111 protein-coding genes and 7 pseudogenes (1 of these 118 running past the window's edge) are annotated in these 115343 nt (G+C 63.7%); 55 read left to right on the top strand and 63 right to left on the bottom strand.

The genetic code is table 11. The features are described from left to right. The 3 genes from CJ179_RS00590 to CJ179_RS00580 form a co-directional block, all read left to right on the top strand. Positions 1-874, top strand: partial view of a class I adenylate-forming enzyme family protein gene (locus CJ179_RS00590; RefSeq protein ID WP_095860369.1) — the 3' portion only. It extends 644 nt beyond the left edge of the window; only the last 874 of its 1518 coding nucleotides appear in the window; the start codon falls outside the window, past its left edge; its stop codon occupies positions 872-874. A 34-nt stretch (positions 875-908) separates the two neighbouring features. After that, positions 909-1751 carry an enoyl-CoA hydratase-related protein gene (locus tag CJ179_RS00585; RefSeq protein ID WP_095860368.1) on the top strand — a complete coding sequence of 281 codons (843 nt, stop codon included), beginning with the start codon at positions 909-911 and terminating at the stop codon, positions 1749-1751. A 153-nt stretch (positions 1752-1904) separates the two neighbouring features. Continuing rightward, positions 1905-2540: a TetR/AcrR family transcriptional regulator gene (locus CJ179_RS00580; RefSeq protein WP_095861012.1), complete on the top strand. Its 636-nt coding sequence runs from the start codon at positions 1905-1907 to the stop codon at positions 2538-2540. A gap of 865 nt (positions 2541-3405) precedes the next feature. On the opposite strand, the gene CJ179_RS51215 is transcribed toward CJ179_RS00580, so the two are convergent. Continuing rightward, a complete protein-coding gene (locus CJ179_RS51215; RefSeq protein ID WP_179377477.1) occupies positions 3406-3579 on the bottom strand; it encodes a hypothetical protein in 174 nt (57 codons plus the stop codon). 398 nt (positions 3580-3977) lie between these two features. After that, positions 3978-4952, bottom strand: coding sequence for a polysaccharide deacetylase family protein (locus tag CJ179_RS00575; RefSeq protein WP_306454227.1), 975 nt, complete (start codon positions 4950-4952; stop codon positions 3978-3980). Positions 4953-6021: 1069 nt separating this feature from the next. On the opposite strand from CJ179_RS00575, the gene CJ179_RS00570 reads away from it, so the two are divergent. The 4 genes from CJ179_RS00570 (at position 6022) to CJ179_RS00550 (ending at position 10260) form a co-directional block, all read left to right on the top strand. Next, the gene (locus CJ179_RS00570) at positions 6022-6345 is read left to right on the top strand and encodes a transposase (protein ID WP_072951788.1); all 324 of its coding nucleotides are present in this window, start codon (positions 6022-6024) and stop codon (positions 6343-6345) included. Then, positions 6345-7262 (top strand): IS3 family transposase, encoded by a 918-nt coding sequence (locus tag CJ179_RS00565; RefSeq protein ID WP_095860366.1) that lies wholly within the window; start codon positions 6345-6347, stop codon positions 7260-7262. The genes CJ179_RS00570 and CJ179_RS00565 overlap by 1 nt, the downstream gene beginning before the upstream one ends. Positions 7263-8547: 1285 nt before the next feature. Then, positions 8548-8985 carry a Zn-ribbon domain-containing OB-fold protein gene (locus tag CJ179_RS00555; RefSeq protein ID WP_095860365.1) on the top strand — a complete coding sequence of 146 codons (438 nt, stop codon included), beginning with the start codon at positions 8548-8550 and terminating at the stop codon, positions 8983-8985. Positions 8986-9564: 579 nt separating this feature from the next. Beyond that, on the top strand, positions 9565-10260 hold the full coding sequence (locus CJ179_RS00550) for a hypothetical protein (RefSeq protein ID WP_095860364.1): 696 nt from the start codon (positions 9565-9567) through the stop codon (positions 10258-10260). 245 nt (positions 10261-10505) lie between these two features. On the opposite strand, the gene CJ179_RS53930 is transcribed toward CJ179_RS00550, so the two are convergent. From CJ179_RS53930 to CJ179_RS00515, 6 genes and pseudogenes are all read right to left on the bottom strand, one after another. After that, positions 10506-11360, bottom strand: a complete 855-nt coding sequence (locus CJ179_RS53930) for a DUF308 domain-containing protein (protein ID WP_095860363.1) — start codon at positions 11358-11360, stop codon at positions 10506-10508. 333 nt (positions 11361-11693) lie between these two features. Continuing rightward, positions 11694-12047: a hypothetical protein gene (locus CJ179_RS52495; protein WP_257015209.1), complete on the bottom strand. Its 354-nt coding sequence runs from the start codon at positions 12045-12047 to the stop codon at positions 11694-11696. A 5-nt stretch (positions 12048-12052) separates the two neighbouring features. Then, complete coding sequence (locus CJ179_RS00535; RefSeq protein ID WP_095860362.1) at positions 12053-12247, bottom strand: hypothetical protein; 195 nt, start codon at positions 12245-12247, stop codon at positions 12053-12055. 264 nt (positions 12248-12511) lie between these two features. Next, complete coding sequence (locus tag CJ179_RS00530) at positions 12512-12841, bottom strand: hypothetical protein (RefSeq protein WP_095860361.1); 330 nt, start codon at positions 12839-12841, stop codon at positions 12512-12514. A gap of 314 nt (positions 12842-13155) precedes the next feature. Next, a complete protein-coding gene (locus CJ179_RS00520) occupies positions 13156-13803 on the bottom strand; it encodes a ScbR family autoregulator-binding transcription factor (protein WP_095860360.1) in 648 nt (215 codons plus the stop codon). Positions 13804-14464: 661 nt separating this feature from the next. Further along, a pseudogene (locus CJ179_RS00515) lies at positions 14465-15070 on the bottom strand (MFS transporter); the annotation flags it as partial. On the opposite strand from CJ179_RS00515, the gene CJ179_RS00510 reads away from it, so the two are divergent. From CJ179_RS00510 to CJ179_RS00470, 8 genes and pseudogenes are all read left to right on the top strand, one after another. Next, positions 15021-15320: a hypothetical protein gene (locus CJ179_RS00510; protein ID WP_143548856.1), complete on the top strand. Its 300-nt coding sequence runs from the start codon at positions 15021-15023 to the stop codon at positions 15318-15320. The pseudogene CJ179_RS00515 and the gene CJ179_RS00510 overlap by 50 nt on opposite strands. A gap of 136 nt (positions 15321-15456) precedes the next feature. Next, a complete protein-coding gene (locus CJ179_RS00505) occupies positions 15457-16455 on the top strand; it encodes an AraC family transcriptional regulator (protein ID WP_095860358.1) in 999 nt (332 codons plus the stop codon). A 407-nt stretch (positions 16456-16862) separates the two neighbouring features. Next, on the top strand, positions 16863-17132 hold the full coding sequence (locus tag CJ179_RS00500; protein WP_257015208.1) for a hypothetical protein: 270 nt from the start codon (positions 16863-16865) through the stop codon (positions 17130-17132). Between the two features lie 413 nt (positions 17133-17545). Further along, positions 17546-18517, top strand: a complete 972-nt coding sequence (locus tag CJ179_RS00495) for a PDR/VanB family oxidoreductase (RefSeq protein WP_095860357.1) — start codon at positions 17546-17548, stop codon at positions 18515-18517. 83 nt (positions 18518-18600) lie between these two features. Further along, positions 18601-19923, top strand: a complete 1323-nt coding sequence (locus tag CJ179_RS00490) for a cytochrome P450 (protein WP_095860356.1) — start codon at positions 18601-18603, stop codon at positions 19921-19923. A 141-nt stretch (positions 19924-20064) separates the two neighbouring features. Continuing rightward, positions 20065-20548 (top strand): annotated as a pseudogene (locus tag CJ179_RS00485) (hypothetical protein). 26 nt (positions 20549-20574) lie between these two features. After that, positions 20575-20880 (top strand): EthD family reductase, encoded by a 306-nt coding sequence (locus tag CJ179_RS00480; RefSeq protein WP_095860355.1) that lies wholly within the window; start codon positions 20575-20577, stop codon positions 20878-20880. A gap of 344 nt (positions 20881-21224) precedes the next feature. Beyond that, positions 21225-21938 carry a pyridoxamine 5'-phosphate oxidase family protein gene (locus CJ179_RS00470; RefSeq protein ID WP_095860353.1) on the top strand — a complete coding sequence of 238 codons (714 nt, stop codon included), beginning with the start codon at positions 21225-21227 and terminating at the stop codon, positions 21936-21938. A gap of 383 nt (positions 21939-22321) precedes the next feature. On the opposite strand, the gene CJ179_RS00465 is transcribed toward CJ179_RS00470, so the two are convergent. Continuing rightward, entirely contained in the window at positions 22322-23485 is a 1164-nt protein-coding gene (locus CJ179_RS00465; RefSeq protein WP_095860352.1) for a globin domain-containing protein, read from the bottom strand. 920 nt (positions 23486-24405) lie between these two features. Here CJ179_RS00465 and CJ179_RS00460 point away from each other — a divergent pair. From CJ179_RS00460 to CJ179_RS00430, 7 genes are all read left to right on the top strand, one after another. Next, positions 24406-24819: a hypothetical protein gene (locus CJ179_RS00460; RefSeq protein WP_095860351.1), complete on the top strand. Its 414-nt coding sequence runs from the start codon at positions 24406-24408 to the stop codon at positions 24817-24819. A 105-nt stretch (positions 24820-24924) separates the two neighbouring features. Further along, a complete protein-coding gene (locus CJ179_RS00455) occupies positions 24925-25380 on the top strand; it encodes a hypothetical protein (protein WP_095860350.1) in 456 nt (151 codons plus the stop codon). Continuing rightward, positions 25377-26024 carry a hypothetical protein gene (locus CJ179_RS00450; RefSeq protein ID WP_095860349.1) on the top strand — a complete coding sequence of 216 codons (648 nt, stop codon included), beginning with the start codon at positions 25377-25379 and terminating at the stop codon, positions 26022-26024. The genes CJ179_RS00455 and CJ179_RS00450 overlap by 4 nt, the downstream gene beginning before the upstream one ends. Before the next feature lie 10 nt (positions 26025-26034). Beyond that, positions 26035-26568, top strand: coding sequence for a hypothetical protein (locus CJ179_RS00445; RefSeq protein WP_095860348.1), 534 nt, complete (start codon positions 26035-26037; stop codon positions 26566-26568). A gap of 53 nt (positions 26569-26621) precedes the next feature. Next, complete coding sequence (locus tag CJ179_RS00440) at positions 26622-27326, top strand: hypothetical protein (RefSeq protein ID WP_095860347.1); 705 nt, start codon at positions 26622-26624, stop codon at positions 27324-27326. After that, entirely contained in the window at positions 27326-27973 is a 648-nt protein-coding gene (locus CJ179_RS00435) for a hypothetical protein (protein ID WP_095860346.1), read from the top strand. Before CJ179_RS00440 ends, CJ179_RS00435 begins: the two co-directional genes overlap by 1 nt. Positions 27974-28027: 54 nt before the next feature. Next, a complete protein-coding gene (locus tag CJ179_RS00430) occupies positions 28028-28552 on the top strand; it encodes a hypothetical protein (protein ID WP_095860345.1) in 525 nt (174 codons plus the stop codon). Positions 28553-28741: 189 nt separating this feature from the next. Here CJ179_RS00430 and CJ179_RS00425 read toward each other — a convergent pair whose 3' ends face one another. From CJ179_RS00425 to CJ179_RS51210, 3 genes are all read right to left on the bottom strand, one after another. Then, a complete protein-coding gene (locus CJ179_RS00425) occupies positions 28742-29620 on the bottom strand; it encodes a phytanoyl-CoA dioxygenase family protein (protein WP_257015204.1) in 879 nt (292 codons plus the stop codon). Between the two features lie 301 nt (positions 29621-29921). Beyond that, on the bottom strand, positions 29922-30698 hold the full coding sequence (locus CJ179_RS00420) for an enoyl-CoA hydratase (protein ID WP_095860343.1): 777 nt from the start codon (positions 30696-30698) through the stop codon (positions 29922-29924). Positions 30699-30936: 238 nt separating this feature from the next. After that, a complete protein-coding gene (locus CJ179_RS51210) occupies positions 30937-31080 on the bottom strand; it encodes a hypothetical protein (RefSeq protein WP_179377476.1) in 144 nt (47 codons plus the stop codon). A 464-nt stretch (positions 31081-31544) separates the two neighbouring features. On the opposite strand from CJ179_RS51210, the gene CJ179_RS00415 reads away from it, so the two are divergent. Further along, complete coding sequence (locus CJ179_RS00415) at positions 31545-31856, top strand: hypothetical protein (RefSeq protein ID WP_257015203.1); 312 nt, start codon at positions 31545-31547, stop codon at positions 31854-31856. Positions 31857-31983: 127 nt separating this feature from the next. Next, positions 31984-32106, top strand: a complete 123-nt coding sequence (locus CJ179_RS52490) for a hypothetical protein (protein ID WP_257015202.1) — start codon at positions 31984-31986, stop codon at positions 32104-32106. Positions 32107-33146: 1040 nt separating this feature from the next. Here the strand turns inward: CJ179_RS52490 and CJ179_RS00405 are convergent. From CJ179_RS00405 to CJ179_RS00335, 15 genes are all read right to left on the bottom strand, one after another. After that, positions 33147-34196, bottom strand: coding sequence for an AraC family transcriptional regulator (locus tag CJ179_RS00405; protein ID WP_257015201.1), 1050 nt, complete (start codon positions 34194-34196; stop codon positions 33147-33149). Further along, positions 34193-35623: an FAD-dependent oxidoreductase gene (locus CJ179_RS00400; RefSeq protein WP_095860340.1), complete on the bottom strand. Its 1431-nt coding sequence runs from the start codon at positions 35621-35623 to the stop codon at positions 34193-34195. Before CJ179_RS00400 ends, CJ179_RS00405 begins: the two co-directional genes overlap by 4 nt. Then, entirely contained in the window at positions 35620-36669 is a 1050-nt protein-coding gene (gshB, locus tag CJ179_RS00395; RefSeq protein ID WP_095860339.1) for a glutathione synthase, read from the bottom strand. The genes CJ179_RS00400 and gshB (CJ179_RS00395) overlap by 4 nt, the downstream gene beginning before the upstream one ends. Beyond that, positions 36666-38048 carry an aldehyde dehydrogenase family protein gene (locus CJ179_RS00390; RefSeq protein ID WP_095860338.1) on the bottom strand — a complete coding sequence of 461 codons (1383 nt, stop codon included), beginning with the start codon at positions 38046-38048 and terminating at the stop codon, positions 36666-36668. Before CJ179_RS00390 ends, gshB (CJ179_RS00395) begins: the two co-directional genes overlap by 4 nt. A 35-nt stretch (positions 38049-38083) precedes the next feature. Then, positions 38084-39121: an isoprene monooxygenase reductase gene (gene isoF, locus CJ179_RS00385; RefSeq protein WP_095860337.1), complete on the bottom strand. Its 1038-nt coding sequence runs from the start codon at positions 39119-39121 to the stop codon at positions 38084-38086. Positions 39122-39132: 11 nt separating this feature from the next. Next, positions 39133-40155 (bottom strand): isoprene monooxygenase oxygenase subunit beta, encoded by a 1023-nt coding sequence (gene isoE, locus CJ179_RS00380; protein WP_095860336.1) that lies wholly within the window; start codon positions 40153-40155, stop codon positions 39133-39135. Next, entirely contained in the window at positions 40152-40484 is a 333-nt protein-coding gene (gene isoD, locus CJ179_RS00375) for an isoprene monooxygenase effector protein (RefSeq protein ID WP_025432436.1), read from the bottom strand. The genes isoE and isoD overlap by 4 nt, the downstream gene beginning before the upstream one ends. An 18-nt stretch (positions 40485-40502) precedes the next feature. Next, positions 40503-40847, bottom strand: a complete 345-nt coding sequence (isoC, locus tag CJ179_RS00370) for an isoprene monooxygenase ferredoxin (RefSeq protein ID WP_005241088.1) — start codon at positions 40845-40847, stop codon at positions 40503-40505. Beyond that, positions 40840-41124 (bottom strand): isoprene monooxygenase oxygenase subunit gamma, encoded by a 285-nt coding sequence (gene isoB / locus CJ179_RS00365; protein WP_095860335.1) that lies wholly within the window; start codon positions 41122-41124, stop codon positions 40840-40842. The genes isoC and isoB overlap by 8 nt, the downstream gene beginning before the upstream one ends. Positions 41125-41162: 38 nt before the next feature. After that, on the bottom strand, positions 41163-42686 hold the full coding sequence (gene isoA / locus CJ179_RS00360) for an isoprene monooxygenase oxygenase subunit alpha (RefSeq protein ID WP_095860334.1): 1524 nt from the start codon (positions 42684-42686) through the stop codon (positions 41163-41165). A gap of 79 nt (positions 42687-42765) precedes the next feature. Further along, positions 42766-44121 (bottom strand): non-phosphorylative glyceraldehyde 3-phosphate dehydrogenase TadD, encoded by a 1356-nt coding sequence (tadD, locus tag CJ179_RS00355; protein WP_143548874.1) that lies wholly within the window; start codon positions 44119-44121, stop codon positions 42766-42768. A gap of 77 nt (positions 44122-44198) precedes the next feature. Next, positions 44199-44900, bottom strand: a complete 702-nt coding sequence (locus tag CJ179_RS00350) for a glutathione S-transferase family protein (RefSeq protein WP_095860332.1) — start codon at positions 44898-44900, stop codon at positions 44199-44201. 35 nt (positions 44901-44935) lie between these two features. After that, a complete protein-coding gene (locus tag CJ179_RS00345) occupies positions 44936-45652 on the bottom strand; it encodes a glutathione S-transferase family protein (protein WP_095860331.1) in 717 nt (238 codons plus the stop codon). Positions 45653-45718: 66 nt separating this feature from the next. Then, a complete protein-coding gene (locus CJ179_RS00340; protein ID WP_095860330.1) occupies positions 45719-46399 on the bottom strand; it encodes an SDR family oxidoreductase in 681 nt (226 codons plus the stop codon). A gap of 15 nt (positions 46400-46414) precedes the next feature. Then, positions 46415-47632 carry a CaiB/BaiF CoA-transferase family protein gene (locus CJ179_RS00335; RefSeq protein ID WP_257015198.1) on the bottom strand — a complete coding sequence of 406 codons (1218 nt, stop codon included), beginning with the start codon at positions 47630-47632 and terminating at the stop codon, positions 46415-46417. Positions 47633-47804: 172 nt separating this feature from the next. Between CJ179_RS00335 and CJ179_RS00330 the strand changes: the two genes are divergently transcribed. Together CJ179_RS00330 and CJ179_RS00325 are read left to right on the top strand one after the other, a co-directional pair. Beyond that, complete coding sequence (locus CJ179_RS00330) at positions 47805-49025, top strand: glutamate-cysteine ligase family protein (protein ID WP_257015200.1); 1221 nt, start codon at positions 47805-47807, stop codon at positions 49023-49025. A gap of 3 nt (positions 49026-49028) precedes the next feature. Further along, positions 49029-50795, top strand: a complete 1767-nt coding sequence (locus CJ179_RS00325; RefSeq protein WP_095860328.1) for a DUF885 domain-containing protein — start codon at positions 49029-49031, stop codon at positions 50793-50795. Here CJ179_RS00325 and CJ179_RS00320 read toward each other — a convergent pair. From CJ179_RS00320 to CJ179_RS00305, 4 genes are all read right to left on the bottom strand, one after another. Next, positions 50756-51304 carry a MarR family winged helix-turn-helix transcriptional regulator gene (locus CJ179_RS00320; protein ID WP_095860327.1) on the bottom strand — a complete coding sequence of 183 codons (549 nt, stop codon included), beginning with the start codon at positions 51302-51304 and terminating at the stop codon, positions 50756-50758. The two genes, CJ179_RS00325 and CJ179_RS00320, sit on opposite strands and share 40 nt — an antisense overlap. Before the next feature lie 255 nt (positions 51305-51559). After that, positions 51560-52423 (bottom strand): alpha/beta fold hydrolase, encoded by an 864-nt coding sequence (locus tag CJ179_RS00315; RefSeq protein WP_257015199.1) that lies wholly within the window; start codon positions 52421-52423, stop codon positions 51560-51562. Positions 52424-52865: 442 nt separating this feature from the next. Then, the gene (locus tag CJ179_RS00310) at positions 52866-53633 is read right to left on the bottom strand and encodes an SDR family NAD(P)-dependent oxidoreductase (RefSeq protein WP_095860325.1); all 768 of its coding nucleotides are present in this window, start codon (positions 53631-53633) and stop codon (positions 52866-52868) included. A 32-nt stretch (positions 53634-53665) separates the two neighbouring features. After that, positions 53666-54859, bottom strand: coding sequence for an acetyl-CoA C-acetyltransferase (locus tag CJ179_RS00305; RefSeq protein WP_095861008.1), 1194 nt, complete (start codon positions 54857-54859; stop codon positions 53666-53668). 684 nt (positions 54860-55543) lie between these two features. Here CJ179_RS00305 and CJ179_RS00300 point away from each other — a divergent pair. The 8 genes from CJ179_RS00300 (at position 55544) to CJ179_RS00265 (ending at position 64527) form a co-directional block, all read left to right on the top strand. Then, positions 55544-56080, top strand: coding sequence for a MarR family winged helix-turn-helix transcriptional regulator (locus CJ179_RS00300; RefSeq protein WP_095860324.1), 537 nt, complete (start codon positions 55544-55546; stop codon positions 56078-56080). 995 nt (positions 56081-57075) lie between these two features. After that, a complete protein-coding gene (locus CJ179_RS00295; protein ID WP_257015198.1) occupies positions 57076-58293 on the top strand; it encodes a CaiB/BaiF CoA-transferase family protein in 1218 nt (405 codons plus the stop codon). Between the two features lie 15 nt (positions 58294-58308). Next, on the top strand, positions 58309-58989 hold the full coding sequence (locus CJ179_RS00290; RefSeq protein ID WP_095860322.1) for an SDR family oxidoreductase: 681 nt from the start codon (positions 58309-58311) through the stop codon (positions 58987-58989). Positions 58990-59047: 58 nt separating this feature from the next. Then, the gene (locus CJ179_RS00285; protein ID WP_095860321.1) at positions 59048-59764 is read left to right on the top strand and encodes a glutathione S-transferase C-terminal domain-containing protein; all 717 of its coding nucleotides are present in this window, start codon (positions 59048-59050) and stop codon (positions 59762-59764) included. Positions 59765-59798: 34 nt separating this feature from the next. Continuing rightward, the gene (locus tag CJ179_RS00280) at positions 59799-60500 is read left to right on the top strand and encodes a glutathione S-transferase family protein (RefSeq protein ID WP_095860320.1); all 702 of its coding nucleotides are present in this window, start codon (positions 59799-59801) and stop codon (positions 60498-60500) included. Next, positions 60497-61930, top strand: a complete 1434-nt coding sequence (gene tadD / locus CJ179_RS00275; protein ID WP_095860319.1) for a non-phosphorylative glyceraldehyde 3-phosphate dehydrogenase TadD — start codon at positions 60497-60499, stop codon at positions 61928-61930. The genes CJ179_RS00280 and tadD (CJ179_RS00275) overlap by 4 nt, the downstream gene beginning before the upstream one ends. 141 nt (positions 61931-62071) lie before the next feature. Continuing rightward, entirely contained in the window at positions 62072-63106 is a 1035-nt protein-coding gene (gene gshB / locus CJ179_RS00270; protein WP_257015195.1) for a glutathione synthase, read from the top strand. Then, complete coding sequence (locus CJ179_RS00265) at positions 63106-64527, top strand: FAD-dependent oxidoreductase (protein ID WP_095860317.1); 1422 nt, start codon at positions 63106-63108, stop codon at positions 64525-64527. Before gshB (CJ179_RS00270) ends, CJ179_RS00265 begins: the two co-directional genes overlap by 1 nt. Positions 64528-64619: 92 nt before the next feature. Here CJ179_RS00265 and CJ179_RS00260 read toward each other — a convergent pair whose 3' ends face one another. From CJ179_RS00260 to CJ179_RS00215, 10 genes and pseudogenes are all read right to left on the bottom strand, one after another. Beyond that, positions 64620-65069: a hypothetical protein gene (locus CJ179_RS00260; RefSeq protein ID WP_257015194.1), complete on the bottom strand. Its 450-nt coding sequence runs from the start codon at positions 65067-65069 to the stop codon at positions 64620-64622. 539 nt (positions 65070-65608) lie between these two features. Next, the gene (locus tag CJ179_RS00255; RefSeq protein ID WP_257015361.1) at positions 65609-65914 is read right to left on the bottom strand and encodes a transposase; all 306 of its coding nucleotides are present in this window, start codon (positions 65912-65914) and stop codon (positions 65609-65611) included. A gap of 21 nt (positions 65915-65935) precedes the next feature. Further along, on the bottom strand, positions 65936-66292 hold the full coding sequence (locus tag CJ179_RS53925; protein WP_095860315.1) for a transposase: 357 nt from the start codon (positions 66290-66292) through the stop codon (positions 65936-65938). Positions 66293-66412: 120 nt separating this feature from the next. Then, a pseudogene (locus CJ179_RS00245) lies at positions 66413-67601 on the bottom strand (MFS transporter). A 774-nt stretch (positions 67602-68375) separates the two neighbouring features. After that, entirely contained in the window at positions 68376-68819 is a 444-nt protein-coding gene (locus CJ179_RS00240; RefSeq protein WP_095860314.1) for a hypothetical protein, read from the bottom strand. A gap of 21 nt (positions 68820-68840) precedes the next feature. After that, on the bottom strand, positions 68841-70475 hold the full coding sequence (locus CJ179_RS00235; protein ID WP_095860313.1) for a GMC family oxidoreductase: 1635 nt from the start codon (positions 70473-70475) through the stop codon (positions 68841-68843). Between the two features lie 71 nt (positions 70476-70546). Next, entirely contained in the window at positions 70547-72082 is a 1536-nt protein-coding gene (locus tag CJ179_RS00230; protein ID WP_095860312.1) for an aldehyde dehydrogenase, read from the bottom strand. Between the two features lie 114 nt (positions 72083-72196). After that, the gene (locus CJ179_RS00225; protein ID WP_095860311.1) at positions 72197-73570 is read right to left on the bottom strand and encodes an MFS transporter; all 1374 of its coding nucleotides are present in this window, start codon (positions 73568-73570) and stop codon (positions 72197-72199) included. Between the two features lie 32 nt (positions 73571-73602). After that, positions 73603-75003 (bottom strand): phenylacetate--CoA ligase family protein, encoded by a 1401-nt coding sequence (locus CJ179_RS00220; protein WP_218834797.1) that lies wholly within the window; start codon positions 75001-75003, stop codon positions 73603-73605. A gap of 46 nt (positions 75004-75049) precedes the next feature. Continuing rightward, entirely contained in the window at positions 75050-76777 is a 1728-nt protein-coding gene (locus CJ179_RS00215; RefSeq protein WP_095860310.1) for a thiamine pyrophosphate-binding protein, read from the bottom strand. Between the two features lie 181 nt (positions 76778-76958). Here CJ179_RS00215 and CJ179_RS00210 point away from each other — a divergent pair, with 181 nt between their 5' ends. Next, on the top strand, positions 76959-77645 hold the full coding sequence (locus CJ179_RS00210) for a GntR family transcriptional regulator (RefSeq protein WP_095860309.1): 687 nt from the start codon (positions 76959-76961) through the stop codon (positions 77643-77645). 296 nt (positions 77646-77941) lie between these two features. Here the strand turns inward: CJ179_RS00210 and CJ179_RS51205 are convergent, their stop codons facing one another. From CJ179_RS51205 to CJ179_RS00160, 10 genes are all read right to left on the bottom strand, one after another. Further along, positions 77942-78304: a site-specific integrase gene (locus CJ179_RS51205; protein ID WP_218834796.1), complete on the bottom strand. Its 363-nt coding sequence runs from the start codon at positions 78302-78304 to the stop codon at positions 77942-77944. A 65-nt stretch (positions 78305-78369) separates the two neighbouring features. After that, entirely contained in the window at positions 78370-78954 is a 585-nt protein-coding gene (locus CJ179_RS00200) for a hypothetical protein (protein WP_257015193.1), read from the bottom strand. A 568-nt stretch (positions 78955-79522) separates the two neighbouring features. Then, positions 79523-80509 carry an AraC family transcriptional regulator gene (locus CJ179_RS00195; RefSeq protein WP_179377473.1) on the bottom strand — a complete coding sequence of 329 codons (987 nt, stop codon included), beginning with the start codon at positions 80507-80509 and terminating at the stop codon, positions 79523-79525. Further along, positions 80506-81363 (bottom strand): alpha/beta hydrolase, encoded by an 858-nt coding sequence (locus CJ179_RS00190; protein WP_218834795.1) that lies wholly within the window; start codon positions 81361-81363, stop codon positions 80506-80508. The genes CJ179_RS00195 and CJ179_RS00190 overlap by 4 nt, the downstream gene beginning before the upstream one ends. Before the next feature lie 178 nt (positions 81364-81541). Beyond that, entirely contained in the window at positions 81542-82243 is a 702-nt protein-coding gene (locus tag CJ179_RS53920) for an alpha/beta fold hydrolase (RefSeq protein WP_095860306.1), read from the bottom strand. A 34-nt stretch (positions 82244-82277) separates the two neighbouring features. Next, positions 82278-83075 (bottom strand): FadR/GntR family transcriptional regulator, encoded by a 798-nt coding sequence (locus tag CJ179_RS00180; RefSeq protein ID WP_218834794.1) that lies wholly within the window; start codon positions 83073-83075, stop codon positions 82278-82280. Positions 83076-83199: 124 nt separating this feature from the next. After that, a complete protein-coding gene (locus tag CJ179_RS00175; protein ID WP_095860304.1) occupies positions 83200-84039 on the bottom strand; it encodes an alpha/beta fold hydrolase in 840 nt (279 codons plus the stop codon). 36 nt (positions 84040-84075) lie between these two features. Further along, complete coding sequence (locus CJ179_RS00170) at positions 84076-85647, bottom strand: 4-hydroxyphenylacetate 3-hydroxylase N-terminal domain-containing protein (RefSeq protein ID WP_095860303.1); 1572 nt, start codon at positions 85645-85647, stop codon at positions 84076-84078. Between the two features lie 35 nt (positions 85648-85682). Further along, on the bottom strand, positions 85683-86234 hold the full coding sequence (locus CJ179_RS53915; RefSeq protein WP_218834793.1) for a flavin reductase family protein: 552 nt from the start codon (positions 86232-86234) through the stop codon (positions 85683-85685). 49 nt (positions 86235-86283) lie between these two features. Next, a complete protein-coding gene (locus tag CJ179_RS00160; RefSeq protein WP_095860302.1) occupies positions 86284-87198 on the bottom strand; it encodes a catechol 2,3-dioxygenase in 915 nt (304 codons plus the stop codon). A gap of 317 nt (positions 87199-87515) precedes the next feature. Between CJ179_RS00160 and CJ179_RS53910 the strand changes: the two genes are divergently transcribed. From CJ179_RS53910 to CJ179_RS00125, 8 genes are all read left to right on the top strand, one after another. Next, on the top strand, positions 87516-87881 hold the full coding sequence (locus CJ179_RS53910) for a 2Fe-2S iron-sulfur cluster-binding protein (RefSeq protein WP_095860301.1): 366 nt from the start codon (positions 87516-87518) through the stop codon (positions 87879-87881). After that, a complete protein-coding gene (locus CJ179_RS00150; RefSeq protein ID WP_095860300.1) occupies positions 87878-88666 on the top strand; it encodes a 2-keto-4-pentenoate hydratase in 789 nt (262 codons plus the stop codon). The genes CJ179_RS53910 and CJ179_RS00150 overlap by 4 nt, the downstream gene beginning before the upstream one ends. 44 nt (positions 88667-88710) lie before the next feature. After that, entirely contained in the window at positions 88711-89430 is a 720-nt protein-coding gene (locus CJ179_RS00145) for a 2-keto-4-pentenoate hydratase (RefSeq protein WP_257015190.1), read from the top strand. Positions 89431-89509: 79 nt separating this feature from the next. After that, positions 89510-89713, top strand: a complete 204-nt coding sequence (locus CJ179_RS00140) for a 2-hydroxymuconate tautomerase (protein WP_095860298.1) — start codon at positions 89510-89512, stop codon at positions 89711-89713. Positions 89714-89783: 70 nt separating this feature from the next. Beyond that, positions 89784-89912, top strand: a complete 129-nt coding sequence (locus CJ179_RS52475) for a hypothetical protein (protein ID WP_257015187.1) — start codon at positions 89784-89786, stop codon at positions 89910-89912. A 526-nt stretch (positions 89913-90438) separates the two neighbouring features. Next, on the top strand, positions 90439-91647 hold the full coding sequence (locus CJ179_RS00135; protein WP_095860297.1) for a cytochrome P450: 1209 nt from the start codon (positions 90439-90441) through the stop codon (positions 91645-91647). Positions 91648-91670: 23 nt separating this feature from the next. Continuing rightward, the gene (locus CJ179_RS00130) at positions 91671-91994 is read left to right on the top strand and encodes a 2Fe-2S iron-sulfur cluster-binding protein (RefSeq protein ID WP_095860296.1); all 324 of its coding nucleotides are present in this window, start codon (positions 91671-91673) and stop codon (positions 91992-91994) included. Continuing rightward, on the top strand, positions 91994-93262 hold the full coding sequence (locus CJ179_RS00125) for an NAD(P)/FAD-dependent oxidoreductase (protein WP_095860295.1): 1269 nt from the start codon (positions 91994-91996) through the stop codon (positions 93260-93262). The genes CJ179_RS00130 and CJ179_RS00125 overlap by 1 nt, the downstream gene beginning before the upstream one ends. A 64-nt stretch (positions 93263-93326) precedes the next feature. Here the strand turns inward: CJ179_RS00125 and CJ179_RS00120 are convergent, their stop codons facing one another. Beyond that, positions 93327-94571 (bottom strand): IS256 family transposase, encoded by a 1245-nt coding sequence (locus CJ179_RS00120; RefSeq protein WP_095861004.1) that lies wholly within the window; start codon positions 94569-94571, stop codon positions 93327-93329. Between the two features lie 121 nt (positions 94572-94692). On the opposite strand from CJ179_RS00120, the gene CJ179_RS52090 reads away from it, so the two are divergent. Beyond that, on the top strand, positions 94693-95031 hold the full coding sequence (locus CJ179_RS52090) for a hypothetical protein (RefSeq protein WP_143548855.1): 339 nt from the start codon (positions 94693-94695) through the stop codon (positions 95029-95031). 260 nt (positions 95032-95291) lie between these two features. On the opposite strand, the gene CJ179_RS00110 is transcribed toward CJ179_RS52090, so the two are convergent. Then, the gene (locus tag CJ179_RS00110) at positions 95292-96071 is read right to left on the bottom strand and encodes an IclR family transcriptional regulator (protein ID WP_095861003.1); all 780 of its coding nucleotides are present in this window, start codon (positions 96069-96071) and stop codon (positions 95292-95294) included. A gap of 70 nt (positions 96072-96141) precedes the next feature. Here CJ179_RS00110 and CJ179_RS00105 point away from each other — a divergent pair, with 70 nt between their 5' ends. From CJ179_RS00105 to hemQ, 6 genes and pseudogenes are all read left to right on the top strand, one after another. Then, on the top strand, positions 96142-96936 hold the full coding sequence (locus CJ179_RS00105; RefSeq protein ID WP_095860293.1) for a 2-keto-4-pentenoate hydratase: 795 nt from the start codon (positions 96142-96144) through the stop codon (positions 96934-96936). Positions 96937-96938: 2 nt separating this feature from the next. Next, positions 96939-97925, top strand: a complete 987-nt coding sequence (locus tag CJ179_RS00100) for an acetaldehyde dehydrogenase (acetylating) (protein WP_095860292.1) — start codon at positions 96939-96941, stop codon at positions 97923-97925. After that, positions 97922-98944, top strand: coding sequence for a 4-hydroxy-2-oxovalerate aldolase (gene dmpG / locus CJ179_RS00095; RefSeq protein WP_095860291.1), 1023 nt, complete (start codon positions 97922-97924; stop codon positions 98942-98944). Before CJ179_RS00100 ends, dmpG begins: the two co-directional genes overlap by 4 nt. Before the next feature lie 121 nt (positions 98945-99065). Next, positions 99066-99374 carry a hypothetical protein gene (locus CJ179_RS00090; RefSeq protein ID WP_095860290.1) on the top strand — a complete coding sequence of 103 codons (309 nt, stop codon included), beginning with the start codon at positions 99066-99068 and terminating at the stop codon, positions 99372-99374. A gap of 123 nt (positions 99375-99497) precedes the next feature. Continuing rightward, entirely contained in the window at positions 99498-99905 is a 408-nt protein-coding gene (locus tag CJ179_RS52470) for a hypothetical protein (RefSeq protein ID WP_257015185.1), read from the top strand. Then, positions 99884-100444, top strand: a pseudogene (hemQ, locus tag CJ179_RS00080) (hydrogen peroxide-dependent heme synthase); the annotation flags it as partial. The gene CJ179_RS52470 and the pseudogene hemQ, both read left to right, overlap by 22 nt. Before the next feature lie 43 nt (positions 100445-100487). On the opposite strand, the gene CJ179_RS00075 reads toward hemQ, so the two are convergent. From CJ179_RS00075 to CJ179_RS00055, 5 genes and pseudogenes are all read right to left on the bottom strand, one after another. Next, complete coding sequence (locus CJ179_RS00075; protein WP_095860289.1) at positions 100488-101102, bottom strand: ATP/GTP-binding protein; 615 nt, start codon at positions 101100-101102, stop codon at positions 100488-100490. Further along, positions 101099-101497 carry a roadblock/LC7 domain-containing protein gene (locus CJ179_RS00070; protein WP_179377470.1) on the bottom strand — a complete coding sequence of 133 codons (399 nt, stop codon included), beginning with the start codon at positions 101495-101497 and terminating at the stop codon, positions 101099-101101. The genes CJ179_RS00075 and CJ179_RS00070 overlap by 4 nt, the downstream gene beginning before the upstream one ends. Further along, positions 101494-104052: an ATP-binding protein gene (locus CJ179_RS00065; RefSeq protein WP_257015360.1), complete on the bottom strand. Its 2559-nt coding sequence runs from the start codon at positions 104050-104052 to the stop codon at positions 101494-101496. The genes CJ179_RS00070 and CJ179_RS00065 overlap by 4 nt, the downstream gene beginning before the upstream one ends. Positions 104053-104420: 368 nt before the next feature. Continuing rightward, positions 104421-105488: pseudogene (gene pgi, locus CJ179_RS00060) on the bottom strand (glucose-6-phosphate isomerase); the annotation flags it as partial. A gap of 14 nt (positions 105489-105502) precedes the next feature. Beyond that, positions 105503-106294, bottom strand: a complete 792-nt coding sequence (locus CJ179_RS00055) for an IS5 family transposase (RefSeq protein ID WP_095860287.1) — start codon at positions 106292-106294, stop codon at positions 105503-105505. A gap of 178 nt (positions 106295-106472) precedes the next feature. Between CJ179_RS00055 and CJ179_RS53725 the strand changes: the two are divergent. After that, positions 106473-106918 (top strand): annotated as a pseudogene (locus CJ179_RS53725) (cytochrome P450); the annotation flags it as partial. A gap of 310 nt (positions 106919-107228) precedes the next feature. Here CJ179_RS53725 and CJ179_RS00045 read toward each other — a convergent pair. Continuing rightward, positions 107229-107474, bottom strand: coding sequence for an AlpA family transcriptional regulator (locus CJ179_RS00045; protein ID WP_005257276.1), 246 nt, complete (start codon positions 107472-107474; stop codon positions 107229-107231). Between the two features lie 263 nt (positions 107475-107737). Here CJ179_RS00045 and CJ179_RS00040 point away from each other — a divergent pair, with 263 nt between their 5' ends. From CJ179_RS00040 to CJ179_RS53720, 3 genes are all read left to right on the top strand, one after another. Further along, positions 107738-108301 carry a hypothetical protein gene (locus CJ179_RS00040; RefSeq protein WP_095860286.1) on the top strand — a complete coding sequence of 188 codons (564 nt, stop codon included), beginning with the start codon at positions 107738-107740 and terminating at the stop codon, positions 108299-108301. Positions 108302-108393: 92 nt separating this feature from the next. Then, on the top strand, positions 108394-108645 hold the full coding sequence (locus tag CJ179_RS00035) for a hypothetical protein (protein WP_095861001.1): 252 nt from the start codon (positions 108394-108396) through the stop codon (positions 108643-108645). Next, the gene (locus CJ179_RS53720; RefSeq protein WP_306454226.1) at positions 108642-109124 is read left to right on the top strand and encodes a 3'-5' exonuclease; all 483 of its coding nucleotides are present in this window, start codon (positions 108642-108644) and stop codon (positions 109122-109124) included. Before CJ179_RS00035 ends, CJ179_RS53720 begins: the two co-directional genes overlap by 4 nt. On the opposite strand, the gene CJ179_RS00025 is transcribed toward CJ179_RS53720, so the two are convergent. From CJ179_RS00025 to CJ179_RS00010, 4 genes are all read right to left on the bottom strand, one after another. Further along, on the bottom strand, positions 109072-109506 hold the full coding sequence (locus tag CJ179_RS00025) for a hypothetical protein (RefSeq protein ID WP_095860285.1): 435 nt from the start codon (positions 109504-109506) through the stop codon (positions 109072-109074). The genes CJ179_RS53720 and CJ179_RS00025 overlap by 53 nt on opposite strands. Next, positions 109507-111465 (bottom strand): hypothetical protein, encoded by a 1959-nt coding sequence (locus tag CJ179_RS00020; RefSeq protein WP_218834792.1) that lies wholly within the window; start codon positions 111463-111465, stop codon positions 109507-109509. It lies immediately after the preceding gene. Between the two features lie 185 nt (positions 111466-111650). After that, positions 111651-113519 carry a hypothetical protein gene (locus CJ179_RS00015; RefSeq protein ID WP_218834791.1) on the bottom strand — a complete coding sequence of 623 codons (1869 nt, stop codon included), beginning with the start codon at positions 113517-113519 and terminating at the stop codon, positions 111651-111653. Next, complete coding sequence (locus CJ179_RS00010) at positions 113516-115120, bottom strand: integrase (RefSeq protein ID WP_095860283.1); 1605 nt, start codon at positions 115118-115120, stop codon at positions 113516-113518. The genes CJ179_RS00015 and CJ179_RS00010 overlap by 4 nt, the downstream gene beginning before the upstream one ends. A 50-nt stretch (positions 115121-115170) precedes the next feature. Between CJ179_RS00010 and CJ179_RS52460 the strand changes: the two are divergent. Continuing rightward, positions 115171-115343 (top strand): annotated as a pseudogene (locus CJ179_RS52460) (3'-5' exonuclease); the annotation flags it as partial.

Below are 115343 nucleotides of genomic sequence, written 5' to 3'. Positions count from 1 at the left end.
GGTGCTCGGCGGCACCCTGATCATCGAGAAGGAGCTCGATCCGGGACGCGCGGCCAAGATCCTCGGCGAACACAACGTCCAGGCGCTCTTCGGTGTACCGCTGATCTTCGAAGCGATCTCGCGGTCGCGGGAGTTCGAGAATGCCGACCTGTCGTCTCTGCGCACAGCGATCGTCGGTGGCGCGGCAGTTGCTCCGGCACTGCTGCAGCGCTGGGCCGACAAGGGAGTGGCGCTGCGCCAGATCTACGGGATGACCGAAGCCGGCGGTGTCGCAACTGCGACGCTCGTCGCCGAATCGTTCGACCATCCGGACACGTGCGGATCCGGCTCGATTTTTTCGGAGGTGAAGGTGATCCGCGAAGACGGCACCGATGCAGCTCCTGGTGAAGAAGGCGAAATCCTGTTGCGTGGACCCGGCGTGACCCCTGGCTACTGGAACGACGCCGAGTCCACGGCTTCCGCGTTGCGGGACGGGTGGCTGTACAGCGGCGATCTCGGCACCCTAGACGAGGACGGACGCGTCAAGTTCGTCGACCGGCTCAAGGACCTCATCATCACCGGTGGCATCAACATCTCTCCCGTCGAGATCGAGCGTGTCATCAGCGAGATCCCGGGCGTCGAGGAAGTCGCCGTCATCGCGGCGTCCGACGAGCGTTTCGGTGAGACGCCCGCGGCAATCGTCACCGTGAAGGACGGAGTCGACGCGGCGGCAATCGTCGAGCACTGCGACCGGCTGGTGGCCGACTACAAGGTCCCGCGCTACGTCGTGATCCGGGACGAGCCGCTGCCGCGGCTCCCCAGTGGCAAGCTGTCGAAGACGGCGATCCGCTTCGAGTATCGGGACGTGTCCGAACGATTCGACAAGGTCCGCTGATCCGCCCATCGTGGAGACCTGAGAAGGAGCCACCGTGCCCGAGACCGATCCCAGCAACCCAGTGATCCTCGAGCGGAACGGGGAGATCGCCGTCGTGCGATTTAACCGCCCCGATCGGCTCAATGCGTTCACCAACGAGATGTGTTATCGCCTCATCGAAATCTTCGACGAGACCGACGACGACGACGACGTGCGCGCGGTTGTCCTCACCGGAACGGGGCGCGCGTTCTGTGCGGGTGCCGATCTCGCTGGTGGTGGCGATACGTTCGTCCTCGGCGACGACCCGGTGACAGGCGGAGCTCCGGCCGATACGGGCGGACAGGTTACGCTGCGGATCTACCGCTCCCTGAAGCCGGTGATCGCAGCGATCAACGGGCCGGCAGCCGGTGTCGGCGTCACCATGACGCTCCCGGCCGATATCCGCATTGCGTCGGAGACAGCGAAGTTCGGATTCGTGTTCACTCGCCGCGGGTTGGTGCCCGAGGCATGTTCGACATGGTTTCTCCCGCGCGCCGTCGGGATCTCGACCGCCGTGGAGTGGACGGTCGGCGGCAAGATGGTGTCGGCTACGGAAGCTCTCGAACGCGGCCTCGTTCGTGAGCTCGTACCCGCTGATCAGGTGCTCGATCGGGCCCTCGAAGTTGCTCGGGAACTCGTGTCCGGCACGTCGCCGGTGTCGGCGGCGCTGACCCGGCAGCTGATGTGGCGGATGCTCGGTGCCTCGGGCCCGGAGGTCGCGCACCGCGCCGAGTCGATCGGCATCTACGTTCGGGGGACATCCGACGATGTGCGCGAAGGCGTCGACGCATTCCTCGAGAAGCGTGACCCCAAGTTCCCGAACCGGATCTCGGAGGGATTGCCGGTGCTGTTCGAGTAGTTCCAGTCGCTTCTTGACGATTTCAGACCCCGATGTCTGCCGATAGAGCGGCATCGGGGTTGGCCATTTCAGCGTCCTGTCGTTGACAAATATCAGTCCTTGTATCATTTCCCGTACTTGATCGGCAGGGACGAGAGTTTCGGGAGTTACGACATGGCGCGACGACGGGGGAACGTCCTCAGTGATGACACTGAGGTGGCGCGCGGTCAAATCTTGAAAGCTGCCGAATCGATGTTCCAGCGATACGGGCTCTCGAAGACGACGATGGACGACATCGCGAAGGAAGCCGGCGTCTCGCGGCCTACCGTCTACCGGTACTTCGGCGACCGCGACACGCTGATCACAGCACTGATCGAGGTACGGTCGCGCCGCTTGTTCGACAAGGCACGGGCCTTTCTGCGTTCGCGTGAGACGTTTGCGGAACAGATCGTCGACGGCTTGGTTTTCCTGGTCGATCGGGGTCGCCACGACCCGATCATCCGCTTGATAGTGAGCCCTGAGCACATGGACCTGGCTACCGCACTGGTGGGAAGCACCGGACTCGCGGCCAGTCTGACGCAGGAGATGTGGGAGCCGCTGCTCACGGAGGCCCGCGCGCGAGATGAGATCCGCGCGGGGTTGAGCGACAAAGAGATCTGCCAGTGGATCGCGCTGGTTCAGCTCATCTTGGTCGGGCGGATGGACTTCAGCTCGGAGGGGGATCCGGAGAACCGGCGGATGCTGACCAACTTCCTGTTGCCCGGAATCGTGACGGAGAAAGCCGCCAACAAGCTGCGGTTACGTAAATAGGGGAGCCGCCGCGGGATAGGGAAATCCGAGGTAGCGGCGGCTGGAGTGGGGTGCCGAGCTGCGCGGCGATCTGAGCCCACGACATGTCCGCGTGAGCGTGGTGGCCACCGCCGGGTCGGTAGATCGTCGGCTGTTCCTGTCGGCGGCGACCGATCTTGACCTCACTACACACGTTTGCTCGGTGGAGTTGGTCAACCCGTTACGCACTCGGGTCTCCGGTGGCTACCGTCGTACCAGGACAGGAAATCTCCGAGACGCCGAGCCCAGGAAGATGTGCGCGCCTGCGCTACCTGTTCCCAACGCCGTTGATCAGGGTCGATTGTCGATGTAGCCCTTCTCTCCGCACGAACCGATTCGGATCGCGGGTCAGGACTATTTAAGTCGAATCGCACCGGCGGAGGCCTGGCGTCCGCCGTCGGACCGTCGGCACACGTTGTGAGGCAGGCGATTGCGCACTGCGACTGCCCCGGAGATCCTCGACCGGGCGGATGAGCTGGCGAGGTGTTCGGCTGGCGGGGTGTTCGAGGAGTACGAGTCGTGCCTAGTGGGGGTCGCCGCGATCTGAATGCAGGCGACTCCGCAAGCGGCGGTTGACGACAGAATGTCTCCTACCTACTCGCGGTGAAGGGGTGTGGGTGTGACGTAGTCGATGCGTGAAATGTGAACAGATCTCTGGTGGCGACAGCAGTCCGCCGATATTCTGGCCGCGCACCGATCCCGACCCTCAGCGTTGTGGTCGGTGCAGGAGCTGCCGTCTTCCCCCGAAAAGTTGGGCGGGGCTTCGCCTGCCGCGGCTGTGGGTGCCTGCCGGCAGTGAGACCCCACCCGCGGCGCGTCACGGTTCGGCCGGTGGGTCTCTGTGCGGTCAGCCGTCGATCGGTTCGTAGATCGCAACGGGCCCGGGACAACCCGGGGTGGCGCATTCGTACAGGTCGGTCTTGAGGAGCACGCCGCCGAGGCTGGCGTAGATGTAGCGCCGGAACGCCGCGTTGCCGCACGTCACGCAGTCGCTGTCGATCTGGATCCACTCGCCTCCCATGGCCGGACCCTAGCCGGGCAGGGCGTGGCGCCGGGAGGCGGGGGAGGTTCGCTGGGGTCTCCGGGCCGTGAGCGGCTCGTGGTCCGCCCAGTCGCGTGCACCTGTGCCAGGCGTGCGCGCAGCGCCGCGCGGTCCATCTCGGCAACTATCTCGTCGAGCTCGCGGAGAACGAAGGCGATCTCGCTGCCGTTGCGTGCGGACTCCAACGACGTGGATCGATCTGGTGGACACTCCAGCGCGGACATTGCGTGCGCGAATTGCTGCACCCACGCTCGGAGATGTTCGAACCACCGTTCGCCGAGGTTGATCCGGCGGCGGCGATTCTCCAAGGTAGATCAGGACGTCGGGGGAGCCGGACAATCCGGACCTCACTACCGTTTTATGTGATAATGCCGTCCTCAGGGTGCCAAGCCGTCGGCGCCGGTAAGGGTGACGAACTCGGTTCCCGCGGAGCGGAGTTGGGGGAGCGCTGACGCGAGGCCCTCGGCGGTGCCGGTTTCGGGGTGGTTGCCGTGCAGGATCACGATGGACCCGGGGGTGGCGGTGGTGAGGGCGGAGTGCACCGCGGCCGGGGACAGGGTTGCGCCGGCGTCGCCGTTGACGGTGAATCCGACGACTTGTTCGCCGAGGTCTCGGACGAGGGCGGCGGCGACGTCGTCGCAGTGGGCGGTGCCGGGTCGGAACCATCGGGGTGGTGTCCCGGTGATGGCGGACAGGCGGTGGTGGTTGGTCAGAACTTCGTCGACGACCTCGGCGGCGGAGCGGGTGCCGGTGATGGTGTAGGCGGATTTGCCGGTCACCGACAGCGGTAGGTGGCGGGTGCCGTGGTTGGCGAGTTCGAACAGTGGGTTTGCGGCCAGTTGGTAGGTGACGGCCGGGTTTGCGTCGATCCAGCGGCCGTTGAGGAAGAACGTGGCGGGGATCTGCTCGCGGTCGAGGAGGGCGATCAGGGCGTTGTCGACGTCGCTGCCGTTCGGGCCACCGCACGCATCGATGGTCAGCGCGATCCGACGGCCTGCGGCCGCGAGGCGGGTGTGCACTCCGCTGACGGCGGTACCCCATTCGTGCGGGATCGCGGTGGCGTATTTGGCGGCCAGTGCCGCGGGGTCCGCCGGTGGGGGAGCGAGCGGCGCCGGTACCGGCGCGGCCGTGTCCGGGATCGGGCCGTCGGGGAGACCGGGGATCGGAGCCGCCGCCGACACCCGGGTGTGGGTGTAGGTGTCGAGCGCGGCGAGCACACTGCCGCCGACGAGGCCGAGCAGGACGGTTCGGCGGGTGTGGCTCGGTGTCGTGTGGGCACCACGGGTGCTGGGGCCTTTCGTGAGCGCGATGGTCGTCGTGTACCACGTGGACGGTGAACGCGGTGGTGGCACCGGGAAAGTGGGCGGGTGGAGAAGGGGACGGGATGTTTCATGCCGTGGTCGCGGGCGGCGCTCCGGCCAGGGCCAGGGCCAGGGGCGGGCCCTGGCCGAGGGTGCGGCACCCGCGTTCGAGCGGTGACGACCACCCGATGAGCCGAAGCGGCCCGGTCGGAGCGTGTTCCGCTTCGGCCGGGCCTCGCCGGGAAGTAACAGGACACCGGCGCGTGAGCCCCGGACCGCACCCCGTTGCGTGATGCGCATCGGGGCGGTGTGCTTGAGGGGGCGGTGTAGTGGGTTCCGCATTCGGTGCACTGCAGTGGTTGGCCTGGCCGGTGCGCCTCCTGTGGACGTAACTGCGGGTGAAATCCTCCACCGGCTCGGACCGTTCGGTGCCACGGTGCGTGCCGAATCCCCGCCAGCAAGTGGGGGTTTGACTGGCGGGGATGACACCGGCAACCTGCACTTGGTGTGGACCGGTGCGAGGAAAATGGTAGGCCCGCGCGCCCTCGCATCGCGGTGATGTGATCTACCGCACACACATTTTTTTGCTGGTTTCCCGGTGGTGGGGCTGTAATCCGATCGGCGGGTGAGCCCGCGGTCGGCCTGTGGTCACGAGATCGGGTATGCACCCGAGCGGTGGGTCGTGACCGCCAGGGCGCACGCGGGGCCGATGGTGCAGCCGTACTCGATGACAGGCGAACGCGCGGAACAACGATCGTCGGCATCGACAATATCGAATGGCGCGTTTGGACCGTGTCCTTCGGACCGGGCGGACATATCGGTCCCGGGGAGGATGTCCGAGCCGACCTGTCCCCGAGGGTGCTGGCGGTTTTCGGGCGCATCCTTCGGTGCCTGAAGGTGCCTGCCTCCGGGTCGGTGTCGGTGTCGGGCACCGTTGCCGGCGGAGGGGGTTACGGCACCCGCACCCTCACCTGGGACGGGTGCGGCTTCGGTCCTGTGTCGCGGCGCGGGCGGGGTCGATCGCCGGCGCCTGTTGACCGCGTGCATGGAGGGGTGAGGTTCCCCCCGGAAAGTGGACACCGACTTGGCGGGACACCGGTCCCGCTGGAAGGATGTCCGTATGCCCCCTCGCAAGCGTCGGTCGTTCACGACCGAGTACAAGGTCGAGGCTGCCCACCGGGTGATCGACTCCGGTCGCACCATCGCAGAGGTCGCCCGAGAACTCGGCCTCAACGAGAGTCTGTTGGGTGAATGGGTCAAACTTGAGCGGCGCAGAATCGCCGCCGCAGAGTCCCACGGAGAGAAGCCTTTGGACGCGGCCGAACACGCCGAGCTACTCCGATTGCGAAGGCAGGTAAGCGAACTCGAGAAGGACAACGCTTTCCTGGTAAAAGCTTCGGCGTACTTTGCCGCGATGCAGAAGAACCGACCCGGTTCGATCTGATGGCCAAGTACGCCGGCCCCGACAACATCGAAGAGACCGCCGGCACCGCCGCGCCGGAAGGTGAACGGTTCTCGATCCTGCGGATGGCGAGACTGCTGGAGGTGTCCACATCGGGCTACTACCAGTACGTCAAGCGCAGAGTCGCCACGGTGTTGACGCCGAGGCAACAGCGTCGCGCCGACCTCGAAGTCAAGATCGTCGAGATCCACCGGGAATCGAAGGGTACCTACGGGTCGCCGCGGGTCACGGCCGAGTTGCGGGCGCGTGGTGAGGTGGTGAACGCCAAGACCGTGGCCAAGATCATGGCCTCGCTCGGTGTGGAGGGCATCAGCCCGCGCACGTTCAAGGTCAAGACCACGGTGGTCGATCCGCAGGCGTCGTTCCCGCCGGATCTGATCGAGCGGCACTTCGATCGGGGCCGGCTCGATGCGGTCTGGTTTACCGACATCACCTACCTCACGTGCGGTGAGGGGGACATGTTCTTGTGTGCGATCCGGGACGGTCATTCACGGAAGGTGTTGGGATACAGCATTGCTAATCACATCAGCGCCGAGATGGTCACCACCGCCATCGATCGAGCCGTGGCCACGCGCGGTGGGCGGTGTCGCGAGACGATCCTGCATTCGGACCGGGGTGGGGAATACACTGCCCACCTGACCGCGGCGTCGTGTGTGCAGCACGGGTTGCGTCGGTCGATGGGTGCGACCGGGATTTGTTGGGACAACAGTCCATCCGAATCGTTTTGGTCGATCTTCAAGCATGAAGAATACTATCGGCACGTCTATGCAACGAAGGCTGATCTCGTTGCTGGCGTTGACAACTGGATTGTCTTCTACAACACTGTTCGACGGAACTCTACGGTGGGGATGCACAGTCCCGACAGCTACGAGAAGTTGCTTCAGGTGGGAGTCGCCTGAGGCACGCAACCCCCTTGTCCACCGTTCGGGGGGAACCTCAGGGACTCGATGCTGGTGTCGGGCACGGATGCTCGGACCTGGCGCAGCGCAAGCAGGAGCCGATGGGTCGATGGTGCGCCGAGGAACAGGTAGAACACCGTATCGAAAAGGGATCCCCCTTCCCGCATGCCGGCGAAGACGCCCACCACGGAGTCGACGAGGGGCGCCCAGTGCAGCGCCGCCCGACGCCACCGGTATCCGGGCCCCGGGCGCATCCGTCGCCCGTGGTGGCCGCTGCCGTGTGGGGGTCTGGCTGCTCGCCGGGGTGGCGTCGGCGGGTAGCGCGACGGCATGGTGGTGATCCGTTCTCGACGAGTCCGATCCAGCGTGCAGGGCCTGCCGATTCGGGCGTGCGCGGGCTCGGGTCCGATCGGCCGCTGGGGATGTCGTTGGTCGGGACTGCCGCACCGGGACGAGGTGGGTATCCGTGGGTGCGCGCGGCCTGCCGTGAGGTCTGCCGACGATGCCGACGGGGCCGGAGTTGGGGTCCGGCCGAGACGAACGCTGTCCACGGACACGTCAGATTCCCTTCGCGCTTCGGTCGATACGGTGCCGGCCTGCCCGACGTGTGTCGATTGCTGTGGGGGACTCGCCGAGCGGAAACGGTGAATCCACCGGAGACGTCGCCACCAGCACGTTCCTCCTTCCCCGCCGAAGATCCGACGGGGTGTCTGTGCCCCGAGGTCACAATCAGGTGTGCGCCAGGTAACAAAATTGCCTCGCGTGCAAGTTGTACTCCCCACCCGGGGCCGACACCAGTGCCGCGGCGTCCCGATTTCCTGGTGTGGGCCGGTGACCGTGATGCCCTGGGTGTCGGTGCACGATCGTCCGGTGTGACCCTCCGGCATCGTGCGGTTGAAGCCGAAAGTCATGCGACTGAGGTGTTCCTGTCGTGTGATCGGTGGCGCGCGGAGGGTAGCTGTGCCGCACACAGGGAACAGCGAGACTGGTTTGTTATCCGAGCCATATCTCGCTGTTATCTCCTCGAACAGTGCCCGGCCACCGACGTGGATCGGATGTTCGGAGACGCGCCGAGCCGCCGCGTGTCCTCGGCAGGCGACTGCCCTTCGGGTTTGCCGGTGGATATCTCGATCCCCCGGATGCACGGCATCAGCGCCGTCCGCCATGCAGTTTCCGGTTCGTGACTCGCGGGAGACAGGTACCTCTATGGGTATTTCGGCGGTGGCGGCGGGTACTACCGGGGAGACACCCTCGATGTGCCGCATTCACTGCCCGAAGGACCGCGATGCACGACCATCAGCATCTCCCGGCGACGTCCGCACCGCCGGAGACGACATTCTCGGTGTGGCGCTGCTACGAATGTATGACGCTGTTCTCGCCCTTGCCGCTGACCTGTCGGGCATGTGGTTGTACCGAGTTGTTGTCGGTTGCGGCGAGTGGATTCGGAACCGTCGTCTCGTGGACGGCGGTGGAGGGAGAACATCGTCGGTCGAGTGACGAGGATGTGCCTGCGTTCGTCGCGATCGTCGAACTCGACGCGGGACCGTGGTTGTATGCCTTTATTGCGGGCGAAGCGCCGATGCGTCACAGCCGGGTGGTTGTGCAGCGGACGGAACGCAAGCAGAGGCTTCCGGTATTCGCCATCGAGGTGAGCGAAGGCATGGACCGGGCGGGCAGCGATGGCAACGAGGCTTCGGCCGTGCGGTGGGCCCACGCCGCCTGATCGCACAACGGCATGTACCTCAATCGATCCCATGCCCGGAATGGAGACGACCAGACTGAGCACGTCCTCGATCGTGAACGGTGATGAGAATTCCATCCAGCCGCGGGACGACCCGAGACAGACGGTCGGCAGGCTGAGTATGCGATCCCGCAGAAACAGTCGATTCCGTCAACGGCTCATCGGATCCTGCCCCGAGCAGAGGGGGCGACGCGAGTAACGAAAGACGCCGCTGTACCCCTTGTTGTCTGATTCGAATCTGGATCTCGAACGGCGCCAGTTCACAACGTGTTTCCGACTCGACACGAAACAGATCACTGCCTCAGAAGGAGCCGCCACCACAAGCCAACACACAATTCCGCTTATATCGACAGCCTGGACGATTTCGGAGACACGCTCGCGCAACAGTTCTATTCATCTGTGTCCGTGTTCATCTCATCGGTCGGTGACCGGCCTCGCGCCCTCGAACTCAGAATTCTGATCCGTGACGCAGCGCCCTGTCGTCGCACCCTTTCCGGTGCAGTCCTATCCGCTCCATCGACCCAGCCCGGCCATAACTAACAAGAAGGACCATCTCCCACCATGAAGATCCGTAAACTTGCCGCTATCGCGGCCCTCACCATCGGCGCCGTCGGGGTTGCCGCCGGGACTGCTCAGGCCGCTCCCCTCGTAACTGACGTCCCAGCGAATGTTCAGTCCACCGGGCAGGGTGTCGACTGGACCGTCACTCGGGACGGGAATCGCGTCATCGTCCGTACCGCGTCGGGATCACTTGCCCTGGAGAACAACCGTCTCGTGGTTCGCAACGACCAAGGCGTGGTGGTCGAGTCGATACCGTTGTCCCTCGCGGTAGACGGTGTCGCCCACCCGGTCGATGCACACCTCGCGGGCAATACCGCGATCCTGGCAACGAACACCACCCCCGCGGCCGCCACGGCCGTCGATCACACCCTTCCCCTCCACGACGCCGACCTGCCGGCGGCGGTCGGTGCCGTCCAACCTCCCATCTCGCTGACCTCCGCGATCGGAGGCTTCCTGGGAGCCGCCACCGGGTTGGTCGGCGGTTGTGTGCTCGGTGCGATAGCAGGTGGCGTGGTCTCCGCGCCGGCCGCGATGCTCTTCGGCGCCGGCCCCATCGCGGGATGTGTCGGGGGCGCGCTGCTACTGGGGTCCGGTGCCGGACTGGCGGGAACCGCGCTCGGCGGCCTCGGAGCCGCCGTCACCAATGTCCCCCAATTCATGCAAGTCCTCAACCAGCCGCCCGCACCGAAGAAGTAGCACAGTGCGAACCGGCTGTTCTTCGTCCACTCGGTGTCGGGTTTGAGATTCCGCCGTGGGCGGATTGCGTCGCTGGGTGTCGCTTCCGACGGTGACCTCCTGGCGTGGACGCTTGGCCGAGCGGGGTATGTTGCCGGCCGGACGAACCGTGTCCGGCCGGCCCCGCATCCTCGATCATGGTGATCAGCACGGTGATCTTTGGATCGGCCGCCGAGGAAACTCGGTGTCACGCATTGGGGCTCACGCTATGTGGGTGTGTATCGGGGGTTCAGCGTCGCGGTGGTGGTCAGGCTTGGCGCGAGTACGGGGTCCCACCCTGGGGTGTGCAGAGGCGTTCGAGTACCGCCGCCGATTCGGAACTGGTGGCAAAGGCGACCGACGTGGTCGGGCGCTATCTGAACGCGCCGGAGAAGCGATCGTGCTCTCGATCGTCTGCGGGTCCGTCCGCCTGCGGGGCGAAGTCGCAGATCGTGTGCGACGAATGCTGGGGATTGTCGCCGCGCAGGTCCCGGCGCCGTCATTTCTCCTGCGAACCGCCCCGGGTGTTGTCTATCGACCGTCGGTGTCAGCTCGACACCCGGGGCACGACGATTGCACGATGTCGGTCGGCTCGGGGCGTTCGCGGAGTCGTCGGGGCCGATGGTCAGTGTCGTACCGAACAGGACGGCGCACGTCCCGAGCAGCCACACGATTCCCATGATGCCCTCGCCCGGTGCGAGCGGCAGAACACCGAGCAGGACCAGTAGGAGGTACGCCGCGACCTGCCATCCCGGCCGGCCGCCCAATGTGGTCTCGAGCGTGACTGCGCCGACCGCGCCGACCATCCCGGCGAGGATCGTGGAGGTCGCGAGCACGTAGGCACCGCGAGGGCCGTGGTATCGGGCCACGGCAGCGTCACCGTATCGGCGGCGGCGTGATGCCCGTGGCCACTCGGCATGTCCCCACGCGGCGCGGCCTCGCACGGCCCCCAGAATGAAGGTCAGCCCTTCCCGGATCGAGTAGATGGCGAACACCATCGCCAGAGCCTGCACTGTGATGCCCGGCCAGCCCACCGCGACGACGCCGAACAGCACCGCGAGGACGCCGCGCGCGAACAGCATCGGCCGCAGCGTCCCGACGGACCGGGGATGGTGGTGGGGTTCCGCGTAACCACAGGGTGGCCTCCTGAGGTGTGACGAGTCGCCGAGCCGTCGACGCGGAACGTCATGGATGTCGCGTGATGATCCAGGATCTCGGTCATGGAGATCGGTGATGATGCGGGAGAGAACGACCGAAGGTCGGCGGACCTTCCGCGGTGAGGTAACGGGGGTCTACGCTCCGCGCGCGGCATCGTGGTGGTCACACGCCACACCTCGGGTGAGCGCCTCGGGATTTGTCATCGGCGACTCGGCCGATCGACCCCCTAGCCGCGGACGGTCGGGAGACGGTGGTCCTCACAGCGATGGGCGTGGGCGGGAGATCGCGGCGTCGATCACTGCCGACATGTCGTGCTCCAACCTCTCGTCGCCGGTGCCGGTCGCCTGGGCGGCCTCGATCAGATCGTCGGTGAGGCTGTCGAACAGCAGGGCCGCCTGGGGGCAGGACCGGTGGTCGCCGGGGGCCTCGAAGGCACCGAACACCTCGGCCGCGTCGCGGAAGCGGTCGAATCCCTCGAGCATCGTTCGCGTATCCCCGGCGTGCGTAATCGCCGCGACGGCGATGGCCCCGCCGCTGAGGGTGTGTGTGACAGGGAGGGGTGGCGGCGGGTCGCTGCCCATCGGGCTCGTGTGCCGCGGCTGTTGGTGCATCGTGATCAGCTCCGAATCAGACTGTCTGACAGACGAGTTTCGTTCGCGGCCCGGCTGGATGGATCGCATCGGTACTGCCCGGTCGTGGTGTGCCGGTAGCTGGCGCCGTCCTTGCGGACGGTGTGGCCGCAGTAGCGGCATTCGCCGCCGTGGGGGCCGAATCGGATGGTCTCGACGGTGGGATAGGTGTTGGCGGTCATGGTCTCGTTCTTCGGTGTGCTCTGTGGTCCGGTGTGATGGGAAGTTGGCGGGTCCGCGGGCGGGGTGGGCTTCGTGGAGCCGACCGGTTGGCTGTGCAGGGTGTGTTCATGCGCGCCCGACGGTGGTGGGGCGGCACACGTGCGTGGCCGGCATGCTCCGAGGGTGTTTGTGCTTGGGCGGAATGACGCCGCCGGCCGGGCCTCGTCGTCGACGCGTGGGGAACGGGACGCCGGGTCCCGCCGCCGATCTGCCGCGGTGCGTGGTCATGCGTACTCGGCGACGGGCGCGGTGGAGCCGAGACGGGCAGTCCGGTCCAGCGCTTGCCAGGCGATCTCGTAGCGCTTGACGGTCATCTCGTCGGCGTCCGCGAGCAGGGCGTCGAGCAGTGAATGCGGATTGTTCTTCCAGCGGTGCGCGGCGTTCGCGACGGTGTGGTTGGTGAACAGGCCCGACTGGGCCAGTGCGCGAATCCATTCGTCGAACACTCCGTGATGGATCCGCTCGACGGCGTCGTGGTCGTATCCCTCCGCGACGAAATCACGAGAGAACGCGGCGGTGATGTAGTCATCGCAGGTCATCGGTTCTGCCTTCATCGGTGCGGGCACCTTCCCTGAGCTCGATGCGAGGAATCCGGTCCGAATCCTGACGGCGGGCGGCGATGGTGGTGTCCGGGCAACGGGGTGTGGTGGTGTGTGGCAGGTCACATCTTGCCCCGCTGCAGGGCGTGGTGGATCGGCCGGATGACCGGGAGGCATACCTGTTTTTGGTCTAGTTCCCCAGGGTTGCTGCGCACCGCCGTAAAAGGAAATGCGGTGCCCGGCTCCTCAGCCCAGGCGTGTGCTCCATCGCGACTGTCGTCGACACCGGCTCGGTTCGGTGCCGCCGAGGCTCCTCGACGCCTCCTGCTTCACGGCAGGCCCCTCATGGGCAGCCTCCGGGCGACGAATTGTCGGAAGTAGTCGACTTTCGGGGTGGTTACCAGGACGGGGAGCAGCAGATCCCACGCCGTCGCGGTCCGCGTCGGCAGGGTGGCGGGGGTGTCGGTGGCCGTGGCCAGGAGGCGTGCGCCGGCGAAGAGTTCCACCAGGAGCCGGCCGACAGCGTCCGGATCGGTGTCCTCGCGCAGGTCGCCCTCGTCGATTGCTCGGCGGGCGAGGAGTTGGTAGGTGGTTATCCAGGTGGCGAAGGTGTCCGTCTCCGGACTGCGGTAGTCGCCCATTTCGGTGATGAGGCGGAATGTCGCGCCCATCACCGGGTCGTGGAGGGCGGCGTCGACCGTGATGAAGGAGATGCCGATCATGGCCTCGAATGCGGGCGTGGGTGAGGCGAGATACGGGGTGCACACGGCGGTGAACCGCCTCGTGCCTTCATCGATGACGGCGCGGGCGAGTTCTTCCTTGGAGGCGTAGTGAAAGTACAGGGCCCCCTTGGTGACCCGGGCCTGGGTGAGGACCTCGCTCAGCTTCGTCTCTGCGTAGCCGCGGCGGGTGAATACCTCGGCCGCGGCATCCAGCAGTGCGCGACGAGTGACTTCCGCCCGCTTCTGGGTGGCCATTCACCTGCCCTTCGAGTACCGAGATCATCTGGCCGGACGGCTGTCGTGAACGGTCGTGAACGGGGTGGACCGCCGCACTGCACATGCATACCCGATGTGGAGGTTCGCCGCATGATGTTCGGCGTGCCCCCTGAGGCTGTCGGGTCTCGCAGAAGATGACGTGCCGCCCCGATTCCGGTCTTGGTCGACACGGACTGGAGTGGCTGTTCTGTGGGAATCGCCTCGAGGGAGACCCGGCAGTGCAGCGCCTGGGCCCCTGACTCGCTCGGAAAGCGACCGGGCTGGATGTCCCGTGTGGTCGGATGTCCGGGAGGGAGGTGAGGATGATGGAACGTCCGAACCTGGTGGGCCGACACGGCGAGATCGATATGAACTTCTGGTCGCAACGAATCTGTTGCAGGAGAACGCCTTCGAGATCCTGGAATCGATCTCTCGGTCACGGGACCGGGACGAGGCCGCGGCCCGCCTGCGGGAGCGCTACTCGCTCTCGCCGGAGCAAGCCGAGTTGATCCTGATGACGCCCTATGGATCTATGACACAGGGGGACCGGGCTCGGACGAGGGAGGAACTCGACGTGTTGCGGAGGGACCTGGACGCCGAGTAGATGCTGGTCCTCCTGCCCAGCTTGTCGACCCGGTCGTCCTCGTCCCTCTCCGTCCGGCCCCATTGCTGCCATCATCGCGACGAAGCTGTAGAGGGTGATCTTGCCGCCTCCGATCTTGTCGGCGAGGCGTCCGCTGAGTGAGCGGGACAGTGATCCGAGGAGCGGTCCGATGAAGGCGATCTGGGCGGCGTGCAGGGCGGCGGTGGCCTGCATGGCGGGGGTCGCCGGGGCGCCGTTGGTCAGTCCGGCGAGGAAGTTGAGTTGCAGGATCTGGCCGAAGGCGAAGCTGAATCCGATGAAGGATCCGATGAAGGATCCGAATGTGCCGATGTAGAGGAACGAGATGATCCAGGAGTCGCGGAACTTGAGCACCTCGAGCAACGATCGTGCGCCGGTCTTCTGGTCGGTGAGGTTGTCCATGTGCAGGGCCGCGATGACGGCGGCGATGCCGATGAGCACCAGGTACACCGCGCAGACGATCTGTGGGCTGCGGTTGCCGCAGGTGGCGATGACGAGCAACCCGATCAGCTGGATGGCGGGGACGCCGATGCTCCCGCCGCCGGCGTTCAATCCCAGGGCCCAGCCGTTGAGTCGTTGCGGGTAGAACGCGTTGATGTTGGTCATCGAGGAGGCGAAGCTCCCGCCGCCGAGTCCGGTGAACGCTCAGGATTGCTCGACCACGGATTGCGGCGGCCAGCGGTCTTCGCCACTCGCAGCAACCCACCTGGTGCCTCGACTGCTCGACACCATCGTGCGCGCCGGTGGCCTCGAAGCGGCGGAGCCGTCCACCAAGGTCCGGGAGGTCCGGGAGGTCCGGGAGGCGTACAACGTGAGCCCAGGCGCGCCCCCGTCGAGTCTGGATCTCGACGGCGGGAAGCCGCACGCGCCCGTGAACAGGGAATCGTTGACATAAAATAGTGATGCAGACCATACTCTCCGGGCGTTATTCGGTCAGATGCTCGTATAGCGCACGTCGGAGTGGGAGGGGTGCTGTCGGCTCGTGTGATCGTCGGGAGCCCCTTGCCGACCATGGAAAGGCGATCAAAGGAATGACTGCGTCGTACATCTCTCGGGGCAGTGATCCGCCGTCCGCGCCGATCCTCTTGCATAGCGGAGACGTCGAGGAGGCGACCGCAGGTGTGGGGCAGGTGTTTCATCCTCACGAGCTCACACGGGTTGCGGCGGTGTCCCGGTTCGAAGCAGATCTGAAAGCGGTGGTGACCGGTCCGATGGTGGCGGGCCAGCTCCGGTACAACAGCAACAGCGACCTCTTGTGTCCCTCCATCGAGGGCTACCACGTGAACATCCCGTTGTCGGGTCGGCTGCTGTCGGAGTCGAACGGTGAACAGACCATTGTCGAAGAGAACAGTGCGGTGGTCTATCAGACCGGTACTGATGCCCGGATCCTGACGCCGCCGAACAGTCGGCTGAACATGTTCGCGATGAAGCTCGACCGTGCGGCCGTGCACGCCGCGCTGCAGGATCTGCTGGGTCGGCCGGTCACCGAGCCGGTCCGGATCCATGGCGGTCTCGACCTGGCCGGCATTGATGGAAATGCCTGGCGCACACTTGTTCTGAACACATATCAGAGCCAGATCGCCGGGTCGATGATGGCGAACCCGATGATGGCCCAGCCGTTGACGTACTCGATCGTCGTAGGCCTGCTGTCTTTGACCGACCATCAGTATTCGGTCGATCTGGCGTCCCCTGCGGCGTTGACCGCGCCGGCCACCATTCGTCACGCCGTCGAGTACATCAACGCCCATGCCGCCCTGCCGCTGACACCAGCCGACATCGCCCGCGAGGTGGGATTGAGCGTGCGTGCTCTCCATCGCGGATTCCGCGAGTTCATGGATGCGAGTCCGATGGAGTATCTCCGCGGCGTTCGAATGAAACGGGCGCACGAGGACCTGGCCAGTGCGCAGCACGACACCGAGACGGTCGCCGGCATCGCGGCACGGTGGGGGTTCTTTCACTACGGCCGGTTCTCGCGCGAGTACCGGCAGATGTACGGAGTCAGCCCTTCCCAGACCTTGCGGTACGGCTGACAGTGGGGTGCCCGGCAGCCCACGCGACGGGGATCGGGGCGGCATCGAGATGTGGCGCTCAGTGGATAGTGGCGTGCGCTCTGGGGATAGAGCCGCCCGTTCGGGGTGCCTAGATTCGTTGGTAAGGGCAGCGGGAGACCGGCCCGACCAGCACCCCGAACGGCGCTGACCGACCGATCACCTCACGCCTCACCGATCCAACGTGGCAAGAGATGATCGACATGTACACCACAACGACCCCGTCTACCAGCTCCCGGACTCGCGTGGTCTTCGGCGAACGCGAGGCACGCACCCCCTTCCGGAGTAACCCCCTTCTGACACTCGATGATCGAGTGGCCCTCGGGTCGTGCAGGGGCAGGCTCGTTGCCTCTCATGACCCGGCGACGGGTACGGAGCAGGTGGTCTTGATGCTCGGAGAGACCGTCGGCGCGCACGACGTTCCGGTGCACATCGTTGACGAGGAAGCGCTGATCATCGAGGGTAGCCGTAGCGCCAGCGCCCACACCCCTCAGCTGTTGATCGGCGACCCCATACTCGGGATATCCGGTGACCCTGCGTCGCGGCAAGGGGAGGTCAGCCGCCAGATCTGTGAAGGCGGACCCATCCGCACCTTGCTCGCGCTGTCCGGTGCTCAATCAGTTGAAGTCGACTGGTCCCCGGCGTCAGTCGCCGCGTGAGCTGGCCGATCCACGAAGGCGAGCACGGTCAGCTACCGCCGGTCGAGCGTGGGTGCGTGACAACCCACGCGGGGTGTCCTGCGGGGCACTTCCGCTGACGGAAGTCGAACGCACTTGACCCTGCCCCGACGGTCCGTTGTCCACCAGGCAGCGCAACGGCGGGGCGCTGGCCTGCGTTGATGTGCGCGACTTCAGCGGGGTGAGCATGCCACCGGGACCCCATTGGCTCGTGCGTAGGTCGCTGTCGCTACGTGGATAGTCCGCGGCACTGTGTGGATAGATATGGCGTAGGTAACTTCGTAACTTCGTAAGTGAGGCCGAACACAGCTGATATCGGCAGGGTCGGCCTCGACCCTGAACTGAAAGTCGCTCTCTTAGACGATTTTCCCGCTTCCCAAGCCATGGAGGCTGTTATGTCCACCGTCGCATCCGATTCGACGCCAGTTCTGCATCTGATCGTGGATGAGGTCCGCCGCGAATGTGACGACGTGCTCACGTTGAGTTTGATCGATAGCGCCGGGGAGGACCTTCCCGTCTGGGAAGCAGGCGCGCACATAGACATTCACCTACCCGGCGGCTTGATCAGGCAGTATTCGCTGCACAGCGACCCCGGTGACCGATCTCGATACGAGGTCGCGGTTCTGCGCGATCCGAACAGCCGGGGTGGATCGCAATACATTCACGACGAGGTCACGAAGGGCGAAACGCTCACCACGTCGCATCCGCGGAACAATTTTCCGCTCAAGCCTGCCGACGAGTATCTGTTCGTCGCCGGTGGTATCGGGATCACGCCGATGCTTCCGATGATCCGCGCCGCCGAGTCCCAACAGCGCCCGCATCGGCTGATCTACGCCGGCCGTTCCCGCACGAAGATGGCATTCGTCGAGCAACTGGGTGACCAGGGCAATGTTGAGTTCTGCGTGTCCGACGAAGGCACCCGGATGAACGTCGACGACCTCCTCGAGTCGAATCTCGGTCCTGGGGTGCACATCTACAGTTGTGGACCGCAGCGCCTCCTCGAGGCACTCACGTCCCGCACCGGCGAGCTCCGCCTGTCGAAACAGTTGCATGTCGAACACTTCTCCGGCACCGCCGTCGAGCTCGACCCCAATGCTGAGGTGGCCTTCGAGGTCGAACTGTCGAGGTCGGGCAAGACGCTGACCGTCGCACCCGACCAGACCATCCTCGACGCCGTCCTCGCCTGCGGCATCAAGGCGTCGAACAGTTGCGCCGAAGGCGTCTGCGGTTCCTGCGAGACCACGGTCCTCGAGGGTGAAGTCGACCATCGCGATCAGATCCTCGACGAGGACGAGCAGGCCGAAAACGACGTGATGATGATCTGCTGCTCACGCGCCCGCTCCGCACGGCTCGTTCTCGATCTCTGACAAGGCACGACCGATTCCTCACATTCGCTGGCTCGTCGCAGCCCGGCGTGTCACCGCACCCGTCCATTCATAGGAGAATCGACATGACTGAAACCACCTCCGCGCCGCACGGTTCGGCAACCTCGCCCGGCAAGTGCCCGGTGAGCCGGTTCGCGGCGGAGTTCAATCCGTTCGACGAGCAGTACCTGCAGGACCCGTACGCCGTCTTCACTCAGGCGCGCAACGAGGAGCCGGTCTTCTACAGTCCCGAGATCGGGTACTGGGTGGTGAGCAAATACGAGGATGTGGTCGCCATCTTCAAGGACACCGAGTCCTACAGTGCCACCGCTGCCGGTGAGCTGATCAAACCGCCCTGCCCGGCCGCGATGGAGAAACTCGCCGCCGTCGACTTCGTGCCCTCGACGATGCTCGTCGACGAGGACGCACCGCTGCACACCAAGCGGCGCCGTGTGCTGCGCAAGGGTGTCACCGACGACAGGGTCGCCGAAATCGAACCGACCACCCGCCGTTTCGTCAAGGACTGCCTCGACGCGATCGTCAAGACCGGCAACGCCGACATCGTCGCCAACATGACATTCCAGGTGCCCGCTCTGACTGCCTTCGTGCTGATGGGTGTTCCCGAGGCCGAGGTCGAACGTGCCCGCGGCTACGCGTCCCGCTTCGCGCTGTGGATCTGGGGCCGCCCGACCGACGAGCAGCAGGTGGAGTTGGCGGGCGAGTTCGCCGCCTACCTCGAGTACGCCCGTGAACACGTCGAGCGGCTGATCGAGAATCCCGGCGACGACTACATGAGCAACGCGATCAAGGCGTGGCAGAAGGCCGGCAACGACGACGTGTGGGACAAGACCTACCTCGCCTCGATCATGCAGAGCCACCTCTACGCCTCCCACGAGACCACCACGAACGCAACGGCGAACGGTTTCAAGGTGTTGCTCGAGAACCGTGATCAGTGGGAACTGCTCTGCAACGACCCCTCCCTCATCCCGAACGCGGTCGAGGAGATCCTGCGCTTCGCGTCCTCGGTGCCGGCCTGGCGGCGAGTGACCACCCGCCCGGTGACGATCGGCGGCTTCGACATCGCCGCCGGTGAACGCATCCTCGTGCTCACCGGATCGGCCAACCACGACGACGCCATGTTCGACGACGGCGACCGCTTCGACGTCACCCGCGAGAACGCCGACGAGCACCTCGCGTTCGGATGGGGTATCCACCACTGCCTGGGGCAGGCCCTGGCCCGGATGGAGATGCGCGTGATGCTCGAGGAGACCACCAAGCGGCTCCCGCACCTGAACCTGGTGGAAGGGCAGGAGTGGACGTACTCGCCGAACACCTCCTTCCGAGGACCCGAGCACGTGCTGGTCCAGTGGGACCCCGCCCAGAACCCGGTGCCCGGGGATCGACCGTGACCGAACAGGATCTGTCCCCCGCACCTCCGGCCGTGCGGAAGTTCAGCGACCGCGAATTGCGCAGCGCGTTCGGCAGGTTCGTCAGCGGCCCCCTACTACCTCCCCGGACAGAAGACACTGCCCTCGCACACTGCGCTTCCCATGCGTGAGGACGAGCGAGGTACGACACCGGTCTTCACCGGACAGGCGCTCGGGCTCGAGGGTGAACCGGTTCCGTTCGCGCGACTTGACCTGTGGCACGCCGACACCGACGGCTACTGCTCGGGATTCGCACCCGGCATCCCCGACGGCAAACCTCCGGGGCGTCGCCGTCACCGATGAGCACGGCAAATTCGAGATCACCACAATCTTGCCCGCTCCCTATCAGATCCCCACCGATGGTGTTGTCGGCGCCTTGATCAGATCTGCCGAGTGGAGCCCCTGGAGGCCGGCTCGCCTACACCTGATTGTCAGCAAACTCGGCTATTTCCCGCTGACCACCCAGTTGTACTTCCGCGACGGGCAGTGGCTCGACAACGACATCGCGCAGGCAACCAAACCCGAGCTGATCCTCGACGTTCAACCCAACCAGGATGGGGTGCTAAAGACGCACTACGACGTCACCCTCGACCCCGTCCAACCCTGACCAATGTTCTCCAGAAAGGGAACACCATGCACACACTCATGGTCCTCTATGGCCCACCCACCGACCCCGAGGCCTTCCGCACGTACTACCGGGACACCCACCTGCCGATCGCACGCAAGCTCCCGGGCGTCCGCGCGATCCGCCACACGGTAGACGTCGCGGCAGCCGAAGGGGACTCACCGTTCGCCGCGATCTTCGAGGCGGACTTCGATTCAGCAGAGGAGATGGGCGCGGCTCTCGCGTCCACCGAGGGAGCGGCCGCTCAGGCCGATGTACCCAACTTCGCTACCGGGGGAGTGCAGATCCTGCACTTCGCACAGAACGTCACGTAACCGCCCGGCCACATTCTCCACACGGGGGTTCTCCGCCATCTATTGTTGGCGGAGGACCCCTTCCGCTTATCGTCGCGTTTCGAACGTGCCGTCGGGGAACCGCAGAGGCAGGTTCGGTGCGCCGCTCGACCGGCAGCAATCACCACTGGCGAACCGAGCGACATACCACTGGCCATTCACCTGATGGTCTCGCCAGGTGACTGAGTAGCCCACCTTCGCCTGGTTGCCGTGGGCGTCCAGCGACACTGCACAATCGGGTGAACCCGTCACGCGGAACATGTAGCTGAAGGTCAGCGCGGGGGAGCGGGCGGACGAGATTACCGGCGTGAGAGAGCGGGGTCCGAATGAGCGAGATCGGCAGTGTGGGTGAGCGACAACTCCAACAACGGCATGGCACGGCGGAATGCGCCGCGAAATTCTACGTGGATCAGGTTCTCGACCATCTCAATCCGGCCATGATCGAGTTCGTCGGTCGTCAGGAGATGACTTTCGTTGCCACCGCTGACGCGTCCGGCGAATGCGACAACAGCCGGAGTTCCGGAGTTCCGGGGTTCATTCACGTAATCGACTCGACGACGCTCGCCTACCCCGAGTACCGGGGCAACGGGGTGATGGCCAGCCTCGGTAACATCCTCGAGAACCCGCATGTCGGAATCTTTCTCGTGGACTTCGTACGTGTCCTGATCGGCCTGCACGTCAACGGCTCAGCGCGGATCGTGGAGGACACGGACCTGCGTTCCGAGATCGTCGGACTCCCCGTCGGCGGGTCGAACGGGCGCACACCGGAGCGCTGGGTGGTCGTCGATGTCGAGGAAGCTTACATCCACTGCCGCAGGCATATTCCGCGAATGGCGCGCGTTCCGCGTCAGCGGGATTGGGGAACGGACGACGTGAAACGCAAGGGCGGCGACTACTTCGATGCGAAAGGCACGATGCCGCTCGACGCTCAGCCTGTCGGCGACGAACTCATGCAGCCGATCAGGCCGGACCTCTCGTCGGCGCCCGGTCCGCGCGCCGACACGGGCCGGACGATGTACCGGACACACCGGCCGAGTTGACATAGAGAGCCAGCACAGCCGCCGACCGGCGGTCTGGGCGGGGTGTCAGAGTCGACTGCACCACGACGCCGTGGCTGGCGTGCATCTCTGTCCGGGTGAAATGACACTGTGCGACCACGCTTGCGCGCTGGTGCGGGATGTGGTTCGACGGGGGTATGTACGTCGTGCTCGTAGTGATTCCTCGGTACGGTGCAGCAGGATCTTCCGCACTCAAACCGGGCGAGGGTGCTGCGCGACCCCGCGGGTACGGGAGCAGGGGTGTCGGGGGTGAGAAGGCGACGGCGAGCGTGAGGGCAGAACAGCTCCACCCGCGCACGAGCGCGCGGTCTCAGCGGTGAGATCCGCGCCCGTGGGGACCTCAAAAGGTTGTGGCGCCATCGGCCTCAGTACAGCGGGTCATGGCGGATGTTGCCGGCATCGACCCCGGCGGCCATCAATCGATACTTGGTTGTGCGGACCATCGATGGTGATCCCACAACTTCGATGTCGTGATCGGTCCAGTCCGCGTATTCGGCGACTACACGGCTGATCTGGCCGGTGAGTGGATCCTGCACCCTGCCCGAGGTGTGCGACGTTCTGGGGACCCACCACGGATCGTCGCTGTGCTCGGTTACCGGGATGACGGTCAGCCGCGGATGCGTCTGCGTCAATGCCCACAGCATGTCGAGGTCGTAGAGGTCACAGGGGTAGGTGCCGCTGACAAACAGATGCGTCCGAGGGGTGGTGCCGCCGCGCTGCGTGGTATCCATCAACTGCGCTCGCAGAGGAGCGATTCCGGTTCCTTCGCCGATCATCAGCCGGCTTCTGCGAGGATCTCGCCACATGCCGAGAGAACCGAGTGGTGATCCGATCAGCCAGGTGTCGCCGATCTGTGACTCTCCTACGATCGCGGGACTCACCCAGCCACCGGAGACTCGTCGGACATGGAACTCGACGATCCGGTCCGGTGTGGGTGGCGTTGCCAACGACAGGTAGCGCCACATCCTGGGTCGGCAGGGTACCTGCACGCTGACATACTGTCCCGGTTCATACGTCATCGTGTGGTCGAGTTCCAGGCGCACGATCGCGAGGTCGTCGAGTACTCGGCGGTGCTCGATCACCGTGCCCACACGTGTCGGGGGTCCCTCGTCGGAGTTGGCGGCCTCGGTCATGATCGAGGCGATCAGTGCGATCGTCAGACGCCACGCGTGATCGGTCTCGTCGGTCCAGAGTTCAGGTCCGGCGAGGTTGGCCAGCGCGGCGAGGAGTGCGTCGCCGACGGCGGTGTAGTGATCCTCTGTGACTCCGTATTTGCGGTGATCTCGTCCGAGTTGGGCTAGCAGTGGGAGTACGGATTCCGGTGTCTCGAGTTGGTCGATGACGTAGCTGATCGCCCGCATCAGCCGATCGCGTTGGATGTCCATGGCTGCCGGGAAGTGCTGGCGGGTATCGGGATGGGTGGCAAACAGAATGGCGTAGAAGAAACGTGCGAACGTGTCCTCGCCCTCAGGGATCGCTCCGATAGATTTGAAGCTTGATCGGACCAGTGAAATCGTCAGAGGATCCACGACAATCGGTGCCCTTTGTCTTCGTTGAGAATGTGCGTGATGTCGATCCCACTTCTCCCGGATGAAGCCGCGCCGATCGTGGTGACGGGAGCGGTGTGCCGGGGTTGAGCGAGGCCGATGATGCGCAAGCGCTGAAACAGCGTTACGCCGATCGGGCCGAGGGAACCACGGCGGCGGAAACTAGTGCACCGGGCCTTGCGGCCGAGATGTTGAGTCCGTGGTAGCTGACGGCACGATGCGGGGGCGCGAGGTACTCAGCCCTGGAGCCGCGGCGCTGTCTGGTCCTGTCTGCCGGCAGACGGCGCCGGTGACGGCGATCGGCACTGAGGGCATCGTCAATCTCATCTCATCGATAGGGCCAGATGGATCCTGTCGGGTTCAGTTTCGCGGACCTAGCCGACCTCCAACCGAGTGCTGCTCTCGGATTACACACCTGGTGAGGCATTCGTGAGCCCGCGGTGGTGTTTTACGCTCGAATGCGAAACAAATAAGCAGGATTCCACTACCAAATGACGGTGATCGGCTGCTCGGGTATGCGGCAGGCCGCGGCCCGCCGCACGTGTCACGGCGCTGCATGAGGGCGAATCAGGCACCTGACATAAACTCCAATTTGCAGGGAAGCACGGCATTCTTCGGTGGCTAATGACGGATGGGCAAGCGCGAATGTGCTCCCCACCTGCGGATAAGGTGGTTTCGGCGCCGAGTGAGGCGCGCGCCAAAGATCTTTCATGTCGCAAAAGCCGACAGAAATCAGTAATTGACGAGTGAACAATCAATGCCTACGGTAATTCCGGATGTGAGCGGTATCACTCGGCAATGTCGTGGCGTGTTGTACGCCAGCGCCGAAGCTCCTCCAATTGAGTGAAATATGCATCTGCACAGTCCCTTTGAGGCAGATTGACCGAACAGGAGTCGAACCGATGACCGACAAGCTGAAGTTTTTCTCGCAGGAGTGGTGCGAACTGGCGCTCGAGGCTGTCAATGCGAACGCCGAGGTGTACAAGGGATTCAAGGACCCCGATTCGTTCACCAACCGCATGGAGTTCGGCACCATCGGTAAGGACGATGTGGCCTGTCATATCGAGTGGGAGAAGGCCAAGATCATCTCCTGGACGATCCGCAAGTTCGACGAGAGCGACCTGTGGTTGAAGATCAACGGGACCCTCGAGACGTGGCAGCGCGCGGCCGAGGGTGACGCCGAGGGCGGGAAACTGCTGCTGGCCGGAAAGGTCAAATTCGCCAAGGGCCCGATGTCGGCAGCCATCGAGAACGCCGGAGCCTTCAACAATTTCCTGCTGTCGTGGGGACAGGTGCCCACGGACTGGGACGTGTGACCCACTAACCAACGGCCCGTGTGGGACTTGCGTGTTCTCCACGCGAGTCCCGCGCAGGGGCCGATATGACATATCGCTGACCCCTGCTGTGAAAGGCCATGATCGATGACTACTGTTGAATCCGAGGCATACCCGGTCTCTCTCTACGACGGGGACGACGCGAACGGCGTCGCCAGCATCGTCGGTATGCTGATTGGGCAGAACGTCGAGAACTTCCCGTCCCGAGTCAAGTTCGCACGCAAGATCTCCCGGCCGGTGTCGATCTACAGCACCGACACCGACAGTGCCTGCACGATCGTGTTCGGCACCGACGAGGCAATTGTCTACAACGACATCGTGGGTCGGCCGAGCGTCACCATCAGTGCCAGCGTGGATCAGATCCTCGACGTGTCACAGTTGCCGATGAAGGCCGGCGGTTTGATTCCGGTGGGATTTTTCACCAACCGGGGGATGACGGTGCTCGGCGGAATCCTCACGCACAAGCTCGTGGTGAAGGGTCTTCTCACACACACGCTGACGGCATTGCGCACCATTGCGCTGGTCTCGGTGGTCGAGTCATGACGGCGATTTCGGGCCGGAGCCGGCACACCCTCGATACCGAGGCCACCGTGCCGATCGGATATGCCGAGGAGACCCCACCGGGTGGCTTCGTCGATCCGCCGCGGCGCGCCTCGACCACAACGAATGTGGCGCGGGTGCTCCTGGTTCTCGCGCTGATTCCGGTGGGTGCGTTGTACCTGTATCCGCGGATCTACGACTTGACGGCCACGCCCTATCGGCTCGATCAAGCGGTGGTGTCCGCCGGTAACTACAACCCGGCCCTGGATCAGATTGTCGAGCACGAGAAGGTCACGCTGGCTGCGTTCGATGCGCTCGAGAAGATGAAGGCATCCCTGGCGAGTGTCCTGAGCACCGATGCGGCCGTGACGGCGGAACTGAACACCCTCACCGGGCAGATCACCGGCGACGTGCAGAAGACCCTCGACCTCGCCGGTGCGAACGTGACCGATCTCGTCGCCTCGCTGGATACGTTGACCGCGCACATCAGCTCACTGCAGGCGCCGGTCGACGGCGCCACTGCGGCTGTCGCCCGTGACCGCGCCACCTTGGACGCCATCCTCACCGACGCACGTTCAACGGCCGAGAAGGTCCACAGGACCCGCCTGTCGGCGGAAGAATCCGCCAACGACCTGTCTGGAAAGTAGGAGAAGTACCTTGATTTTCTTCGGACGCCGCGGCGGGCCGGCCCGGATGGTGCTGTCGATCGTCGCGGTGGGTGTTCTCGGCCTGCTCGCCTTCGTCGTGTTCAACCTGAACACCCGACTCGACAACCAGCAACGCGCCAACGAAACGAGCATCACCGCCTCCCAAGGCATCGTCGACGTCAACGACCGACTGACCAAGCAACTTGCACAATTGACCGAACTGACCCACACCGCGCAGACCGCACTCGATGCGACCGCCGCGCTCGGGCCGCTGCTGACCAAACTCGATGAGGCGATCGCCCCGGCAGCGCAGATGCTTGCCAGCAGCACCGACGGGGCGCAGTTGACGAACGATCAGCTGACCAACATCCAGGGCATCCTCGGGGAAGTTCAGAACACCGTGCTTCCGCTCGTGGACTCGGCGCAGGCGTTCGGTGACCAGGGCCGCCAATTGTTGGCCATCGTTCAGGGACTCGTCAGCGACCTGCAGGGTTCGGTGGCGGCCGCGCAGACCATCAACCAGATGCTTCCGCTCCCGGGCTGAGCCCTACCTTCTCTCCTCCAACCGATCTGTACCTACTCTCGACTGGACGTGACATGCAGCAGGGCACCGACTTACCGGACGAGGCGTACCCCCGCCGAGGCCTGGCCGGACTTCAGCGACTCGACATCCCAGCATCGGCGCTGCCATACCGAAAGGGCGTACTGCCCCACCGACTGGACATTCCGAGCGCTGCGACACCGAGTTCCAGCAGGTTCGCCGTAGCCACCGAATGGATGGGCCGCCTCGCTGCGGTCTTGGCCGTGGTCCTGTTCGGGCTGGTGTTGGCGGCCATCCACAAGGGTCAGCTCGTGCAGGACAGCGCGCGCACGATCGTGGACAACTTCCGGCTGACCAACGACTACTTCGCCCAACGGGCAGATCTCACCGCCCCGGCCACGGCCCACAAGCAACTCGATGAGCTGGCAGGGGTGTTGGCTCAGCTCAATACCGCAACCGCCGCCGACGTCGATCACCTGGCCGCGCTGCTGCCGGACGCACGGGCGTTGCTCGCCGCCGGTCAGGGCGACACCGCGATCGCCGGGCAACTCGAGACCGTCGCCACCACGCTGCAAGGCTCCGCCACGTCGCTGCATCAAATCTCGGCGGACGCGAACACCACCGTCACCGGCGTGAACAACGAGCTCACCACGGCGATCGACCTGGTGAACGCGCTCAACGCGGAGCTGACGCGGACGACGAACAAACTCGCGCTGATTCCCGAACAGGGAGCCTTCATTCCTGCACCGGGAGGGAACTGATGATCACCAAGAAGGCATGGCTCGGGGTAGTGCTGATGCTGGGGCTGGCGCCCGCGGTGCTGCTCTGCGCCGTCAACGGGTTCCTTCCCGGACTCGACGACGTCATCGACCCGCTGGGACGACCGTCGCAGCTGAGTCTCGAGGTCATCGATTCCGCCGGCCAGTTCGACACCCTCACCGGGATCCTCGTCCCCAAACATGCCCAGCTCGCCGGAGACATACAGGCGCTGGACCCGCTGGCACACGACTTGGAAGGCCTGACCAACAAGGCCGGAGAGCTGACGGGACAATCCAAGACACTCAATTCCTCCACCGGCGACGTCAGCACGATCGCGGGTCCGCTGCCGGGCCTGGTCGCGAACGTGACCGACCGCGCCAACCAAGCGAGCCCGACGGTGGCGGGACTGTCGACGGCGGTCGGCTCGGTCACCACGCAACTCGAGGCGATCAACACCGGACTGACCACGATCGAAGGCACCCTGGGAACGCTCGGCCCCAAGGCCACTGCCATCGCCGCGACCCTGGCGAATGTCGAGGAAGAAGCCCGGCACATCCAGGAACTCGGGCCCCTGCTCGCGGTAGTCGGGCCCCCAGTCAACTCCCTGAATCTCCCCCCTCTCGGCGTCGCGACCACCCCCACCCCGTAACGCTCGGACTGGTCAGGAAATGACACGGAACGAGTGAAAGGCAGAACACACACCATGTTTCGGCTCTGCTGGGCGATTGCCCTGGCATTCACCATCGCACTCTTGTGCGGCATTCTGATCGTCACACGAGATTTGAGCATCACCAATGACATCTTCAAAGACGGTGTCAATCAAGCAAAAACCGTGGACAAGACCACCAACGACGCACTTTCCGGGGCGAAGGAATTGCCTCCCGCCAACGCCGCCATCAACCAAGGCCTTCCAGAAGTCGTCGGGGTGCTCAACTCCCTCACCCGCGCGGACCAGACCCTCGGCGATCTCGGCACCCAACTCCAGGCGCTCGGTGACGCCCTGAAGTCCGCGGACGCCCCACTCGGCGGGATCATCGACACAGGTGCATCGGCAACCGATCAGGCCAACGCCGCCGCCGTTCCCGCGGGGCAAATCGTGCATACCCTCGCCGACGCCGACGCGAAAGTTCAAGCACTCGCCCCCTTGTTGGACCAATCACTCGCCCTCGGGCAAACGATCGACCAGAAACTGCGGATCGCGCTGATCCTGCCGGTTATCGGAAACTGACACGACACCGATACGGTGAGCGAGACGACCTCGGATACTCCGGGCACTAGAGAGCCGGAGTATCCGGGGCGGTGTGGATCTGGGCTTGATGCCTCGGTCCACATGTGGTCGGGAGTGGCTGAGCCACCGCCGGGGGCGTGATCAGCTATCGCTTCGTGGGATGCGGCCGGTGGTGCCGGAACCTCTTAGTCATGGCGCGGGGTTCTGCCACACAACGGGGAACAGGTCGCCGCTGATCGGTGAGCCGGGGGTCATCGGAGGGACAGAGAACCCGCCGATGCTGGCAATATGGTCGAAGCTGGTGCCGGGCCTCGGATCCCAGACGACTTGGTCGCCGGCGAAGATCGTTGTGACGGCACGGCGGGGGCGACGGGAATGGTTGGCGGGCGATCTGTGGACGGTCTTGGGATGGTGCAGTAGCGCATCGCCCGGCTCGGCGTCCCCGATGAACCATTCATGGCGGTCGCAGTCGGCGGAGAAATCGGGGAGTTCGGGGTAGGGCGAACGTTGATAGACGGCAGCAACCTCAGGATTGCCGCTGAAACTGCGGGGCCGGTAGACCGGACCGAGGTGTGAGCCTTTCAGGTAGTGAACGGCTCCGTTGTCGGTCGTGACGGTGTCGAGCGGGACCCAGATACGGAAGTACTGATCGCCGTCGATCGGCAGATAGGCGTAGTCCTGGTGGAAGGGCGCACCCTGGGCCGACCCCGGCTCCTGCGCGAACACCTGGTCGTAGAAGAACCGCAGCGAGCTCACTGCAGGATGGATTTGGCGGGCAATGTTCTTGGTCGGTCCGCACAGAGCCCAGGCGTCGAACGCCGAGTCGACGAAGCGAGGAAATGCCTGGGAGAAGAAGCGAGGCTGACCCGGGGATGTGTAGTTCTGAGAGGTGGCGGGAACGTCGGTCATCAGCCGATCCACCGCGGTCCGGAGGTAGTCGATCCACGAGGGAGCGATCACGGCCTCGAGACGAGTAACTCCATTGGCAGCGAAATCCGCCCGCTCCTCGTCGGTGATCTCGCGGAGCAGTCCCTCGGTGGGGTGGTCGATATGATGCTGGGTGGTCATTGGCATTCCTTTGCAGGTGGTGACCGCGGCAGCGCGGCGGGACATCGTGATATCGGCGTCTCCGCCCCGGGCGCTGATGTCGCGGAACGGTGCCTACGGGGACGGTCCTTCTGATTACACAGAGGCGAGCAGGGTGGCGTTGGCCGTCCGGGTGATCATCGTGAGAATCTGCAACGAGTCAGCAGAATCGTTGTGCCCGCCGGGCCGCGGGTGGACCTGGTAGCCCAGGAGCGCAGTGCGGGACCCACCCGCAGCGCGATGGGCCGGGCGGGGTGGAGGCGCGACAGAGGCCCGTCGGCACTCAGCGGTGGGTGAAGGTCGGCGCGCGTTTCTCGATGAACGCGGACATGCCTTCCTTCTGATCGTCGAGTCCGAACGTCGTGTGGAATGCCCTCCGTTCGTAAAGCAATCCCTCGCCGAGCGTGGTCTCGAAGGAACGATTGACTGCTTCCTTCGCGAGCATCGCGACCGGTAACGACATCGATGCGATCGCCTCGGCGATACTCTGCGCCTGGCCGAGGAGTTGATCGGCGGGAACGATCCGACTGACCAGTCCGGCGCGCTCGGCCTCCGCCGCGTCCATAGTGCGTCCGGTCAGTAGTAGGTCCATGGCCTTGGCCTTGCCGATTGCCCGAGTAAGGCGCTGTGAGCCCCCGAGGCCGGGGATCACGCCCAAGGTGATCTCGGGCTGGCCGAATCTTGCGGTGTCAGCGGCGATGACGAGGTCGCACATCATCGCCACCTCGCAGCCGCCGCCGAGCGCGTATCCGGCTACGGCAGCGATGGTCGGCTTACGTACCGCTGCCAACCGTTCCCACCCTGCGAGAAAGTCGCTGGCGAAGACATCGATGTAGGTTCGTGGCCGCATCTCCTTGATGTCGGCGCCGGCCGCGAAAGCACGCTCCGAGCCGGTCAGGACGATGGCGCCGATTCCTGGGTCGTTCTCCAGGTCGTCGAGCGCGGCTATGACGTCCGCAAGCATCGCAGTGTTGAGGGCGTTGAGCGCCTGGGTCCGGTTGAGTGTGACCGTGCCGACCCGGCCCGTACGCTCGAGGAGGATCGTTTCGAACTCGTGCACCGCTGTTTCCTTTCGGTCCCATCTTGATTGTGGCCGTGTTGAGCTTGTGAAATGTCGATGTCAGCGCGAGAAGAAGTCGCAGAATGCATCCGCGCGTGCTCCGCGCCGGGGCTGCCGAATCCTGCGACCCTGCGGCCAGGTGGGTGGTCGCGTGCTACGGGTCGGTCGCGGCGCCGGACTGCGGACAGGGAACCCGGAGGGTCCGCGGCAAAGCACCGGTATCTCTGGTGTGACGGGGTCATTGGGTGGTGAGCACCGCCGCAACACCTACCGCCGCTGCGATCACGATCACCGACCAGAGGATCAGATCCCACAGTCGGCATTGTGTTCGGGGCTCGTCCCCGCGGACGGCTGGCGTCACCAACTCCGATTGTCTTTTCATTCGTAAACACCTCATGACCTCGACTGGTCCGGATCCGAATCCGCCACGACGCAGTGCGCGCTTGGGGGCAAGGTCCGGTGCTGCATCCGACCGACCGGGCGTCCCGATTGCTGTGCCAGTCCCGCTCGGCTAGCATCTGGCTGGCGGTAAAATATTTCACGACTAAGAAAGTCTAGCTCGGAAATAATTGACTAGCGATCTTTTCACTCTTATGATTATGTGATCCACAACACAATGTTGGGATCGGGTGCAGGCCCGGAAGGACGATCGGATGCACAGAAGAGGCGCGACCAATGGACGCGACGGACGAATTTTTCAGCTGGACCTCACGGCGAACCGTCATCGGGGCGGGTCATCTAGCCTCGGCGGCGTCGGGACGGCAACGGGTCCACTGTGACTCGGCAGACGAACTCCCACAGCGCGGCCTGGACGTCAGGCTCGTGGTTGCAGGACGCCACTGCCGCTTGATCACCTTCACCCATGGCGGCGACGACTACGTCGTAGTAGTCATCGGTTCGGTTCGCGGCCGACGCGACGTGCCCATCCGGGCGGTCGACGAGGAATCGTTACTGGTAGATGCGAGCCGGAGCGAGACGTCCGCAGAGATACTGATTGGGATTCCGATCGATCCGAGGACGGTAAGTCCCGAGCGGTGCCGCGAACGGATGCTGGCTTCCCAGCTCTGCCAGGGCGGACCGATCCGGCAAATGCTCAGTGTGACGGGGGTTCACTCGGTTCTGGTGCCGGTGCTCGCGCCCGCCAACCACGCGGCGTAACCGCCCCTCTCTGTCACGGCGAGGGCCCACGGGAATGCCGCCGCTTGCCCGACGACTCATGGGGTGGCATGCGCACGGTGCAGCACCGAACACAGCTGGTCCCCTTCGAAGCAGAGAGCAGGCTTTCATGCCATTCTTGGAGAAGTTTTTCACCGCTATTCTCACTCTGACCGGCGCCCACTTCGGCGCCTGGCCTCTGGACGAGGACGAGGATTCCGAGGACGGCACCTTCTGGTGGGAACAGGAATGACGAATCGGGCCTGGCGGTGCCTCCGGTGCCGGAGGCACACAGCCGACTGCAGCAGAGCAACCGGTCGCAGATCTCGGCCGGAACTCTGGTGACACGATGGTGTAGTGAGCCTTCAGTAATCGAGACTGGCGACATCGCCTTCCTCGGCGTGTGAGGCGTCGGACTGGTTGTCCATGTGGACCCCTGTCGAGGGCTGGCAGGGCAGCGCACGGACCTCCACCCCTCGCACCGGACCTCGGCCACGTATGCAGCGCATGGTGTGGGGTGGCTGCGCTAGTGCGGCGTGGCATAAGCAAACCCGACGGTCGGGACGAAAGCGACTGGCACTCCCCGTAGTCCCTCGCCGCACCGAGCCCCTAACGTCCACCTTTCCCTTAGACCCGATCAGATGTGTGAATTCCCATGAACTCTCGTGAGCACCGCCGGTGGCGTCAGAGGCGTCGCGCCGCGTGGATCGAACCCAACCGCACACCCAATCATCCTGATCCCGAGGCGGATCGGCTCATCGAGTTCGCCGTCATCTGGGCACCATTCGGGGGAGCTACCGAGGAGGACATCCTTGTGAACTTCGGAATGACAACGCGCCGATTCATCGAGCGATTGTGGCAGGTCATCCCTGAATCGAACTGCGTCCAAGACGAGATACGCAGTTTAGCGAACGCATACCCGCACCACCGCCGACACCGACGGCCAGGCGTCTGACGATCCGACAGGTCTCAAGAACTGGCGCACGAAACCTGAGTAGGCACACTTCAGCAGGAACAATCGTGAAGATGCGGTACTGGCAGTGGCATTCGCGACCTTGCGTGCTTCCCTAGGAGCTGCTGAGCCCCCGTTCCGGAGGACAATGCAGGCGATTTCTCCATCGATTGCAGGGAGTAGAACTGCCGGCGGCGAGGAGCTGCGAGGTTCCAGTTGACCCGACATCAGGAAGGTATCACCGATCTATGGGCTCAGCGGATCCAGTGCCGCACGGATGTGGGAGATGAGATGCATCGCGGCATCGGTTTCACGGTACGACATCCGCCGACTTTCGCCTATCAGTTTCCTGCCGGGAAGTGCACTATTTCTGCTGTTCTCGCGTGGGTGCCGTCCTGACGGTCGGCGGCCTCCAGGGCAGCGCAGGAGTACTTCCCGTTCGCATATTCGCGGGGTGTGACCGCGTACCGGCGCTTGAACGCGGTAATGAAGTGGGAGGAGCTCGAATAGCCCACGGCGCGTGCCACTTCGCTCACCTTGTTTCCGGATCCGGTGATGAGTATGCGTCGCGCAGCGTCCAGCCGCTCGGATTTGAGAAACTGGTAGGGACTGACGCCGATCGTCGCACGGAAGGTATGCGCAAAGGCCGACTCACTGAGCTGAACCTCCCGCGCGATGTCGTTCACGGTGATCGACTCAGTAAGGTGAGACCTGATGTATTCGATCGCGGCCCGCGTGGGATCGGCCGCGGACTCTCGTGAGGCAACGTCCAGCGGATCTTGGCAGCAGACGATCTGCAGAAGCCGATACACGATCTCCTGTAAACAGATCGGCGCGAGTACTCGCTCGTCCAGTTCGCCATCGAGTGCACGAAGGAACCGGAGAACGGAGTGGAGTAGTCGTACGCCCACACCGAAGGTGCCGCTGCACTGGGTGCCACCTGCACGGCCACGGCGGGTGATCCGCACCGCCGCGGCATCGCTGACCAACACGTCTGTCGATACGCGGCGAATGATCGCCGTGTCGATCTGCAAAAACATCGCGAGGAAGGGCGCGTCGGCGGATGCCTCGACCACTTCTAGCGCGGGGCTCAGCCGGTCCGTGAAGACGACGCCCTCGAGGGAGCCGCAAACGTGCGCGGTGCGATCGACGTCCACCGACAGACGTCCCTGGATGACAAGACAGAAGGTGATGCCCGGCGTCGCTTCCCACACATACGGTCCGGGCGCATCGAACCGGCAGACCGTCAGCCCCGGCCGCACCTCCCGGGCGCCGACCCCACCCGCCCAGCAGTTCAGTTCGACGAGCATTTCCTTCACTGGCATCGCCTGAGTCACGCTGTCCACAACTGCTCCTTTCGTCCGAAGCAGTAGATGATTCGGCGCGGTCACATCCGATCCGACAAGCGGCGCGCGGCGAGCTGAATCGCCTCCCACACCGTCGCGAACGGAGGGGCATACGAGAGATCCATCGCGGCAAGGTCGTCGACGCTCATCTCGCCCCACAACACCGCCGCGGCAGTGTCGATCCTCTTGGCCGACTGCGTCCCGCCCACGATCTGCACGCCCAGCAACCGGCGCGTACGACGATCGGCAATGATCTTGGTGGCGATCGATGAGCGCTCGGGCATATACCCACTCGCCGTGCCGCCGACAGTGACCAGCGACTCCACCTCGAACCCCGCTTCGGTCGCCTCCCTAGTCCCGAGACCGGTGCGGGCGACCTCCACGTGAGTGCCCGCAGATACGAACCGGGTGATGGCGGTGCCCAGCACACCAGGGAACGCGTGCGACCCGCCGACGACGTTGAACCCACAGATGCGACCCTGCTTGTTCGCGTGGGTGCCCAGGGGTGCAAGAACGTACTTCCCCCGGATTCGGTCGATGACCTCACAGCAGTCCCCGGCCGCCCATACGCCTTTGGCGACCTCTTGCCGCTCGTTGGGCAAGTAGCCGCCGCGTTCGCCGATGGGCAATCCGGCGGCCACGCCGAGTTCGGTGGCCGGGCGCACACCGAGTCCGAGGACGACGACGTCGGTGGGGTAGACCTGTCCATTGCTGCCGGTGACCGACCGAACTTGGCCGTCAACACTGTCGATGTCGATCCCGGCGACCGTGGTGTTCGTGACGACGTCGACGCCGCCGGCTCGGACAGTTTCGCGCACCCTCTCACTCATATCGCTGTCGAGGCTGCTCATCACAGCACTGCGCGTCAGGAGGGTGGTGCTGAATCCGCGTTGCACCATCGCTTCCGCCATTTCGACGCCGATGTACCCGCCGCCCACCACCACCGCGCGGCGGCGGATGGCTATTCCGCCGCGTGCCCGGCGGGAGACGAGATCGAGCCAGTGCCGGGCATGATCGAGATCCTTGACCGGGTGCACGCCTCCCACCAGCTCACCCCCGTCGGTCACCGCCCACTGCGGGATGATCGGATGGGCACCGGTGGCGAGGACGAGCTTGTCGAATCGAACAACTTCCTCCTCACCTCCGGCGTTGTGGGCGTAGGTGACCGTGCGAGTGTCGAGGTCGATCTGTGTTGCGGTGACGTTCATCCGGAGGTCCACTCCCATCGCCCGATGCTTCTCGGGAGTGCGAGCGCTCAATTCGTCGGTCGTGCCGACCGTCCCGGACACCAGGTACGGGATGCCGCAGGCAGAATACGAGGTGTCGGATGTCTTCTCGAGCGCGATCACGTCGACGTCGCGTCCCGCGGCTTTCGCGCTGCGCAGCGCCTGATGGGCCGCGCTCATACCCGCGGCGTCGGCGCCGATGACGACGATCTGCTCGCGCTGTTTCGGTGGGACCGCTGTGCTCATCGCATCTCCGTCATGGTTGTGCACCGGGCAACCGCCCATTCGATCGTGTCGGCGGCCAGGTGGGTTCCGCTGAGCGCATCGATCTCGCGGATTCCTGTGGGGCTGGTGACATTCACTTCGGTGAGCCTGTCTCCGATGATGTCGATTCCGACGAACACGAGTCCGCGCCTGACGAGCTCGGGTCCGAGGGTGGTGCAGATTTCACGATCGCGGGCGGTCACGGTGTCGCGCACGACGCGTGCACCGGTGGCCATGTTGCACCGGAATTCATCGCCGGCGCCGCCGGTCTCGACGAGGCGGCGGACGGATCCGATCGGCTTTCCGTCGAGGACGATCACGCGACGGTCTCCCGCTGTCTCCGCCTCCGGTATGAACTGCTGGACGACCACGTGTTGGCCACCGCGGACGGTGGCGGTGTCGAGTATCGAGTGCAGGTTCGGGTCATGCGGTCGCAGGAGCATGATGCCACGGCCGGCCATTCCGTCGGTGGGTTTGAGAACTGCTGTGCCCCAAGAATGTACGGCCTCGACGATCTCGTCTCTGTCCGCGGAGACGAGGGTGGGGGGACCCAATTCGGGCATCCGCAGGGCGAACAACTTCTCGTTCGCGTCGCGGAGCCCGGCAGGGGAATTGATCAGCAGCGTCGTGGTGGGATCGACCAAGTCGAGGATGAAGGTGGCACGAAGGTAGTTGCTGTCGACCGGAGGGTCGGTCCGCATGAAGATCGCCGATACCTCGTCGAGAGGGAGTGAGCGGGATGCGCCACTGGTGTACCAGTCGGTGTCAGCGATCCACTTGTCTTCGCTCAAGACCGCAGGCCGTAACGTCACCTCCCGGCAACGGGCGAATGCGCGCCCCCGATCGATGCCGAGCTCACCGATCGTCGTGGTCAACACGCGATGGCCGGCCAACTGCGCTTCCTCCATCAAAGCGATGGTGGTGTCGTGCGCGGGCGCCAGTCCGGCAAGGGGATCGGTGATGAACACGAAGTCCAACCGAAGCCCAGAGCGGGCGTGCGGGTCGTCGAGCACCGGCGGGCCGCTCATGACGCCACCTCGCCGGTAGTGCGATGCGCCGACTCCCCGGTCCATGCGGCCGGTACCAGGCCGCTGTACATGGCGCTCTGCGGTCCCTGGTCGCGGGCGGCAACCCCGAACCGGGTGCGGTCGTCGGCGGAGTCGTCCCCCCAGATCGATGCGTAGCCGTCACGATGGCGCCGAGCGTCGAATACCCTGTCGAGGTCGGCGAGGGTGTCCCAATGGACGATGGTGAGCACGGGTCCCAGTGGTTCACGGGAGTGGGCCAGTGCCTTTGCCGCAGCCCTCGACGTCGCGTCGCCGAGGTCGACGACCGTGGTGGGCAGCCGCCACCCCATTCGGTGCCTGATGTCATCGGGAATCGTTCCCCCCAGCAGCACCCGTCCACCGCCGGCGTCCAACTGGTCGATTCGGTCGAAGGCCCGCCGCCGGATGGGTTCGCTGGGCAGGGGAGCGGCACGATTGTTGAAGCGGGTCAGCTGGCCGAGAACCGCGGCGATGGCATTCTTGGCGACGTCCCGGTGCACGGCGACGGTGTGCAGACCGAATGGTCCGCCGGCGTTGTGGACCCGAACGGCTTCCGCGATGGCGGAGGCCATCGCCGCGAGCTTGTCATTCGCGAGGCCGGGGTAGACGATCGCGGCGTTGCCGCCGCCGGTCAGGGTTCGCAGGGGCACGTGTGTCCGGCGTTCGGCTCGGCTGGCCCGGCTCAGGGTGGACTCGTTCGCCCGCACGTGCAGGGTCTGGAGTGCGGTGCTACTGATGAGGGCGGCGCCGACGTCGACGCCGGTGCCCTGCACGATATTGAGAACGCCGGCGGGAAATCCGAGCCGGTCCGCGATGAACGCGACCGCCACCGGTGACAGGGGACCGCGCAGCGACGGCTTGACCACTACGGTGTTTCCGGCGGCCAGTGCCGGGAAAACATTCAGGAGCATCTCCGAGAACGGTGCCCCCCACGACAGGACGTGCCCGGAGATGCCTGCGGGTGTGGGCCGGGGGTGCAGGACCTCCCGGGTGAGGATCGCGCGAGCGATCCTCAATGTCGATTCGATACCGGCGAGCGAATCGGCGTATCCGAGACCTGTCTCGGTCGACTGCAGGCGTGCCAGCTCGGGTGCCGCCTCGGCGAGCCGGTGCAGCAACAGCGCCAACAGCTGGTCCCGGGTGTGTAGCTCGGACCACGGCCCCGACAGCGCGTCACCGGCGGCCGAAATCGCCCGATCGACGTCGAATCGCGACGAGAGGGGCACAACCGCGGTGATCGTGCTGTCGGCGGGGTTCCGGATCTCGTAGTCGTAAGGCGCGGCCGGAAACACCCACCTTCCGTCGATGAGGTTACGTGCGTAGTGCTCATCGGTCGGTAGTTCGATGGTTTCCAGCAACATGATGGATCCTTCCGAGTTCGAGAGGGGGACTGCGTTCAGGCGATGAAACGGTCGAAGAACAGCCGGTCCGCGGAGGCCCCACGCTCGCGCACCAGCGCTCGCAACGCCGCGTCGACCATTCCGGCAGGGCCGGCGAGATAGATGTCGTGCTCACTGAGATCGGTCCAGTCTTCGGCGACGTGGTCGATCACCCGCCCTACCCGGGAATCGGCAAACACGTCCCATCCCGCTGGCTCGTTGCCAGTGAGGTCGGGATCTTCGACCGAGACGGCGACACGGGCACCCAGTTCGTTCAGGCGGGCGAGCCGATCGAGGAGAACGATGTCCCCGGCCATACGTGCACCGATGTACAGGTCTACCCGCCGCGCCCGGTTCTCGACGAGAAGTTCCTCGGTGATCGCGAGGATCGGTGCCAGTCCGGTGCCGCCCGCGATGCACACCGCCGGACGCTCGGACCCCGGTTGTGCGTAGGCGCGCCCGTAGGGTCCTTCGACCAGGAGTTCCTCGCCCACCTGGACCTTTTCGAAGAGCCAACTCGATGCGGCGCCGCCGGGCTTGGCGCGGATGATGAATTCCACGGTGGTGGAGCCGGCACCGTTGGCGGGGTGCGCCATCGAGTAGGCCCGCCGAACTCCGTCCGGTGATTCCAGGAGCATGAACTGCCCTGGCAGGAAGTCGATGGGTGAGCTGAAGTCGAGGGTAAACAGTGCGGTGTCGGGGGTCAGCGCTTCGCGGCCCAGGAGTCGGGAAGTCACACGCTCGGGCACTGCCTCTCGGCTCACTGTCGGCCCGTCGAGTAGCGGTGCCTTGAGTGTGCAGTTGGCCGTGGGAATCGATTGGCACATCAGGATCCGATTGCCGCGTCGGCGATCACGTTCGGAGAGCCCGGCGGCGTCGGGCCAGAGGGTCTTGACCTCCCCGTCCACGAGTTGCGCGCGGCAACTGCCGCATCCACCGCTGGCGCATTCGTAGGGCAGGGCCAGTCCGGCCCGGAGGCCGGCCCGAAGAAGTGTCTCTTCGGGCCCGCACGTCACCGGTCCCTCGTACCCACTGAAGTTCACTGTGACAGTCATGGTCTCAGATCTCAATCGGATTCGGCCCGCAGACCGACGGAGTCGAGGAACGAGTGCCAGTCCTGGCGGACAGCCGCGGCAATCTCGTCCGCGGACGCCCCACTCGGTGACGCGACGATCCGGGCACCGGCCCCGATCATCTCGTTCCCGCGTGCGGACCATTCACTCAAATGACCCTGAAGCACATCCAGATTGCCGGGATCGGCGGAGACGAGGAATTCGACCAAGGCCGCCGACCAGCGCTGACTCCGCAGGCTGTCCCGCCAGAGGTTCTCCAGAATCAGCGAGTCCAAGCGCGCCCCGACCCGGGCGGTTTGACGCCGGAGCTGGACGAGGAAGAGCTGATCCGCAATGGCCTTGGTCACCAGATTGGTCGCGACGAATGCTCGGTCCCAATCGAATTCCACCAGGGCCCATTCGAATGCGGCCCGAATCGGCTGCCAGTCGGGGCGCTCGGTCCAGAATTCCTTCTCCGCGGTGCCGAAGCCGCGTTCGGGATGCGTCAGCTGCAGTTGGGTGGTGCGGTACGCGGTGAGCTGCACCCGGCGGAGCTGGTCCGCGGTCTGGAAGGCGGCACAGTTGGCGACATAGCTGCTGATCGCGAGCTGCTGAACGTAGGCGGACAGCATCTGCTGGCTGTGCGCGACGTACCGCGTCGGGGTCAGGGCCCGCACCAGCAGGGTCAGTGCCTCATCGGAAAGCGTCTCGTCGGAGCCTTCGCCGTCGAACTGGGCGATCAAACCCTCGACGTACGTCTCCTGATCGTCTTGGTCGGCAACATAACTGCCGTAGGTGACGGTATCGGGATCCCTGAAGGCATCCCAGTCGGCGACCGTCAATTTCATCGAGTCACGGTGCTCGCGCAGCCACACGTTTCCGTGCACGTCGGGCCCCATTTCGAGTGGCACGGGCCCGGTGGTGTGGTTCATGTTGTGCGTGAGCACTTCGTACTCGGTGGGCCGTCGCCCGAGGTTGCCGAACGCACTCCAGGTCTTGAGCCCGCGTGAACGGGACCGCGGTGTCTTGTTGGTCATGACTTCTCCTGTCCGGAGTTCTGGTAGAACCAGACGTATTCATCGGTGCGAGTCTTGAGGCGCCCCTTGAACGAGGGCATGTCGATCTCGAGCGCGGCCAGCTGATAACTCTGTCCGAAGTGCTTTTCCAGGCTCGACTGCGTCAGGCGGCACGCTCCGCGTGTGTGGATGCGGACGTAGTCCTCGCGGTCGAGCACCAGCACGTCCTGTCCCGGGTTGTCCTCCTCGATCGCATCGATCACCGCCTCCGCAAGGTTTCCGGCCCGGATGACCGGACCCACAAGGTCGGGGGACGACTCGTCCGAGGCATCCATGTCGACAATGGTCATGAGTGTGAACTCCTACGGTCAGTGATGCGCCGCGGCCGGCGACTTGAGGCGAACTTGAATGACACCGTCCACGATTCGGACGTCGTGCTTGTGCAGACAGGTGTCTCGGGGATTGACCCCGGAACCGGTCAGCGCGTCGAACTGCCACTCGTGTGCGCGGCAGGTGACGACACCGTTCTCGAATTCCCCCTCGACCAGCGAGATGCTCTGGTGTGGGCAGATTCCGTCGTATGCGCGGACCTCACCGTTGACCTTCACCAAGAGCACTTCGTCGTCTCCGACGTCGAACGATTCCATCTCGTCGTCCCACAGTTCGTCCTCGGCGACCAGGTCGACGAAGTCGTTGCCGGGCTCGTCAGCCATTGGAACCCACCTGCTCTCGGAAGCGAACGTCGACCCATTGCAGCGGTGGGATCGTGCGGGTGCCGAGTAACTCGCCGAGGGTGGCGTCGGACGTCATCACGGTGCCGTCCACGAGCACGTCGTATCCCGGGCTCACCTTGGGTTTCGGGACCCGCCGGCCCACCGAATGCGTAGCGACCTTGCGGGCGATCTGATCCCAGGTGTCGTCGGTGTCCACGGCCACGAGGACTGGGACGAAATCGCCGACGAAACGGCCGGTGATGGGAAAGGGTGCCATATCAGTTCTTCTCCTTGCCGATCGAGTGAAGTCCGAGCTCAGATCGAGATCGGTTCGCGTTCAACGGATTCCTCCGCCGGTGCGGGCTTCGAGGGAAGATAGTCCTTCGCCCAGGCGTAGTCGTACACATCGTCTCCCATCACGTCCGGGGTCAAACCCATGTAGAGCAGCCCACCGGCGAGGTCGGCCGGGAGAATCTGGCCGTCGATGAAGCGGTCGATGAAGTTCTGGTGGCCGGCGTAGCGCTCGGGGTCCTGCTCGAAGCACCACTTGGAGATCTCGGAATCGAAGTGGTAGAGCCGACCCTTGTAGGTCAGGCTGTGGTCGGCGAGATCGTGCCGGGAGAACGCCGATCCCAACGGGAGCTGGGTGAGGTTGCACAGCGCCGGCAACGTGTCCGGCAGAGTGTCCTCGATCCGATCATCGTTGACGTTCTTGATGATCTCGTCCCACATCCCGCCCCAGTTCTCTTCCCAGGTGGGGTACTTCTCCCGCAGCCAGTCCCGTTCGTCCTTGGAGACGCCGGCATTCGGCTTCCAGAACAGCGTCGGGCGCCAGAACCAGGTCCCCAGGTGCATGGCGTGATGACCGTTCTCGAGCGAGTACAGGAACTGGTCCCAATACCAGGGCTTCTTCAGCCCGTAGTCCTCGAGGATCCGTTCGTGGTGGTTGACGATCCACTCGAGCATGAACTCCTTGAAGCTCATCTTGCGCTGATCGAGGGGTGTGTAGTAGTCCATCGCCGGCCCGGTCAACGTCTGGAACAGCCGGGTGGACCGCCAGAAGGCGACATCGAGTGCCTGCTGCGCGCGGGCGGGGTCGTGCTCCATCAGGATGGACAGGGTGGGGAAACCCTGCTGAGCGTGGCGTGCCTCATCGGTTTGGATGGAGGACAACAGGTTCGACCAGTTGATGTCGCCGGCAGCCATGGCGTCGGCGGCCAATGCGACGAACTGGACGTTGGTGAATCCGTGTTCGACGGTCAGGCTCGTCGCCAGCGCGGCCTCGACGCAGTCGGCGTTGAGCATCGCATCGTCGAAGAAGTTCTTCACCGCCAGGACACCCCACTCCTTGGTGTGGAACGCCTTCTGCGACCAGTCGAAACGCGGATCCTGCTTGAGCAGATCGTGGGAGAAACGCAGATCGAGCTGGGCGTGGCGGGTCTCGTCGAGCATCCCGAAGACCCCGAGATTGCGCCAGCGCGGGGTCGGCGCGAACCGGCAGAATCGGCTCTGCATGGTCACTGCCATGTGCTCGACCATGCACGTGGTGCCCATGTGTAGGTGCGTCGTGGCGACGTGCGCGGGGTCGAGCTTTTCGTAGGTGCCGGAACGCACCAGGGCGCTGCTGACGGCCTTGACGCCCGACTCCTTCTCACGCTGGATCCGGACGTAGTCGCGGTACGACACCCGGAACGGTTCGTCCCACTTGTCCCAGGCCTCCTTCGGTACGTCCCCCGCACCGCTCCAACTCGTCGGGAACGCCACCGCCGGATCGACGTAGCTCAGTTCCCAGTCGAGGTCTCGCGAGATGTCGTACCAATCGTCCCGGTTCAGTAACATATTGTGCGCCTTCCATTGTGACGGTATGGGCGGTGGTCTTCTGGATGGTTCGGTTCAGCTGGATGGTTCGGTTCCGCGGTCATCGTTTGACCCGCAGCACTCTGTAGTTGGTGTACTCGAGGACACCGTGGATGGACTGTTCGACTCCCAGGCCGGACTGCTTGACGCCTCCGAACGGAACATCGGAGGAGAGCATCGGGTGCTGGTTGACCCAGACCGTGCCCGCTTCGACCCGTTCGGCGACCTCGGTTGCGCGTTGTTCGTCGGAGGACCACACCGAGGCGCCGAGCGCGAGTTCGGAGTCGTTTGCTCGTGCGATCACATCATCGATGTCGGTGTAGGTCAGGATCGGCAGGACCGGGCCGAACTGTTCCTCGCGAACCAGGGGCACGGTGTCGTCGACCCCACGCACCAAGGTGACCGGGTGGAAGTAGCCGGGGCCGCCGGGGACCTCACCGCGGAAGTACACGTCGGCGCCGCGGTGGGCCGCATCATCGACATAGTCACGCACCTTGGTGAACTGGGCGGCGTTCTGGACCGGGCCCAGGTCGACTCCGTCGTCGAGCCCGTTGCCCACCTTCACCCCCTTGGCGACCTCGGCCAGAGCTTCTTCGATCGCGGGGGCGAGGTGCTGGGGCACGTAGAGGCGCTTGAGGCCCGCGCAGACCTGACCACAGTTCGACAGGGCGCCCCAGTACAGGTCCGCCGCGATCGAGGCCACGTCGACGTCGTCGAGGACGATGCCGGGATCGTTGCCGCCGAGTTCGAGGGTCAGACGCTTGAGGGTCGGGCCGGCGCCCGCCATGATCGACTTCCCCGCGCGTTCGGACCCGGTGAAGGTGATCTTGTCGATCCCGGTGTGAGCCGTCATCGCCCGGCCGAGGTCGTCGCCGCCGCTGAGCACCTGCAGCACACCCGGGGGGAGGATCTGTTGCGCGAGCTCACCCAGGCGCAAGGTGGCCACCGGGGTCAGGGGTGAGGGTTTGACGATGATCGGGTTGCCGGTGATCAGGGCGGGGCCGATCTTCCACAGCGCGAGCAGCAGGGGATAGTTCCAGGCGGTGATGCCCCCGACGACACCGACCGGTGCGCGGTGCACCTCGATCAGCTCGTCGTCGTTGTCGCGGATGACCTCGACAGGAATGTCCCAGCTTGCATACCGCTCGAGACCACGCAGACCCGATTCGATCTCGCCGGCGGCCTTCGCCAACGGTTTTCCCTGTTCGAGGGTCACCAGACGGGCCAGTTCGTCGATGTTGGCACGCACGTGGTCGACCAGGCGAAGGACGATGCCTTGTCGGAAGGGGAGGTCGTGGGTGGCCCAGTGCTTGGCGGCGCGCCGAGCGGCTGAGACCGCGGCGTCGAGGTGCTCGACTCCGGCGTCCGGCACCTCGATGAAGACCGACTCGGTGGCGGGGTTGATTACGGGGATCACCGCTGCGGTGGTCGTGATCTGTCCGTCGATGGTCAGCCCAGGTGGGGTGATGTTGGACAGAGAATCTGCGGCGATACTCATGGTTGACTTCCTTCCGGGCGGAAGAGGGTCTTGAACTGTTCCGCGGTGTAGACGTGGTTTCGGGCCTTCTCCTCGCGCGGGTCGGAGATCTTGACCTTGGCGGCGGGTCGGGCAGAAATGCGGTCGGCCCACGCTTTGACGTTGGGGTAGTCGGCGACATCGACCCCGTGCCCGGCGGCCACCCGAGTCCACGGGAAGGTCGCGATGTCCGCGATCGAGTACTCGCCGGCGAGGTACTCGCGATCAGCGAGCCGGTCATCCATGACGCGGTAGAGGCGGGCCACCTCGCCCGCGTAGCGGTTTCGGGCGTACGGGTTGTCGATTCCCTGCTTCGGGGCGTGTGAGACGAAGTGGGCGGCTTGTCCGGCCATCGGTCCCTGGTTGGCCACCTGCCAGAACAGCCAGCACAGCACTTCTTGGCGGGCGATCGGATCCTCGGGGAGCAGGCGACCGGTCTTCTCCGCCAGGTAGAGCAGGATGGCACCGGATTCGAAGATCGCCAAGCGCCGGCCACCGGGGCCATCGTGATCCACGATGGCCGGCACTTTGCTGTTCGGATTGATCTCGACGTACTCGGATTCGAACTGATCGCCCTCGCTGATGTCGGTCCAGACGATCTGGTAGTCAAGTCCCAGTTCCTCCAGCGCGATGAGTACCTTCCGCACGTTGGGGCTTGTGTAGTAGTAGAGATCAATCATCGAACGATTCTCCAGGACAGTCGATTACCGGCGAGTTAGATGTCGTACTGCTTGCGGATGCGGTCCATGTAGTCCACGAGGTTCGCCTTTGACTGGACGTATCCGGATCCGAGCCACTGCTGCGGCTGGTCGGCGATGTGCCGCAGCGTCGAGTACAGTGAGGCGTCGATCGAATGCAGCTTGTCGCCGAGGAAGAAAGGCTTGTCGGCCAGGAAGTCGGACAGGGCGTCGACATCGGCCCGGAAGAACTCGGCGACGACCTCCGCGCTGCGCCGGCCCATACCCTGGCCGTCGAACTCGGTGAGGATCCGGCCCCGGAACGCGTCCAGGCCTGCCCGCATCTCCGGGGTCACCTCGGCGCCCTGAACGATAAACGGGATATAGGTTTCCCACCCGGTGTCCTCACGCCAGCGCGGCTGGATGATGCCGCTCCAGTAGAGGTGCTCCTCGATCAACCGGTTGAAGGCGAGGGCCAGGGCACGTTCCTGCTTGCTCAGATCCGCATCGAGCTTGTCGCCGTACTTGTCTTTCAGGTAGGCGATGATCGTGTTGGAGTCGCCGACCTTGGTTCCGTCCTCGTCGACGATGTACGGCAGCTTGCCGTGGGGTGAGTCCTGGTCCAGGGTCGCCAGGTCCTGCGTCTTGTGCTCGAACTCGACACCCGTGAACTTCAGGTAGTTGACTACCTTGGTGACGTACGGGCTGATGTCCGGGATCCCCCAGGCGGGAACATATCCGTAGACGGTGATCATCGTGTGTGACGTCCTTCTGTCTCGATGGGATGGAGATTCATTGGCGAACAGGGTGCGAGCTGTTGCTCACCACTGGAGGAAGGTTCCGTCCGAGTGCTGGAACCGGCCCGAGTTCTCGGGGGTGAGGTTGTCGATGTTCTTGATCAGTCCGGCGGCGGCCTGTTCCGGGGTGATGTAGGTGTGCTCGCCGGGGAAGTCCTTGGTCAGGTCGGTGGCGACCATGCCCGGATGGAGCATGAGCACGCTGATCCCGTTCTTGGACAGGTCGTGGTGCAGGTTCAAGCCGGCCATGTTGGCGGCGGCCTTGGAGATCCGGTAGCTGTACATGCCTCCGGAGGTGTTGTCTCCGAGGGATCCGACCCGGCTGGTGACGATGCCGACCTTCGCGCCCTCGTTGAGCAACGGACGGGCTGCTTCGATCGTGCGCAGCGGTCCGAGGGTGTTGATCTCGATCTGTTTGCGGACCAGGTCGTAGTCGATCGCGCCCAGTTCGTCGAGCCACATGACCCCGGCGACATGGATCAGGGCGTCCAGTTTGGTACCCGCTGCGGTGAGCCGGGACGCGAGGGCCTCGACCGATTCCTGCGATGTGACATCGATGTTCGGTTCGACGGTGATGCCGTCGGCGGTGAGGTCGGCGCCGTCGAACAGGCAGGCGGCGATGACGTTATCGCCGCGCTCGTGCAACTGGCGGGTAATCGAGTGCGCGATGCCCTTGTCGGCACCGACGACCAATACTGTGGACACTGTCCAAACTTCCTTTCAGGCGAGGACGCCGGTGGTGGCGTCCTGCTCGGTTCCGATGATCTTCTGTGCAGCGAGCGAGGCGATTTCGTCGTTGCTGTAGCCGATTTCTGCGAGGATCTCGGCGTTGTGCTGGCCGAGTAGCGGCGCACCCCTGGGTGCATCCGGGACGGTGCCCAGGAACCGGGCCGCCACTCGCGCCTGCCGCAGACGCCCGGCTGCGGGGTGCTCGGATTCGACGATGATCTCGGCGGCCTTGACCTGCGGGTGTTCGATGACCTCTGCCCGCGTGAGGATCGGCGCGGCCGGTACGTCGAACTCGTCGAGCAGCGCCAACCACTCGGCAGAGCTCTTGTCCAGCAGCACAGATTGGATGAGTTCCAAACGCTCATTGATGTGCTTCGACCGTCCCACCGGGGTGGAGAATCGCTCGTCCTCGATCCACTCGGGGTGGCCGAGTGCCTTGCACATGCTCTGCCACTCGCCGTTGCTGTTCGTGGCGACGGTGATGTAGCCGTCCGCGGTCTGGTAGATCAGGTCGATGAAGCTGCCGCCCTGCGACAGCGGCACGGGCTGGTCCGGGAATGTGTAGGCGCCCATGTCCGATGCCCACAGGAACGACAGCACCGCCTCGAGCATCGACAGGCGGATGTGCTGTCCCTCCCCGGTGCGTTCGCGGGCGAATAGTGCCGCCGAAAGTGCTTGGGAGGCAACAATGGCGCTGAGTTTGTCGGGGAGGATGGTGCGGATCAGGCGGGGTCGTTCCTCGTCGGATCCGGCCTGGACGGTGGTCAGGCCGGTCAGGGCCTGGATCAGCGAATCGTAGACCCGCTGGCCGGAGGCGGGGCCGCGTTCACCGAATCCGCTCATCGAGAGATAGATGAGTTTCGAGTTGAGCGGGGCGAGGTCGTCGTATCCGATGCCGAGTCGCTCGACGACGCCCGGCCGGAAGTTCTGCACCACGACATCCGCCGTGGAAACCAGTTTCTTCAGCACCGCAACGCCTTCCGGCGTCTTCAGGTCGAGGGTCAGGGACCGCTTCGACCTGTTGACGTTGACGAACATCGCCGACATGTCGCCGGAACGATTGGGCAGGGAGCGCACGTGATCGCCCTTGCCGGGCACCTCCACCTTGACGACGTCCGCGCCCTGGTCGCCGAGGATGTCCGTGGCCCAGGGGCCCGACATCATCGAACACAGGTCGACGATCTTGATTCCGGTCATGGGGCCACTCATGAAGGGCACCTTTCACCTGGTAGAAGCCAGTTTTGCGAAGTGTCGAGCGACACAAACTGGGGCTTGTTGTGATGTGCTTCACTCCATAGTATGGAGATATCTCTTGCTCGTCAATTGTTTCGACGTGAAATGTTTTCCCGCTATAGTATCGACGACGAAAGGACCTGGTGACATGACCAGTTCTCGCCCCACACTGACGATCCAGAGGGCATACGCGGTCGCCCGCGAAGCATTCGAACCCGGTGGCGCCGACCTCGTCGGCGTCGAAATTGAATGGCCAGTGCACAAGCGAGGCAGCCTCTCACGCCCCGAACCCGCCGACTTCCTGCCCATCATGAACCGTCCCCTGCCGAACGGCAGCCGCATCACGATCGAGCCGGGCGGGCAGATCGAACTGTCCGGTCCGCCGCTCGAATCGGGGCCCGCCACACTACGCGCAATCAACGAAGACGCCGTGATTCTTCACCATCGGCTACGAGCGCATGGGTTGATTCCGACCGACCTCGCCGTGGACGACCGCCGTCCCCCGCACCGGATCCTCGACCTCCCCCGGTATCGGGCGATGGAGAGCTTCTACGCGCACCGCGGCCGGGAAGGGACATGGATGATGACGAACACCGCATCGGTGCAGATCAACATCAGCCACCATCCCGACGGCCGGAACCTGCGCTGGGTACTGGCGAACAGGATGGGCCCGGTCCTCGTCGCGGCCTTCGCGAATTCTCCCGGGATCGGCCCCGACGGGCAACGCTGGCAATCGGTACGGCAAGCGATCTGGAATGGGATCGACCCCGGGCGAACGGCACCGGTCCCGGTGAGTGATCAACCCGGAACCGATTGGGCGCAATATGCTCTCGCGGCAGATGTGTTCTTCATCCGCGGCGGCGATCTGGGCACCAGCGTTCCACCCGGGTTGACCTTCGCCGACTGGATGACAACAGGGCACCCGGCAGGCTGGCCGACCGAGGACGATCTGCGCTACCACCTGACGACACTGTTTCCGCCGATCCGGCCTCGCGGCTGGCTAGAGTTCCGGATGATCGATGCGTTGGAGCCGGATTGCCGCTCCGCCGCGGTCCTCGTCGCCTCGACCGCAATGGAAGACCGAGTTGCCGCGGAACTGATCGACCTGCTCCCGGATACGCAGGACCTCTGGGTGACGGCCGCGCGTGACGGACTCAACGACCCGGTACTCCGGGACGCCGCACAGCTCCTGCTCGGCGTGGTCGAGCTGCACCTACGCCGGCACCCGACCCATTCGTCCGCCGCGGGAACGGTTGCGACCTACATCGACCGCTACACCCAGCACGGACTCGCCCCCGCACACGTGCACGGGGACATCGAAACCGACGCGTTCGCACGGCTCGACGCTGCGGTCGTGGCGGCACCGTGACCGATGCCTGCTGAATCGCCCGACCAGTGCAGATCGGACACCAATGAGACCCCGCAAGGGCACACCCCCGTCCGGACTCCCACACTCGTCGACCGGATCGCAGAGAACTACCTGTTCGCGTGCTGCGAACTGGACCCGGTGGAGGCGACCCGCATCGGGGTACACGGCTTCGACGACCAGGTGACCGACTATTCACCGGACGGTATCGCCGACCGGGTGCGCGCCGCACGCGCGGCGCGGCGACGTTTGCAGCAGATGCCACCGCAGGACACCATTGATGCGGTCACCATCGCTGCCATGCTCGAGCGGATCGACTCATTCCTCGCGCTGTCCGATGCGGATCTACTCGTCGGCGAACTCAACGTGATCAGCTCGCCCCTGCAGAGCGTTCGTCGTGTCTTCGATCTTCAGCCCACAGCCACCGACGACGACTGGAGGACTCTGGTGGCGAGGCTGACACAGGTTCCCCGGTCGATCGAAAGCTACACCGAAGCCCTCCGCGCCCGCCAACGAACTGCGCATCGTATCCCGATCCGGCAGGTGGAATGTGGGATCGAACATGCCCGCTTGTCGCCCGTCGCTTTCGACGGCCTGATCCACAGGGGACCGGACGGTGATTCACCCCTTGGGCGCGACCTCGTCAAGGCCGCCCGCTCGGCATCCCGGTCCTATCTCGCACTCGCGGAGGTCCTCGAATCCGAGTTCGCCCCCCACACGGGAACAAAAGACAGTGTCGGCAAGGACGTCTACCGACTGAGGTCGCGAAGTTTCATCGGGACCGGCATCGACCTGGAAGAGACGTACGAGTGGGGGAGGGCCACCCTGGCGTCCATCGTGTCCGCCCAGCAACGGACCGCCGACGCTCTCGCCCCGGGGGCCGGCATATCGCGGGTACTCGAGCTTCTCGATGCGAACCCGCGGTACACGCTGCATGGCACCGACGCATTACAACGGTGGATGCAGGACCTCTCCGACCGAACCCTGGCGAACCTGCAGGATACGCATTTCACGATCCCGCGTGAGATCGAGCGACTCGAGTGCCGGATCGCCCCGACCCGCACCGGTGGTATCTACTACACCGGCCCCGACGAAGAACTGACTCGCCCCGGACGCATGTGGTGGTCGGTACCTGCCGGAGTCGACCGCTTTCACACCTGGCACGAAAAGTCCCGCGTGTTCCATGAAGGCGTCCCAGGCCATCACCTGCAGGTCGGCACCGCCATGGCGCGAGGCCATGAGCTCAATCGATGGCGCCGCCTGGCGAACTTCACCTCCGGGCACGGGGAGGGGTGGGCTTTGTATGCCGAGACGCTGGCGGTCGACCTCGGTCTGCTGGACGACCCGGCTGACCGTATGGGAATGCTCCAGTCACAACGTCTGCGCTCCGCGCGGGTGGTGATCGATATCGGTCTTCACTGCGAACTGCCTGCCCCGAGTTGTCTGGGCGGAGGCATCTGGGATCCTGGCAAGGCGTGGCAGTTTCTGGCCGAGCATTGCGTACTGGACGAGATCAGTCGGCGGCACGAACACGACCGGTACCTGGGATGGGCCGGCCAAGCTCCGTCATACGCCGTGGGTCAGCGACTATGGCAGCAACTGCGCGACGACTATCTCCGGCGCAACCCCGAATCGGATCTGCGGCAATTTCACGACCGAGCTCTGGCCGTCGGCAGCGTCGGGATGGACGTGCTGCGCCGAACCGCGCTCGGCTTAGGCCCCGAGGATCCGGCTCAGTCGGTCTCCAGCCCCACCGCGGGATCCTCGAACTGAGCCAGAAGGATCTTGAGGAGCCGCCGAAGCTCCGATTGGTCGTCGCCGGCCAGGATCTCCAAGAGCCGAGACTCGTGATCCATGATGTCGGACACGACCTCATCGACGAGCTTGACACCCTTCCTCGTCAATTGCACATCCACCCGACGACGGTCCTTCGGGTGGAAGCTCCGCTTGACCAGTCCGCTGCGCTCGAGCTTGTCCAGCCGGTTCGAGATCCCCCCGGGAGTAATCAGTGCCGCCTCGGAAAGGCGCCCGGCCGTCATCCGATACGGCTTTCCGGCACGCCGCAGCATCGCGAGGACATCGAGTGTGACCCTGTCGGTGCCGAGTTCGGCCAAACGCTCGACACGTTCGCGCTCCAAATGCCGTGCAATGCGCCAGATCCTGGTCACGATTCCCACGGAACTGACGTCGATGTCGGGGCGTTCACGCGCCCATGCCTGCTCAACCCGATCGACACCGTCGTCGATCGAGTCCGAACCCGCCGTCGAAATCTCAGCAGTCATGTGATCCTCGAAGCCGCATGGATGCAGTCTACGACGCGAAAGAAGTTCACGGCTAAAAAATACACCAGAGCAAGATTTGCGTGCTCGAAGCTACCCCGAACCGCCCACGCCCCTCGTCGACCAGCTCGCCGGTCGTGGCGCCGGCGAACCCCATCCCACGGCGGCGCGGTGCGACGGGATTGGCACGTCGATTCGTCGAAAGCCGCCCGGGTCCCCAGGTCCACCGGCGGCTCCCCGTATGTGTCCGTCGAGACCCTAGGCCCCGACGGAAGCGGGCTCGACAGCGGCGGGCGCGTACGGCTCCTGCGCGGCCCGAACGCGCGTGAGCAGTCTGACGATAGCCTCGGACACGTCAGCTGCTCGCTCGCGGATCACCATGTGTCCGGCGTCTGGGACGGGCACCAGTTCCGAGAGCGGTAGCTGGTTCGCAATGTTCTGCGAATGCGCATACGGCGTCATCAGGTCCCCTGACCCACACAGCACCATCGCCGGGATCGCTGCGAGTGCCTTCACTCCTGCCGTCTCGTCCAGATGCGTGAAAGCAGGAAGGAACCCGAGGATGGTCGCGGATGCGGTGTCGTTGATCAACGTGTTGGCGCAGGTAACCAGGCGCGGGTGGATCGGGGCCCGACCGTAGGCTGCATGCCGAACTACGCGTTCGCACGCTTTCCCGGCGACGACACGTCCGGCACCCAGAATCCAAGGAGCGTGCCGGGCAACGCTCGTGGCCGCGAGTACCAGCGGATTGCTCAGGCTACGAGCGATACCGGACCCGGTGAGCTCGCTTGCGGCGGTCGCGATGAGGCCGGCGGCGACCACGGGAAACCCGATCTTTTCCGGGTGCTGACGGGCCCAGCTGAGGATGCTCATCCCGCCCATGGAGTGCCCTACCAATGCAATCGGTGCATTGCCCCCCACCGCACGAATGACGGAGTCGAGATCCTGGCCGAGTTGCTCGATCGTCATGGTGTCGGGCGCTGCGGACCCGGACTCGCCATGGCCGCGCTGGTCGTAGAAGACAAGCCGGATCTCTGACCCGAAGGTGCTCTGAAGGAAGGAGCGTTGCAGCTCCCACGATTGCATGTTCAGGCAGTGACCGTGCGCAAAGATGACGGTCAAGGGTGCCGCTTCGGGGCCGTACTCGCGGGTCGCGAGCGGAACCCCGTCGTCTGCCGCGATGGTTGATCGTCTTTCCCACCGAATTGCGGGTTCGAATGTCGCGCTCACCGGATTGTCCGATCCTCCGGGCGGCCAGCCCCATGGCCTGCCGCTACCTGACCTGATGTAATCAGTATCGTCCCCAATATTTCACGAGTCAATAGTTATTTCAGTTTAGTGTTTGTCTGAGAAATAGTTCGTGAAGTGGAGGAGTGCGCGTGCGAAGGGAGGCTGTTTCGCGCCGGGAGCGTGACTCTCTGTTCGACGCAGGCCGACGGGCCCCTGGTCTAGAGACCAGGGCCCGTCGGCGATGGCCGTGCGAATGGGCAACTCCGGAGCCCTGCGATCGCGTCACCGTCGCAGGGCAGGAAGGGCGCCCGAGCCCTTCTCGCGAGCCAGCCGCCTACCGCGGCGCCATGCGCAGCGCGCCGTCCATGCGAATGGTCTCACCGTTGAGGTAGTCGTGTTCGACGATCATCTGCGCGAGCTGGGCGTATTCGGCGGGCTGACCGAGGCGCGAGGGGAACGGGACGCCGGCTTCGAGGCCCTTGCGGTATTCGTCGGTGACGCCGGCGAGCATCGGGGTGTCGATGATGCCGGGGGCGATGGTGTTGACGCGGATGCCGAACTGCGCGAGGTCGCGGGCGGCGGGGACGGTCATGCCGTGCACGCCGCCTTTGGACGCGGAGTACGCGATTTGGCCGATCTGGCCCTCGAACGCGGCGACGGAGGCGGTGTTGATGATGGCGCCGCGTTGGCCGGACTCGTCGACGGTGTCGGTCTTGGCGATGGCGTCGGCGGCGAGGCGCATGACGTTGAACGTGCCGAGCAGGTTGACGGTGATGACGGTGCGGAACAGTTCGAGGTCGTGGGGGCCCTTCTTCGACAGGATGCGGCTGGCCCAGCCGACGCCGGCGCAGTTGACGACGATGCGCAGCGGCAGGCCCGATTCGACGATCTTCTCGATCGCGGCCTGGACCTCGTCGCCGCTGGTGACGTCGGTGGCGAGGAGGGTCACGCCGTCGGGGACGTTGTCGCCGGCGCGCTCGATGGACTGCTGCAGGTCGAGTCCGAACACGGTGGCTCCGGCGTCGGCGAGACGCTTGGCGGTGGCGGCGCCGAGGCCGGAGGCGGCTCCGGTGACCAGTGCTGCGGTCTCCTGAATATTCATGTTCGAACCTTTCGCTGAGGGGACGTATGTCTCTACTTCTTCGGGACGCGGATAATCAGGGCGTCGCCCTGCCCGCCTCCACCACACAGGGCAGCAGCCCCGACACCACCGCCGCGGCGCTGCAACTCCAAAGCCAGATGCAGGGTGATCCGCGCCCCAGACATGCCCAGCGGATGGCCCAGCGCAATTGCTCCGCCATTGACGTTGACCCGCGCCGGATCCAACCCGAGCTCGCGCGTCGAGGCGATTCCCACCGCCGCGAAGGCCTCGTTGATCTCCACCAGGTCCAAATCCTGCGGAGAGATGCCTTCCCTCGCGCATGCCTTGGTGATCGCCCGTGCGGGCTGTGACTGCAAGGTCGAATCGGGACCCGCAACGACGCCGTGCGCCCCGATTTCGGCGATCCATGCCAGCCCGAGCTCCTGCGCCTTGGCCCTACTCATCACCACGACCGCGGCCGCACCATCGGAAATCTGTGACGCGGACCCGGCGGTAATTGTTCCGTCCACACTGAACGCCGGTCTCAGCTTCGCCAGCGACTCCACGGTGGTATCCGCGCGAATCCCCTCGTCCTGCGCGAGTTCCACCGCCCCTCCACGCCGCTGCGGAACCGTTACCGTCACCACTTCGTCGTCGAACCGCCCGTCTTTCCACGCCCGCGCCGCATTCTGATGCGACGCCGCCGCGAACGCGTCCTGCTCGGAGCGCGAGATTCGATGATCGGCCTCCCCGTTCTTCACCTCGGCCAGATTCCCCATCGGCTGATCTGTGAAGATGTCGTACAGCCCGTCGAATGCCATGGAATCGCGGATCGTCGCGTCGCCGTACTTGAAGCCCACCCGCGATCGTTCCAGCAGATGCGGAACCTGTGACATGGACTCCTGGCCACCCGCGACGATCACCTCGAACTCCCCGGCACGGATTAACTGATCGGCCAACGCGATCGCGTCGATGCCCGACAGACAGACCTTGTTGACTGTCAGCGCCGGCACGTCCATCGGGATTCCGGCTGCGACCGCCGCCTGCCTGGCCGGAATCTGGCCGGCGCCTGCTGTGAGAACTTGACCCATGATCACGTACTCGACCAGCGCGGCGGGCACTCCAGATTTGTCCAGTGCTCCCCGAATCGCGACGCCACCGAGGTCGGCACCCGACAGATCCCGCAAAGCCCCCATAAACCGACCCATAGGGGTCCGGGCACCGGCAACGATCACCGAAGTAGTCATCAGCTGTCCTAACTTGCCCACCGCGCCCACTCCAAAGGGGTGCCGGCGAACGCTAGAGGGAATTCAATCGTGTGTGGCGCAGGCGCCCCTCAGCAGACGGCGCGCAACGACGGGTAGATCGTGAACTAGACATGCCACGGAAGCAAGTCCTTCACACCACGAACCACCGAGTTCGTTCCTGTGGCAAGCCCACGTAAAGCGCAGTGCCACAGAGTAGTTCTTCACCGGAATCAGGCGCGGATCGAACAGCCGTGGCTCGTGGAGCGTAGATCGTCACCGAGAATCGACCATACAATAGTCGAGCGCGGCGAACGCAGAACGCGCATTTCCGCGGCTGGATGCCCGACATTCGGTCACTCGAGGCGTCATGTCGAGCGGCCCCACGTTGAGGTGAAGGCACGCCGCGTGTGCGGCGATTCGATACCGACACTGCAGCCCTGCCTGTCGCTGGAGGCCGCCGGCGATGCTCGAGGCGCACCGGTGGCTCGAATCGGGCGTCTCTGCGGTCATGATCAGATTCGCGAGCTTGCTGATTAACGCCCAATACTGCCGAAATATGTTGACATCTGGTCGGACCGCGACTGCAATGTTGCCAGTCCCAGGTGCGCGTGTAAACTTTCAAGCAAAACTACTTAGCAGTGAATAGTCCCGAGCTGATCAATTCAAGTGACATGGGGTAATGGGATGGGCGTCGAAGCACCATCGATTCGGGACGTGGCTGGAGATGATGGCGTCGATCGCATCGAGCAGGCATGGGTACGTGAACGGCCGGACATCGACGTCAGTTCAGTGGGCATCGTTTCGAGGATCTGGCGCATTGCGCGATACCTGGAGCGTGAACGCAGTCAACGCCTGGTGGAGCTAGGAACCGATCCTGCGACGCTCGACCTCTTGGCAATGCTGCGGCGCTCCGGCAAGCCGTATAGGATGACGGCCGGGCAACTCACCGAGGCCGCGCTGATAACCCCGGCGGGTATCTCGAACCGCCTGGACAAACTCGAGCGCGGTGGTCTGCTCAAACGGAGCTTTCACCCACAAGACCGTCGTCGCGTCGACGTGCAATTGACCAGAAATGGTGTCCAACTCATCGACGAGGTCGCCTCCGACATCCTGGGTCACGAGGCACAACTCCTCGCGTTTGTGAGCGAAGACGATGACACCGAGCTTCGCAGGCTCCTCAAACTCCTCCTCGCCCACTTCGAGGACCCGGGGCGTGGCTAACTAACTGAGACCGAGTAGTCCGACGGCCGTCCACCAGTTGGCGGATTGCCGATGTATCCGGGTGAAGGCTCTCGAATATGCGTGGACCTTGGCTTGTCGAAGTTGAGGGGGCGCATTTTGAGTGGCTCTGCGCGGTACCAGTTTTCGTGACTGGGTGACGAGTCGAGCGCGACGGCCACTGCGCGTCGGTCACGTACTTGCTGCAGGTGTCCGAACTCTGACCCGGGGGACGCACTTCTTCTCGCGCTGGGCATCATCACGCATGGTCGCGAGGCGTGGCTCGATCGCCACGGCGGTTCGTCGCCCGTGGACTGATGTCATCCAGGCACTCCTCCGCGCGAATCGGGTCGACGATGATCACGTCGACCCACCCAGATTGTCCGTGCAGTGGCGCTCTCGTAGATCGCCGACACCGCCCGGACGGCCACTCCCGGTGCCGCCAGCACGCCCGTCGACGCCTACGGGCAGGACGGTGGTCCCCGCCGCACGCAGGCACCCTTGCTCTCTGTACTACTGGTCGTGCCGCTGCGCCCTGCCGACGTCACCGCAGGGGCTGCACCCTCGCTCCGCACAAACGGCCCCGGCCCCGACATTTCAAGTTCGTGGACGCGGATTTGGAACTTCCTTGTGGCCTCCATACCGCGGCCACGAGTGTGCGCTGTCCCGAGACCTCTTCCGCGGATCCCGTCGCCTCGATCGGTGCATGCCCCCGGCGCCGTGATTGCGACGCGTTCTCCAGCTCGCCGTCGGCATTCGGCCTGACGACCAACTCGGGTGAGTGATCACCTCCGGCACCTCCACGCAGGCGATCCTGCGAAAGAACGGCAGATAGATGCACACACATCTATTCACTTATGAAAACAATCTGTAACAAACAATTGACTCGTGAAAGAAAGCTCAATACTATGCGTGAGGCAGGCCACACTGAGCAACGAGATCTGGCTGTTGGCCACGCGAACCCCCGAAGTACTTCTCTCGACAGAAAGGCGCCCTTCATGAGCGGCCCCATGACCGGAATCAAGATCGTCGACCTGTGTTCGATGATGTCGGGCCCCTGGGCCACGGACATCCTCGGCGACCAGGGCGCGGACGTCGTCAAGGTGGAGGTGCCCGGCAAGGGCGATCACGTGCGCTCCCTGCCTAATCGTTCCGGCGACATGTCGGCGATGTTCGTCAACGTCAACAGGTCGAAGCGGTCCCTGACCCTCGACCTGAAGACGCCGGAAGGCGTTGCGGTGCTGAAGAAACTGGTTTCCACGGCGGATGTCGTGGTGCAGAACTTCCGGCCGGGCGTCGTCGAGCGCCTCGGCATCGGATACGACGACCTCGCCCCGCTCAACTCGAAACTCATCTATCTCTCGATGAGCGGATTCGGTGAACGCGGCCCCGCCTCCGGCCAGCGGGTCTACGATTCGCTGATCCAGGCCCTGACCGGCCTGACCACCGTCCAGGCCGGATCCGACGAGGAACGACCCCGCCTGATCCGCACCATCCTCCCCGACAAACTCAGCGCCATTGTTGCCTCCCAAGCACTTTCGGCGGCACTATTCGCCCGCGAACGCACCGGGGAGGGACAGCACATCCGCCTGTCGATGCTCGAGGCGGTGCTGTCGTTCCTGTGGGCATCGGACATGGGCGCCTACACATTCCCGGACCAGCCCGTGCCGCTGTCGCAGGGCGGCAGCTTCATCGACCTGATCTACCAGACCGCGGACGGCTACATCACCGTCGCCACGAACAGCAACGGCGAGTGGCAGAGCATGTGCAAGGCACTCGGCCACCCCGAGTGGATCGAGGACGAGCGATTCTCCACCCCGGTGGGACGGTCGAAGCACATCAATGAGCGTTTGGAACTCATCCAATCTGTGCTGCTGGACAAGAGCTCTGCCGAGTGGTTGGCGCTGCTCGACGAGTTCGACGTACCGGCCGCGCCGATCCTCACGCGGGCAGAGGTCATCGAACACCCGCAGGTCAAGGCCGCCGAGATCATCGTCGAATCCGAGCACCCCGCAGCCGGGCGTCTGCGGCAGGCGCGAGTGGCGGCCCGGTTCCTGGGCACCGTCCCGGATGCACCCAGGGGTGCGCCGCTACTCGGCCAGCACAACGCCGAGATCCTCGCAGAAATCGGCTACAGCAACGACGAAATCGCCTCGCTCGCTGCACAGAAGATCATCGGAACCGAGCAGGACGCCACCACCGGCGTCCTCGCCTGAAAGGAAGTTTGGACAGTGTCCACAGTATTGGTCGTCGGTGCCGACAAGGGCATCGCGCACTCGATTACCCGCCAGTTGCACGAGCGCGGCGATAACGTCATCGCCGCCTGCCTGTTCGACGGCGCCGACCTCACCGCCGACGGCATCACCGTCGAACCGAACATCGATGTCACATCGCAGGAATCGGTCGAGGCCCTCGCGTCACGGCTCTCCGCAGCGGGTACCAAACTGGACGCCCTGATCCATGTCGCCGGGGTGATGTGGCTCGACGAACTGGGCGCGATCGACTACGACCTGGTCCGCAAACAGATCGAGATCAACACCCTCGGACCGCTGCGCACGATCGAAGCAGTGCGTCCGTTGCTCAACGAGGGCGCGAAGGTCGGCATCGTCACCAGCCGGGTCGGATCCCTCGGAGACAACACCTCCGGTGGCATGTACAGCTACCGGATCTCCAAGGCCGCCGCCAACATGGCCGGACAGAACCTGCACCACGACCTGTCCAAGAACGGGATCAGCGTGCTCATGCTCCATCCGGGCATGGTCGCCACCGACCTGACCAAGGACTTCCCCGGCGAGCACACCTACATCACCCCGGAACAGGCCGCCGCCGGACTGATCAAGAACATCGACAACCTCACCCCCGAGAACTCGGGCCGGTTCCAGCATTCGAATGGCACTTTCTTGCAGTGGTAGACCGCCTCTGCGGACCGCCGGGCACCCTGACTCCCAAGACTAGGAATCCAAAGTCGCAATGATCACCATTTACGGATACACACCAGCCTTCGGTGTTCCGGACATCAGCCCCTACGTCACCAAGGTAGTCAACTACATGACGTTCACGGGTGTCGAGTTCGAACACAAGACGCAGGACCTGGCAACGCTCGACCAGGACTCGCCCCACGGCAAACTGCCGTACATCGTCGACGAGGACGGAACCAAAGTCGGCGACTCCAACACGATCATCGCCTACCTGAAAGACAAGTACGGCGACAAGCTTGACGCTGACCTGTCTGCCAAAGACCGGGCGTTGTCCCTGTCGTTCAGCCGATTGGTCGAAGAGCACCTTTACTGGAGCGGAATCATCCAGCCGCGCTACCGCGAAGATTCGGGCTGGGAGACGTACATCCCCTGCATCGTCGGCGGCGGCGAAGTGACCCCGGAGCTGCGGGCATTCCTGGACGCATTCCGTGTCCGGGTCGTCGAGGGCTTCAATGGCCAGGGAATGGGACGACGGAAGGTTGAAGTAGTCGTCGACTTCTTCCGTGCAGATGTCGATGCTCTCTCGGATTTCCTCGGAGACAGCGAGTACTTCCTCGGAAGCGAACTGCGTTCCATCGACGCAACCGTGTACTCGATCATCCGGCACATCGCCGACCAACCACAGGACTGGCTGGGCGCCGGGTACGTCCAGACCAAACCGAACCTGATGGCGTACCTGGAACGCATCCGCAAGCAGTACGACATCTGACCCGCCGGTAACCGACCTTCTTGGAGCATCGTCGATGATTGACCTCTACTACTACACAAGCCCGAACGTGCGAAAAGTGCTCATTGCACTCGAAGAGCTTTCGCTCGAATACCAGATCATCTGGACCGACATCAAGGAAGGGGATCAATTCGCCCCCAAGTATCTCGAAATCAATCCGAACGGCAAGGTCCCGGCGATCGTCGATCACGATGGCCCCGGAGGCGAGCCAATCACGATCTTCGAGACGGGGGCCATTCTGCAGTATCTTGCCGAAAAGACCGGACGATTGCTGCCCACAGATCCCCGCGGCCGCCAGGAGGCGCTCTGCTGGCTGTTCTGGCAGGTGGCGAACCATGGCCCGATGGCAGGACAGGCCGCCCACTTCGTCTCCCACGCACCCAAACAGGGGATCGACAACCCCTACGCCCGCAGCCGATACGTCGGTGAGGTAGCACGCCTGTACAAGATTCTCGACGACCGGCTCCGTGATCGCGACTATCTGGCCGGCGAGTACTCGATAGCCGACATCTCAACCTACACCTGGACCAGAGTTGCCGGTGGGCACGGAATTACGGTCTCGGACTATCCGAATATGAAGGCGTGGTCGGACCGAATCGCAGCGCGCCCGGCCGCGAAGGTGAAGATCTCCGACCCACGCGAAGAAGCGGCGCGAAAGAACATCTACAACGCAGAACAGTTCCAACGTCTGTTCCGACCCGAAGGATCCCCGGCATGAGCAACTCCCCAGCCCTGGTGGCCGACAAAACACCCGGTCTCACCATCGATGGACAGATCGTGACAACCTCGGCCGTCAACAGGGTGATCAACCCCGCGACCGGCGAAGTCTTCGCTGAAGTCCCCGACGCTGGCGCCGAGCATCTTGACGCTGCTGTGGATGCCGCAAGACGGGCAGCCCCCAGCTGGCGTGACATGGGCATAGCAGCGCGACAGGAAATCGTTCGGAACGTTGTCGAGCTAGTTCGCACGAATATCGACGAACTCGCCATGCTGGTGACGCTGGAACAGGGCAAGCCCTTAGCCAAGGCTGCCGGCGAGATTGATTCCGGGCTCCGAGGCCTCACTCGGTACGCAAGTACCGACATCCCGGTCGAGATCTTTCGGGACAACGACGACGAGTACATCGAGATCCATCGCGAGCCAGTCGGTGTAGTCGGTGCGATCACCGCCTGGAACTACCCATTGTTACTGGCGCTATGGAAGATCGGGCCGGCGCTGGTCACCGGAAACACCATCATCCTCAAGCCCTCCCCACTGACCCCGGTGGCCACCCTCCGTCTCGGTGAACTACTCCAACAGGCGCTTCCCGCCGGTGTTCTCCAAATTCTGAGTGGTGGGGACGACCTGGGGCGCGCAATGACCGCCCATCCGGGGATCAACAAGATCACCTTCACGGGCTCGGAGCGGGCAGGCAAATCGATCATGTCCGGCGCGGGTCCGACGTTGAAGAGACTGACCCTGGAATTGGGAGGCAACGACGCGGGTATCGTTCTCGACGACGTGGACGTTGCGGCCATGGCCGACGACCTCTATTGGGCGGCGCTGTCCAACTGTGGTGCCGTCTGCGCCGGTCTCAAACGCCTCTACGTCCCTGTCCACCTCGCGCCCGCGATCGAGGAGGCTCTCACTGAAGTGGCCAAGACGATCGTCGTCGGCAACGGACTTGACGAGGGCGTCGACATGGGACCAATCCAGAACCTGGCGCAGCTGGAAAAGGTCCGAGGCTATGTCGACGATGCGGTGCACCGCGGCGCCGATGTTTACTTCCGTGGCGAAATCCCGGACGGGCCAGGATACTTCCATCCCGTTACTCTTGTCCGCGGTGTCGACGACACGACTCCGCTGGTCAGGGAAGAGCAGTTCGGACCGGTTCTGCCGATCCTGACCTATACCGACATCGACGACGCCGTCGAGCGCGCCAACAATTCGGATCTCGGTCTCGGCGCCTCGGTGTGGTCCACGGACGAACAACGCGCAGTGCAAGTAGCGAATCGCCTGGAAGCCGGAACTGCGTGGGTTAATCAGCATCCAGTGCTGACATCAGACGTCCCATTCGGCGGAATCAAGCAGTCCGGATTGGGTGTTGAACAGTCCGTCCACGGGATCCTCGAATACACCAATTTCAGGGTGCTCCGGGTTAAGCGCTGACATGCACGAATGGAGAGGTCGGCTCGTCGCAACATTCCAGTAACGAGCGCGTCTTACCTAGCGCGGGCCGACAGCTCCCCACACCCGTGCATCGAACGATCGTACGCACGGCCGCCGACGCGCCCAAAACAGGACGGACCCATGAGGCAACAAGTCATCCCTTCAAGAGCGACTACCGATACGGTCAGTTCACGGTTCACGTTCGTGTTCATTACCGATCCGCTCAGTGAGCTGGCCCCCGCCCACGACACCACAGTGGCACTGATGGAAGCAGCTCAGGCGCTAGGACATCGCGTCCTGGTGACCACCATCGCCGAATTGGGCGTGACTGCCGGGCGGGCAACGGCGCAGACCCGCGACGTCACGCTGCAGCCTGCAGCGCTGATCGACGGCAAGTGGGTCGTCGGAAAGAATTGGTTCGTCGCGACCGAATCCGAGCAGATCTTTCTCGACACTGCGGCAGCGATATTCATGAGGACCGACCCTCCGGTGGATGCCGACTACCTGCGGGCGACATATATCCTCGACCTGGTCGATCCCGCGTGTACGCTCATGCTGAACTCACCCAGCGGTCTGCGGGACGCAAACGAAAAGCTTTTTGCTCTTCGCTTTCCCGAGCTCGGCCCGCCGACGCTCATCTCCGCAGATCAGACCGAGATCATCGACGCGGTACAGTCCTGGGGAAGGGCCGTTCTCAAACCAACGGACGGTATGGCCGGACGCGGGATCATGCTGCTCAGCCCTGGCGACCCCAATCTGCACTCGATCCTCGACACCGCTACCGAGCGTGGAACCAAACACGTCGTTGTTCAGCAATACATCCCCGCGGTCACGGCCGGGGACCGACGCGTCATCGTTCTCGGTGGAACCCCAGTCGGTGCTGTCCGGCGGATCGCGGAGGGCGACGAATTCCGCTGCAACATGGCAACGGGCGCGAGCGTGGAAATCGACACAGTCACAGAGAACGATCGCAGGATCTGCAAAACCATCGGTCCGGAGCTCGTCAAACGCGGGCTCCATTTCGTCGGAATCGACATCATCGGAGATAGGCTCACCGAAGTGAATGTAACCAGCCCCACGGGAATTCGCGAAATCGACGCACTCAGCGGGACACATCTCGCGACCAGCACCATATCGTGGGTGGCAGCGCTGTGTGCGAACGCAGAGGTTCGCTGATGACAATCACAGAACACGCCGAACGTGTCGTCGTCGTCGGTGCCGACGCCGCTGGCATGAGCGCCGCGCACCAAGCTCTACGTTCGGCACGCGCCGACGGTCGCACGATCGAGGTAGTCGTGTTGGAAAGGACCCGCGACACCTCTTACTCGGCATGCGGAATGCCCTATCTGATCTCGGGAACGGTAGCCCACGAAGACGAACTGATCGCACGCACGCCCGAACGCCACCGAGAAATGGGCATAGATCTTCGCCTCGAAGCGTTAGTGACCGGCATCAACATCGAAACTCGCACCGCCACATATGAAAATAGCGTCGGCGTATGTGAAACAGTGGAGTTTGACAAACTCGTGCTCGCAACTGGAGCGCACCCCGTTATTCCACAGTGGGCGGTTGACGACAAAGGCGATCTAACACCGGGTATCCTCCCCGTGAAGAACCTCGAGGATGCGCGTCAGTGGCTCACACTTGTACTGCCAGAAGAATCGTCTGATTCCGACTCCATCACGACCACGCGACATGCGGTAGTCGTTGGTGCCGGCTACATCGGCGTCGAGATGGCGGAAGCAATGGTCGATCGAGGGTTCGAGACTACGCTGATCACCCGCAGTTCGGTGATGAGTAACCTCGACGAGGACATGAGCGCACGCGTCCACACCGCCATCGCCGAAGGTGGTGTTCGCGTCGTCCCGCAGTGCACGGTCGAGAGCATCGACGTCGTTGATGGAAGAGTTCACTCACTGACGGCAAGCAACGGTGAAACATACCTTGCAGATGTCGTGGTACTCGGACTCGGTGTCAGGCCCGCCACTGAGCTTGGAGTCGCCGCCGGCCTCCCAGTCGGAGACTTTGGCGGATACCTCCCCGATGAGAATCAAGCAGTGGCTGAAAATGTCTGGGCCGCGGGCGATTGCTGCGAGGTCATCGACAGGATCACGGGCACCCGTACGTTCGCTCCCCTTGGCACGCACGCGAACAAACAAGGCAGAATCTGCGGATACAACGTCGTCGGCGGCAAACAACAGTTTGCTGGTGTGTTGTCGACAGCCATAACCAGATTCACCAATCCAAATGTGCACGTGGAAGTGGGACGGGCCGGGCTCTCTACCGACGCTGCAATTGACGCCGGATTCAGCCCAGAATCGCTTGTCACAGTGGGTGGAACCGCCAGCGGATACATGCCGGAGCGGTCGCCAATCGCAACCAAGATCATCGCAGACCGGAGGAGCCGACGACTTCTTGGTGTGCAGATCGTCGGAGGCCAGAATTCTGCCAAACGCATTGATACCGCGGCCGCAGTGCTATGGGGGCAGATGACTGTCGACGACCTCGCAGCCATGGATCTGTCGTACGCGCCCCCATTCGCAACCGTGTGGGAAGCCGTTCAGCTCGCCGCCAGAAGGTTGGCAGACAGGCTCTAAACAACCCGTCCCGGTTGTTGGAGCGTTTCACCATGCGAAGAGGGTGCGCACCGCAATGCGTCGAATGCGTTCTCGTGGCGACGCGCGTCCCTTTAGCTTTCCTCGGCAACATGCTTGCGGAGAGCCCCAAGCAAATGAGTGACGAACTCATGCTCCGAAGTTGACGTGACTTTGTCAAACTCCACCCGACCCGACACGCTCGCCGCGGAGGGCTTCGACAGCGTCACACTGAAATGCGGCCCGTCCTCGTCAGATTCCGTAGACCCCGAGCTGCCCTGCGCACCTCCCCGTTTGACCCAGCCCGCGATCGCGCTACACAGATCGGGCAACTCGCCGAGGCTGACCAGGACGGTGGAAAAGCTCTCCAGTGACGAGATCACGGCACCGGAGACCTCCACATAGACGCGAATCGACTCCAGGGTTTGTGCCGCGTCACGTGAGCTCTCGACAGGTTGATCGAAGCCAATCCTGTAGAGGTCCTCGGCAACCTTCCTCGGCACACCAATGCTCAGTTGACCATGGGCCACCGTGTCGTCCTCCATGTCTGGTGTGACTAGCCGCCAATCTCAGTAAATTCTACCGGCGATGTGGCGGTACAGCCGCGCTTTTCGAGGCTGGATACGTGGTCGTGGCGATGCGTATCAACTCCGAACACCGGCACTCCGCAGACGCTGGAGTTACTGAATTCAGTCCACAACGGTGCGTGGGATCGGCGCTGCCTGACCGCGCACGCCGTCGCGCCTCAGTTGTTTGCTCGGAGGGGCATTACCCGGCTCTGAAGGGCTGGTGCTGGGCAGACTGACGCAGTCGAAGGCGGAGCATCGTCCAGCAGGAGGGGAGGGGCCAACGCTGCGGGTCACTCCGGACAGAGCGCAGGAACCGGTGGCCATGGCGGTCGGAGCAGCGGGTGGCTATCTTCCGGCTGGGTCGGCAGCCTCGGCCGTACCGCCCTGGCCTGCCTGCACCGAGCGGGGAAGGATGACGGGCAAAGGAAAGTCGAGAGTGGGCGAGTTCGCATCGGTGGAGAGGGGCATGTGGGCGGCGGCTGCCGTACATGCACCCGCCTGAACATAAGTGCTTCTCACGCCTCCGCGTGGGCGGGGAGGCGCTCATAGTCGTGGTCGAGGCGGCGACAGCGCACCAGCCACGGCAGCGATTGTTCGATCACCCAGCGGTGCGGTAGTTCAGCAAACCTACGCTGCCCTTTGGGTTTCCGAACGATATCCAGTGCGATGCGGCAGTGCGTGTCGATCCAGGCGACCAGCTTCCCGGCGTAGCCGCCGTCGGCCCACAGCACGACCATCGACGGCATCACGGTCTTCGCCCGCGGCAGTACCCGGCGTCCGCCGTCACGGTCCTGCACACTCCCCGCCGTCACCAACACCACCACGAGTAGGCCGAGTGTCGGTCACCAAGTGCCTTTTGCGCCCATTGACTCGTTTCGCGCCGTCCCAACCGCGCGTGTCCGTGCCGACGGTACCCTTGACCGCCTGGGCGTCGACCATACCCGCCGAAGCCATCGGATCCCGACCACCGCGATCGCGCACCCGGCCCGCAGTGCGCCGGGTATCCGGTCAGTCACCCCAGACTCGTTCCACACACTGAAGTACCAGTACACCGTCTCCCACTTCGGAAAATCATGCGGCAACTGGCGCCAGGAACAGCCGGTGCGGTTGACATAGAAGATCGCGTCCACGATCCGGCGGCGCGAGTGAATGGGCGGGCGACCAGCCGAAGGTACCGGGGCCGAGTCCGTGCAGGAGATCGGTTAGCTGACTTCCGTTGACGTTTAGTGGTGTCAACGAAGAAAGACAAGTCCCCCGGCCTGTCGGCCGGGGAACTTGGGCTGTAGAGGATGCCGGCGAACCGGGTGTCGTCCCGTGGATCAGGATGCCGCGGTGACGGCTGGGACCTTCAGTGGTTCCACTTTGCCCATGACGCACAGGTAGTTGGCCGCACCCAGCAGTGCCACGGCACCGATGACCGCGAGTGGTGCGATGTAGGAGCCGGTCCGATCCACGAGGACGCCGATGACGACGGGGGTGAAGATGCCGGCGAGGTTGGAGGCGAAGTTCTGGATTCCGCCGATCGATCCGACGTGGTTGGAGCTCGGTGCGATGTCTGCGGGTAGGGACCAGATGCCGGTGGCGGCGATGGTCAGGCTGGAGTAGGCAAGTGACAAGAGCGCCAACGCCATCCACGCCTCGGGGACGACGGCGGCGAACATGATCACGGAGCCGCCGGTCAGGCCGCCGGCGATCTGGGTCTTGCGGACTCGGGTGATCGAGTGCCCGCGGCGCACCGCCCGGTCGGCGGCGAGACCGCCGAGCCAGCCGCACGCGACGGCGCACACGCCGGGGAGGGCGCCGAACATGCCGAGCTTGAGGAGGTCGAATCCTCGTTCGCTGACGAGGTAGCTGGGGAAGAAGGTGATGAAGAAGTAGATCGCGCTGTTCAGGCAGAAGAAGCCGAACATCATGCTCGAGACGGTGCGGTAGCGGAAATTGCGACCGCCAGGGCAGCTTCGCGGCTGCGGCGTCGTCGTTGCTCGCGGTGCGGGCGCCCCCGTCTTCGATGTGCGCGCGTTCGGCGGCGTCGACGCGGGGGTGCTGTTGTGGGTTGCGGTAGATCTTCCGCCAGGCGAGGGCCCAGACGACACCGAGTGCGCCGATGACGATGAATACGCCGTGCCAGGTGGTGATCGAGATGATGAGCGCGACGATCGGTAGCGCGATCACGGCGCCGACGCGGGAGCCGGAGTCCCAGATGCTTGTCGCGAAGGTGCGTTCGCTCTTCGGGAACCAGGTGGCGACGACCTTGGCGGAGGTGCTCGGGGCGGGGCTTTCGCCGACACCGAGCAGGAAACGGACCGCGAACAGGGAGGCGAAACCCTGGGCGAGGGCGGTGGCCATGGTGCAGACCGACCACCACAGGGAGGCGATGGTGAACGATCTACGGGGGCCGACCTTGTCGACGTACCAGCCGGCGGCGAGCTGGCAGACGTCGTAGGCCCAGAAGAAGGCCGCGAAGATCAGGCCCTGCTGGGTGGCGGTGAGGTGGAAGTCCTCGCCCATGAAGGGCAGGGTGACGGCCAGGCTGGAGCGGTCGAGGTAGTTGATGCTGCGGTGAATGGACGGTGGGCAAGGCCGGCGGATTGACGGGCGGCCCTGGGCAGATCCAGACCCAGCCCGGACTGTCACGCGGATAGCCGACAGCAGCCTCCGCTGTCCTCTCTGAGTCGAGTGCCCCGCATCGATGCCGGTGCGGGGCACTCTCGTTGAGAGGGCGTGTCGTCACTCCTGGTAGAAGCGTTTTGCGAGGATGGCTGCGCTCACCCTCGTCTACTAACCCAGTGGATACCGTCGATGGCGTCGTCGAGGATGAGGCCGCGCCGTATTCGACGGCGGCCGTATAGCCGCGTGAGCCGAGTGCGCTTTGGCAGGAGGTATATCCCGGGATGCTTTACCGCCTCGACATCGACGGGAACCCGCACCGGACGGGCACGCCATCGAGTCCGTGGCCGTCGACCCGCTGCGCGCACAAGATCACGGCCGGCGCCGCCTACTGGTAACTCGACTTAAAATGTGCCGTGAACTGGGAAGATGACACGTCCCCCTTGTCGAATGCCGGGCCAGACAAGGCTGACCCGAGCACGGCAGCGAAGGGAGAGCGACGAACGAGGCACGTCATGTGGAACGACGCGTGCCCTATCGCAACCGGGATGCTGCCCGTATGCCGGCCGGAGTAATTCCTGCCAGACAGAAATCGATTGTGCGCATTGATACTCCAGTGATTCGGCGATTCCTCCACCTGCGGCTGCGGCCCGGTCCGCTTTGCCGTGACCTACGTCATGACTTACCTCCGGTCGCTAGACTTGCAGTGTCGGGATCGATGTGCACCGGTCCTCGAGCAATCACTCGATTGGCGATCTCATCGATCTCCTCGTAGTCCGGGTCATAGGACATTGCTTCTTGCCCGGTGTATCCCAGCTTGGCATTCACGTCCGCACTGAGGTAGTACGCGCCCGCGATCAAGTGTGTGAGCAACGCGAAGTCCCCCGCCGGGAGGGTTGAGAGGGTGCCCAGCGGATCCGAAGGCTTTGAGGTCGGGAGGGTGCTGACAATCTCGATAAAGCGGTGCCGTTGATCATCTCGGATATCGAGTGCACGAGGCAGAAGGTCTGAAGGTAAGCGGAGTTCCGAGGCGGCGGGCATCCCCAACGCCTCGTCCGCCGGAATCACGGCATCGCATACCCATTCCAGCTGCGTTGCAATCGAATTGTAGTCATTCATGCCTGATCCTTCGTCCTAGTTTCAGCGCACTGCAATTGAGACCTGCTGGTCTCGAGCAGCGTGTATTGCCTGCTCGGTGGTCCTGAGGGAGAGGGCTGCGACGGTGCCGGTGGGATTGACGCAGCCCGATGTCGGCATGACACTGCCGTCGACGATGAATAGATTCTTGACGTCATGGGCGCGGCCGTACCCGTCGACGACGGATCGCGTCGGATCAGTACCCATGGTGGCTGTCCCGAGGAGATGCCATCCGGTTTCGCGTACCACCGACGCGACGATCGTTTCGTATGCGCCGGCTTCCTTCATGGAGATTTCTGCTTGCTTCTGGTTGAACGTGAGGAGCTTCATCGTGTTTTCGGAGGCGCGATAGCGCAGTTGCGGTGCGGGGAGGCCATCAAAGTCGGTCAACGTGGGGTCCAATGTGACGGTGTTGCTTTCGTTGGGAAGGTCCTCGGCGATGATCGACCATTCTGCTGAATGCCCGAAGCGACGACTCACTTCCTTGTGGATGCCTTCGCCCCAGGTGATTCCGTTGAACGGCCAGGTTCCTGTCGCAGCGAGGGGACCTCCGGTGCCCATCAGCTGCCATTTTGCGCCGCGAACGAAGTCGCGGTCGGGGTGGGTTTCTTGGAACTGCAGGGAGTATGCCCGCTGTCCGTAGGGGCCCTGCCATCCTTCGAAGAAGTCATCGAAGAGCCCTACCACCACGCTGTACGGGTGCATCATCAGGCGTTTGCCGACCATGCCGGACGAATTTGCCAGTCCATCCGGATGCGCGGGTGACGCCGAGTTGAGCAGCAATCTCGGTGTTCCGATGCCGTTTGCTCCAATGAAGACGGTGCGTGCGGGCTGGAAATGTGTCTGGCCCGTGGTGCGGTCGACATAAGTCGCACCTGTCGCCAGTCCGGTCGAGTCGGTTTCGATTCGCTGGACGCGCGCGTTCGTGACCAGTTTTGCGCCCCTGGAGACAGCGACCGGCCAGTGGGTTCGATCGACCGATGCCTTGGCGCCGTCGAAGCATCCCCACAGGCAGCTTCCACGCCGGACGCATGGAAGGAGATTGTTGTGCTTGACGGAGGCGATGGCGTTCGTACCTTGCCACCAGTGCCACCCCAGGCGGTCGTGGGCGGCGGCAAATCGTCGTTCCATTTCTCCGAGTGGGAAGGGTGGGAGCGGCGGTTCAAAATAGGGGTACGCGGGGTCGCCGGGCACTCCGGACACGGAAAAGTCACGTTCTACGCGGCTGTAATACGGTGCAAGTTCGTTGTAATCGAACGGCCAGTCATCTGCCACGCCGTCCAGGGTTCGGACACGGAAATCGCTTGGCTTGAACCTGTGCCATGCCGCGGCGTAGAGAATCGAGCTGCCGCCGACCCCGTTCCACATCAGGGGGGCGACATCGGATTCGTCGTCATTAATCGGATAGTCGGAGGGGGCGTTGCGCCGGTTCGGGTACCAGCTGAAGTGCCGATCCTTGGCGAGCTCGAATTCGTCGGTCGAACTCTTGATCTTCGTGTAGTCCGGGAACTCTCCTTGTTCCAAGCAGATGACAGTGAAGCCCTCTTCGGCGAATCGCTTTGCGGCGACGGCGCCGCTGGGGCCGGCACCGACGATTAGCACGTCATAGGTGGTGTTGGTGTGTTCTGACTCTGACATGGGAACGCTCCTTCTCCGCGAGCTTCGGAGGATGTGATGCGACGGTCTTTCTCTCGGCTGTCGTGCCGGGTCTACAGCGGGGCGTCTGCCCAGTCGGAGGTGGCTCGCAGCGACTCGTCGAGGCCGATGGAAATGTGTTTTACCTGGGTATAGCTGGCAACTGCTTCGAGGCCGTTCTCTCGGCCGATTCCGCTGCTCTTGTAGCCGCCGTGGGGAGCAAGCGGCGATTCTGCCTGCCAATCATTGACCATGACACCGCCGGCTTGCAGCCTTCGTGCGGTCGAGAGTCCCCGCTTGATGTCGCGGGTCCAGATGCAGGCAAAGAGGCCGAATTCGGAATCGTTTGCCTGTCGGATCAGGTCGTCGTGGTTGGCCCAGGTCAGTACAGAAAGCACGGGACCGAACACTTCTTCGCGGACGATCCTGTCGTTGCCATTGACGTCGTCGATCACGGTGGGCTCGACGAAGAATCCGCCCGGGTCGGTGCCGTTCGGGATCCCTCCGCCGTACAGGAGTTTGCCTTCAGATTTCCCGATGTCGATGTACTCGCGCACTCTGTCGAATTGTCTGCGGGAAACGAGCGGGCCCATCTGGGTTTCGGGATCGAGAACATCGCCGATATGGATGGTGCCGAGACGTTCTGCCAGCTTCGCGAGGAATGGTTCTTTGATGTCCTCGTGCAAGTACAGACGGGAGCCAGCTACGCAGACTTGTCCTGCGTGTGAGCAGAAAGCCTGGATCGTGCCCTCGACTGCGTCATCGAGATCGGCATCCGGGAAGACGATGTTCGGACTCTTGCCGCCGAGCTCGAGGTTGACCTGTGCCATGTGATCGGCCGCGAGATGGGCGACCTTCTTTCCGGTTTCGACGGACCCGGTGAACGTGATGCCGGCGACGTCGGGGTGGGCTGCCAGCGCGGCGCCAACATCGGAGCCAAGACCTGTGACCATGTTGAAGACACCTGCGGGAAATCCCGCTTCATGAACCAACTCTGCGAAACGTAGGGAGGCGAGTGAGGTGTCTTCTGCGGGCTTGACCACAGCGGTGTTTCCCAGAGCCAATGCGGGTGCGACGGAGCGCACCAGTATGACCAGAGGGTAGTTCCAGGGGACGATGTGGGCGGTGACACCGAGCGGTTCGACAACGGTCATGCTCAGACGGTTCCCGGGAAGAGGGATTGTCCGCCCCCCGACGGTCGGTGCGAGGCCGGCGTGATAGTCGAGCCACAACGACACTGCGCCGATGAGATCGTGTGCCTTGCTGAGATAGTGGCCGCTGTCGATTGCTTCGAGCCACGCCAGTTCGTCGGCATTTTCCTTGACGAGTTCGCTGAGTTTTCGCAGAAGGCTGCAGCGGGTCAGGACATCCGTTTCCTGCCATTCAGTAGCTGCAGATCGGGCGGCGCTGACGGCATCGTTGACATCGGCCACCGACCCGCGCGGAATCGTTCCGATCAGCTGTCCGGTGCTGGGATCAGTCACGTCCAGGGTTCTGCCGGACGCGGCTTCTCGGGCCTGGCCACCGATGTAGAGGGCACCGCCGCTGATGCGACGATTCTGCTTGTCAATTCGGAGTGATGTTGTGGTCAGTAGCGATGACGATGTCATGCCCCAACTCCCTTCAATGTGTGATTTGGTTTTTGGTCGCGCGAGGCCTGCTGCAGCAAATCCAACGATGCTGCCGTCCGGTATCCGAACTGCTGACGTAGCGGAGAGCGCCTGCTACGACGTAGCCGTAGACACGGTGGGGCTGTCGCCACTGGCCGGGCGTGTCGTCGTGGCAGAGCGGTGGTCGTTGACGAGCGTTGATGAGATGCGCAGTACCAGTGCGCCGCCGAGAACCAGAATGACTGCACATGCGTACAGACTGGTCGTGGTGCTCCCGGTCAGGACGGCGAGCCATCCGACAACCGACGTGCTGACTGTGCCGGCTATGTTGCCTACGGAGTTGATCAGGGCGATACCGGCTGCGGCGCCTACGCCGGCGAGGAACGCGGAGGGAAGACTCCAGAACGCGGCTTGCGCCGTCGATGCCCCGGCTGCAGCGATGGTCAGGCCTGCCACTGCCAGCACGGTGTTGTGGGCTCCCAGGCCGGTGATCAACAGTCCGATTGCCGTGGCCCAACAGGGCAGGGCGGTGTGCCACCGGCGTTCCCCGGTCCTGTCGGCGTGCGAACTTGTTGTCACCATCGCAACCACTGCCGCCAGGTAGGGAAGCGCCGTGAGCAGACCGATCTGTAGTCCGCCGCTCACCCCGGACCGATGGATGATGGTGGGCACCCAGAAGCTGACGATGTAGATACCCATGGCGATGCAGAAGTAGACGCCGCTGAGCAGCCATACTTTCGGACTCTTCAACACTTCCCCGAGCCGTGTGTGCGCAGCAGCGTTGTTCTCGTGCGCATCGTCGGACAGGGCATGCCGGACTACATCCTTCTGCCTGTCGGTCAACCACTTGGCAGAGATGTAGTCGTTGTCGAGCCATTTGAGCACGGCGAAACCCAGCAGAAGCGAAGGAACCGCTTCGATCACGAACACCCATTGCCAGCCACCGAATCCGCCGACGTCATCGAAGGAGTCCAGAATCCAACCGGACAGCGGACCCCCGAAGATGGAAGCGACGGGAATGGCGGCAAGGAAGAGCGCGAACACCTTGCCCCGCCGTACCGCAGGGAACCAACGGGTGAGATAGAACAGAATCCCGGGGATGAAGCCCGCTTCGGCGACGCCGAGCAGAAACCGTAGGACGTAGAACATCTCAGGCGAGGTGACAAAGGCCATCGCCCCGGAGATCAGGGCCCAGGTAATCATGATGCGGGCGATCCAGATCTTCGGTCCGACCTTGGCCATGATGACGTTGCTCGGTACCTCGAACGGGATGTAGCCCACGAAGAACATGCCGGCGCCGAGCCCGTACACGGCATCGCTGAACTGGAGGTCGTCCATCATCTGAAGCTTGGCGAAGCCCACGTTGACTCGATCGAGGTAGGCGGCGGCGTAGCAGATGAACAGAAAGGGAATCAGGCGGCGGGTGACTTTGCGGTAGACCGCCTCGGTCTCGGGAGACGACGGGATAGGCCGGAGGGAATCCGTCATAACTAGAACCCGTTTCGATGGGAGGGAGTGGGTCAGACCAGGGCGCGCCGGTCGTCGACGCGCCGTGCCTTGTGATCGGTGCGCTCGAAGGTGTTGGACGGAAAGGTTTCCACCGACACCCGCAGACCGAGTGTGGCCTGTAGTTCAGAACCGACGAGTTTTTCGAACTGCTCGAGCGCGGTGGGTGTGGTGGTGGGATGCGCGCATTCGACCTGCACGGTGAGCTCGTCCATGGAGCCGGTGCGGGTGACTACGACACGGTGTTCACCGCCGTAGTGTTCGACGTTGCGTAGCACGTTGTCGATCTCGGTCGGATAGACGTTTTCGCCGCGGATGTGGATCATGTCGTCGATGCGGCCGTAGACACCACGAGGCAGCTTCGGATAGGTCCGGCCGCACGGGTTTTCTTCGTAGACCCAGCTGGTCAGGTCTCCGGATGCGAGACGGATCATCGGTTGCGAGGTGCGCTCGAGGTGCGTGTACACCGGAGTGCCTTCGCCTCCGTAGGGAACCGGGCGGTACGTGGTCGGGTCGCAGACTTCGTGGTGAACGATGTCCTGATAGAGCAGCATGCCGTCGGGGGTGCCGGAGGTTGCGGCGGCGCTCATGAACGGGGTCATTTCGGCCATCGTCCCGCAGTCGACGACGCGGGCGCCGAAGCTGTCCTCGATGGCCTTGCGGACCGAGGGCACGGATGCGCCAGGCTCGCCGGAGAAGAACATCACCTTGATCTCGAACTCTTTCGGGTCCACACCTTCGGCGTGGGCGACTTCGGCAAGTCTCAGCGCGTAGGACGGGGTCGCGTAGAAGCCCTTTGGTTTGAACGCCCTCAACCAACGCACCGCACGAGCCGTCATCCCTGGAGCGCCGGCTCCGAAAGGAAATGCCCTGCAGCGCAGGCGTTCGGCACCGGCGAGGGCGCCCCACGACCCGAGATACAGACTGAACACGGCGGCGACGAAGACGGTGTCTCCTGGCCGTAGTCCCATGCCCCACATCACCCGTGCGTGGTTGTTCGCGATGGCGTCCCAGTCGCCGCGACCGACAGCGAAGGCAGTGGGTGTGCCGGTGGTGCCGGAAGTGCCGTGGACGTGATAGATCTCCGATTCGGGGGCGCACAGGTAGTCGCCGAAAGGCGGGTGCTCGAGCTGGGACTGGCGCAACTCGGCTTTGGTAACGACCGGCACGGACTCGAAGGCCTCGAACGAGGTGATGTCCTCGGGGTTGATTCCTGCGCCGTTCCACTTGCGGCGGTAGAACTCGGATGTGCGGTAGGCGTAGCGCATAACATCGCGTAGTCGTGCCAGGACCGCCTCCGCACGCTGCTCGGGATCCATGGTTTCGCGATTACGGAACCAGTAGGGGCTCGCAGGGTCGGGCAGGTACTCGTTGTCGTAGCGAGCGGGGAAGTTCCATTCCTCCATGGCGTGCATTGCGGTTTCTCCTCAATGAAGATGTGTTGGTGAACAGAAAGGTGCGTCAGGAGTTCTGACGGCGACGCTCTTCGGCGTCGTTCCAGGGCAGGAGTGCTTGGTAGTCCGGGACGAATCCGAGCCCCTTCTGCCCGTCGGGTGATACGGCATCACGGGTAACGTCCACCTGGATCACGGCCGGCGCGTAGGCCAGTGCGCGCTTGAGCGCGTCCGGGAGATCAGCGGGATCGTTCACTCGCTCGCCGTGCGCTCCGAGTCCTCGGGCCATCGCGGCGTAGTCGACGTCCCCGAGCTCCGTGCCGGCGATCAAGCCGTAGTTCGTCAGCTGGTCGTAGCGTTCGATGTTCCATCCACGGTTGTCGGCCACAACGACGACGATCTTGGCGCCGTGTCGCACCGCAGTGTCGATTTCCATTGCGTTCAACCCGTAGGCACCGTCACCGGTGAAGGCCACCACGGACTGTTCCGGGTTTTCCAGGGCCGCGGCGATGGCGAACGGAACTCCGACACCGAGGCATCCGAATGCGCCGGCATCGAGGTACCGGGTCCCGGATGCCCCGAGACGGGCGAAGCTGAGAAAGTCCCCACCGTCGGCGACAACGATCGCCGAGTCCATTCCCACGGCACGCGCGGCGGCGAAGATCTGGTTCGGATGCATGCGCCCGTCCGCGCCGGCTGGGGACTGCGGAAGCTGTTCCGCATAGCGGTGGGCACGGTCGAGGTGCAGTGCTCGCAATTCGTCCCGCCATGCGGTGTCCGGAAGGCCACGCTTGTCCAGAACCTCCGAGGCGAGGGCTTGAAGGCCCAACCGAGGAGTGCAGAGCAACTCCACCTCGCCGCGACGGTTGTCGATCAGTTCGGCGGTGGTATCGCTGATTCGAAGAATGCGTGCATGAGGAAAGACTGCAGGGGATCCGTAGCCGAGTTGGTAATCCAGTCGGCGTCCGACGGTGATCAGAAGATCACACTCGTTCATCGCCCTTCCCCGCATCGCGCCAACCACTGCAGGGTGATCGTCGGAGACAAGTCCGCGGCTTTCCTGGGTGTCGAGATATGTTGCTCCTGTCGCAAGCAGGAACTCGTCGAGTTCGGCACCGCAGCCACGCGCGCCGCGACCGGATACGACCACGGGTTTGGTTGCCGATGAGATGACTTCAGCCGCCGCAAGGATGGCCTCACGCGTGGGTGCGCTCTGGTAGTGATACTCCGGGCGTAGATGCTCGGGTAGAACGGTCGAGCGTGGAACCTGGCACCGCAGCACGTCCGTGGGTATTTCGAGGTACACCGGTCCTGGGTCGGTGCCCTGCCCGACGGCAAGGGCCCACCCTTCGCTCAGCTCACGCACAACCTGATCCGCCTGGTGCAGAGTACGGGCTCGGCGCGTGATCGGCTCCATGATCTGCGTGTGCCGGATGTCTTGTAGTGCCCCCATGTTCGCTTGCGGGACGGGGGCACACCCGCCTAAGACGAGGACCGGTGCGCGTGAGACATATGCGTTTGCGACCGCCGTGACGGTGTTGGTCACTCCCGGGCCTGCGGTGACGATCGCGACGCCGACTTTGCCTGTGAGTTCGGCGTGTGCGTGTGCCATGTGCACCGCAGCGGCCTCGTGCCGTACGTCCACGATCTCCACACCCATCCGGGCGAGGACGTCCCACACCGGCTGGATGTGCCCGCCTTGCAGTCCGAAGATTCGCCGGACTCCCTTCGAATAGAGGGTCTCTGCCACCAGGGAGGCGGCAGATATGTGCGGGCTGATGTCCGGTGATGTCACGGTAGCTCCTTATGTCTCAGGCTTGATGAGGGACGACGCGCGTGAACCCCGACGTAGATGGGCATCGCTGTCGCGCAGGTCACACCATACGAATTCTGAATTCAGAATGCAATAGGCAGGAATTCTGAATTGCGGTCTACACTGAGCCAAGCGCGATCAGCAGATCGCAGAGGAGGGATGTATGGCTGCGCTTCCGGTTCCCCCCTCGCGCACAGAGCAGGTTTACGACGCCATCGTCGACGAAATCTGCCGCGGCGAGCTACCCGGAGGCACCGTCCTCCGTCAAGAGCTGCTCGCTGAGCGGTTCAATGTCTCCAGGCAGCCGATCCAGCAGGCACTCCTTTTGCTGAAGTCGCACGGTCTGGTGCGAGAAGTCGGTAAGCGCAGCCTCGAAGTGGTCCCACTCGGCGAGAAGCTGGTCGTGGACCTGTATGAGATGCGCGCAGTGGTCGACGGGCTCGCGGCCCGGCGCGCAGCCACTCGTCATACTGATCGAGACCGCGAATACTCCGTGCAGTTGCTAGCCCAGGGACGGCAAGCAATGGCCGATCGATCGTTCGCGCACATGATCGCCGCAGACATGGAGTTTCACGAGCATTGGATCAAGGCCGCCGACAACGCCTTCCTCACCGAAAGTGCCGCCGCCCTATTCCACAGCGTACGGAGGGTAATGGGTGAGATCCTCCGCCATAGTGGAACCCCTCAGTGGGTTTGGGATGATCATCGCAAGATTCATGAAGCAATCGCCGCGGGCGACGCGAACACCGCAGAAGCATTGGCGAAGGAACACGCTCAACACGGTACTGAACTCGTCCTGAACGCGATGAAGAGAGAAGGGGCGCCATCTCTCGCGTCTAACCTCAAGTGAACCGCCTCGAGGAGGCGGATGCGTTGAACCTTCGGGACTTTCAGTGCGGCCGCGGTGCGGCACCGACCCGTGTAACGGGTGGGCAAATCGCGGACGGCGGGCGTAACTGCCGCGATAGCGTCGACCGGCGAACGGCCTGAGGTATTCGCATGAACTTGTCGTATGGTTCCGCCGCGCCGATTCGACCTGACCGCAGCGACGCTCGTCAGCCACCGTGTCCGGCGCCGCTCTCCTGGGACGCATGGCCGGACACCGGGTGTGGGGCTTCGTCGCGGCCTGCGCGGTGATGATGGCGGTCAGCGTCGGTGCCGCTGTCGCCCACAACGACCGGATACACCCACGCTCTGAACTGGGACCTCGATCCGCCCCGCTGGACCTGAACAGTCAGAGGTTCCAGCACCGAAGTTCTCCAACGTCACCGCATCCCAGACCAGCCCGAACAGCTCCAGGAACTGCCACCACAACGCCAACGCCCGCGCGTAGGACTTCACCGTATTCGGCGACACCTGCTGGGCCCGAAGATATTCCAGGTACTCCTCCACCGGTACCACCGGGCGATGATCCGAGCCGAGCACCGTCCAGGTGTGGCCCCCGCCCTCGGGCAGGACCAGCCGCTGCACCCGACAACACGTCCCGACCGTTCCTGTGATCGTCGTCACATCCGTAGCGTAACCACCCCGGATAGAACGTCCGCGACAGACACGCCGACCGTCGTAAAGAACTCTCACCATTCGTTGCGGACGGTGGTCACGCAACCCCAGATAGGACGTCGGCATAACAGGGTGGTGACGTCGTAGAGCACCAAGCTCAATCCGCCGGTCGCGGCGGCATGCTCGAAACATTTCTTCGCGACCCGGTCTCGGTAATCGTTTGTGGCGCAACGCTTCAATGCGTTGGCGTAGGTGTTGCGGTGGGCCGGGGTCAGGCCGATCTCGGCGACGACCCGGCTGGTGTCGCTCATCGATGTCGGCTCGACGAGCCGGCCGAGGACCAGCTGGAAGAACGCGTCGTCGTCGACAGCGTCGAGACCCAGGCGTCGCCATCCGGTCTCGATCGCCTCGATCAGCCAGCGGGACCGTTTCGTCGCGATCACCGATCCGCGTTCCCCACCACCGCCGAGGTCGAGGTCGAGTTCCTGCTGGCCGGCCTGCAGCTTTTCCCGGGCCGCCTGCAACAGTGCCGCCAACTCGCCCTCGGTGTGGGCGGAACCGAGGTGCTCAAGGATCTTGTGGCGGCCCCCGTCCTTCGCGGCGATCTGCACCGCCGTCGCCCCCGACGCGGTCCGAACCTTGCGGATATAGGCAGCCACAACCGGCGATCCTACCGACCGATTAGTGCCCCATATCCCCGACCCGCGAATCCACTACCAGCACAAACGCCAGCCGAAGCCGGAAATCCCCATCGACCTGTGCAAGTCAGGTGAAGAGAACCGAGCAGGAAATCAGACCGAGAGCCTCGCTGCGCGCACGAATCCTGCACGCCAGCGCTCTACACCTAGCGTACGGCGCTCAGGCATCACTGCCAGAGGTTGAGCCGCTGGCCATCATGTGTGAAAAGCAAGGACTGGTTAGGACTTTGATCGACGAGTCTGACTGCATTGGCCACCTGCTCGTCGACCTTCAGCGCCAATCTGAGCCACCTGTCGCAGCCTCATTCCTCGCCCGTGTGCTCTCGACGGATCGCCTTCCTCAGCCTGGCAACACAGCACGCGCGTGATTAGCACCTCGGAATTTGGCCAGACCTCGCGACGTCTCGGCCTCAGCTGCATGCGGGCGGAATATGTCTCCTAGCAGGGTAATCAGGTAGGACTCGACTACCGTGCGCGCTCACGGTAGAAGAGGTCCGCCCATGACAAATGCCCACCCCGTTGCGAGTTCTCAGACACTCTCGTATCTGCCGTGTAGCGTCTGCGAGGGATTGATACCGAAGCGCCGCCGATACATGGCTGCAAAGCGAGGCGCGTGTGCGAATCCCCAGCGATACGCGACATCTTCGACCCGTGTCATGACGTCGCCGCGGGCTTGCACGAGGTCGGCATGCGCCCTGTCGAGGCGCACCGTTTGCAGATACCTCATGGGTGTGGTGCCCAGATAGCGATTGAAACCTTGCTGAAGACTCCGTACGCTCACGCCCGTTCGCGCTGCGAGCACCGCGGTTGTGATGGCTTGGTCTGCGTGAGTGTGCATGAACTCGACGGCTTCCCGCACCACCCCCGGCGCGGGAAGCCGTGGATTCGTGAGGCCGATTTCGGGCAGTTGAGCCACCAGGAGCCCAGTCAAGATCAGGTCTTCGTACTTCGCGGTGATCTGTGAGTTCCAGCTGACGTCGGGACCGTCGTTCAGGTCCGACACCACCGTCTTGATGATGCGCAGCCAGCATCGTCCGCGCCGCTGATTGGCATCGACTACAGGATTCAAGGGAAGCTCTGTCGGCCATACCTTGTCGAAGGTCTCGGCAAATAGCTGCTCGAGTCGGAGACGATCGATCTTGACCGCGAGTTGCGTGCAGTCTGCGCTCCATCGCATGGATACCGGGGAGGTCGGTCTGAGAACTGGTGCACACGACGGCGACGCGTTGATGTGATCGTTGCCGTGTACGACACTGGCGCGACCTGAGAGCAGGATGTTGATGTTGTAGTAAGTTCCCAGCGGCTCAGGATCGACGACTGCTTCCGCACCGAGCTTCAGGTAGACCAGATCGATCGACCCCACCCGCGCCGCGCGCGCGACAGCTAGGAAATCATTACCGCGAGACATCATCGGGTCGAGCCGATGTGGGCTGAACAGGTCAGCCAGCCGTGCGTTCGACTCGGCGGGATCCGCCGAACGCAGCACTTCGCGCCCCGTTTGTGCCCAGGTAGTCATGGTGTCAAGCATTCCTCGACGAATGCGAGTCGACGGAGACAGTAGGCCCGAGCACGGTGATGAAGCTCGATGGAATGACCGACTCCGGCCTGTAGGTCGACTCGAATATCTGGGGTTGACGTGAAGCGCGCGCGCATGGTCTCCCGCGCCTGCACGTCAGATCGCCAGATGTTGTCGTGCTCGGCGAATGTCAGGCTAACCGGCATTTTGATCGTGCGCGCCACAGCTGGCACCAGATCGGACCAACCAACAACGTCGATCAATTCGGGCATTGGCAGAGGGCGAAGGAGATTGGAATTCTGTGTTACCTGCTCAGCGGAAAAGGTTCCGGCCGGTCCAAACATGACTTGGGCGTGCGAATCGGCGGGGAGAGAGAGCGTCGGTGCGTTGTCGATCATTGATTCCCACATCTCACGGAGCCCGGGCTGCCACACTTCACCAAGTCCGCTGATTTCGACCCCATGGACTAGATCAGTCGTGTTCGATGCCACGCAAAGGGCGAGCATTCCGCCGATGGAGTGACCGACGATGACTGCTTGCGTCGTTGGCGCAACCTTTGTCGCGATCGAATCTACGGCTGCGGAGAGAATTCGGGTCTGGGCAGCGAACGACAGCAGCGTCGGATCGATGCCTGCGGTCGCGCCGTACCCCGGACGATCGAGAGCAACGACGGTGTAGCCGAGCAAGGCACCAAGCCCGAGGAGCGAATCCGGCCCCATGTCGTAGTAGCAAGAATCGTATGTTCCGCCGTGCAAGGCGATGATCAGTCCGCGGGTCACGGTGCGCGGGCCTGCGATGCGGCCCGACAGCTGAAGCTCTTCAGCGTCGACGACCAGTTCAGTTGTGGTAGACATCGCGGTCATGGTGGTTGCCCTTACTCGATGAACGAATCGTACCCGATGGGGGATTCCGCGCAGCGTCCGTGAGGTGACCAGACGCTGGTGGTGGGGCCAATCGGGTGACGTGCAGGTGCATCGGGATAGTTTTGGTTGATGAAATCTGGCGGCTTGTCGTCAAATGTTCCGTGAATCGTTAGCAGAGCAGGTCGAAGATCGTGTCGGCGAGGAATCGCGGACGAGCGAGAAACGGGCTGTGAGACCCTGGTATCGAGACCGGGACCGTTCCAAGACGGGCCGGCACGACGGAGGAAGCCCAAGCCGGTGAGATCGTGCGGTCGTCCTCGCATGCGAGGTAGTAGGACGGGACCTCAGGGAACTTGGCTACGGGACTCGATTCGCTCATCGGTGTTGGCGACTGTGGTCGTAGCTGGGTGACTGCGTGCCGCGCAACATCTTTCGGGCAGTCATGGAAGAATAGTTCTTCGGCCACGTCGGGCGGCCAACGCAGGCGTCCTTCCACATCCCTCTGCTGATGGGGGAGTGCGTGCTCATAGAACCAACCGCTCATGGGTGGGACAACTCTGCTCTGCTCGATCCAGGAAACGCCAGGGTCGGGGATGAGAGACGCAAGGTAGACGAGTGCAGAAACCTCGACATGATCAGGTACCAAGGGGAGCGCAAGACCCGACATGGAATGGCCAACGACCACGTCCTGTCCAGGATTGCGAACCGCGGCGGCGATTAGGCGCGCGTAGTCAGATGCCCCGACATCTACCTTGTCGGACGGCAATTCCACGGCGGTAGCGGTATGCCCATACTCGTTCAGAACTGCGATTTGATCAGCCCAGCACCAGGCGCCATGCCATGATCCGTGAACCAATACGAAATGTGTCATTCGCGTCTAATTTCCTTGCATAAATGAAATCGGCTCAACATCTTCCGGGTCGGATTTCCGTCTCACCTGCAGAACCGATGCCGCATACAAGCCGCGGAAGCATTTCGGGAGTGCTTGAATTTTCATCGTGAAACACCCTATCGACTTGCTCGGAATGATTCGCGAGAGCGATGCGCAATCGCTCAATGTTGTCGGATCGAATTGCGTCTAGAAGCTGCCCATGGGACTCGATGCTGTGGCTGACTCCGCCCTCATGGTCGGGAATAAACTGCGCTTTGATCACGCTGTTGCTCAGAATTGTCACAAGTGCTCCGTACAAGTCCGTGAGATACGGGATGGAGGCGACTCGGGCAATTGCAAGGTGAAATCTCAGGTTAGCTATAAAGAATGCCTTGGGATCTCGGCGCACCGCCTGGATTTCGTCGAGTGCCCACGACATCGTTTTCACGCCCTCTGGGGTCACTCGATGGAATGCCATCTCGCAGAGAAGAGTATCCATGGCGAGCCGGGCTTGGAATACCTCGCCGACGTCCGCAACCCCCTGGAACCACATATCTGCGACCCCGATGCGAAGTTGCGGCGGCACTTCGTTGACGAAGATACCGCCGCTAGCGCCACGCTTCACGACGATCAGGCCGCGTTCTCGCAGAATTTGTAGAGCTTCATTCATGACGGCTGGGCTCACGCTGTATTGCTCGATCAAATCTGTACGAAGGCCGAGTCGATCGCCCGATCGCCCCGCAGAATCGAGGATATCTTTCTCGATTTGCGTCGCCAAATACTCGGCGCGAGACCCGGTTGCTCCGACTCCGTCGATAGAATATGGTGACATGTTTGTCATTTTATCACCCGAAACTCGTCAATTTAATTCGGTATACCCCCCAAGGGGGCGGCTGTAGGGCTGAATCAATCGGGGCCGAATAGGTTTGCCGGACACATCCGACCCCGAAGGCGACTCAGCTGGCCTGCGCGGATTCACGACTTTCTTCGAGAAGGAACTGGCGGACCACGTTTTCGAACTCGACAGACTTGTCGATCTGTACCCAATGACCGCACTCGGCGAAGACTTGAAGGCGAGCGTCGGGTAGACGTTTGGCGAGCTGCTCGGATGTGGTCACTGGGATGATCCGATCATCTCGACCGTGGATGAGAAGCACCTGGCAGTCGACCTGCGCGAGTTCTTCGCTCGAAACGCAGAGTGCCTCAATCCATCGCTGGCGTGGCGCCGGGAACATCGACGCGTACGCGTCCTGGACTCCAGGGCGCATCGATGCGAGGTAACGCCGCTCGACCAGGTCGTCGCTCGGGACGTCGGAGCTATAAGTGAACTGCGGTAGCAACTCACGCATGGCTGCCAGCGAGGGTTCGTACCCCCACGCGGCGTCGAGACCATCCGTAAGGTCGAACGGAACGCCGACGCTTCCCATCAGGACAAGACGCTCCACCCGGCTGGATTGCGTCGCGGCCAGGCTCAGCGCCAACGCACCACCGAAACTGTTCCCGACCACGGAACAACGTTGTACCCCGAGGGCGTCGAGGAATCCGCTGATGTGCTGAACCCAGCTCTTGAGGTTGTACTGCACCGTCTCCGGTGGCACGGTGTGGCCGAAACCGACGATATCGGGGGCCAGAACCCTGAAATGCTTGCTCAACCCGGGTATCGCCAGTCGCCAGTTGGCATGGGCGGTGACACCTGGTCCGGACCCGTGCAGGAGCAGCACCACCGGGCCGGAGCCGACGTCGTGGTAATTGGTGGCGATTCCGTCAATGTCGATTGTCTGGCCAATCTCATCCATGCGGTACCTTCGCCTTCTCTCGAATTGAGTTCGGCATTAGCGCTTCCCGATGACGCTCACGTCGCCGGGATTGATCAGATCGGGGACGGTCCAGCCGTCGATGTCGTACTCTGCCATGCACCGATCCACCATGTCCTTGTAGTAATCGGTCTGACCGGTCTGCATCTGTCCCCACAACGCCTCAAGGCGAATGTTTTCGTGGTTGCCTGCGTAGTTGCGTTCGTACAACTCATGGCGCCCACCGAATTCGCTACCGATGGCATCCCAGATGAGCTTCATGAGTTTGGCGCGTTCTTGACCGGTCTTGCCGCCACTACCTCGCAAGTATCGGTCGAGGTAGGGTTCAATCTCGGGATTCTTCCAGTCGACGGCGTTTGAGTTGTTGTAGATCAGGGCACTTCCCAGGTCCTGTTCGAAGATCTCTTTCGCCCGAGGATAGATAGTCGTGGCGAGCAACCGATAGGCCGCGGTCGCATCGACATTGGGGATGAAGGTGCCGTCCGACCACGGTGTGGGGTTATCGACCATGGAATCTGTGAAACTCTTCAGCATGTTCCTGTAGCAGATGAGTTCACCAACTCGCGACTGGACTCCACGGAACTCGCTCGCACCGGTCATCTCGAGCCCGCGCATGAGCAACCCGATCAGGAAGTCGAATTTGACTCCGAGCCGGACGCATCCCTGCATTAGTGCACGGAAAATGAAGCCCGAGCCGGCGGCGAAGTTGTTCGCCTTGTCGACGTCGTAGCAGAACACGTTCTCCCACGGCACGAAGACGCGATCAAAGACGAAGATGGCGTCGTTCTCGTCGAGCCGGCTAGACAACGGATAGTCGAACGGGCTGCCGATCGTCGCCGCCGCGAATTCGTAGGAAGGACGGCAGAAGAGTTTGAGTCCCGGTGAGGCGACCGGCACGATGAAGACTCCAGAAAATTCCTTGCTCTTGATCGGCAACGGGCCGTAATTGCCGATGAAGTTGTAGTGGGTGAGCGCGGAATTCGTCGCGACAACCTTTGCTCCGCTGACGATCAGGCCGCCGTCGGTCTCTTCGTCGACGTGCATGAACACGTCACGTGCTGCGTCCATTCCCTTGTCCCGGTCGACCGGCGGGTTGACGATGGCGTGGTTGAAGTAGAGGACCTTTTCCTGTGCCTCCCGATACCAGCGTCGGGCATTGTCGTCGAACGGCTTGTAGAACTCGGTGTTGGACCCCAGCGTGCTGATGAAGGATGCTTTGTAGTCCGGGCTGCGCCCCATCCATCCGTAGCTGAGACCCGCCCATTCTGCACAGGCCTCCGCCCCTTGCCGCAGGTCTGCAGCCGAGTACGGGGACTTGAAGAACGGGTGGGTGTATCCACCACTGCCGGTGTCAGTGGGCACAACGAGTTTGCCCTGCTGCGCCGGATTGTGCAGTTCGTCGTACAGGCGGGCCGTCATGCGGGCGGAGTTGCGGAAGGCTGGGTGAGTCGTGACGTCTTCGACGCGCTCGCCGTAGATGTACACCTCACGTCCGTCGCGAAGACTCTCCAGATACTCGGCGCCGTTGAGGGGCCTGTCGGCGGGGGGAGTGACCTTGTTGCCACCGGAACTTGCAAGTGTCTCAGTCATTGGAACCTTTCTTACGGTGCAGGTCTTCCGGCGTCTTACGCGACCGGCTGTTGATAAAGGGGGACTTCGCCGTGCCAGCCCGGAGCGCCAGTATCGATGGGGGTCGGCGGTGCGGATGTCGAGGTGTGTCCCAGGTGGTGGAAATCGCCTCGGTAGAAGAGGAGTGGTTGTCCCTCATTGACCGTGCAGCGCTCGACCCGTCCGATGACGAGAACGTGATCGCCGGCGCTGACGATGTCGTGAGGAGCGCATTCGATAGTTGCGAGACAGTCGGCCAGGACGGGAGTACCGGCGCCGTGCCATGTGAAGTCAGCGTTTGCGTCTGGTACACCAGCAAAGTGCAGTCCGACCGACTGTTGTTCGCGGCGAAGGACATTCACTGCAAATGGTTGGCCCGGAAGGTGTGCCGCGGCCTTACTTTTGGTGCCCATGGATACGAGCACCAGCGGTGGTGTCAGTGACACGGAAGTGAAAGAGTTAACGGTTGCACCGTGGGGGTCCCCTGCCGGTGTCCGACTGGTCACGACCGTGACACCGGTCGTGAAATTTCCGAGGCAGTCCCTCAGTAGGCGCGGATCGATTTCCATCGGAGTTCTCCAAAACGCTGAATGGGTGAATGAGCACGGAGATGGAGCGTCACGTTACTGCGTTCATGAAGCTGTCGCTCATTTCATTCCCGACGTAGAAGATGCCCTTGTCGAGATGGTCCGCGGTCCAGGTGATCGGCTTCCAGTCGGGGAATGTCGTGTAGCCGCCGGCGAAGACTTCATTGCGGTTGCCGGCAGGATCGAAGAAGTAGATGGTCGTTCCTCGGGTGATGCCGTGCTGCTTGGGTCCTTCCTCGACGGGAACTCCGTCGTCACCGAACACCTGCCCGGCTCGAAGCAACGTGGACCAGTCCTGCAGTTCGAAGGCGAAGTGATGAAGCTTGCCGTTCTCGCCGGACAGGATCGCGATGTCGTGGGGCGTGTTGCTGCAGAACATGAACGTGCCGAGGAGGTTCTGCTGCTCGACATCGTCGATAATGCGCTCTGCCGGGCGGAAACCAAGGCATTCGGCGAAGAACCGCTCGATGAGCGCGACATTGTCGCTAGTAATAACGGCGTGGTCGAGGCGCGGAACGGACGCTCCGACGGGATGGCGGGGGGCGACAGCGGGATTGAGGATCCCGAGTTCGTTGCCCACCCACTCCGCCTCTGCATAGAGCTCGAGTACGTGTTCGGATGGAAGAATCACCCGGACGCCGTCGCCGATTCCGAGGTTGTCCCCGTGGCTCATTCTCTCGGTTGAGCAGCCGAACTGCTGAACCTTCTTCTCGAACGTGGCGAGGTCATCGACGGTTTCGCATTTATAGCCGAGCTTGACCAGTCCTGCCCCACCCTGCTCGAGGACGACGGAGTGGTGATCGTGCTCGTCCCATGCCTTGAGGAATACACGTCCTTCGGTGTCGCGGGCGACCTCTTTCATTCCGAGTGTGTCGGTGTAGTACGAGACGCCTTGTTCGATGTCGCTTTGCCTCGCATGCACGTAGCCGAGTCGCATAACACCCATATCCTGCTCCCTTCAGCTGTCTTGTTCGTCGCGACAGGTCCGCCCGGAGCGGAGCGGAAGGCCTCGCGATGCGTTCCTGGAGGCTGGCAATTCGCGTAAGGCCATCCCGCGCTCGGGGCAGCAGGCTCAGCTGCAATCTGTCGCACAATACTGATAGTATGGCGTGAATCACAGGTCGTCAAGATGCCTTCTACCTGCGCCTAAGCCTACATCCATCTTTGACTGAGGCAATACTATCGATAAATGGCCGGATTCTGTAGGTAGATTCAATCTTCTGCTCGTGCAAGACGAGAAGAGTGACAGAGAGGTTGTGGCCAATGGCCCCACATTCCGATTGCGGTGGCTCGGTCCGGATCCTTCCGGCCGACGAGATCTTCGAAACGCTACCGCGCGAAACCGTCGTCGAGGCGGTTCGCAGAGCTGGATACCGAATTCGATACGCATGCCGCCGGGGCGGATGTGGTGCATGCAAGGCGACTCTCGTCTCCGGCGAGGTCATCTACTCCGCAGTGATAGTCGATGAACTTATTTCTACCGCCCAGGGTGAGGAACGAACATGTCTGCCCTGTCAGGCCATTCCAGTCGGAGACATCAAGATCCGGTTACACCCACGCGATCGATTGAGGAGGATCGCACCGGGGCTGCCGAGACGAACCGGTACCGGACAAGGTGGCAACCGATGAACGCCACAGCCGCGAGTCGTGCACGGGCGCTATACGACGCACGTAGCAAGCGGATGCCGATCCTCCCCTTCACGGACGACGATCCGACCCTCGGTATGGCCGACGGTTACGCCATTCAGCAGGAGCTAGTCGCGTTGTTGCTGGCAGACGGCGATCGCATAATCGGGCACAAGGTAGGGCTGACCTCCGAACCGATGCAGCAAATGGTCGGAGTTGACTCCCCTGACTACGGCCCAGTCCTCGCCTCGACGGTCTACGGCGAGGGCGAGGTGATCCCGCTCGACCGGTTCATTGCACCTCGAATCGAGGCGGAGATCGTGTTCGTGCTCGGGTCCCGATTGCAGGGCCCCGGGGTAACCGTCACTCAGGCGAGGTCCGCGATCGCTGGCGCAGTGGCCGGCATGGAGATCGTCGACTCGCGGATCACAGACTGGAGAGTTCGATTGGCCGACACCGTCGCTGACCTCGCGTCGAATGGCGCGATGACCGTCTCGAGCCGAATCGTGCCGCTCGCCGACTTGGACACTCGGCTGATTGGCATGACGCTGACCCGCAACGGAGAACTGATCGATACGGGGGCGGGGGCTGCGGCGCTCGGCGACCCTGTGGCCGTCGTGGCTTGGCTGGCGAATGTGCTCGGCACCACGGGCACCTCGCTGGAACCTGGGCACCTGATCATGACCGGCGCGCTACACGCCGCCATACCGATGACTCGCGGAGACGTCTTCCGGGCCGAGTTCGACCGGCTCGGTCCGGTCACCGTCCGCGTCGGGGGTGAGTCGTGAATCCGGCGACCGTTTCCGAACTTGCTGGTCGGTTGACTGCGGCGGTGGCGAACCGGCGGCCGATCGAGAAGCTGTCCGCAGAGTTCGCTGAACTCGACCTCCCAGGCGCGTACCAGGTGCAGCGGCACCTCCGCGCCTCCGGCGGCGCGTTGGCGGGTTGGAAACTCGGGCTAACGTCGCGGGCCAAACAGGTGCAGGTCGGTGTGGACGACCCGGTTTACGGCTTCCTCTCGGGAGTGAACGCAGTCGACCTGGGCGCGCCGTTGGAAACGGCACAACTGATACAACCGCGGTGCGAGCCCGAGATCGTGTTCATTCTCGGCCGAGAGCTGGCTGGTCCGCACGTCACAGCAGTAGATGTCCTCGCCGCGACGTCCGGTGTCGCGGTCGGCATCGAGGTCCTCGACTCCCGCTACATCGACTACCGCTTTACCACGGCAGATGTCGTCGCTGATAACACCTCCGCAGGCCGATTCGTCGTTGGGACACCAGAATCGCCTGACACGATCGACCTACGGCTGATAGGGGTCGTGCTGGAGAAGAACGGAAAGGTCGTCGCGACTGCCTCGGGTGCGGCGTCCATGGGGCATCCGGCCGCGGCGGTCGCCTGGCTGGCGCGTCGTTTGGCTGCCGAAGGTGAGGCGCTGCGTGCGGGCGAGATCGTGTTCTCAGGTGGCCTCACCGCGGCAGTACCGGTGGGTGCCGACGATGTCGTGGTGGCCTCGATAGACCGGCTCGGCAGCGTGGAACTCGGCTGCCGTTGATTCCCCTCCGGTATACGGACCCGGTTCGGGACAAACAATGTCCTCATTCCAGAGGGCTCAAACGTAAGGAGTTCAAACGATGCCACTCATTCAAGTGACGCTTGCCCGCGGACGCACCCCCGAGCAGCTCCACACCCTCGGTAAAGCCCTGACAGACGCAGTCGAGCAGGCGGTGGGAGCGCGGCGCGGGTCCATCCGCGTGGTGCTCACCGAGTGCGAACCGCAGCACTGGTTCGTTGGCGGGGAGACGCTCGCCGATCTACGTGAATCGTCGGGGCGCTGACACGGATCCGCAGTGGATCACGTGGGCGTGGTTTGCCCGGCCCTGCAGGCCGATGGCAAGCGCACGCCCAATGGGGCAGGTCAGAGCGATCGCCGCCGCCCTCGACGCGATCGAGGTCGCGCAGGGCGATGGCCTGGCCGTCTCGGGCATGTCCGAGAGCCCGCGACAGGTGCCGGTCGATATCGACGAGCTCTGGTAGGTCTGTGATTGTCGCGTCAGCACCCATCGCCGGGGGCCGGATGCCGTCATCGCCTTCATCGTTGTGCCCGTCTTGCGCGCTCAGGTGGCGGGCAGACATCACGGTGCGGTGTACCCGTCCCCGTTGCCGACCGACGCGTAATGGGTGACTATCCGACTGTTGCTACCCACAGGTTGTGGTGGCAAACCCAGAAATCCGAAAAGTGTTGCCGCCGTGTCGTAGTCGCGGCACTAGTGCGCCTCGTTGGGCTGCGTGGCGCGGCGGCAACTGTTCGCGCGCATCTGCGGCGGCAACCGTCGACACCATCAAACAGGGTCGCGCCGCTAACCGCCCGACCATTCGCCCGACCCCGACTATCGGGCGCCCACTACGTGTGCAGATTTGCCCTCCCGACGATCGATCAAACTTACGCGTCGACCGGATGGCATGTGCGTTTTTTGGATCACGCTGGAGTGCTGCGCCTCCCTAGTGTTCATTTCTAAGAAATGTGACATCCAACACGTTGAACGACCCATCTAGGAGACCGATGCAGTACATCGACAACGAAGCCGAGACAAATACACAGGTGGACACGGATTTCGACCATCTGGACACCACGCCCACACGTGAAGAAGTCTTGAACGAATACGCCTCGATGCGCGAAAAGTGCCCCGTCGTGCACAGCCCCCGTTACGGTGGCTTCGTCCATGTCACGAGATACGACGATGTGCGTGCGGCGACGACGTCACCAGAGAGTTTCAGCTCTGCGGACGGAATCTTTATTCCACCCAGTGGGCTGCCGCGAATCCCTCCGTTGGAGTTCGAGGGCGACGAGCACCACGCTTGGCGATCGATCATGCAGGCACCTATGACCCCCGCGCAGGTTCGGGTGATGCAGCCGGCGATCCAGGACATCGTGACGAAGCAGATCGACCGATTCGCCAGTGAAGGTCATGCTGAGCTCGTCTCCGCATTGGCAGAGCCTGTTCCCGTCTATACGATTGGGCTCTTGGTCGGCCTGTCCGATGCCTCGGCAGCCCGCATGCGTCCTATTGCGAAGTCCTTGTTCGACTCGATCGGGACCGACTCGTTCGACGACCACATGCGGGTGTTCGCGGAGTTCACCGGTGCCGAACTTGAATCGCGTCGGAAGGAACCGCGGGAAGACTTCCTGTCGCAGCTTGCCACTGGCACTTTGGGTGACATGGAGCTCGACGACGCCGCGATTGCTGGCGTGCTGGTTGCGCTTCTCGTCGGTGGACATCACTCGACGGCGTCAGCATTGTCCGGTCTGTTTCACCACATAATGACCGTGCCAGGTATACGAGACAAGGTCTCTGATCCACGTTCATTGGCGAAAGTGATCGAGGAGAGTCTGCGTCTGACAACGCCGTTGCAGCTGTTCGCTCGCACGGCGCTGCAGGACGTATCCATCGGAGGCACATCAGTGGCTGCGGGCACCAGACTCTTCGTGAACTTCGCATCGTCGAATCTCGACCCTCGCCAGTTCGACGATCCCGAGAAGTTCGACATGGATCGTCGACCGAACAACCACTTCGCCTTCGGGTTCGGCGAACATCTGTGCATTGGTCGCCACCTTGCCCGCGCTGAGCTGCAAATTGCAGCGACCGAACTGTTCCGCAGGCTGCCTGACATCGCGGTTTCGGGTGACGTGCAATTCACCGGGCTTGAAGGCGGGACGCTGATGGAAATCAGCAGTCTGCCAGTGACCTTCACCCCTGAAAAGTCAGCTTAGCAGCCAAGATCGTGAGGTATCAAATGCCATCAGTGGTTTTTATCCGCCCCAATGGTGAACGGGTTGAAGTGCAGGTCCCAGCCGATTCGACCGTGATGGAAGCGGCGGTCGAAAACGGCATCGACGAGATCACCGCAGAATGTGGCGGCGCAGCGTCCTGTGCCACGTGTCACGTGTATGTCGATGAGCCCGACTTCTCGCGCCTACCCACGATGAGCCAACTCGAAGACGACATGCTCGATGGAGCTGTGGCTCCTCGTGAGTCAACGAGCAGGCTTTCATGCCAATTGACTGTCACCACTGAGCTGGACCGCATTGCCGTGCTCCTTCCCGCGGAGCAGTTCTAGTGGGTGTAGACGGTGCGGTCATTGTCGGTGGCGGCCATGGAGGTTTCACCGCCGCCGTAGCGTTGCGCGAGCAAAACTATCAGGGAACGATCACGCTTATCTCTGACGACGAAGGTCTGCCATATCAGCGGCCGCCGCTCTCGAAGGCGTATCTGGCCGGAAAAGTAGAGGCCGCTAAGCTCGCCTTCCGGCCGGTAGAGTTCTACCAGCGCAAAGCGATCGACCTGATCAACTCCCGCGCCGACCAAGTTGATCCAACAGCTCGGACGATCACACTGGAAAACGGAAGATCCCTCGGCTACGAACACCTAATCCTGGCTACAGGCGCGACGCCGCGAGCTGCAAACATCCCCGGATCCGGCTTGAAGGGGGTGTACAGACTGCATAGTCTGCGGGACGCCGAGATCTTGCGAGAAAAGTTCGAGACCGCGCGCAAGATCGTCGTTATCGGCGGAGGTTACATCGGGCTCGAGTTCGCCGCCACAGCAACCGCACGCGGGAAAGACGTAACGATCATCCAACGTGCGAGCCGCCTCATGGCGAGGTCCGTGACACCGCTGATGTCGGAGTACTTCCTACGCCAACATCAACAGTGGGGTGCTCGAGTACTGCTCGGCGCGCAAGTGCAAGAGATTGTCGGTAACGCCCAAGGCATTGTGCGGTCGGTTCGTGTACGGGACAACTCGGACATCGAGGCCGACCTTGTGGTGATCGGCGTGGGTGTCGATCCAAATACTGGCCTCGCAGAGCGTGCGGGTCTCGAGATCAGCAACGGAGTTGCGGTGGACCGCCACCTACGGACGTCGGATCGAAATATCTTCGCCATCGGTGACTGTGCACGCTTTCCAACCGCCGACGCGGGAGTCGCTGTTCGTCGCGAATCTGTGCAGAACGCCGTCGACCAAGCCCGCTGTGTCGCGGCGAACCTGGCTGGTCACGACAGCATCTATCAGAAGGTCCCCCTCTATTGGAGCGACCAACAAGACAGAAAGCTTCAAGTCGCGGGCGATTCCAGCGACTGTGACGATATCGTGCCAGCGGGCGACACCTCTGGCGACGGTTTCACGGTCTACTGTTTTCGCGACGGAACCCTGATCGCCGTCGAATCAGTCAACAGACCTTCAGATCACATCGCCGCTCGCCGCGTGCTGACCGCTGACGCCGCGCCCTTGTCGACGTCCATAACGCCCGATTTGATAACGCACGACTTAGATCTCGGAGCCCACGTGCGTCTGTTCGCGACCCCTGTCCTTGACGGAACAGGGTGACCACGTTCGGTCAAGTCCCAGGGCGTGGTGTACGACGTCGTCGCGTGACTCCTCGTCGGGTAAGTCAGGCAGTCAAGGCCGGTGTCACCTCCTCGGTGGACTCGGTGCTGCTGTCGGTGGTGTTGTCGGTGCGGGAGCGGGCCAGCACGTCCAGACCGAGATAGCGGCGCCCCTCGATCCACTCGTCGTGCTGTTCGGCGAGAACCGCCCCGACGAGCCGGATCAGGGCGGTACGATCCGGGAAGATCCCGACCACATCGGTTCTCCTGCGGATTTCCTTATTGAGGCGCTCCTGCGGATTGTTACTCCAGATCTGTTTCCAAATCTGCTTCGGAAATGCGGTGAACGCCAACAGGTCCGGCCGTGCCGCGTCGAGGTGGTCGGCAACCCTCGGTAGCTTCTCGGCGAGTGCGTTGATGACCCGATCATACTGGGCATGAACAGAATCCGCGTCCGGCTGGTCGTACACCGAGTGCAGCAACGTCTTCACCCAAGGCCACGACGCCTTCGGGGTCACCGCCATCAGGTTCGTCGAATAGTGCGTTCGGCACCTCTGCCACGAAGCGCCCGGCAGGGTCGCGCCGATCGCCGCCACCAGCCCGGCGTGCGCATCGGAGGTCACCAACCGCACCCCGGACAGGCCGCGGGCAACGAGGGAGCGGAAGAATGCGAGCCAGCCTGCACCGTCCTCGGACGAGGTCACATCCACGCCCAGGATCTCGCGGTACCCCTCGGCGTTGACGCCGACCGCGACCAGGGTGTGCACGTTGACTACCCGCCCGTTCTCCCGAACCTTGAGCACGAGCGCGTCGGCGGCGACGAAGGTGTACGGCCCGGCATCGAGCGGCCGGCTGCGGAACGCCTCGACCTGGGTGTCGAGGTCCTTCGCCATCACCGACACCTGCGACTTGGACAGCGAGGTGATGCCCAACGTGCCGACGAGCCGATCCATCCGCCGGGTAGAGACGCCGAGCAGGTAGCACGTCGCAACCACGGTGGTCAGTGCCTTCTCAGCGCGCTTGCGACGCTCGAGCAACCAGTCGGGGAAATACGAACCGGACCGCAGTTTCGGGATCGCCACGTCGACGGTGCCGACGCGGGTATCGAAGTCGCGGTGCCGGTACCCGTTCCTGCTATTGGTGCGCTCATCGGAGCGTTGCCCGTAGTCGGCGCCGCACAGCGCGTCGACCTCGGCGCCCATCAGGGCATGGATGAACATCGTCAGCAGCTCGCGCAGCAGGTCGGGGCTCGCACCGGTGAGTCGGTCGGTCAGGATCTGCTGCAGGTCGATATCGTGGGCAGTGGTCATCGCGTGCTCCTTCATCGAGTCGAGTTGGTAGCTCTCTCGAAGAATCACGCGGTGACCGTCTCTCGTCCGGTTACGACACGCCGGGTCATCGGATCGAGATCCCGGCTCGTACACCATCATCGTGGACGCAACCCCACGTTCTGCAGCTAATGAGGGTCGCAGCTACGAATCCTCCGAGTTTGAAGTACATCTCCGCCCTGCTGGGGCTGAACTCTTTGCAGCCACCGGCGATGCCTTCACCGCGACCGTCCGTCAGCGGCAACATCAAGGAAGCGTCATGATCGCAACACTTTTCAGGACACTCGCGACACCGCTGGCGGTATTTCTCGACTATGTGATGGTGCCGGGGCGGACGTTTGCGTTCTTCGAGTACATCGAGGAATACGATGACGACCTCGCTGGCCCCTGCGTCATCTGTGAGGAGGATCTTTCCGAGATGTACACCGAATTGTTTGGCTAACAACGCGATCCTGGTGTTGTCGGAGTCGTGGGGTACGTGGTGATCTGAGAGTTGCCGGCAAAGCGCCGAGAACAGGGCAACGTACAACCCTCGGGGTCTGGGTGTAGGCCACCGCGGCCCATTGAAAATGGCTGGTCAGACCAGGTAGTCCGCGCTCGGAAGTGTCAGGACGTTCGCGGCGACCGTAGAGCTAGTCAGCGTCCTCATGTCAGGCTGATCGGGACAGTGCGAAGGCCGGAAGACTGACGCAGTACGGGTCGTCAATAGGCGTCGGACGCTTCGCCGCACCGCGCCAGCGTGGCGGCGATGCCAGCCGCAGCCGCGAGGACTGGCGCGACGTGATCGGAGGGTCTGAACCGGGTTACCCTCCCCGCGATGCTGATTGCCGCCACTGGTCGGCCATCTGGACCGAGAACCGGTGCGCTCACGCACAGGACACCAATTGCTGCTTCTTCGTGTTCGAATGCCACTCCAGTTTCCACCACACGGTCGAGTTGTTGCCGCAGTCGGCCGGGAGTGGTGATAGTGCGCGGCGTGCGCCGCGGCATCGGTGCCGTCAGTACCTGGATCTGTTCCGACTCGGGTGCATGGGCGAGTAGGGCTTTACCCAATGCCGTGGCATAGACGGGCATCCGGCCCCCCACTCGCGACGGCGCACGTGCTCCTCGATGGCCCGCGACTTTGGCTAGGTAAAGCACATCACTACCGTTGCGGACACCGAGATGAACGATCTCGTGCGTGCGCTCGTAGAGATCTTCCATGAACGGCGCCGCGACCTCCACCAGGGTGCGCTCGATGGATGCGCGCATCCCCAACTCGAAGAGGTGTGAACCCAGGTGGAAGTCGCTGTCCACCCTGTCCAGCAAACCCGCCGAGACAAGGTCGCTGGCCACTCGGTGCAGCGTGGCCTTGGGTAACCGTGTTCGCCGTTGCAGTTCGGCGAAACCGACTCCGTGGTCTTCCGGGCCGAAAGCATGCAAGACCACCATGACCTTCCCGATCACGGATGCCGGATCCAAATCAACTACCACACAGAACATTATGAACTGGAGTTCCACTGAGGGGAACAAAATGATGGATCTAAATCCGGGCAGGCTTCACCATGACTCCATGCAAACTCGCTCCTATGAGATCGACGCGGCCTCCGACCGGCTGCGAGTGGCTGCGACAACCGGCGTACCGTGTCCGCCCGTACGTGATCTGATCGGATCCACCGATATGGCGGCTGCCTACGCCGTTCAGGCCCGTGGAACAGTGGCAAAGCTCGCCACTGGCGCGAAGGTCGTCGGCCGAAAGGTCGGGCTGACCTCGCGAGCGGTGCAGGCCCAGATCGGGGTGGACCAGCCCGATCTCGGCTACCTGTTCGACGACATGGAGTACATGCACGGCAATACGATCCCGATGAGTCGGCTACTACAGCCGAAAGTCGAGGCCGAGGTTGCATTCGTCCTCAAGGACGACCTCGCCGCCGGACCACTGGACGAGCAACAGATCCGCGCTGCTGTCGACTACACCACTGCGGCCATCGAGATCGTCGACTCCCGAATCAAAGCCTGGGACATCACCTTCGGTGACACCGTCGCAGACAACGGGTCGAGCGCCCTCTACGTCCTCGGGACTATCCGCAGGACCCTCGACGAGATCGAACCGGCGAATGTCGAAATGACCATGACCGTCAACGGGGAACAGGTGTCCAAGGGGAACGGTGCCGCGTGCCTCGACGACCCGATCAACGCCGTTGTGTGGTTGGCACACCAGGCGAGGACCTTCGGCGATCCTCTGCGCGCCGGCCAGGTCGTTCTTTCCGGGGCGCTCGGCCCGATGGCGACCGTCCACCCCGGGGACCTCGTCACCGCGACCGTCAGCGGCCTCGGCTTCGTTACAGCAACCTTCTCCAAGGAGTAGATATGAGAACTGGAAGCTCAGGGACGACCAAGGTCGCCATCATCGGTTCCGGCAACATCGGCACCGACCTGATGATCAAGGTCATCCGGATATCGGAAACACTCGAGGTCGCCGCGATGGTTGGCATCGATCCCACATCGGACGGACTCGCCCGCGCAGCACGACTGGGTGTGCCGACGACGGCCGAGGGCGTCGATGGACTGATCGCGATGGACGGCTTCGCCGACATCGACATCATCTTCGATGCCACCTCGGCCGGCGCCCATCGCGCCAACACCGCCAAACTCGCCCCATACGGTAAGAAACTCGTCGACCTCACGCCCGCGGCCATCGGCCCGTTCGTCGTCCCGCCGGTCAACGGCGACGACTCCATCGACGAAGACAACGTCAACATGGTGACCTGTGGCGGTCAGGCGACCATCCCGATCGTGTACGCCGTCTCCCGCATCACCGATGTCCCGTACGCCGAAATTATCGCCTCGGTCGCCAGCAAGTCCGCCGGACCCGGCACCCGAGCGAACATCGACGAGTTCACCGAGACCACTGCCAACGCGGTCGAAGCCGTGGGCGGCGCCTGGACAGGCAAGGCCATCATCATCCTCAACCCTGCCGAGCCGCCCCTGATCATGCGGGACACGGTGTTCTGCCTGATCGACGACCCCGACGAATCGAAGCTCGACCAAATTCGGGCGTCCATCGAGGAGATGGTCGCCGCCGTCGCCGAATACGTGCCCGGCTACCGCCTCAAGCAAGCCGTCCAATTCACCCGGATCTCCGATGGCGAACCTATCCACACTCTCCTCGGTAAGGGCGTCGGCGAGGTGCGGGCGAGCCACCGCGTCGGTGTCTTCCTCGAGGTCGAGGGCGCCGCACACTACCTGCCCGCCTATGCCGGCAACCTCGACATCATGACCTCCGCGGCGCTCCGCACCGGCGAAAAAATCGCCGGTCGGCTGAACGCTGACCACACAGAAAGCGCCAGCGCATGACTGATCTCTACATCCAGGACGTCACCCTACGAGACGGCATGCACGCCATCCGGCACCGCATCGATCCCACCGACGTCACCCGCGTAGTGACGGCCCTCGACGATGCAGGCGTCGACGCCATCGAGGTCACCCACGGTGACGGTCTCGGCGGCGGATCCATCAACTACGGGCCGGGGTCGCACACCGACTGGGAATGGATCGAGGCGGCCGCCGCGGCCACCAAGCACGCGAAACTCACGTCCCTGCTCGTGCCGGGGATTGGTACGGCAGAGTCGTTGCGGACCGCTTACTCCCTCGGCGTCCGCTCGGTTCGCGTCGCCACTCACTGCACCGAGGCCGACGTTGCACAACAGCACATCGAAACTGCGCGCGACATCGGAATGGACGTGTCGGGCTTTCTCATGATGTCGCACATGTCCCCACCTACCGAGCTGGCCAAGCAAGCCAAGCTCATGGAGTCCTACGGCGCGCACTGCGTGTATGTCACCGACTCCGGCGGACGGCTAACCATGAACGGTGTCAGAGAACGGATCCGCGCGTACCGCGACGTGCTCGACTCGGCGACACAGCTCGGCATCCACGCGCACGAGAACCTTTCACTATCGGTCGCCAACTCGGTCATCGCCGTCGAAGAGGGCGCCTATCGGGTCGATGCCTCGCTGGCAGGGCAGGGAGCGGGCGCAGGCAACTGCCCGATCGAAGCCTTCATCGCTGTGGCGGACATCGCCGGATGGAACCATCGCTGTGATGTGTTCAAATTGCAGGATGCGGCCGACGATCTGGTTCGCCCGCTGCAGGACCGGCCGGTTCGAGTCGACCGGGAGACCCTCACGCTCGGATATGCCGGCGTCTACTCGTCGTTCCTCCGGCACGCGGAGAAAGCCTCGGGCGAATACGGGGTGGACACTCGCGATCTGCTACTCGAGGTCGGGCGTCGTCGCCTAGTCGGTGGCCAGGAGGACATGCTGATCGACATCGCACTGGATCTCCTCGCGCAGCGGGACCTGCAAACGAGCTGAGCGTCTTGGCCAATTCGCGGAACGGACAGTGCGGCTTCAGCAAGGCTGCCGGGCCGGGATGTGATGTGCGGCGTTCGGCTTGTAGGTGGTCAACGCCCGATTCCGCACTGCACCTGCAGAAATGGCCCATCCGATGTCTGGTCATCTGAAGGGAACGGTCAAACCGGCCTCGACCGGCGGCGCCCATAATCACGGCCTGGCCGAAGGTCAGCTGGTGGTCAAGGAAATGACGCCCGAGCTGATCGTCTTCGTCTGCGACGATGCGCTGTGTCGTGCGGATAGGTTCGATCGCTTCTGCCCGCAGTCGGGATTCCTTCCCGCTTCACATTCCAGCGGCGCACGTCCCGCCGGAAAGCTCTACTTCAGCGCCAGAATGCTGATGAAGGAACCGACGCCACAGCTTCGAGGGCGCGTTGATATGCATCGGTGACGCGATGGCTGGCGAAACCTGTTCTGGTCGCTCACCGTACTCAGGTGAACCCGCCTTCACCCGGTTATCCGGACTGCCACGGGTGATGACGCCACAAGTCCAGATCGACATCACGGAGAACAGATGAAATCCTATGATCAGGCGTTGGTTGACTTCGCTATGCAATGGAGCGCCTATGGAGGCGGTGACGACTACATCTTCACCGAGTTCGGTATACCGCCAGCAACATTCTACCGACGCGTTCTGTGGTTGGTGGACAGGCGGTTTGCCACCAATCTCGACCTGCCTGCTAGGCAGCACGTCCGGAAACACTGCCTCGCGAAGTTGGCATCTTTCCGAGTACCCGCCGCGACAGCCGAGTTCCAGCACGACACAGTCTTGGAGAACCGCCCGTCACCAACGTCGACCCCACCATCCGAAATCGCTGTGGACGCCGGCGTCGCGACGAGCCGGCGCCGCACCGAGCGGCGCCAACCCAACTCGCCCGCAGCGGCAGCCCCATCAACCGGCGTGCCGACGCCGACTTCATGATCTGGACGCACTCGGCGAGCATCGAAGCCCTCCAGGCCACCTACGCCGACTTCCGCCGCACCACCGCCCTGGGCCGTGCGAGCAAGCCGGTGTGGAGCAACGTCGCGTGCCACCGTCCCGCCGAATTCAACAAGAGCCACATCCCGGCGTTCCTGGCCGGCGAGGACCCGGGCAACTACGTCTGCGTGTACCCGTTCGTCCGCTCCTACGAGTGGTACCTGCTGCCCGACGACGAGCGGCGCAAGATGCTCGCCGACCACGGCATGGCGGCCCGCAGCTACAAGGACGTCCGTGCCAACACCGTGCCCGCGTTCGCGCTCGGCGACTACGAGTGGATCCTGGCGTTCGAAGCGCCGGAGCTGTACCGCATCGTCGACCTCATGCGTGATCTGCGCGCCACCGAGGCCCGGCTGCACGTCCGCGAGGAGGTGCCGTTCTTCACCGGCCCGCGGGTGGATGTGGAGAAGCCAGTCACGGCTCGACTGGGATCAGCTGAACACGCTGGGAGGCAGACTGTTCGGCCCTCCTCCCACACGTAGCGTTGCATCCAAGGCGGACGGAAGTTACCGCCGTGACGAATTGTCAATAGGACGCTGCGATGTTCAACGACTTGAGAGCATATGCCGAAATCTCGAGGAGGGCGTTCCTGACCGAGGCACGGTTCCGTGCGTCGATGCAGATGATTGGTACGTCGGCTTTGACCGCCAGTGCGGCCCGGATGTCATCTTCAGGGTGTCGGGGTGCGTCGTCGAACTCGTTGACGGCCACCAGAAAAGGAAGTCTGCGGGATTCGAAATAGTCGACCGCGGCGAAGCTGTCGTCGAGGCGACGGGTATCGATGAGAACTATGGCACCGATCGCTCCGCGCACGAGGTCATCCCACATGAACCAGAACCGGTTCTGGCCGGGCGTTCCGAACAGGTAGAGGATCAGATCGTCTGCCAGAGTGAGGCGCCCGAAGTCCATCGCGACGGTGGTGGTCATCTTCTGTGGGGTTGCCGTGACGTTGTCGACCCCGGTACTCGTGTCGGTGACCATCGCCTCGGTCCGCAGCGGAACGATCTCGGAGACCGACCCGACCATGGTCGTCTTCCCGACACCGAATCCGCCCGCGATGACGATCTTGGCTGAAATGACCCGGTCGGTCGAGGGGTTCGTCGGGAAAGGGCCGGCCGAACGTAAGCCTGACGGAATCATGACCGCGCTGCCGAACGGGGCATGGCTTCGATTTCGGATCCGACGCGTTCGACCAGGACCGCCATCTCGTAACCGACCTGTCCGATGTCGCATTCTGCTGTGGTCAAGGCAGCAAGTTGCGAGCCGTCTCCGACACTCATCAACAACAGATAGCCGTGCTGCATTTCCACGACCGACTGCATGACCCCACCGCCCTCGAACAGCGTCGATACACCGGCGGAGAGACTGGCCAGCCCCGAAGCCACCGCCGCGAGTTGTTCAGCTCGGTCGATCGGGAGGTGCGCGCTCGCGGCCATCAGGAGGCCATCGGCCGAGACCAGCGCCGCGTGTGCCACGCGGGGGATGTCGCGGGCGAAGTTCGACACCAACCAGTTGAGAGTGCCACCACTTGTCACGAAGGTTCCTCCTGTTGCCTTTGGTCGCGTAGTCCGGGATCGCGTGGTGTGCCCGTCCTGCCTGCGCGGACGCCATGTTGGTGTCGCGTGAGATTTGCGCGGACAGTCTCGGGCGTGCGGGCGCGTCTGGACATGTGGTCTATCTCGTCGACCCCGCCAGGGACGAGGCGTTGCCCGGGGATCCGTTGCGGCAGGCCGTTTCGGATGGTCCGCTCGGGCGGGTGCTGCGCGGCTCGGCGCGCTGCCGACCAACCGGTATCCGCCCGCGTCACCCATTGTTCCGGAATCACCTCCCTGTCGGTCTTGGTGGGGTCGGTCAGCCACGGGGGAGCGATACTGGCGAAAATCGGGGTCTGGTCGGTCCGGTCTTCGTGCGCTGCTTCGGCTACAGCCCGAGGTTGGAAGAAGGACGCTGTCCGGGAGGAGTCCAAACGATCTCGCGGCGCGGGTCCTCGTGGAGCTTCACTATGTTCCTGGATTGCGACGGATCGGGGTCGCGCGGAGGTAGTGATCCCGGTTGCCCCGGGTCGGCGTTGAGGCAGAGCGCCGGTTTCGGGCTCGCCCGATTCCCCGACTCGATCGCCGGCGAGAGGTGCCGGCTCTTGACCTGCGCGGTGTAGCGGGAAGGCGACTGCTGTCTCGTCCGGAATCCGTGCGCCGGAACGAGCGGACGTGCGGGTGGCATGCGGACCAGCATCCGGGAACTGGCCGCCTGAGCCCTGGATTTCAGCGTCGGGTGCCACGGTGAGCACATCACTGGAAATGCGGACCGACGCGGTAATTCCCGCATTGCGAGGCCGGTCAAGCGTCGGGCGGAGGGCAATGGTGATGTTGTGCCGATTGCTGAGTTCGCTGACGACGAAGAGGCCCATGTGGCGGGCAGTGTCCGGGGTGACTTCAGGTGTCGCGGCAAGTCGGTCGTTGAGTTCGTGAAGGTCGGTCGATGACATGCCGATTCCGCGGTCCACGATCTCAATCACGACACCGCCGTCGATAGTGCGCGCGCAGATCACCGTCACGGCACTGTCCGGCGGCGAGAAGTGCAACGAATTGTCTAACAATTCTGCCAGGGCATGCACGAGATCCCTTCCTGCCATACCGGTCAACGCCACTGGTGGCACCGCACCGACCTGAACACGCTGATAGTGCTCCACCTCGGAGATGGATGCGCGCACGGCATCGCCCAGGAGGATGGGCGCCGGGCGATTGCGCCGATTGTTGCTGCCCGCCAGGACGAGAAGGTTGTCGCCGTTTCGGCGCATCCGGGTGGCGAGGTGGTCGAGTCGGAAGAGGTTGTCGAGGCGCTTGGGGTCACGTTCTTCGAACTCGAGTTGTTCGATCAACTCCAGTTGTAGGTCGATCAGCGACCTGCTGCGCCGGGCGAGCGTTTCGAAGACGTTGTTCATCTGTAGTCGAAGCTGTGCCTGCTCGCCGGCGAGCAGGAGAGCTTGGCTGTGGATGTCATCGATGGCACGCGCAAGTTGGCCGATCTCTTCGTGGGTGTGCACGTCGATGGGATCGAATTCGAGTGTGGCGGCGTTCGCACCGGACTTGAGTCGTCCGACCGCCGCCGGCAGGTCAGTGTGAGCCACTTGGAGAGCTCCATGCCGCAGTCGTCGCAGCGGCTTCAGCAGGGATCGTGCCACCACCACGGCGAGCAGAATCGCGGCGAGCAGCAGCGCCGTGACGACCGCGGTGTCCCGCCAAGCATGGGTCCGCAGCTTGTCCGACTTGGCCACCACTGCATCCTTCAAATCGGCGGATGCCGTGGCGATTGCACTGGAGTAGTCGTCGACGCTCGCGATCAGCGAGTTCTTCAGATCGGTCTGTGCCTGGTCAGCGCTCTCGCGGTCAGTGACATTCTGCGAAAGTGTGGTGCGGTCATTCACGCCTTGGCGGAGCGTCGCCGTGGTTGGGTCACCGGGCGCATACCGTTGCTCGACCTTGTCGAGCAGTGCAGACTCGGTTCGTAGGTGGGCCAGTATATTGACGCTCTCGGCTTCGAGAGTTGCATCGGATTCCCCGGTGAGGATTGCGGTTGATGCGACGACGGACAGGCCCTCCGCCGAGAGGAGTTTCTGGGCCGCCCACAAATCCTCGAGACGCGCGGTCTTGACGACCACCTCGGGGTCGGCAATCGGCGCGGTGATCGCGCTCACCGCGCTCGATAGGGCGGATCTGATGGACGCGAGCTGTGCGGTGAGTGCCGTGGTTGATGTGGGTCCCTGCTTGGCTTGGGCGCTCAAGGCACGCGCACCGGAGAGGGCTGTCGCAACGTCGGAGGCCGCGCCGTCGTCGAGCATCGCCGCTGTATTGGCATGTTCCACGTCCATTATCGAGGCGTCGAGGTTGCCGATCATCGAAGTAGTAATGGTGCGTAGTGCCAACGTTCCCATCACCACGGCCGCGTCCCCGTCCAACTCGACGAGAAGTGGAAGGATCTGGACCCTGTCCGCGACAGTGGTGAAGTCTGCTGCGGCCCTGAGGCTTTCTTGCACGCGAAGAACGCCGAGCCCGGCAGCGACCAGAAGGGGAACGGTCAACACGACTGCCATCTTCCAACGCAGCGGCCACTCTGCAATGCCCCGTGCCGACCGCTGCCCAGTGACTCGGCTGAAGCCGACCGCGGCGGGTGCACGACTCATCGTGCACCCCTCGGCTCAAATGATCCTGGGTTGCGAAAGGGGTCCGGTGACTGCCGAGGTGAACGAATCGATGCGGCAGAGAACGCTCGTGAGATCAATCCCAGTTTCATCGTCACCGTTCCACTTTCGACTTCAATCTCGTGCCGAGATATGTCTACGGGCGTTTCAGGGCCGCATCACCTGACCGGACGGGCAGCAGCTACTGGCCACTCGGCCAAGTGCATTTCGGTGCCTCATCCCCGCGACCCGAACAACTCAACCCGGCGGGAGGTGGCCGTTCAGCCCACTTCCCGCCCACGGCGCAGGGGCCCACTCAGGGAAGATCGGTGCTGTCGGGCGCCGTGTGCCCGCGCGCATTGGTACCAACGGATCATCGAATCAGTCGATGAATCGAGACCCCTCGGCAGTGAACCATTTCCGGATGAGAGGGCCGGCTCCAACTCCATCGCCTGGGCCTTTCCGAGTTCGACGCCCCACTGGTCGAATGAGTCGATGCCGTAGATGATTCCTTCGACGAAGACCTGGTGTTCATACAGGGCGATCAGCTGCCCGAGCACCGACGGGGTCAGCCGCGGGGCCAGCACGGTGGTCGAGGGCTGGTTGCCGGGCATCGTCTTGTAGGCGATCAGGTCGGGGGCGGTGTCTTCCCGTGTGAGCTCCTCGGGTGTCTTTCCGAAGGCGAGAACGCGCGATTGCGCGAACAGGTTGCTCATCAAGATGTCGTGCATGCTGCCCGCGCCGGCTGCCGCTGGAAGGTCCTCGGTGGGTTCGGCGAAGCCGATGAAATCCGCCGGCACCAAACGCGTTCCCTGATGCAGCAGTTGGTAGAAAGCGTGCTGACCGTTGGTGCCCGGTTCGCCCCAGACGACTGCGCCTGTCGAGGTTTGGGTGGGGCTTCCGTCGGCCCGCACCGACTTGCCGTTTGATTCCATGGTGAGTTGTTGCAGGTAGGCGGGGAACCGGCCGAGGTCGTTCGAGTACGGGAGGATCGCTCGTGTCTCGGCGCCGAAGAAGTTCGAATACCACACTCCCAACAGCGCGAGAATGGTCGGCGCATTGTCCTCGAGCGGCGTATCAGCGAAGTGCGTATCGATGGTGTGGAAGTCGTCCAAGAACTCCTCGAAGGAGTCTTTGCCGATCGCAATCATGACGGCGAGGCCGACCGCGGAACCCACCGAGTACCTGCCACCGACCCAGTCCCAGAACCCGAACATATTCTCGGCATCGATCCCGAACGCGGTGACCCGGTCAGCGTTGGTGGAGACGGCGACGAAGTGGCGAGCGACCGCCTGCGCGCCCAACGCGGAGGTCACCCACCCTCTGGCGTTGGTGGCGTTTGTGAGAGTGTGTTTGAAAACCGTCAGGTCCGGGCAAGTCGCCTGGTCATGGTCGCGATCATCGCGATGTGAACCATGGCTTCGTGGTGGTCGGGTCTGGTTTCGTAGTCGCGCACGCAGCGGCGGTGCTTGTTGATCCAGGCGAAACTTCTCTCGACCACCCACACGCGGGGCCGGACGTGGAAACCCGTGCTGCCGGGGATGCGTTTGATGATCTCTATAGGCAGGGCGAGAACGTCTTTCGCCCAGACGGGCAATCGTCCGGGGTAACCGCCGTCGGCCCAGGCCAGCCGGAGGGTGGAGAATCTACCGCGCAGCGCAGCCAGCAGTCGGTGCGCGGCGTCGCGATCCTGGATCGAGGCAGCGGTGACGACGACGGCGAGCAGCAGGCCGTTCACATCCACCGCAATGTGTCGTTTGACGCCGTTCGTTCTCTTACCGCCATCCCAGCCGCGGCTCGATCGAGGCACGGTGTCGGCGGCCGGCACCGTCTGCGAGTCGATGATCGCCGCGGTCGGGCACCGGTCCCGCCCGTCCCGCACCCGCAGTCGGTCGCGCAGCGCGTCAAGGATGTGCTGCCACGCGCCGCTGTGGGCCCAGCGTGCGAAGACCGCGTACACCGTCCCGGCTGGCGGGAACTCCACCGGCAGTTGCCGCCACGCGATACCACCACGCACGATGTACAAGATGGCATCCACTATCACACGGCGGCAATACTTCTCGGGTCGTCCCCCGCGGCCTGCCGTGCTGCCCGGCGCAGGCAACAGCGGCTCGACGATCGCCCACTCTGCGTCTGTGACCGACGACGGGTACACCGCATAACCATGTCCGTCCACCGCGTGGGGCGGGCACGACGGGCATGGCGAGATCGGCGATGATGGCATTGTGGGCTCCTGGTGGCTAGGACTTGGTTATCACCGACCCAACCAGGAGCCCACTTCTTCGGTTCTCAGTCAGGCACCTGCGCGCCCATCGCGAGTTCTCAAACGCTCTCTCAGTGAGCACCCCGACCAGAGAGAACTGCTGCTCGCCGATTTCGCCGGCCACATCGACAACACGATCGACGAGGTGATCCGCTTCGCCTCCCCGGTGCCCTACATGCGGCGCACCGCGACCGTCGACACCAACTCGGCGGCGCCCAGATCGCGGCGGGGGACAAGGTTGTCATGTGGTATTTGTCCGCGAACCACGACGAACGCATCTTCGACGGTCCGGGCCGGTTCGACATCACCCGGGCGAACTCCGGCAAGCATCTCGGGTTCGGGGCGAAAGACATCCACCACTGCCTGGGCGTGAACCTCGCGCGGCTGGAGCTGCGCGTCATGCTCGAAGAACTTTTCACCGCCCACCCGACGCTCCACGTGGTGGGCGAACCGGAACTGCTGCTCTCCGCGTTCGTCAGCGGCATCGATTCACTTCCGGTCCGGACACGTGACTGATGGTGCCCCGGGGCGTCACCTCGACCACAGGATGGAAGAAGCCTGAACTGCGAAGATGACATGTCCCCTCCTCTGACTCCAGCCGGGGCATCGAGGAATCGGCCTGCGCCTTTCGCACTCTCCTGTATCCGGCTTCGGGGAATCGTCTAGCGGCAGAGTCTCCGAACACCGAAACGCCTCCGTGCTCGCAGTGAGAACGGAGGCGTTCTGAGGGTCGGGAGAGAAAGCCCGACGGGTAGGGGACATGTCCTCTGTGCAGCTCAGGGTAGAGAGTCGAACTCCAGTGACATCGAATGCGGGCGGCCGCCGATCATTCTGAGCGTCGGCGCCGGGGCTTCTGCACATCGGTGCGCGCGCCCTGCCCGGGTCTGTTGTTGGCCCACTCGATGACTTCGCCGCGCTTCCACAGTGGCGTTCGCCCGATCTTCTCGACCGGGGCCGGCGCCTGCCCCCGGGCGACGTACGAGCGCCACGTCGAGGCGGAGATCTCGGTGCCGGACTCGGCCTTGATCAGGTCGATGCACTCCTGCGAGGTGAGCCTGTTCGGGTTGGCCATCTCAGATCTCCGGACGGGTCGTGGCCTGGACCGCGGAGTCGCAGACGTACGGCCGAGTGAACGATGACGAGTGACGGGGGCAGTGTGGCCTGCACCCGGGCGCAGTCCGGTGACGCGGGGGTTCCATGCGCTAGACCCTACAGCTCGAGGATGTGATGCCAGCGCGCCTGTCTGGGACATGTGGTATCTCTTCATACTTGCAACAATACAATATGACGCTGTAAGGTAAAAGTGAAATCAGGTCAGAGGGAAGGGGTACGGATATGTCGCCGCTGCTGATCACCGCCGCTTTTGTCGCGTTCACGATTGTTGTGGTCTGGAAATTCGGCTACGGGCTGGCGCGGATCGCCGGCATTGTCCTCGTACTCAAAGGGCTGGTCTGGCTGGTTGCGGGTGCAGCCGTCGGCGCCCAGCTCGGCGCGATGGCGGCGGGTACGGCGGTGTGGCTCACTGGGCATTTGTTCGGCGCCTACCGGCACCGAACATGGGGTTCGCGCCTGGCCAAGCTGATCTTCACCCGGATTCCGGGACTGCGCGTGCTGGATCCGCAGCGCCGCAAGCGCCAGTCCCGCAGGCCTACCCGCCCGGAACCTGGCCGCCGGGTGCCCGGTGACGATTGGACGCAGTGGGAATCCGAACTCGACGAAGGCTCCCCCCACGAGCGGAAGGTGCCGAAGACCTCCCCGCGCCAGCACCACAGGTCCTCGAGGATTGCCCGGATCGGGAGCCGCGTCGCACGCAGCGCGGCCTGTACCGCGGTGCGCCTGACAATCCGGCACGTACCGGCTGCCCGCGCCGCCCATCGCGCATATCGCTTCCTGCGCTGACCTCCCACTCGCCAACGAACGGAGACTCAATGACCGCACTGACCATTTCGCACACCGCCATGCCAGTAATGCCCAGCAATCTAGGGGGAATCATGACCGATCAACTCGTTCAGGGCCGCAATGTGTTGGACCTGCGCCCCGGCGACGTCGTGCGCGAACGCAATGTCGACTGGCCGGAGCCGTTCACTGCGGGGGAGTTCTACGACTACACCGTCGCCGAAATCGACCGCGTCAACACCACCACCGTGCACGTCGGCATCGTCACCGACGGATTCCCCGCCGCCGTCCCCTACAGCCCCGACCAGTGGGTGACCGTCGTCGAGGAGGGCAAGGCATCCCGATGACCCCGAACTGCATGTCGGAGGGTGTCGTCACGATGGCCACCGAGGAGGAGACGATGACCGAAGCAGGCAACGACCCCCGGGAATGGGTGACGCGCATGCTCGCCCCGGGCCATGCGGTCATACTCGACTGCGAAACCTGCGATCTGGACTCGTCCATTCTCGAGCTGGCTGTCATCGACGCAGCCACCGGCGCCGTCCTCCTCGACACCCTCGTCGATCCCGGCGACGTGCAGATCCACCCCGCGGCGGCAGCCGTACACGGCATCAGTGCCGCCCAACTCATCGGCGCTCCGGACTGGCCCACCGTGTTCCCCGCCCTCGCAGCGGTCACCGCGGACCGGGTCGTACTCGCCTACAACGCCTTCATTAGGCAAGTCAGTTGTCGGACGACTGTTTGTCGGATTGCGAAGGCGGTTGATACTCGCTTCAGGTCTCGGGATCAACCGTGTTCGTGGACCGCAGTCTGGCGACGTTGCTGAGGTCGGTGAGTTCCTCGCGTGTTTGTTGCAGTTCCAAGGAAAGTTCTGCGATGGCCTGTCGGAGAATCTTGGTGGTGGCTCTTTCGTTCGCCAGTTGCTGTTTCGTGTTGGTGAGGCTGTTTTTCAGGGCGGCGTGTTGGTCTGAGAGTTGTTGGAAAGCTGTGGGTGTGGAGTTTTGGGCTTTGACCCGGGCCTGGAAGTCGTCGATGAGGTCGCGGTGGTCGTAGACGACGTCGCGCCGTAACCCGGATTCGGTGATTAGTTCTGTGGCGGTGAGCTTGCCGGAGGAGGAGTGCAGCGGGATTCCCTCCAGCAGCCGGTGGATTGCGGCGCGAATCGCTGACCTTTCTTCGTCACGATCGCGGAATTTGCGGTTCGTCATTCACTCTTCCTTCGGGGACTGCTGACTTGCTTGTTCGTGTCTTTCGACGGTCGTGCTGAGGGTGGCGACTTGGGCTGCTGCGCGGTCCCGTAGCGGTTGTGGAGCGAGCGGGTCGTCGGCATGCAGGGTCAGTATGTGAAGCCGCTGACGGAGCTGTTGGATGTCACGGTCGGTGTAGACGAGGTTGACGCAGGTCGATCGGCATTCGGACTCGTCGGGTGCGTCGTTGTCGGGAAGCCCCATCGCCAGCTTTGCCTTTCGGCAGGCCGCGGTCTCCTTGGTCCACACGCAGGTCATGCCGTCACCGTGGTGGACGTTCGGGTCGGCGTGGGTGAGTAGGCGCTCGGAGTTGCGGACGCCGGTGACCACCCGGCCGGCGAACGCCGCCGACTGCGCGATCCGCGTCTTGTATTCCTCTGTGGCGGGACCACTGACGTGCTCGCCCTCGTCCAGCAGCGCCCGGTCCTGGCCGACCTGTTCGAGCACGAATTCCAGTCGTTCGATGACCAAGTCGTCCATCCAGCCGGTGTCCGCGTCTCCGGCATACGAGAGAGTGACCTTGGTTGCGAGATGACCGTACTGCAGCGCGGCGGCGATCAAGCCGCGCGGGCGGCGGACGATGAAGTGGGCCAACGTCCGTCGGAAACGCGAGACGTGTAAGCGCTTCGTCGGGTCGGCGGGGATCGGAACGCCGCCGTCGGCGGTGACGAAGTTGTGGTTGATCCAGTCGATGAACCCGCCGATGTCTTGCGCGATGTAGTACGTGGTCCGGGTATGCGTCTGGGCTGTGCGCAGCGTAGGACGTCCGTAGGCGGGAGGAAAGATCAGTGGGTGTGGGGTGAGTTGTTCTAGGAGTGCGATCGCATCGTGCACCGGTTGGACGACCACCCAGGGCCGCGCCCACGGGTCGTCTGCGAGGTGGGCGTCGACCAGCGGGGTGCGGCCTTGGCCCTTGCCGCGTCGGCCAACCAACAGGAGCTCGCCGGTCTCCGGGTCGGTGTCGCAGCAGCCGCGACGCAGGTTCAGTGCTTCGCCCGGCCGCAAGCCGCTGAGGTAGCAGACGATGACAAACCCGGCGGCAGTCAGAAACCGCACCAGATCGGGCAGTTCCTGCGGCGTGATCGGACGGTCCCGCCACGGTCGACCGTCGATGGTGCCGTTGATGGCACTGCTGAGCGCGTAGCTCTCGGTGAGCGGCAGGCCGGACTCGGCCACCATCTCGCGCTGACGAGCGGAACTTAAGCGGTGATAGGAGAAACCCAAACCCATCAGCCTGAGCAGGGTTTGCTCATCGAGTGCCAGCACACCGTCTGGCCGGCGTTTACCCGGCAGCGCGGTGCCCTCTCGCGCGGCATCGGCAAGGAACTTCGCGAGTCGCTGTCTGATCGGCAGTCCGACGAACCGGGCTTGGGAGGGGTGGCTGCTCTGTTGGAGCTGCTGGTAGGTCCGCCATGCGTCGGCGATGTCCGGGCCGATATCCTCGAGCATTCGCAGCGACCAGGCCAGCAACGCCTCCATGGTCTCTGCCGCGATTCGCGGAGTCTTGTTCACCCTCGGTGCCCGCGGCACTTTGACCAGGTTGTCGCCCGAGGCCCCACCCCAGGGGGCCGAGGTGGCCAGCCGGCACGGCTGGGGCAGCAGATCGCGGTAGGCGTGAACGAGGACAACGGTGTTGAGCAGCTGGCGCTTTCGGATCACCGGGCAGTCCAGGGTAAGGACGTGGGTGCGGTAGGCGTCCAGGTGTCGATCAGTCAGTTCGCCGAGCCGGGTCAGGCCTCGGTGGGCCATCCACTCGGCCAACACCCGTAGATGGTGTGTGGTGTGTGAGATGGTCTGCACCGCCAGCAGCTTCGCGCCGGTGCGCACCGCGTGCTGCGCTGGCACCGGATGGTCCAGCAGCGCCAGACACACCGTCTTGAGCGGCAGGACCAGCGCGTCAGGGAACTTCGTCCAGTGCACAGCCCAGACCCCCTGATGGCTATCCGGCTGGGCCGGCTGCAGCGCCCAGGTGGGATCACCGAAGCGAGATAGCTGTTCGGCAGGGGTATCAGGCCGGATCACCCGACCCCGCAGAATCGGCACCTCCGGCGCGGGCCACGGCGACGACGGAGCCCCGGTGGGCTGAGTTGAAGGAGTCGCCGCGGTCACCGTAAGTCCCATCGTCCGTCGAGCACCTGTTCGACGAGGCGGCGCTGCTCACCGGTCACGTCGGTCCGTGCCCGATCCTGCTCGGCTGATGTGTAATGACCGAGGATGTCGCCGAGTCGGTCCAGCACGGGAGCGTACTTCGCCGTCCACATTTGCGGATCCAGATGTGGTCGCAGCGCAGCGATCTGGTCGGCAGCGGCGATCTGTACCGGCAGATGATGGGGGAGTGCGCGGGCATTGACGCAGTCAAGGCATTCCAGAAATGAAGCAGGGCAGGGCATCCCCACCTCGGAGTGCGGGCTATTGGTGTGGTCGGTGCAGCCGGCCAGCAGTGTGTCGTGATGTCCGGACATCAACGCGGACACCGCCCGGACGGGGAGGGCGGCCTGCTGGGCCGCCGCCTGCGGGTCGGCGCGGGCCAGCGAAACGAACTCGGTGGTGAACACCGGGACCGCGTGACGGCGGCGGGCCTTGTCCACCTCCCGCCGCAGGGCCGACGCGACAACGGTGCGAGCGTCGCCGATCACCTGGTCGCTGCGCATCAGATACTGGTCGTTCATCGTCGTCCGAGTGTGTGCGACCGGTCGGCGGGTGCGAGCGATCGCCGTGTTGCGCAGCCAGCGGGTGTTTATCGACGGGGGACCCTCCGAGGTCGCAGAAGAAGTGACCGGGAAGCCATTCGTTTTCGCCCAGGCACCGACGTGGAACGATTGAGGCCGAGAAGTCCAATACTCGCCCTTCCTGCTCGGGGAGGCGGTGTATGCGCCGAACGCTCCCTGGTGACGACCGTGGCGGCGGGACAGTTCCGTCAGCTCGAGCAGCAACTCGTAGACCCGTAGCGTTGACCGGAACAGCCGGCGATCGCCGGTATCGGCGTCGAGCACCCCAGCGAGGCTTGGCGGCAGATCTTCCAGCGCGGTCACGATGTGTTCTCGGTCGGGGCCGCGGCGAGGTTTCGTCGCCTCGAGCAGCACGATTGCCGCGGTATCCAGTGCTCGCCCATCGGGGCGATACGAGGTGGCAGGCCACCCGCTGACCGTGCCGAAGTTCTCGCCGGTCATCGCAGTTATCAGCAGCGCAAACGCGGTCATCTCGTGCGGAGTCAAGCACAGAAGTGCTGCGATGTGCCTTACCCCGCCCAGCTTCGACAGAGCCTCGCTCGGCGTGCCCCGGCGCGTGCGGAGGACGTCGCCGGTCCGGTCGAACAGATCCAGCTGCCGGGCCAGGAAACAGTCGGGGTGATCTTCGGCGATCCTCTCGTCCCGGTATCGGCTCAGCAAGCTCCGGCCGGCCCGAATGCGGTTCCGCGCCAAACGAACGTCCCTGCGCAGCGTGCTCGTGATCTGTTGCCACTGCACGTCGGTGTACTCGGTGGGCCGTGACGGCACCGATCGGTCACGGTTACCTGCGGGTCGAGTGGCGATCAAGTCGGCCCGCACGTCCGCCGGTAAGTCTGGATCGTCGCGGAGTATCCCGCGCAGCGAATCGACATAATACAACTGCGACCGTAGACCGTGGTATCTGTCGTGAAATGCAGTGAGATGATCCGCGGTCACGGCTGAGGCGTCCCCAACCGGGGGATCGCTGGCGCCGAGTACGGCGGCGAACCTGCCTATCATTTCGTAGGTTTGGGTGGCGGATTTGATCCGCTTGACCGCGGCAGGCGGCCGGATTCGTCGAGCGAACGCACGCGCCAGCCACTGCTGTACCGCGGGCTCCACAGCGAGTTTGGTGAAGTCGTAGATCTTCTCCGCACCGCCCTGCTCCTCGATGAACCTCACCGCGGTGCCACCCTCCAGCACGAGCTCCGGTGCTCTCCAGCCCTTCTCGGGAAGCGACGCCGATTGGCCGCCATACCCTCTCACCGCGTTGCCTCGATCGCGACCGTGGGGGACAGGACCCGTCCGCTGTTGGCGGCGACCGCTCGGATGAGGGTGTCGACCACGCTGGTCTCCTCCTCGTTCAGAAGCGACATCATGTAGTCGACCTGCAGCGCGTTGAACGGTTCGAGGTACGTGTCCTTCGTCGTTGCTGGGTCCCGATGACCAAGCAAGGCTGCCATCTGATACCAGATGTCGCCGAACTGATCCCGAAGGTCAGCGACCTCCACGTCGGTGAACCCCTCAATGCGGTGCTGCCACACCGTCGAGAGGATCGAGAACCACTTCAGCGCAAACGAGTGCCGCAACATGTGCGGACGACACCACAACGGACACTCGGCTTTCCGTTCCGTGCGCTGCTCCCCCCGCAGTTCTGGCCAGGTGGCCGCGACCCACGCCTCAGCAACACGGGCGTTCGCGTGCTGGAACGTGTCCTCCCACCCGTGCGCCCTCTTCGGTAACCCGTCGACCCGCAACCACAACGCCACCGGTTCCAACCCGCCGGAAGATCGGCGGAACAGCCGGCGGCGCTCGTCCGGCCCGAGGACGTCGACCGACAGTTGGTACGTGCCATGCTCACCCTCGATCGACAGCAACCGGCTGCGCGGGTTGTAGCCGGTCACGATCCGCACGCCGGGGATCCGGTCGTAGCGCCCTGCACGCTGCGCCCGTTCGACGATCTCGGCGCGCGAGCCCGCCGCCGGGTCAGTGTAGGAGGCGATCGAACGCAGTGCGCTGCGCGGAATCCGATACTCCCGTCCCTCCTTCTTTCCCTTGATGCACGCCGCAGACAGCCACGCTTTGGGAAACCGTGTCATGCCCGGAGCGGGTAGTTCGATGTCCAGCACGCTGGACCACTCGGTGACCCGCAGCCCAGTGCCGTAGAGCCCGTCGACGAAAGCCCCGTCCCGGTCTTCGCTTGCCCCACGCCATCCCGGCCGCCGTAACCCGTCGAAACCGTAACCGCGCAGTCCAACGTCGCGCCATTGCTCGAACGCCGGCCGCAGCATCCACTTCACCTGCCGCCGATTGGCACCGGTAGGGCGCAGCGGATCGCGCCGCCCCCGACCGCTATCAGGCAACGAGTCGACACCGAAATCGCGCCGTCGAGCGGCCACCGTGGTGGCGGGCATCGGATTGGCGACGCCGTAGCGCGCCGAAGCCCACGCATAGAACGACTTCAGCGCGGCCCGGTCGGTATCGAAACTGGTCGGCGCGACCCGGCCGTCATTGGTGACATCGGTGAGCCTCCAGTGCTTGAAGGCCTCGACATCGCGGAAGGTTGCGTGATCCCACCGCTGGTCGCACAGGCGCAGGAAATTGAGCCATACCACCAACGCGAAGGCGTACCGACGCCACGTCGAGGGAGTCGCATCGGCCATCCTGCCCGTGCGGAAGAACAGGTTGATCCGCGGATCAACCTCACCTGACGCCATTACGATGACCGGGGTCCCATGACGGGCACCGTTCCGCGACGCCCGTTCGTGCAGGTCGCCGAATCCAGCCAACTCCTCGACTCCGACGCCAGGTTGACCCGATACGAAGTCGTAGAACTCGACCTCCCAGCGCCCTGCATCACTCGCCACACGCCCTCCAGGATCTTGCCTCGACCGACAACTCTGAAGAGCCTAGAGAAAACGCATCATTTGATCAGAGCCGCATCCTGCACGACTGCCACCGCCACAGCCTCGACCCCCTGCACCTGGCCGACACCGAGCGGTGGGGATGCATCATGGTGAAGCGCTCCCAGGCCGAAGGCGTCGAGAAGAACATCCGACTCGACGGTGCGCACCGCGCCTGCGGCGACGC

The organism is Rhodococcus sp. ACS1 (assembly GCF_002300155.1).
Lineage (GTDB): Bacteria > Actinomycetota > Actinomycetes > Mycobacteriales > Mycobacteriaceae > Rhodococcus_F > Rhodococcus_F koreensis.
This window is presented reverse-complemented; position numbering and strand designations above follow the sequence as displayed.

Excerpts from the sequence above, each read along its gene's own strand:
- CJ179_RS00580 (WP_095861012.1), top strand. The coding sequence starts at position 1,905 with ATGGCGCGACGACGGGGGAACGTCCTCAGTGATGACACTGAGGTGGCG.
- CJ179_RS51215 (WP_179377477.1), bottom strand. The coding sequence starts at position 3,579 with ATGGGAGGCGAGTGGATCCAGATCGACAGCGACTGCGTGACGTGCGGC.
- CJ179_RS00570 (WP_072951788.1), top strand. The coding sequence starts at position 6,022 with ATGCCCCCTCGCAAGCGTCGGTCGTTCACGACCGAGTACAAGGTCGAG.
- CJ179_RS00565 (WP_095860366.1), top strand. The coding sequence starts at position 6,345 with ATGGCCAAGTACGCCGGCCCCGACAACATCGAAGAGACCGCCGGCACC.
- CJ179_RS00555 (WP_095860365.1), top strand. The coding sequence starts at position 8,548 with ATGCACGACCATCAGCATCTCCCGGCGACGTCCGCACCGCCGGAGACG.
- CJ179_RS00550 (WP_095860364.1), top strand. The coding sequence starts at position 9,565 with ATGAAGATCCGTAAACTTGCCGCTATCGCGGCCCTCACCATCGGCGCC.
- CJ179_RS53930 (WP_095860363.1), bottom strand. The coding sequence starts at position 11,360 with ATGCTGTTCGCGCGCGGCGTCCTCGCGGTGCTGTTCGGCGTCGTCGCG.
- CJ179_RS52495 (WP_257015209.1), bottom strand. The coding sequence starts at position 12,047 with ATGCACCAACAGCCGCGGCACACGAGCCCGATGGGCAGCGACCCGCCG.
- CJ179_RS00535 (WP_095860362.1), bottom strand. The coding sequence starts at position 12,247 with ATGACCGCCAACACCTATCCCACCGTCGAGACCATCCGATTCGGCCCC.
- CJ179_RS00530 (WP_095860361.1), bottom strand. The coding sequence starts at position 12,841 with ATGAAGGCAGAACCGATGACCTGCGATGACTACATCACCGCCGCGTTC.
- CJ179_RS00520 (WP_095860360.1), bottom strand. The coding sequence starts at position 13,803 with ATGGCCACCCAGAAGCGGGCGGAAGTCACTCGTCGCGCACTGCTGGAT.
- CJ179_RS00510 (WP_143548856.1), top strand. The coding sequence starts at position 15,021 with ATGTTGGTCATCGAGGAGGCGAAGCTCCCGCCGCCGAGTCCGGTGAAC.
- CJ179_RS00505 (WP_095860358.1), top strand. The coding sequence starts at position 15,457 with ATGACTGCGTCGTACATCTCTCGGGGCAGTGATCCGCCGTCCGCGCCG.
- CJ179_RS00500 (WP_257015208.1), top strand. The coding sequence starts at position 16,863 with ATGCTCGGAGAGACCGTCGGCGCGCACGACGTTCCGGTGCACATCGTT.
- CJ179_RS00495 (WP_095860357.1), top strand. The coding sequence starts at position 17,546 with ATGTCCACCGTCGCATCCGATTCGACGCCAGTTCTGCATCTGATCGTG.
- CJ179_RS00490 (WP_095860356.1), top strand. The coding sequence starts at position 18,601 with ATGACTGAAACCACCTCCGCGCCGCACGGTTCGGCAACCTCGCCCGGC.
- CJ179_RS00480 (WP_095860355.1), top strand. The coding sequence starts at position 20,575 with ATGCACACACTCATGGTCCTCTATGGCCCACCCACCGACCCCGAGGCC.
- CJ179_RS00470 (WP_095860353.1), top strand. The coding sequence starts at position 21,225 with ATGAGCGAGATCGGCAGTGTGGGTGAGCGACAACTCCAACAACGGCAT.
- CJ179_RS00460 (WP_095860351.1), top strand. The coding sequence starts at position 24,406 with ATGACCGACAAGCTGAAGTTTTTCTCGCAGGAGTGGTGCGAACTGGCG.
- CJ179_RS00455 (WP_095860350.1), top strand. The coding sequence starts at position 24,925 with ATGACTACTGTTGAATCCGAGGCATACCCGGTCTCTCTCTACGACGGG.
- CJ179_RS00450 (WP_095860349.1), top strand. The coding sequence starts at position 25,377 with ATGACGGCGATTTCGGGCCGGAGCCGGCACACCCTCGATACCGAGGCC.
- CJ179_RS00440 (WP_095860347.1), top strand. The coding sequence starts at position 26,622 with ATGCAGCAGGGCACCGACTTACCGGACGAGGCGTACCCCCGCCGAGGC.
- CJ179_RS00435 (WP_095860346.1), top strand. The coding sequence starts at position 27,326 with ATGATCACCAAGAAGGCATGGCTCGGGGTAGTGCTGATGCTGGGGCTG.
- CJ179_RS00430 (WP_095860345.1), top strand. The coding sequence starts at position 28,028 with ATGTTTCGGCTCTGCTGGGCGATTGCCCTGGCATTCACCATCGCACTC.
- CJ179_RS00425 (WP_257015204.1), bottom strand. The coding sequence starts at position 29,620 with ATGACCACCCAGCATCATATCGACCACCCCACCGAGGGACTGCTCCGC.
- CJ179_RS51210 (WP_179377476.1), bottom strand. The coding sequence starts at position 31,080 with ATGAAAAGACAATCGGAGTTGGTGACGCCAGCCGTCCGCGGGGACGAG.
- CJ179_RS52490 (WP_257015202.1), top strand. The coding sequence starts at position 31,984 with ATGCCATTCTTGGAGAAGTTTTTCACCGCTATTCTCACTCTGACCGGC.
- CJ179_RS00400 (WP_095860340.1), bottom strand. The coding sequence starts at position 35,623 with ATGAGCACAGCGGTCCCACCGAAACAGCGCGAGCAGATCGTCGTCATC.
- gshB (WP_095860339.1), bottom strand. The coding sequence starts at position 36,669 with ATGAGCGGCCCGCCGGTGCTCGACGACCCGCACGCCCGCTCTGGGCTT.
- CJ179_RS00390 (WP_095860338.1), bottom strand. The coding sequence starts at position 38,048 with ATGTTGCTGGAAACCATCGAACTACCGACCGATGAGCACTACGCACGT.
- isoF (WP_095860337.1), bottom strand. The coding sequence starts at position 39,121 with ATGACTGTCACAGTGAACTTCAGTGGGTACGAGGGACCGGTGACGTGC.
- isoE (WP_095860336.1), bottom strand. The coding sequence starts at position 40,155 with ATGACCAACAAGACACCGCGGTCCCGTTCACGCGGGCTCAAGACCTGG.
- isoD (WP_025432436.1), bottom strand. The coding sequence starts at position 40,484 with ATGACCATTGTCGACATGGATGCCTCGGACGAGTCGTCCCCCGACCTT.
- isoC (WP_005241088.1), bottom strand. The coding sequence starts at position 40,847 with ATGGCTGACGAGCCCGGCAACGACTTCGTCGACCTGGTCGCCGAGGAC.
- isoB (WP_095860335.1), bottom strand. The coding sequence starts at position 41,124 with ATGGCACCCTTTCCCATCACCGGCCGTTTCGTCGGCGATTTCGTCCCA.
- isoA (WP_095860334.1), bottom strand. The coding sequence starts at position 42,686 with ATGTTACTGAACCGGGACGATTGGTACGACATCTCGCGAGACCTCGAC.
- CJ179_RS00350 (WP_095860332.1), bottom strand. The coding sequence starts at position 44,900 with ATGATTGATCTCTACTACTACACAAGCCCCAACGTGCGGAAGGTACTC.
- CJ179_RS00345 (WP_095860331.1), bottom strand. The coding sequence starts at position 45,652 with ATGATCACCGTCTACGGATATGTTCCCGCCTGGGGGATCCCGGACATC.
- CJ179_RS00335 (WP_257015198.1), bottom strand. The coding sequence starts at position 47,632 with ATGAGTGGCCCCATGACCGGAATCAAGATCGTCGACCTGTGTTCGATG.
- CJ179_RS00330 (WP_257015200.1), top strand. The coding sequence starts at position 47,805 with ATGACCAGTTCTCGCCCCACACTGACGATCCAGAGGGCATACGCGGTC.
- CJ179_RS00325 (WP_095860328.1), top strand. The coding sequence starts at position 49,029 with ATGCCTGCTGAATCGCCCGACCAGTGCAGATCGGACACCAATGAGACC.
- CJ179_RS00320 (WP_095860327.1), bottom strand. The coding sequence starts at position 51,304 with ATGACTGCTGAGATTTCGACGGCGGGTTCGGACTCGATCGACGACGGT.
- CJ179_RS00310 (WP_095860325.1), bottom strand. The coding sequence starts at position 53,633 with ATGAATATTCAGGAGACCGCAGCACTGGTCACCGGAGCCGCCTCCGGC.
- CJ179_RS00305 (WP_095861008.1), bottom strand. The coding sequence starts at position 54,859 with ATGACTACTTCGGTGATCGTTGCCGGTGCCCGGACCCCTATGGGTCGG.
- CJ179_RS00300 (WP_095860324.1), top strand. The coding sequence starts at position 55,544 with ATGGGCGTCGAAGCACCATCGATTCGGGACGTGGCTGGAGATGATGGC.
- CJ179_RS00295 (WP_257015198.1), top strand. The coding sequence starts at position 57,076 with ATGAGCGGCCCCATGACCGGAATCAAGATCGTCGACCTGTGTTCGATG.
- CJ179_RS00285 (WP_095860321.1), top strand. The coding sequence starts at position 59,048 with ATGATCACCATTTACGGATACACACCAGCCTTCGGTGTTCCGGACATC.
- CJ179_RS00280 (WP_095860320.1), top strand. The coding sequence starts at position 59,799 with ATGATTGACCTCTACTACTACACAAGCCCGAACGTGCGAAAAGTGCTC.
- tadD (WP_095860319.1), top strand. The coding sequence starts at position 60,497 with ATGAGCAACTCCCCAGCCCTGGTGGCCGACAAAACACCCGGTCTCACC.
- gshB (WP_257015195.1), top strand. The coding sequence starts at position 62,072 with ATGAGGCAACAAGTCATCCCTTCAAGAGCGACTACCGATACGGTCAGT.
- CJ179_RS00265 (WP_095860317.1), top strand. The coding sequence starts at position 63,106 with ATGACAATCACAGAACACGCCGAACGTGTCGTCGTCGTCGGTGCCGAC.
- CJ179_RS00260 (WP_257015194.1), bottom strand. The coding sequence starts at position 65,069 with ATGGAGGACGACACGGTGGCCCATGGTCAACTGAGCATTGGTGTGCCG.
- CJ179_RS00240 (WP_095860314.1), bottom strand. The coding sequence starts at position 68,819 with ATGAATGACTACAATTCGATTGCAACGCAGCTGGAATGGGTATGCGAT.
- CJ179_RS00235 (WP_095860313.1), bottom strand. The coding sequence starts at position 70,475 with ATGTCAGAGTCAGAACACACCAACACCACCTATGACGTGCTAATCGTC.
- CJ179_RS00230 (WP_095860312.1), bottom strand. The coding sequence starts at position 72,082 with ATGACATCGTCATCGCTACTGACCACAACATCACTCCGAATTGACAAG.
- CJ179_RS00225 (WP_095860311.1), bottom strand. The coding sequence starts at position 73,570 with ATGACGGATTCCCTCCGGCCTATCCCGTCGTCTCCCGAGACCGAGGCG.
- CJ179_RS00220 (WP_218834797.1), bottom strand. The coding sequence starts at position 75,003 with ATGCACGCCATGGAGGAATGGAACTTCCCCGCTCGCTACGACAACGAG.
- CJ179_RS00210 (WP_095860309.1), top strand. The coding sequence starts at position 76,959 with ATGGCTGCGCTTCCGGTTCCCCCCTCGCGCACAGAGCAGGTTTACGAC.
- CJ179_RS00195 (WP_179377473.1), bottom strand. The coding sequence starts at position 80,509 with ATGACTACCTGGGCACAAACGGGGCGCGAAGTGCTGCGTTCGGCGGAT.
- CJ179_RS00190 (WP_218834795.1), bottom strand. The coding sequence starts at position 81,363 with ATGTCTACCACAACTGAACTGGTCGTCGACGCTGAAGAGCTTCAGCTG.
- CJ179_RS53920 (WP_095860306.1), bottom strand. The coding sequence starts at position 82,243 with ATGACACATTTCGTATTGGTTCACGGATCATGGCATGGCGCCTGGTGC.
- CJ179_RS00180 (WP_218834794.1), bottom strand. The coding sequence starts at position 83,075 with ATGTCACCATATTCTATCGACGGAGTCGGAGCAACCGGGTCTCGCGCC.
- CJ179_RS00175 (WP_095860304.1), bottom strand. The coding sequence starts at position 84,039 with ATGGATGAGATTGGCCAGACAATCGACATTGACGGAATCGCCACCAAT.
- CJ179_RS00170 (WP_095860303.1), bottom strand. The coding sequence starts at position 85,647 with ATGACTGAGACACTTGCAAGTTCCGGTGGCAACAAGGTCACTCCCCCC.
- CJ179_RS53915 (WP_218834793.1), bottom strand. The coding sequence starts at position 86,234 with ATGGAAATCGATCCGCGCCTACTGAGGGACTGCCTCGGAAATTTCACG.
- CJ179_RS00160 (WP_095860302.1), bottom strand. The coding sequence starts at position 87,198 with ATGGGTGTTATGCGACTCGGCTACGTGCATGCGAGGCAAAGCGACATC.
- CJ179_RS53910 (WP_095860301.1), top strand. The coding sequence starts at position 87,516 with ATGGCCCCACATTCCGATTGCGGTGGCTCGGTCCGGATCCTTCCGGCC.
- CJ179_RS00150 (WP_095860300.1), top strand. The coding sequence starts at position 87,878 with ATGAACGCCACAGCCGCGAGTCGTGCACGGGCGCTATACGACGCACGT.
- CJ179_RS00140 (WP_095860298.1), top strand. The coding sequence starts at position 89,510 with ATGCCACTCATTCAAGTGACGCTTGCCCGCGGACGCACCCCCGAGCAG.
- CJ179_RS52475 (WP_257015187.1), top strand. The coding sequence starts at position 89,784 with ATGGGGCAGGTCAGAGCGATCGCCGCCGCCCTCGACGCGATCGAGGTC.
- CJ179_RS00135 (WP_095860297.1), top strand. The coding sequence starts at position 90,439 with ATGCAGTACATCGACAACGAAGCCGAGACAAATACACAGGTGGACACG.
- CJ179_RS00130 (WP_095860296.1), top strand. The coding sequence starts at position 91,671 with ATGCCATCAGTGGTTTTTATCCGCCCCAATGGTGAACGGGTTGAAGTG.
- CJ179_RS00120 (WP_095861004.1), bottom strand. The coding sequence starts at position 94,571 with ATGACCACTGCCCACGATATCGACCTGCAGCAGATCCTGACCGACCGA.
- CJ179_RS00110 (WP_095861003.1), bottom strand. The coding sequence starts at position 96,071 with ATGTTCTGTGTGGTAGTTGATTTGGATCCGGCATCCGTGATCGGGAAG.
- CJ179_RS00105 (WP_095860293.1), top strand. The coding sequence starts at position 96,142 with ATGCAAACTCGCTCCTATGAGATCGACGCGGCCTCCGACCGGCTGCGA.
- CJ179_RS00100 (WP_095860292.1), top strand. The coding sequence starts at position 96,939 with ATGAGAACTGGAAGCTCAGGGACGACCAAGGTCGCCATCATCGGTTCC.
- dmpG (WP_095860291.1), top strand. The coding sequence starts at position 97,922 with ATGACTGATCTCTACATCCAGGACGTCACCCTACGAGACGGCATGCAC.
- CJ179_RS00090 (WP_095860290.1), top strand. The coding sequence starts at position 99,066 with ATGGCCCATCCGATGTCTGGTCATCTGAAGGGAACGGTCAAACCGGCC.
- CJ179_RS52470 (WP_257015185.1), top strand. The coding sequence starts at position 99,498 with ATGAAATCCTATGATCAGGCGTTGGTTGACTTCGCTATGCAATGGAGC.
- CJ179_RS00075 (WP_095860289.1), bottom strand. The coding sequence starts at position 101,102 with ATGATTCCGTCAGGCTTACGTTCGGCCGGCCCTTTCCCGACGAACCCC.
- CJ179_RS00065 (WP_257015360.1), bottom strand. The coding sequence starts at position 104,052 with ATGGCAGTCGTGTTGACCGTTCCCCTTCTGGTCGCTGCCGGGCTCGGC.
- CJ179_RS00045 (WP_005257276.1), bottom strand. The coding sequence starts at position 107,474 with ATGGCCAACCCGAACAGGCTCACCTCGCAGGAGTGCATCGACCTGATC.
- CJ179_RS00040 (WP_095860286.1), top strand. The coding sequence starts at position 107,738 with ATGTCGCCGCTGCTGATCACCGCCGCTTTTGTCGCGTTCACGATTGTT.
- CJ179_RS00035 (WP_095861001.1), top strand. The coding sequence starts at position 108,394 with ATGACCGATCAACTCGTTCAGGGCCGCAATGTGTTGGACCTGCGCCCC.
- CJ179_RS53720 (WP_306454226.1), top strand. The coding sequence starts at position 108,642 with ATGACCCCGAACTGCATGTCGGAGGGTGTCGTCACGATGGCCACCGAG.
- CJ179_RS00025 (WP_095860285.1), bottom strand. The coding sequence starts at position 109,506 with ATGACGAACCGCAAATTCCGCGATCGTGACGAAGAAAGGTCAGCGATT.